Source organism: Nocardioides sp. (assembly GCF_036405735.1).
GTDB lineage: Bacteria > Actinomycetota > Actinomycetes > Propionibacteriales > Nocardioidaceae > Nocardioides.
Genome location: NZ_DASWXC010000013.1, coordinates 1 through 109153, shown reverse-complemented (window position 1 = coordinate 109153; position 109153 = coordinate 1). Strand labels below are relative to the sequence as shown.

The 109153-nt window shown below is 72.2% G+C and carries 118 protein-coding genes, 1 tRNA gene and 1 pseudogene (1 of these 120 cut by a window edge); 54 read left to right on the top strand and 66 right to left on the bottom strand.

All coding sequences use genetic code 11. From position 1 onward, the window contains the following. The 3 genes from VGE38_RS02205 to VGE38_RS02195 all read right to left on the bottom strand — a co-directional run. A protein-coding gene (locus VGE38_RS02205) for a co-chaperone YbbN (RefSeq protein WP_331140892.1) crosses the window boundary here: on the bottom strand, nt 1-350 show its 5' portion. The gene continues 589 nt to the left of window position 1, outside the view; the window shows 350 of its 939 coding nt (coding positions 1-350); the start codon lies at nt 348-350; its stop codon lies beyond the left edge, outside the window. 61 nt (nt 351-411) lie between these two features. Further along, nucleotides 412-1368, bottom strand: coding sequence for a methylmalonyl Co-A mutase-associated GTPase MeaB (gene meaB / locus VGE38_RS02200; protein WP_331140891.1), 957 nt, complete (start codon nt 1366-1368; stop codon nt 412-414). Next, on the bottom strand, nt 1352-2548 hold the full coding sequence (locus tag VGE38_RS02195) for an acetyl-CoA C-acetyltransferase (RefSeq protein WP_331140890.1): 1197 nt from the start codon (nt 2546-2548) through the stop codon (nt 1352-1354). Before VGE38_RS02195 ends, meaB begins: the two co-directional genes overlap by 17 nt. Nucleotides 2549-2692: 144 nt before the next feature. On the opposite strand from VGE38_RS02195, the gene mce reads away from it, so the two are divergent. The 4 genes from mce (at nt 2693) to VGE38_RS02175 (ending at nt 7310) form a co-directional block, all read left to right on the top strand. After that, nucleotides 2693-3142 carry a methylmalonyl-CoA epimerase gene (gene mce, locus VGE38_RS02190; RefSeq protein WP_331140889.1) on the top strand — a complete coding sequence of 150 codons (450 nt, stop codon included), beginning with the start codon at nt 2693-2695 and terminating at the stop codon, nt 3140-3142. A 120-nt stretch (nt 3143-3262) separates the two neighbouring features. Further along, the gene (gene ccrA / locus VGE38_RS02185) at nt 3263-4603 is read left to right on the top strand and encodes a crotonyl-CoA carboxylase/reductase (protein ID WP_331140888.1); all 1341 of its coding nucleotides are present in this window, start codon (nt 3263-3265) and stop codon (nt 4601-4603) included. 236 nt (nt 4604-4839) lie between these two features. Beyond that, nucleotides 4840-6141: a coiled-coil domain-containing protein gene (locus tag VGE38_RS02180; RefSeq protein WP_331140887.1), complete on the top strand. Its 1302-nt coding sequence runs from the start codon at nt 4840-4842 to the stop codon at nt 6139-6141. Continuing rightward, a complete protein-coding gene (locus VGE38_RS02175) occupies nt 6138-7310 on the top strand; it encodes an AI-2E family transporter (protein WP_331140886.1) in 1173 nt (390 codons plus the stop codon). Before VGE38_RS02180 ends, VGE38_RS02175 begins: the two co-directional genes overlap by 4 nt. A gap of 12 nt (nt 7311-7322) precedes the next feature. Here the strand turns inward: VGE38_RS02175 and VGE38_RS02170 are convergent, their stop codons facing one another. Continuing rightward, nucleotides 7323-8291 (bottom strand): EamA family transporter, encoded by a 969-nt coding sequence (locus VGE38_RS02170; protein WP_331140885.1) that lies wholly within the window; start codon nt 8289-8291, stop codon nt 7323-7325. Nucleotides 8292-8330: 39 nt separating this feature from the next. Between VGE38_RS02170 and VGE38_RS02165 the strand changes: the two genes are divergently transcribed. After that, the gene (locus VGE38_RS02165) at nt 8331-8888 is read left to right on the top strand and encodes a CGNR zinc finger domain-containing protein (protein ID WP_331140884.1); all 558 of its coding nucleotides are present in this window, start codon (nt 8331-8333) and stop codon (nt 8886-8888) included. A 3-nt stretch (nt 8889-8891) separates the two neighbouring features. Here VGE38_RS02165 and VGE38_RS02160 read toward each other — a convergent pair whose 3' ends face one another. The 5 genes from VGE38_RS02160 to VGE38_RS02140 all read right to left on the bottom strand — a co-directional run bounded on the left by VGE38_RS02160 (nt 8892) and on the right by VGE38_RS02140 (nt 14379). Beyond that, nucleotides 8892-9734 (bottom strand): alpha/beta fold hydrolase, encoded by an 843-nt coding sequence (locus VGE38_RS02160; protein ID WP_331140883.1) that lies wholly within the window; start codon nt 9732-9734, stop codon nt 8892-8894. Between the two features lie 32 nt (nt 9735-9766). Next, entirely contained in the window at nt 9767-10573 is an 807-nt protein-coding gene (locus VGE38_RS02155; RefSeq protein WP_331140882.1) for a hypothetical protein, read from the bottom strand. A gap of 31 nt (nt 10574-10604) precedes the next feature. Next, complete coding sequence (locus VGE38_RS02150; RefSeq protein ID WP_331140881.1) at nt 10605-11573, bottom strand: helix-turn-helix transcriptional regulator; 969 nt, start codon at nt 11571-11573, stop codon at nt 10605-10607. Nucleotides 11574-11624: 51 nt separating this feature from the next. Further along, nucleotides 11625-13109: an MFS transporter gene (locus VGE38_RS02145; RefSeq protein ID WP_331140880.1), complete on the bottom strand. Its 1485-nt coding sequence runs from the start codon at nt 13107-13109 to the stop codon at nt 11625-11627. Nucleotides 13110-13209: 100 nt separating this feature from the next. Further along, nucleotides 13210-14379, bottom strand: a complete 1170-nt coding sequence (locus VGE38_RS02140; protein WP_331140879.1) for a 3-hydroxyacyl-CoA dehydrogenase NAD-binding domain-containing protein — start codon at nt 14377-14379, stop codon at nt 13210-13212. 107 nt (nt 14380-14486) lie between these two features. On the opposite strand from VGE38_RS02140, the gene nucS reads away from it, so the two are divergent. After that, entirely contained in the window at nt 14487-15185 is a 699-nt protein-coding gene (nucS, locus tag VGE38_RS02135; protein ID WP_331140878.1) for an endonuclease NucS, read from the top strand. A gap of 27 nt (nt 15186-15212) precedes the next feature. Here the strand turns inward: nucS and VGE38_RS02130 are convergent, their stop codons facing one another. From VGE38_RS02130 to VGE38_RS02105, 6 genes are all read right to left on the bottom strand, one after another. After that, on the bottom strand, nt 15213-16436 hold the full coding sequence (locus VGE38_RS02130) for an MFS transporter (RefSeq protein ID WP_331140877.1): 1224 nt from the start codon (nt 16434-16436) through the stop codon (nt 15213-15215). A 153-nt stretch (nt 16437-16589) separates the two neighbouring features. Continuing rightward, the gene (locus tag VGE38_RS02125; RefSeq protein ID WP_331140876.1) at nt 16590-17264 is read right to left on the bottom strand and encodes a LysE family translocator; all 675 of its coding nucleotides are present in this window, start codon (nt 17262-17264) and stop codon (nt 16590-16592) included. Between the two features lie 51 nt (nt 17265-17315). Beyond that, nucleotides 17316-17840, bottom strand: coding sequence for a ferritin (locus tag VGE38_RS02120; protein ID WP_331140875.1), 525 nt, complete (start codon nt 17838-17840; stop codon nt 17316-17318). A 29-nt stretch (nt 17841-17869) separates the two neighbouring features. Next, nucleotides 17870-18052 (bottom strand): hypothetical protein, encoded by a 183-nt coding sequence (locus tag VGE38_RS02115; protein ID WP_331140874.1) that lies wholly within the window; start codon nt 18050-18052, stop codon nt 17870-17872. 150 nt (nt 18053-18202) lie between these two features. Further along, nucleotides 18203-20203 (bottom strand): ethylmalonyl-CoA mutase, encoded by a 2001-nt coding sequence (locus VGE38_RS02110; RefSeq protein WP_331140873.1) that lies wholly within the window; start codon nt 20201-20203, stop codon nt 18203-18205. An 82-nt stretch (nt 20204-20285) separates the two neighbouring features. After that, nucleotides 20286-20591, bottom strand: coding sequence for an STAS domain-containing protein (locus tag VGE38_RS02105; protein WP_331140872.1), 306 nt, complete (start codon nt 20589-20591; stop codon nt 20286-20288). Nucleotides 20592-20799: 208 nt separating this feature from the next. On the opposite strand from VGE38_RS02105, the gene VGE38_RS02100 reads away from it, so the two are divergent. Continuing rightward, nucleotides 20800-21378: a cob(I)yrinic acid a,c-diamide adenosyltransferase gene (locus tag VGE38_RS02100; RefSeq protein WP_331140871.1), complete on the top strand. Its 579-nt coding sequence runs from the start codon at nt 20800-20802 to the stop codon at nt 21376-21378. A 106-nt stretch (nt 21379-21484) separates the two neighbouring features. Further along, nucleotides 21485-22447 (top strand): lytic transglycosylase domain-containing protein, encoded by a 963-nt coding sequence (locus tag VGE38_RS02095; RefSeq protein ID WP_331140870.1) that lies wholly within the window; start codon nt 21485-21487, stop codon nt 22445-22447. A gap of 56 nt (nt 22448-22503) precedes the next feature. Here the strand turns inward: VGE38_RS02095 and VGE38_RS02090 are convergent, their stop codons facing one another. The 21 genes from VGE38_RS02090 to VGE38_RS01990 all read right to left on the bottom strand — a co-directional run bounded on the left by VGE38_RS02090 (nt 22504) and on the right by VGE38_RS01990 (nt 41891). After that, nucleotides 22504-23691 (bottom strand): MFS transporter, encoded by a 1188-nt coding sequence (locus VGE38_RS02090; RefSeq protein ID WP_331140869.1) that lies wholly within the window; start codon nt 23689-23691, stop codon nt 22504-22506. Between the two features lie 64 nt (nt 23692-23755). Beyond that, nucleotides 23756-24199, bottom strand: coding sequence for a DUF2550 domain-containing protein (locus VGE38_RS02085; RefSeq protein WP_331140868.1), 444 nt, complete (start codon nt 24197-24199; stop codon nt 23756-23758). A 40-nt stretch (nt 24200-24239) separates the two neighbouring features. Beyond that, nucleotides 24240-24632, bottom strand: a complete 393-nt coding sequence (locus VGE38_RS02080; RefSeq protein WP_331140867.1) for a F0F1 ATP synthase subunit epsilon — start codon at nt 24630-24632, stop codon at nt 24240-24242. A gap of 8 nt (nt 24633-24640) precedes the next feature. Continuing rightward, nucleotides 24641-26098 (bottom strand): F0F1 ATP synthase subunit beta, encoded by a 1458-nt coding sequence (gene atpD, locus VGE38_RS02075; RefSeq protein ID WP_331140866.1) that lies wholly within the window; start codon nt 26096-26098, stop codon nt 24641-24643. 30 nt (nt 26099-26128) lie between these two features. Next, a complete protein-coding gene (locus VGE38_RS02070) occupies nt 26129-27043 on the bottom strand; it encodes a F0F1 ATP synthase subunit gamma (protein ID WP_331140865.1) in 915 nt (304 codons plus the stop codon). A gap of 12 nt (nt 27044-27055) precedes the next feature. Further along, on the bottom strand, nt 27056-28696 hold the full coding sequence (gene atpA / locus VGE38_RS02065) for a F0F1 ATP synthase subunit alpha (protein ID WP_331140864.1): 1641 nt from the start codon (nt 28694-28696) through the stop codon (nt 27056-27058). A 48-nt stretch (nt 28697-28744) separates the two neighbouring features. Continuing rightward, nucleotides 28745-29566, bottom strand: a complete 822-nt coding sequence (locus VGE38_RS02060) for a F0F1 ATP synthase subunit delta (protein WP_331140863.1) — start codon at nt 29564-29566, stop codon at nt 28745-28747. Beyond that, nucleotides 29566-30099, bottom strand: coding sequence for a F0F1 ATP synthase subunit B (locus VGE38_RS02055; protein ID WP_331140862.1), 534 nt, complete (start codon nt 30097-30099; stop codon nt 29566-29568). Before VGE38_RS02055 ends, VGE38_RS02060 begins: the two co-directional genes overlap by 1 nt. 35 nt (nt 30100-30134) lie before the next feature. Beyond that, the gene (gene atpE / locus VGE38_RS02050) at nt 30135-30344 is read right to left on the bottom strand and encodes an ATP synthase F0 subunit C (protein WP_331140861.1); all 210 of its coding nucleotides are present in this window, start codon (nt 30342-30344) and stop codon (nt 30135-30137) included. Nucleotides 30345-30474: 130 nt separating this feature from the next. Then, nucleotides 30475-31269 (bottom strand): F0F1 ATP synthase subunit A, encoded by a 795-nt coding sequence (atpB, locus tag VGE38_RS02045; protein WP_331140860.1) that lies wholly within the window; start codon nt 31267-31269, stop codon nt 30475-30477. Nucleotides 31270-31312: 43 nt separating this feature from the next. Continuing rightward, the gene (locus VGE38_RS02040) at nt 31313-31567 is read right to left on the bottom strand and encodes an AtpZ/AtpI family protein (RefSeq protein WP_331140859.1); all 255 of its coding nucleotides are present in this window, start codon (nt 31565-31567) and stop codon (nt 31313-31315) included. A gap of 30 nt (nt 31568-31597) precedes the next feature. Continuing rightward, complete coding sequence (locus tag VGE38_RS02035; protein WP_331140858.1) at nt 31598-32086, bottom strand: hypothetical protein; 489 nt, start codon at nt 32084-32086, stop codon at nt 31598-31600. 133 nt (nt 32087-32219) lie between these two features. Next, a complete protein-coding gene (locus VGE38_RS02030) occupies nt 32220-33338 on the bottom strand; it encodes an MraY family glycosyltransferase (protein ID WP_331140857.1) in 1119 nt (372 codons plus the stop codon). 5 nt (nt 33339-33343) lie between these two features. After that, complete coding sequence (locus VGE38_RS02025; protein ID WP_331140856.1) at nt 33344-34024, bottom strand: L-threonylcarbamoyladenylate synthase; 681 nt, start codon at nt 34022-34024, stop codon at nt 33344-33346. A 5-nt stretch (nt 34025-34029) separates the two neighbouring features. Then, entirely contained in the window at nt 34030-34908 is an 879-nt protein-coding gene (prmC, locus tag VGE38_RS02020; protein WP_331140855.1) for a peptide chain release factor N(5)-glutamine methyltransferase, read from the bottom strand. Nucleotides 34909-34911: 3 nt separating this feature from the next. Continuing rightward, complete coding sequence (gene prfA, locus VGE38_RS02015) at nt 34912-35988, bottom strand: peptide chain release factor 1 (protein ID WP_331140854.1); 1077 nt, start codon at nt 35986-35988, stop codon at nt 34912-34914. Between the two features lie 85 nt (nt 35989-36073). Beyond that, nucleotides 36074-36280: a 50S ribosomal protein L31 gene (gene rpmE / locus VGE38_RS02010; protein ID WP_331140853.1), complete on the bottom strand. Its 207-nt coding sequence runs from the start codon at nt 36278-36280 to the stop codon at nt 36074-36076. Nucleotides 36281-36424: 144 nt separating this feature from the next. After that, nucleotides 36425-38314 carry a transcription termination factor Rho gene (gene rho, locus VGE38_RS02005; RefSeq protein WP_331140852.1) on the bottom strand — a complete coding sequence of 630 codons (1890 nt, stop codon included), beginning with the start codon at nt 38312-38314 and terminating at the stop codon, nt 36425-36427. Nucleotides 38315-38558: 244 nt separating this feature from the next. Next, nucleotides 38559-39467, bottom strand: coding sequence for a homoserine kinase (thrB, locus tag VGE38_RS02000; protein ID WP_331140851.1), 909 nt, complete (start codon nt 39465-39467; stop codon nt 38559-38561). A 4-nt stretch (nt 39468-39471) separates the two neighbouring features. Then, nucleotides 39472-40563 (bottom strand): threonine synthase, encoded by a 1092-nt coding sequence (gene thrC / locus VGE38_RS01995; protein ID WP_331140850.1) that lies wholly within the window; start codon nt 40561-40563, stop codon nt 39472-39474. Next, entirely contained in the window at nt 40560-41891 is a 1332-nt protein-coding gene (locus VGE38_RS01990; protein ID WP_331140925.1) for a homoserine dehydrogenase, read from the bottom strand. The genes thrC and VGE38_RS01990 overlap by 4 nt, the downstream gene beginning before the upstream one ends. 136 nt (nt 41892-42027) lie before the next feature. Here VGE38_RS01990 and VGE38_RS01985 point away from each other — a divergent pair, with 136 nt between their 5' ends. Further along, a complete protein-coding gene (locus VGE38_RS01985) occupies nt 42028-42600 on the top strand; it encodes a hypothetical protein (protein WP_331140849.1) in 573 nt (190 codons plus the stop codon). Nucleotides 42601-42698: 98 nt separating this feature from the next. Here the strand turns inward: VGE38_RS01985 and lysA are convergent, their stop codons facing one another. Together lysA and argS are read right to left on the bottom strand one after the other, a co-directional pair. Continuing rightward, nucleotides 42699-44084: a diaminopimelate decarboxylase gene (gene lysA, locus VGE38_RS01980; protein WP_331140848.1), complete on the bottom strand. Its 1386-nt coding sequence runs from the start codon at nt 44082-44084 to the stop codon at nt 42699-42701. A gap of 8 nt (nt 44085-44092) precedes the next feature. After that, on the bottom strand, nt 44093-45784 hold the full coding sequence (gene argS / locus VGE38_RS01975; protein ID WP_331140847.1) for an arginine--tRNA ligase: 1692 nt from the start codon (nt 45782-45784) through the stop codon (nt 44093-44095). 126 nt (nt 45785-45910) lie between these two features. On the opposite strand from argS, the gene VGE38_RS01970 reads away from it, so the two are divergent. After that, nucleotides 45911-45983: transfer RNA gene (locus VGE38_RS01970), tRNA-Arg, on the top strand. A 181-nt stretch (nt 45984-46164) separates the two neighbouring features. Next, nucleotides 46165-47976, top strand: coding sequence for a hypothetical protein (locus tag VGE38_RS01965; RefSeq protein WP_331140846.1), 1812 nt, complete (start codon nt 46165-46167; stop codon nt 47974-47976). Nucleotides 47977-48028: 52 nt separating this feature from the next. Here VGE38_RS01965 and VGE38_RS01960 read toward each other — a convergent pair whose 3' ends face one another. Further along, complete coding sequence (locus tag VGE38_RS01960) at nt 48029-48967, bottom strand: LCP family protein (protein ID WP_331140845.1); 939 nt, start codon at nt 48965-48967, stop codon at nt 48029-48031. Next, nucleotides 48967-49629, bottom strand: coding sequence for a hypothetical protein (locus tag VGE38_RS01955; protein ID WP_331140844.1), 663 nt, complete (start codon nt 49627-49629; stop codon nt 48967-48969). The genes VGE38_RS01960 and VGE38_RS01955 overlap by 1 nt, the downstream gene beginning before the upstream one ends. Before the next feature lie 155 nt (nt 49630-49784). Between VGE38_RS01955 and VGE38_RS01950 the strand changes: the two genes are divergently transcribed. The 3 genes from VGE38_RS01950 to VGE38_RS01940 all read left to right on the top strand — a co-directional run bounded on the left by VGE38_RS01950 (nt 49785) and on the right by VGE38_RS01940 (nt 54318). After that, nucleotides 49785-53501 (top strand): multifunctional oxoglutarate decarboxylase/oxoglutarate dehydrogenase thiamine pyrophosphate-binding subunit/dihydrolipoyllysine-residue succinyltransferase subunit, encoded by a 3717-nt coding sequence (locus tag VGE38_RS01950; protein ID WP_331140843.1) that lies wholly within the window; start codon nt 49785-49787, stop codon nt 53499-53501. A gap of 74 nt (nt 53502-53575) precedes the next feature. After that, nucleotides 53576-54094: a nitroreductase family deazaflavin-dependent oxidoreductase gene (locus tag VGE38_RS01945; protein ID WP_331140842.1), complete on the top strand. Its 519-nt coding sequence runs from the start codon at nt 53576-53578 to the stop codon at nt 54092-54094. Between the two features lie 47 nt (nt 54095-54141). Next, complete coding sequence (locus tag VGE38_RS01940) at nt 54142-54318, top strand: DUF6104 family protein (RefSeq protein WP_331140841.1); 177 nt, start codon at nt 54142-54144, stop codon at nt 54316-54318. A gap of 28 nt (nt 54319-54346) precedes the next feature. On the opposite strand, the gene VGE38_RS01935 is transcribed toward VGE38_RS01940, so the two are convergent. From VGE38_RS01935 to VGE38_RS01920, 4 genes are all read right to left on the bottom strand, one after another. Beyond that, entirely contained in the window at nt 54347-55039 is a 693-nt protein-coding gene (locus VGE38_RS01935) for an SDR family oxidoreductase (protein ID WP_331140840.1), read from the bottom strand. Next, entirely contained in the window at nt 55039-56007 is a 969-nt protein-coding gene (locus VGE38_RS01930; RefSeq protein WP_331140839.1) for a zinc-binding dehydrogenase, read from the bottom strand. The genes VGE38_RS01935 and VGE38_RS01930 overlap by 1 nt, the downstream gene beginning before the upstream one ends. A gap of 154 nt (nt 56008-56161) precedes the next feature. Then, nucleotides 56162-57352 carry an NAD(P)-dependent malic enzyme gene (locus VGE38_RS01925; RefSeq protein ID WP_331140924.1) on the bottom strand — a complete coding sequence of 397 codons (1191 nt, stop codon included), beginning with the start codon at nt 57350-57352 and terminating at the stop codon, nt 56162-56164. A gap of 157 nt (nt 57353-57509) precedes the next feature. Further along, nucleotides 57510-57830 (bottom strand): S24/S26 family peptidase, encoded by a 321-nt coding sequence (locus tag VGE38_RS01920; RefSeq protein WP_414690885.1) that lies wholly within the window; start codon nt 57828-57830, stop codon nt 57510-57512. Between the two features lie 123 nt (nt 57831-57953). On the opposite strand from VGE38_RS01920, the gene sodN reads away from it, so the two are divergent. The 3 genes from sodN to VGE38_RS01905 all read left to right on the top strand — a co-directional run bounded on the left by sodN (nt 57954) and on the right by VGE38_RS01905 (nt 59705). Beyond that, entirely contained in the window at nt 57954-58355 is a 402-nt protein-coding gene (gene sodN / locus VGE38_RS01915; protein WP_331140837.1) for a superoxide dismutase, Ni, read from the top strand. 134 nt (nt 58356-58489) lie between these two features. Further along, on the top strand, nt 58490-58915 hold the full coding sequence (locus VGE38_RS01910; RefSeq protein WP_331140836.1) for an ATP-binding protein: 426 nt from the start codon (nt 58490-58492) through the stop codon (nt 58913-58915). A gap of 31 nt (nt 58916-58946) precedes the next feature. Then, nucleotides 58947-59705: an RNA polymerase sigma factor SigF gene (locus VGE38_RS01905; protein WP_331140835.1), complete on the top strand. Its 759-nt coding sequence runs from the start codon at nt 58947-58949 to the stop codon at nt 59703-59705. Between the two features lie 21 nt (nt 59706-59726). Here the strand turns inward: VGE38_RS01905 and VGE38_RS01900 are convergent, their stop codons facing one another. Beyond that, entirely contained in the window at nt 59727-60095 is a 369-nt protein-coding gene (locus VGE38_RS01900; protein WP_331140834.1) for a hypothetical protein, read from the bottom strand. Nucleotides 60096-60300: 205 nt separating this feature from the next. Here VGE38_RS01900 and VGE38_RS01895 point away from each other — a divergent pair, with 205 nt between their 5' ends. Further along, complete coding sequence (locus tag VGE38_RS01895; protein WP_331140833.1) at nt 60301-60555, top strand: WhiB family transcriptional regulator; 255 nt, start codon at nt 60301-60303, stop codon at nt 60553-60555. A 48-nt stretch (nt 60556-60603) separates the two neighbouring features. On the opposite strand, the gene VGE38_RS01890 is transcribed toward VGE38_RS01895, so the two are convergent. Beyond that, nucleotides 60604-62085, bottom strand: a complete 1482-nt coding sequence (locus VGE38_RS01890; RefSeq protein WP_331140832.1) for a sensor histidine kinase — start codon at nt 62083-62085, stop codon at nt 60604-60606. A 130-nt stretch (nt 62086-62215) separates the two neighbouring features. On the opposite strand from VGE38_RS01890, the gene VGE38_RS01885 reads away from it, so the two are divergent. Together VGE38_RS01885 and VGE38_RS17530 are read left to right on the top strand one after the other, a co-directional pair. Continuing rightward, nucleotides 62216-63034 (top strand): DUF2785 domain-containing protein, encoded by an 819-nt coding sequence (locus VGE38_RS01885; protein ID WP_331140831.1) that lies wholly within the window; start codon nt 62216-62218, stop codon nt 63032-63034. A gap of 112 nt (nt 63035-63146) precedes the next feature. Then, on the top strand, nt 63147-63221 hold the full coding sequence (locus VGE38_RS17530) for a 50S ribosomal protein bL37 (protein ID WP_369759046.1): 75 nt from the start codon (nt 63147-63149) through the stop codon (nt 63219-63221). 77 nt (nt 63222-63298) lie between these two features. Here the strand turns inward: VGE38_RS17530 and rsrA are convergent, their stop codons facing one another. From rsrA to VGE38_RS01865, 4 genes are all read right to left on the bottom strand, one after another. After that, on the bottom strand, nt 63299-63583 hold the full coding sequence (rsrA, locus tag VGE38_RS01880; RefSeq protein WP_331140830.1) for a mycothiol system anti-sigma-R factor: 285 nt from the start codon (nt 63581-63583) through the stop codon (nt 63299-63301). Further along, nucleotides 63580-64269: a sigma-70 family RNA polymerase sigma factor gene (locus VGE38_RS01875; protein WP_331140829.1), complete on the bottom strand. Its 690-nt coding sequence runs from the start codon at nt 64267-64269 to the stop codon at nt 63580-63582. The genes rsrA and VGE38_RS01875 overlap by 4 nt, the downstream gene beginning before the upstream one ends. Before the next feature lie 137 nt (nt 64270-64406). After that, on the bottom strand, nt 64407-65045 hold the full coding sequence (locus tag VGE38_RS01870) for an alpha/beta hydrolase family protein (RefSeq protein ID WP_331140828.1): 639 nt from the start codon (nt 65043-65045) through the stop codon (nt 64407-64409). Then, complete coding sequence (locus VGE38_RS01865) at nt 65042-65797, bottom strand: SOS response-associated peptidase (protein ID WP_331140827.1); 756 nt, start codon at nt 65795-65797, stop codon at nt 65042-65044. The genes VGE38_RS01870 and VGE38_RS01865 overlap by 4 nt, the downstream gene beginning before the upstream one ends. 196 nt (nt 65798-65993) lie before the next feature. On the opposite strand from VGE38_RS01865, the gene VGE38_RS01860 reads away from it, so the two are divergent. The 3 genes from VGE38_RS01860 (at nt 65994) to rsgA (ending at nt 68917) form a co-directional block, all read left to right on the top strand. Beyond that, the gene (locus VGE38_RS01860; protein ID WP_331140826.1) at nt 65994-66536 is read left to right on the top strand and encodes a DoxX family membrane protein; all 543 of its coding nucleotides are present in this window, start codon (nt 65994-65996) and stop codon (nt 66534-66536) included. A gap of 64 nt (nt 66537-66600) precedes the next feature. Beyond that, complete coding sequence (aroA, locus tag VGE38_RS01855) at nt 66601-67908, top strand: 3-phosphoshikimate 1-carboxyvinyltransferase (protein ID WP_331140825.1); 1308 nt, start codon at nt 66601-66603, stop codon at nt 67906-67908. A gap of 10 nt (nt 67909-67918) precedes the next feature. Then, on the top strand, nt 67919-68917 hold the full coding sequence (gene rsgA, locus VGE38_RS01850) for a ribosome small subunit-dependent GTPase A (RefSeq protein WP_331140824.1): 999 nt from the start codon (nt 67919-67921) through the stop codon (nt 68915-68917). Between the two features lie 4 nt (nt 68918-68921). Here the strand turns inward: rsgA and VGE38_RS01845 are convergent, their stop codons facing one another. Then, nucleotides 68922-69368 (bottom strand): DUF2231 domain-containing protein, encoded by a 447-nt coding sequence (locus tag VGE38_RS01845; RefSeq protein WP_331140823.1) that lies wholly within the window; start codon nt 69366-69368, stop codon nt 68922-68924. 51 nt (nt 69369-69419) lie between these two features. Between VGE38_RS01845 and VGE38_RS01840 the strand changes: the two genes are divergently transcribed. The 5 genes from VGE38_RS01840 to VGE38_RS01820 all read left to right on the top strand — a co-directional run bounded on the left by VGE38_RS01840 (nt 69420) and on the right by VGE38_RS01820 (nt 74557). Beyond that, on the top strand, nt 69420-70277 hold the full coding sequence (locus VGE38_RS01840) for an inositol monophosphatase family protein (RefSeq protein ID WP_331140923.1): 858 nt from the start codon (nt 69420-69422) through the stop codon (nt 70275-70277). A gap of 117 nt (nt 70278-70394) precedes the next feature. Further along, nucleotides 70395-70826 carry a CBS domain-containing protein gene (locus tag VGE38_RS01835; protein WP_331140822.1) on the top strand — a complete coding sequence of 144 codons (432 nt, stop codon included), beginning with the start codon at nt 70395-70397 and terminating at the stop codon, nt 70824-70826. A gap of 80 nt (nt 70827-70906) precedes the next feature. Then, nucleotides 70907-71632 (top strand): response regulator transcription factor, encoded by a 726-nt coding sequence (locus tag VGE38_RS01830; protein WP_331140821.1) that lies wholly within the window; start codon nt 70907-70909, stop codon nt 71630-71632. Beyond that, nucleotides 71629-74154, top strand: a complete 2526-nt coding sequence (locus VGE38_RS01825) for a DUF4153 domain-containing protein (RefSeq protein ID WP_331140820.1) — start codon at nt 71629-71631, stop codon at nt 74152-74154. The genes VGE38_RS01830 and VGE38_RS01825 overlap by 4 nt, the downstream gene beginning before the upstream one ends. A 31-nt stretch (nt 74155-74185) precedes the next feature. After that, nucleotides 74186-74557, top strand: coding sequence for an FKBP-type peptidyl-prolyl cis-trans isomerase (locus tag VGE38_RS01820; RefSeq protein WP_331140819.1), 372 nt, complete (start codon nt 74186-74188; stop codon nt 74555-74557). A 153-nt stretch (nt 74558-74710) separates the two neighbouring features. On the opposite strand, the gene VGE38_RS01815 is transcribed toward VGE38_RS01820, so the two are convergent. Together VGE38_RS01815 and VGE38_RS01810 are read right to left on the bottom strand one after the other, a co-directional pair. After that, the gene (locus tag VGE38_RS01815) at nt 74711-74923 is read right to left on the bottom strand and encodes an RNA-binding S4 domain-containing protein (RefSeq protein ID WP_414690888.1); all 213 of its coding nucleotides are present in this window, start codon (nt 74921-74923) and stop codon (nt 74711-74713) included. A 104-nt stretch (nt 74924-75027) separates the two neighbouring features. Continuing rightward, nucleotides 75028-76281: a DUF445 domain-containing protein gene (locus VGE38_RS01810; protein WP_331140818.1), complete on the bottom strand. Its 1254-nt coding sequence runs from the start codon at nt 76279-76281 to the stop codon at nt 75028-75030. A gap of 133 nt (nt 76282-76414) precedes the next feature. Between VGE38_RS01810 and VGE38_RS01805 the strand changes: the two genes are divergently transcribed. The 3 genes from VGE38_RS01805 to VGE38_RS01795 all read left to right on the top strand — a co-directional run bounded on the left by VGE38_RS01805 (nt 76415) and on the right by VGE38_RS01795 (nt 78152). Next, nucleotides 76415-76810: an FAD synthase family protein gene (locus tag VGE38_RS01805; protein ID WP_331140817.1), complete on the top strand. Its 396-nt coding sequence runs from the start codon at nt 76415-76417 to the stop codon at nt 76808-76810. 1 nt (nt 76811) lies between these two features. Continuing rightward, nucleotides 76812-77669 carry a formyltetrahydrofolate deformylase gene (purU, locus tag VGE38_RS01800; protein WP_331140816.1) on the top strand — a complete coding sequence of 286 codons (858 nt, stop codon included), beginning with the start codon at nt 76812-76814 and terminating at the stop codon, nt 77667-77669. Nucleotides 77670-77834: 165 nt separating this feature from the next. Beyond that, nucleotides 77835-78152 carry a hypothetical protein gene (locus VGE38_RS01795; RefSeq protein WP_331140815.1) on the top strand — a complete coding sequence of 106 codons (318 nt, stop codon included), beginning with the start codon at nt 77835-77837 and terminating at the stop codon, nt 78150-78152. Nucleotides 78153-78187: 35 nt separating this feature from the next. Here the strand turns inward: VGE38_RS01795 and VGE38_RS01790 are convergent, their stop codons facing one another. Together VGE38_RS01790 and VGE38_RS01785 are read right to left on the bottom strand one after the other, a co-directional pair. Then, the gene (locus VGE38_RS01790) at nt 78188-78676 is read right to left on the bottom strand and encodes a hypothetical protein (protein ID WP_331140814.1); all 489 of its coding nucleotides are present in this window, start codon (nt 78674-78676) and stop codon (nt 78188-78190) included. A 49-nt stretch (nt 78677-78725) separates the two neighbouring features. After that, entirely contained in the window at nt 78726-79130 is a 405-nt protein-coding gene (locus tag VGE38_RS01785) for a ChaB family protein (protein ID WP_331140813.1), read from the bottom strand. Between the two features lie 85 nt (nt 79131-79215). Here VGE38_RS01785 and VGE38_RS01780 point away from each other — a divergent pair, with 85 nt between their 5' ends. The 8 genes from VGE38_RS01780 (at nt 79216) to VGE38_RS01745 (ending at nt 86731) form a co-directional block, all read left to right on the top strand. Then, nucleotides 79216-79914: a matrixin family metalloprotease gene (locus VGE38_RS01780; protein ID WP_331140812.1), complete on the top strand. Its 699-nt coding sequence runs from the start codon at nt 79216-79218 to the stop codon at nt 79912-79914. Nucleotides 79915-80109: 195 nt separating this feature from the next. Then, a complete protein-coding gene (locus VGE38_RS01775) occupies nt 80110-82893 on the top strand; it encodes a sensor histidine kinase (RefSeq protein WP_331140811.1) in 2784 nt (927 codons plus the stop codon). After that, nucleotides 82890-83294, top strand: coding sequence for a roadblock/LC7 domain-containing protein (locus VGE38_RS01770; RefSeq protein WP_331140810.1), 405 nt, complete (start codon nt 82890-82892; stop codon nt 83292-83294). Before VGE38_RS01775 ends, VGE38_RS01770 begins: the two co-directional genes overlap by 4 nt. A gap of 47 nt (nt 83295-83341) precedes the next feature. Then, complete coding sequence (locus VGE38_RS01765) at nt 83342-83695, top strand: DUF742 domain-containing protein (protein ID WP_331140809.1); 354 nt, start codon at nt 83342-83344, stop codon at nt 83693-83695. A gap of 43 nt (nt 83696-83738) precedes the next feature. Beyond that, complete coding sequence (locus VGE38_RS01760; RefSeq protein ID WP_331140808.1) at nt 83739-84311, top strand: ATP/GTP-binding protein; 573 nt, start codon at nt 83739-83741, stop codon at nt 84309-84311. 88 nt (nt 84312-84399) lie between these two features. After that, complete coding sequence (locus VGE38_RS01755) at nt 84400-84831, top strand: SRPBCC family protein (protein WP_331140807.1); 432 nt, start codon at nt 84400-84402, stop codon at nt 84829-84831. A 6-nt stretch (nt 84832-84837) separates the two neighbouring features. Then, a complete protein-coding gene (locus VGE38_RS01750; RefSeq protein WP_331140806.1) occupies nt 84838-86433 on the top strand; it encodes a phytoene desaturase family protein in 1596 nt (531 codons plus the stop codon). A gap of 91 nt (nt 86434-86524) precedes the next feature. Next, nucleotides 86525-86731 (top strand): Rv3202a family protein, encoded by a 207-nt coding sequence (locus VGE38_RS01745; protein ID WP_331140805.1) that lies wholly within the window; start codon nt 86525-86527, stop codon nt 86729-86731. A gap of 8 nt (nt 86732-86739) precedes the next feature. Here the strand turns inward: VGE38_RS01745 and VGE38_RS01740 are convergent, their stop codons facing one another. Further along, on the bottom strand, nt 86740-87372 hold the full coding sequence (locus VGE38_RS01740) for a TetR/AcrR family transcriptional regulator (RefSeq protein ID WP_331140804.1): 633 nt from the start codon (nt 87370-87372) through the stop codon (nt 86740-86742). Between the two features lie 162 nt (nt 87373-87534). Here VGE38_RS01740 and VGE38_RS01735 point away from each other — a divergent pair, with 162 nt between their 5' ends. Beyond that, entirely contained in the window at nt 87535-88113 is a 579-nt protein-coding gene (locus VGE38_RS01735; RefSeq protein WP_331140803.1) for an AMP-binding protein, read from the top strand. Nucleotides 88114-88116: 3 nt separating this feature from the next. On the opposite strand, the gene VGE38_RS01730 is transcribed toward VGE38_RS01735, so the two are convergent. The 3 genes from VGE38_RS01730 to VGE38_RS01720 all read right to left on the bottom strand — a co-directional run bounded on the left by VGE38_RS01730 (nt 88117) and on the right by VGE38_RS01720 (nt 90961). Continuing rightward, nucleotides 88117-88662: a hemerythrin domain-containing protein gene (locus VGE38_RS01730; protein ID WP_331140802.1), complete on the bottom strand. Its 546-nt coding sequence runs from the start codon at nt 88660-88662 to the stop codon at nt 88117-88119. Between the two features lie 159 nt (nt 88663-88821). Beyond that, nucleotides 88822-89289: an SRPBCC family protein gene (locus VGE38_RS01725; RefSeq protein ID WP_331140801.1), complete on the bottom strand. Its 468-nt coding sequence runs from the start codon at nt 89287-89289 to the stop codon at nt 88822-88824. 112 nt (nt 89290-89401) lie between these two features. Next, nucleotides 89402-90961 carry a methyl-accepting chemotaxis protein gene (locus VGE38_RS01720; RefSeq protein ID WP_331140921.1) on the bottom strand — a complete coding sequence of 520 codons (1560 nt, stop codon included), beginning with the start codon at nt 90959-90961 and terminating at the stop codon, nt 89402-89404. A gap of 182 nt (nt 90962-91143) precedes the next feature. Here VGE38_RS01720 and VGE38_RS01715 point away from each other — a divergent pair, with 182 nt between their 5' ends. The 4 genes and pseudogenes from VGE38_RS01715 (at nt 91144) to VGE38_RS01700 (ending at nt 94644) form a co-directional block, all read left to right on the top strand. Next, nucleotides 91144-92106 carry a TIGR03885 family FMN-dependent LLM class oxidoreductase gene (locus VGE38_RS01715; RefSeq protein ID WP_331140800.1) on the top strand — a complete coding sequence of 321 codons (963 nt, stop codon included), beginning with the start codon at nt 91144-91146 and terminating at the stop codon, nt 92104-92106. Continuing rightward, nucleotides 92106-93803 carry an alpha-amylase family protein gene (locus VGE38_RS01710; RefSeq protein ID WP_331140799.1) on the top strand — a complete coding sequence of 566 codons (1698 nt, stop codon included), beginning with the start codon at nt 92106-92108 and terminating at the stop codon, nt 93801-93803. Before VGE38_RS01715 ends, VGE38_RS01710 begins: the two co-directional genes overlap by 1 nt. 153 nt (nt 93804-93956) lie before the next feature. After that, nucleotides 93957-94082 (top strand): annotated as a pseudogene (locus tag VGE38_RS17525) (SDR family oxidoreductase); the annotation flags it as partial. A gap of 178 nt (nt 94083-94260) precedes the next feature. Then, complete coding sequence (locus VGE38_RS01700; RefSeq protein WP_331140798.1) at nt 94261-94644, top strand: STAS domain-containing protein; 384 nt, start codon at nt 94261-94263, stop codon at nt 94642-94644. Here VGE38_RS01700 and VGE38_RS01695 read toward each other — a convergent pair. Further along, nucleotides 94641-95027 (bottom strand): ATP-binding protein, encoded by a 387-nt coding sequence (locus VGE38_RS01695; protein WP_331140797.1) that lies wholly within the window; start codon nt 95025-95027, stop codon nt 94641-94643. The genes VGE38_RS01700 and VGE38_RS01695 overlap by 4 nt on opposite strands. Nucleotides 95028-95215: 188 nt before the next feature. Between VGE38_RS01695 and VGE38_RS01690 the strand changes: the two genes are divergently transcribed. Then, nucleotides 95216-95854 (top strand): dihydrofolate reductase family protein, encoded by a 639-nt coding sequence (locus tag VGE38_RS01690; RefSeq protein WP_331140796.1) that lies wholly within the window; start codon nt 95216-95218, stop codon nt 95852-95854. Nucleotides 95855-95915: 61 nt separating this feature from the next. After that, nucleotides 95916-96701 (top strand): MOSC domain-containing protein, encoded by a 786-nt coding sequence (locus tag VGE38_RS01685; protein WP_331140795.1) that lies wholly within the window; start codon nt 95916-95918, stop codon nt 96699-96701. 27 nt (nt 96702-96728) lie between these two features. Here the strand turns inward: VGE38_RS01685 and VGE38_RS01680 are convergent, their stop codons facing one another. Further along, nucleotides 96729-97223, bottom strand: coding sequence for a pyridoxamine 5'-phosphate oxidase family protein (locus VGE38_RS01680; protein ID WP_331140794.1), 495 nt, complete (start codon nt 97221-97223; stop codon nt 96729-96731). Continuing rightward, on the bottom strand, nt 97220-99001 hold the full coding sequence (locus VGE38_RS01675) for a thiamine pyrophosphate-requiring protein (RefSeq protein ID WP_331140793.1): 1782 nt from the start codon (nt 98999-99001) through the stop codon (nt 97220-97222). The genes VGE38_RS01680 and VGE38_RS01675 overlap by 4 nt, the downstream gene beginning before the upstream one ends. A gap of 192 nt (nt 99002-99193) precedes the next feature. Between VGE38_RS01675 and VGE38_RS01670 the strand changes: the two genes are divergently transcribed. Together VGE38_RS01670 and VGE38_RS01665 are read left to right on the top strand one after the other, a co-directional pair. Then, on the top strand, nt 99194-100594 hold the full coding sequence (locus VGE38_RS01670) for a serine/threonine-protein kinase (protein ID WP_331140792.1): 1401 nt from the start codon (nt 99194-99196) through the stop codon (nt 100592-100594). 63 nt (nt 100595-100657) lie between these two features. Further along, nucleotides 100658-102043, top strand: coding sequence for an FAD/NAD(P)-binding protein (locus tag VGE38_RS01665; RefSeq protein WP_331140791.1), 1386 nt, complete (start codon nt 100658-100660; stop codon nt 102041-102043). 212 nt (nt 102044-102255) lie between these two features. On the opposite strand, the gene VGE38_RS01660 is transcribed toward VGE38_RS01665, so the two are convergent. Together VGE38_RS01660 and VGE38_RS01655 are read right to left on the bottom strand one after the other, a co-directional pair. After that, nucleotides 102256-102867: a methyltransferase gene (locus VGE38_RS01660; RefSeq protein ID WP_331140790.1), complete on the bottom strand. Its 612-nt coding sequence runs from the start codon at nt 102865-102867 to the stop codon at nt 102256-102258. 52 nt (nt 102868-102919) lie between these two features. Continuing rightward, nucleotides 102920-103312 (bottom strand): homing endonuclease associated repeat-containing protein, encoded by a 393-nt coding sequence (locus VGE38_RS01655; RefSeq protein WP_331140789.1) that lies wholly within the window; start codon nt 103310-103312, stop codon nt 102920-102922. Between the two features lie 69 nt (nt 103313-103381). Here VGE38_RS01655 and VGE38_RS01650 point away from each other — a divergent pair, with 69 nt between their 5' ends. From VGE38_RS01650 to VGE38_RS01625, 6 genes are all read left to right on the top strand, one after another. Next, entirely contained in the window at nt 103382-104449 is a 1068-nt protein-coding gene (locus VGE38_RS01650) for an aromatic acid exporter family protein (protein WP_331140788.1), read from the top strand. Nucleotides 104450-104520: 71 nt separating this feature from the next. After that, nucleotides 104521-105012 carry a DUF2975 domain-containing protein gene (locus VGE38_RS01645; protein ID WP_331140787.1) on the top strand — a complete coding sequence of 164 codons (492 nt, stop codon included), beginning with the start codon at nt 104521-104523 and terminating at the stop codon, nt 105010-105012. Next, nucleotides 105013-105243, top strand: a complete 231-nt coding sequence (locus VGE38_RS01640) for a helix-turn-helix domain-containing protein (RefSeq protein WP_331140786.1) — start codon at nt 105013-105015, stop codon at nt 105241-105243. Between the two features lie 75 nt (nt 105244-105318). After that, nucleotides 105319-105885, top strand: a complete 567-nt coding sequence (locus VGE38_RS01635; protein WP_331140785.1) for an NADPH-dependent FMN reductase — start codon at nt 105319-105321, stop codon at nt 105883-105885. Nucleotides 105886-105964: 79 nt separating this feature from the next. After that, nucleotides 105965-106195: a hypothetical protein gene (locus VGE38_RS01630; RefSeq protein WP_331140784.1), complete on the top strand. Its 231-nt coding sequence runs from the start codon at nt 105965-105967 to the stop codon at nt 106193-106195. Nucleotide 106196: 1 nt separating this feature from the next. Further along, nucleotides 106197-106949 (top strand): hypothetical protein, encoded by a 753-nt coding sequence (locus VGE38_RS01625; RefSeq protein ID WP_331140783.1) that lies wholly within the window; start codon nt 106197-106199, stop codon nt 106947-106949. A gap of 12 nt (nt 106950-106961) precedes the next feature. Here VGE38_RS01625 and VGE38_RS01620 read toward each other — a convergent pair whose 3' ends face one another. Both VGE38_RS01620 and nrfD read right to left on the bottom strand, forming a co-directional pair. Continuing rightward, a complete protein-coding gene (locus tag VGE38_RS01620; RefSeq protein WP_331140782.1) occupies nt 106962-108242 on the bottom strand; it encodes an L-lactate MFS transporter in 1281 nt (426 codons plus the stop codon). Nucleotides 108243-108258: 16 nt separating this feature from the next. Beyond that, nucleotides 108259-109153: NrfD/PsrC family molybdoenzyme membrane anchor subunit (nrfD, locus tag VGE38_RS01615; RefSeq protein WP_331140781.1), on the bottom strand; the 895-nt coding region annotated here is incomplete at its 5' end.

Below are 109153 nucleotides of genomic sequence, written 5' to 3'. Positions count from 1 at the left end.
GGCACCTGCGGGATCTGCATCGCCTGGGCGATCTGCGGGTGGGCGTCGATGTCGACCAGACCGGCCAGGAAGCGGCCTTCGTACTCCCCGGCGACCATGCTGACGTCGGCGGCGAGTGTCGCGCTCTCGGGCGAGCGCGACGGCGAGTAGAACACGAGCACGACCGGCGCCGTCATCGACGCCTCGAGCACCGACTGGAAGCTCTCCTCGCTCACCTGCACGGCGTACGCCGACGGCTGGGCCGCGCCGCTCGCCGCTGCTCCGGCGGCTGCCGGAGGGGCCGAGGGGGCGGGCCGCTTGAGCGCGGACAGGTCGATCGCACCGGGGCGGGAGAACGGCTGCTGCGTCATGACGCCAATCCTAGGGAAGCCCGCCGGGTCACCTCACGTGCGGTCCGCGCGGTCCGGCGGCTCAGCCGTCCAGCAGCTCGTCGGCCGCGGCGTACGGGTCGCGGCGTCCGTCGGCGACCGCGTCGGCGAGGGCGTCGAGCCGCTCCACCGAGCCGACGCTGCCCCAGCGACGGCGCAGCTCCTCCAGCGCGATGGCCTCGATCTCCTCACGGGCACGGCGGGCGCGCCGCCGCCGCAGCTCGCCGGTCTCGGCCAGCCAGGCGTGGTGGCGACCGATCGCCTCGGCCACCTCGTCCAGGCCGGTCCCGTCCTGAGCGACGGTCTTGACGATGGGCGGCTGCCAGGCACCCTCCCGCCGGTCGGCGAGGGCGAGCATCCCGCGCAGGTCGCGGGAGACGGCGGAAGCGCCGTCACGGTCGGCCTTGTTGACGACGTACACGTCGCCGATCTCCAAGATCCCCGCCTTGGCGGCCTGGATGCCGTCCCCCATGCCCGGCGCGAGCAGCACCAGCGTCGTGTCGGCGAGCGCGGCGATCTCGACCTCGGACTGGCCCACGCCGACGGTCTCGATCACCACGACGTCGAAGCCGGCCGCGTCCAGGACCCGCAGCGCCTGCGGTGTCGTCCAGGCCAGTCCGCCGAGGTGGCCGCGCGAGGCCATCGACCGGATGAAGACGTCCGGGTCCAGCGCGTGGTCGGCCATCCTGACCCGGTCCCCCAGGAGCGCGCCGCCGGAGAACGGCGAGGACGGGTCGACGGCCAGCACGCCCACGCGCTTCCCGGCCGCCCGCAGCTCACGGACGAGCGCGTTGGTCGTCGTGGACTTGCCCACGCCCGGAGAGCCGGTGATGCCGACGACCTGGGCGTGGCCGGTGTGCGGCGCGAGCGCGGCCATCACGTCCCGAAGCCACGGGGAGGCGTCCTCGACCAGCGAGATCAACCGCGCGACGGCCCGGGGCTCTCCGCCCCGGGCCCGCGCGACCAGGTCAGCGACCTGGGGTTCAGCCCTGCGGGACACGCACGATGAGGGCGTCGCCCTGGCCGCCGCCCCCGCACAGCGCGGCAGCGCCGACGCCGCCACCGCGGCGCTTCAGCTCCAGCGCCAGGTGGAGGACGACCCGCGCGCCGGACATGCCGACCGGGTGGCCGAGCGCGATCGCGCCGCCGTTGACGTTGACCTTCTCGTCGGCGATGCCGAGCTCGCGAGCCGAGGCGATGCCGACCGCGGCGAAGGCCTCGTTGAACTCGACCAGGTCGAGGTCGGCGGCCGTGATGCCCTCCTTCTCCAGCGCCTTGGCGGTCGCGGCCGCCGGCTGCAGCTGGAGGGTGGAGTCCGGGCCGGCCACCTGGCCGTGGGCGCCGATCTCGGCGAGCCACTCGAGGCCGAGCTCGGTGGCCTTGGCCTTGCTCATCACGACCACGGCGCACGCGCCGTCGGAGATCTGCGAGGCCGAGCCCGCGGTGATGGTGCCGTCCTTGGCGACGGGGCGCAGACCCGCCAGGGTCTCCACCGTCGTGTCACCGCGGACGCCCTCGTCCTCGGCGATCGTGACGTCGCCCTTGCGCGACGGGATCACGACCGGGACGACCTCGTCCTCGAAGACGCCGTTCTTCCACGCGGTCGCGGCCTTCTGGTGCGAGGCGGCGGCGAACGCGTCCTGCTCCTCGCGGCTGAACTTGTCCGTGGCGGCGTTGCAGCTGTCGGTCAGGTTGATCATCGCCTGCTTGGTGAACTGGTCGAAGAGCGCGTCGTACGCCATCGAGTCGACCAGGGCGGTGTCGCCGTACTTGAAGCCGTCGCGGGACTTCGGCAGCAGGTGCGGGGCGTTGGTCATCGACTCCATGCCGCCGGCCACCACGATGTCCGCCTCACCGGCGCGGATGAGCACCGACGCCTGGTGGATGGCGTTGAGCCCGGAGAGGCACACCTTGTTGATGGTGATGGTCGGGACGCTCATCGGGATCCCGGCGTTGACACTCGCCATGCGGGCCGGGTTCTGGCCGGCGCCGGCCTGGATGACCTGCCCCATGATCACGTAGTCGACCTGGTCACCGGAGACACCGGCCTTCTCGAGCGCGCCCTTGATGGCGATCGCGCCCAGGTCCGCGGCGGACAGGCTCTTCAGGCCGCCGAGCAGCCGGCCGATGGGGGTGCGCGCTCCGGCGACGATGACGGTGTCGGACGGGGAGTCGGACATGGTGCCTCCAGCAGTGGACGTGGACTTCGACCTCTCGACCCTACCGACGAGTAGTGTCCGCGGGGAGGGGGTACGACGGAGGGCTCATGTAGCCCTCGTCACACATTCTGTCCCGCTTCGCCGCAGGAGGCCACCATGAGCGCCATGACCTCTCTCGAGATCCCCCAGCACTTGTTCACCGCGATCGACCACGTCGGGCTCGCCGTCGCCGACCTCGACGAGGCGATCGCGTTCTACGAGTCGACCTTCGGCATGCGGATGGCGCACCGCGAGGTCAACGAGGAGCAGGGCGTCGCCGAGGCGATGATGGCGGTCGGCGACTCCGGGTCGTGCATCCAGCTGCTCGCCCCGCTCTCGCCGGAGTCCACGATCGCGAAGTTCCTCGACCGCAACGGCCCGGGCATGCAGCAGCTGGCCTACCGGGTCACCGACGTGGAGCAGGTGAGCGCGATCCTGCGCGAGCGCGGCATCCGACTGCTCTACGACGCCCCGCGCCGCGGCACCTCCGACAGCCGGATCAACTTCGTGCACCCCAAGGACGCCGGCGGCGTGCTCGTCGAGCTGGTCGAGCCGAACCCCGCCTCGCACCACTGAGCCGTAGGTCACACGGCCTACCCACCGCTGTTACCCATCAGTAATCTTCCGCGAAGCCCGGGGAACCGGTCAGCCGACCACCCCGCTCCGCCCTGACCCTCAACGACGCAGGAGCCCGACGTGCAGCACATCCTGGACGCCATCCTCGCCGGAGACACCTCCTCCGAGGACTTCGCGAACCTCGAGATCCCCGACCACTACCGTGCGGCCACCGTCCACAAGGACGAGGTCGAGATGTTCGAGGGCATCCCCAGCAAGGAGAAGGACCCTCGCAAGTCGCTCCACGTGGAGGACGTCGCGCTGCCCGAGCTCGGCCCGGGTGAGGCGCTGGTCGCGGTGATGGCCAGCGCCATCAACTACAACACCGTGTGGACCTCGATCTTCGAGCCGGTGTCGACCTTCGGGTTCCTCGAGCGCTACGGCCGCGAGTCCGAGCTCGCCAAGCGCCACGACCTGCCGTACCACATCGTCGGCTCCGACCTCTCCGGCGTGGTCCTCAAGACCGGCCCCGGCGTCACCAAGTGGAAGGCCGGCGACCGGGTCGTCGCCCACTGCCTCTCCGTCGAGCTCGAGTCGCCGGATGGCCACAACGACACGATGCTCGACTCCTCGCAGCGCATCTGGGGCTTCGAGACCAACTTCGGCGGGCTCGCCGACGTCGCCATGGTCAAGGCCAACCAGCTGATGCCGAAGCCCGAGCACCTGACCTGGGAGGAGGCCGCCTCCCCGGGCCTGGTCAACTGCACGGCGTACCGCCAGCTCGTCTCCGCCAACGGCGGCAACATGAAGCAGGGCGACAACGTCCTGATCTGGGGCGCCTCCGGTGGCCTGGGCGGCTTCGCCACCCAGTACGCCCTCAACGGCGGCGCGAACCCGGTCTGCGTGGTCTCCAACGAGGAGAAGGCCAAGATCGTGCGCAGCATGGGCGCCGAGATGGTCATCAACCGCTCCGAGATGGACTTCAAGTTCTGGAACGAGGACGGCACCCAGCAGAACCCCAAGGAGTGGCTGCGCCTGGGCAAGGCGATCCGCGAGCTCACCGGCGGCGAGGACATCGACATCGTCTTCGAGCACCCCGGCCGGGAGACCTTCGGCGCCTCGGTGTTCGTCACCCGCAAGGGCGGCACCATCACCACCTGCGCCTCGACCTCGGGCTACATGCACGAGTACGACAACCGCTACCTGTGGATGAACCTCAAGAAGATCATCTCCAGCCACTTCGCCAACTACCGCGAGTCGTGGGAGGCCAACCGTCTCATCGCGCAGGGCAAGATCCACCCGACCCTGTCGCGGACCTACACCCTCGAGGAGGTCGGCCAGGCCTCGCTCGACGTGCACCACAACAAGCACCAGGGCAAGGTCGGCGTGCTGTGCCTGGCACCGCAGGAGGGGCTCGGCGTGCTCAACGAGGAGATGCGCGCCCAGCACATCGACAAGATCAACCTGTTCCGGGGCGTCTGAGCAGCGACGCGCGAGGAACGAGCGCGGCGCGTCGAGACCACGAGCAGCGCCGCGAGGAACGAGCGCGGCGCGTCGAGACTACGAGCACGACCAGTGACAGGAAGGGCCGCAGCTACCGTGCTGCGGCCCCTCCTGTTTCCTGGCAGCATGGGGTCCGCAAGGATGGGGGCAGACGAGCAGTGCTGCGCGGTGAACGCGCGGCCGATCGCGCAACCACGGGAAGAGGAACCGCCAGCATGAGCGAACAGGGCCTGTCCATCTTCGACGACGAGCCTGAGGCCTCGGCCACGGACGGGAACGCCGAGAAGACGCGCCAGGTGGCGCGCCCGGCCGCTCCGCCCGCACCGCCGGCCGGTGCCGCGCCGGTCCCGCCCCGGCCCGCCGCGCCGCCGGCCGCACCCCTGCCGGTGGTCCGCAAGGGCGGCTACGACCGCGCCGCCGTCGACGCCCGGCTGGGTCAGCAGAGCCAGGAGCTCGCGGGCGTCACCAGTCGGCTCGCCGAGGCGCAGCGCCGGATCGCGGAGCTCGAGGGGCGCCTGGAGGCCGCGACGGAGGAGCTGAGCGAGAGCCAGACGCCGTCGTACGCCGGGCTGGGCGGCCGCGCGAGCGCCATGCTGCGGCTGGCCGAGGAGGAGGCCAGCGAGATCCGTTCCAACGCCGAGCGCGACGCCATCGAGATCCGAGACCAGGCCAACCGCGACGCGAAGGCGATCCGGCTCGAGGCCCAGCAGGAGCGCGACGCGCTGCGCGCCGAGCACCTCAAGGAGCTCGAGGAGCACCGGGCGCGGCTGATCTCCGACGCCGAGAACGAGCGCTCCCTGGCCCGGTCCCAGGCCGACGACCTGATCGCGTCGGCCAAGCGCGAGGCCGAGCAGCTGCGGCTGGCGGCCGAGCAGGAGACCACCGAGATGCGCACCCAGGCGCAGCGCGAGGTCGAGCAGGCCCGCGCCGGCGCCGACCGCGAGGTCCAGGAGGCCCGCCGGATGCTCGCGGTGGAGAAGGAGCGCCTCGCCCGCGAGGCCACCGACTTCCACTCCAGCAAGCTGGCCGAGACGCGCCGGCTGGTCGAGGAGGCCGAGGGCCGCGCCGCCGCGGCGGAGGACCGTGCCCGGGCCGCCAACAACCAGATCACCGAGGCCCGCCAGCACGCGCAGAACGAGGCGGAGTCACTGCTGAGCCGCGCCAAGCGCGAGGCCGAGCAGATCGTCTCCGCCGCCCGCAACCAGGCCGAGTCGATCGCGCTGTCCGGCACGGCCGAGGCCGAGCGGGCCCTGTCGGTGATCAAGGCCGAGGTCGACCGGATGAGCAAGCGCCGCGACGCGATCACGGCCCAGCTCGCCTCCCTCAACGACCTGGTCTCCCGGTTCGTGAAGGACGACGAGCCGGAGTCGCAGCCCGAGAAGGCCCAGAAGCCGGAGAAGCCCCAGCAGCAGGACAAGGCCCCCAAGAACTCCGGGAAGCCTGCGCGGCACGGCCAGAACGGCCAGAACGGCCAGGCGGCCGAGGACGAGCGGAGCGACGCCGAGGCTGACGCGTGACCGACACGCCGACGCCGGCATCGGGGCCGACGCTCGACCGCCCGGGCCGGGCCGGCATACCCGACGGGTCCGACGAGGCGGCGATGACGGCCCACCCGGGCGACAGCCCGGTCGACGACCTCGGCACCCCGGGACCACGGTTCTCCCGGTCCTCGCCGTACCTCGTCGGCTTCCTGGGCGGGCTCGGCCTGCTCACCGCCTACGCGCTCGGCTCGGTGCTGTGGACCATCAGCGGCGTGCTGGTGCAGGTGCTGGTCGCGTTCTTCATCGCCGCCGGGCTCAACCCGTCGGTGGAGTGGATCGAGCGGCGCGGCGTACGCCGGTCCTACGCCGTGCTGCTCGTCATCGTGGGCGTGCTCGCCGCACTGGTGCTGTTCCTGGTCGCGTTCGTCCCGGTGATCACCGACCAGGTGGCGGCGATCACGCGCAACGCCCCGGACTGGCTCGACGCGCTGCAGGGCAACCGGCGGGTCCAGCAGCTCGACGAGGAGTACCAGATCATCGAGAAGGTCCGCGACTACGTCACCAACGGTGACTTCGTCAGCGGCCTGTTCGGTGGCGCCCTCGGCGTCGGCCTCGCCGTGATCGGCGCACTGGCGAACGCGTTCGTCGTGACCGTGATGACGCTCTACTTCCTCGCCGGGATGCAGAGCACCAAGAACGCGCTCTACCGGCTGGCGCCGGCCTCGCGCCGCGACCGGGTCACGAAGCTCGGCGACCGCGTCATCCGCGGTATCGGCGGCTACGTCTCCGGCGCGTTCATCGTCGCGATGTGCGCCGGCGTCTCGTCGCTGATCTTCCTCTTCATCGTGGGGATGAGCGAGTACGCCGTCGCGCTGGCGTTCGTGGTGGCGCTGCTCGACGTCATCCCGATGATCGGGGCCACCTTGGGCGCCGTCATCGTCAGCGCGATCGGGTTCGCGACGGACCTGCGCATCGGCATCGCGTGCGTGATCTTCTACCTGATCTACCAGCAGCTCGAGAACTACGTGATCTACCCGCGGGTGATGTCGAAGTCCGTCGACATCCCCGGCGCCGTCACGGTGATCGCCGCGCTCGTGGGCGCCTCGCTGCTCGGAGTGGTCGGTGCGCTGCTCGCGATCCCGACCGCGGCCGCCATCTTGATGCTCGTCCGCGAGATGTTCGTCCGCCAGCAGGACGCGAGCTAGGACCGAGGCGGCTCAGCCGGCGACCGTCTCGCGCTCCCCCAGCTTCACGGCGACCACGCCGGCCAGGATGAGCACACCGCCCAGCAGCTGGATGGTGCGCGGCAGCTCGCCGAGCAGCACCCAGGCGAACACCACACCGGCGACGACCTCGAGCAGCGCGACGAACGAGGAGAGTCGCGAGCCCAGCCGGCGCCCCGCGGCGACGCCCGTGACGTAGGCGACGCCGGCGGTCACCACACCCAGCAGCAGCAGCGGAACCCACCAGGCCAGCTCGACGCCGGCGAGCTCCACCGGCGCGGTGGAGGCCCGCAGCGGCAGCAGGCCGACCACGGCGAGCAGCCCCAGGCCCAGGGCACCGACGACCAGACCGCCGGCGGCCAACGCGATCGGGGGCAGCCCGGTCTCGCCGTTGCCGTTGATGACGAAGTACGTCGCCGCGCCGACCATCGCCGCCAGCGACCACGCCACGCCGGCCGGGTCCAGGCTGACGCCCCCGACCAGGTCGAGGACGAGCACCAACCCGAGCGCGGCCAGGGCGGCACCGACGACGGTGATCAGGCCCGGGCGCTGACCGTGCCGCGCCCAGAACCACACGACGACGGCCGCCGGCGCGGTGTACTCGATGAGCAGGGCCGGGCCCACCTGCATCAGCTGGACGGCCGAGAAGTAGCAGAACTGGGCGCCGGCGACGGCGAGCAGCCCGTAGGCGAGCAGCAGTCCACCGTTGCGTCGCACGGCGTCCCAGCGGCCGCGCAGCGCGACCAGACCGAAGGGCAGCACGACGAGCGCCCCCAGGACAACGCGGACCAGCACGACCGAGCCGGCACTCCACCCGGTCGCGAACAGTGAGCTCGCGAACGAGCCGGAGAGCCCGAAGGTCAGGGCGGAGGCGACCGCGAGGGTGAGCCCGGTCGCTAGACGTGACCCGCCCGCGACGCCGTCGAGCGGAACGGCGGAGGCGTCATTGGTCACGGTGCTCATGACTCATGACACTATGGCGCGCTGCGGTAACCTGTCAACGTGGTTTTCGCTCATGACGCCGAGCAGGCGCTCCAGTCCGCCGTTGCGCTGGTCAACACCATGCCGCGACTGCACCCGGCTGACGACCTCACGACCGTCGCGGAGCTGAACGCGTTCTTCGAGCGCTTCGACTACACCGGCCGGCACGACCGCACGACGGCGGAGCTCGACGAGGTCCGGGCACTGCGGCCGGTCCTGCGCGAGCTGCTGCTGGCACCCCGCGACACGGCCGCGGCCAGCGTCAACCGGATCCTCTCCGACGCCGGCGCGGTGCCGCAGCTGGTCCGGCACCCGCCCTACGACTGGCACGTCCACGCCGTCCCCACCGACGCCCCGCTCGCCGTCCGGATAGCGGTGGAGACCGCGATGGCGATGATCGACGTCATCCGGGAGGACGAGCACTCCCGGCTCGGCGTGTGTGCCGACGACGACTGCGAGGGCATCGTGCTCGACCTCTCCCGCAACCGGTCCCGGCGGTTCTGCTCGACGGCCTGCGGCAACCGCAACGCGGTCGCGGCCTACCGCGCCCGCCAGTCGGGTGACGTGTCGGTCCCCTGAGGATCACCCGGCGAGGAAGCGGCGTAGCACCGAGACGAAGACCTCCGGCTGCTCGGAGTGCAGCCAGTGGCCGGCGTCGTTGATGACGACCTTGCGATAGCGCGGGAACCAGCGTCGCATCGCCGGCGCGAACTCGTCGCGCACGTAGCCCGAGCGCTCTCCCCCCAGCCACAGCACCGGGCCGTCGTACGGAGTGGTCTCGCGCAGCGCCTCCTCGGGCCACGCCGCGAGCGTCGCGCCGTCGCGCACGATGTGCTCGAGGTTCGCGGCCCAACGCCAGCCGTCACCGTCGCGGTGCAGGTTCTGCAGCAGGAAGGACCGGATCGTGCGCTCGGGCACCTGCTCGGCGAGCACCCGGTCGGCGTCCTCCCGGGTCCGGACGTCGGTCAGGTCCAGGCCGAGCAGGATGCGCGCGTAGCCGAGCACTCCCCCGGTCGCGTCGGCCTCGTCGCCGTAGTCGACCGGGGACATGTCGGCCACGACCAGTCGCTCCACCAGGTCCGGCCGGGTCAGCGCGAGCACCATGGCGACCTTGCCGCCCATCGAGTGGCCGACCACCGTCGCCGGCCCCGGCAGCACCTCGGCCACGCGCTGGGCCATGTCGACGTAGTCGATCCTGTCGGTCCACGGCGAGCGTCCGTGGTCGGGCAGGTCGACCAGCGTGACCCGGTGGTCGGCGGCCAGCTCCTTGCCGATCGTGCTCCAGTTGCGGCCCTGGCCGAACAGGCCGTGCAGGAAGACCACCCGGCTGCCGGACTCCCCGCGCTCGACGATGTGGAGGGCGGGGCTGGACGACTCAGGGCTCGGCGACTCAGGGCTCGACGACTGGGGGCTCGACGCAGGCACGGGACGAAGACTAGGACGCGCGGCAGTGCGGGTCAGAACCCGCCGAAGTCGCCGCCACCGAAGTCCCCGCCGCCCCAGTCGCCGCCGCCGCCCCAGTCGCCCCCGCCGTCGCCGGCCGCCTCGCCGCCGTAGTCGCCACCGGCGTCCGCACCCACGTCGCCCTCGCCGAAGCCGTCGAAGCCACCGAGCGCGCCGAACATCATGCCCATCATCATCCAGTTCATGACGGCGTACGACGCGAAGTAGCCCGCGGCGTACGGCGCCATCGCCGGCCCGCCCTGCCAGTACGGCTCGCGCCGCGGCCCGACCATCACCTGGCGCACGTCGGGGTCGGCGCCGACGCTGACCCGCTCGGCGTCCAGAGCACAGGCCGGCACGTCGCGGGGCGTGCCGCCGGGCGGTGCCCACATCACGTCGGTGACCGAGAGACCGTGGCGCGGGTCGAAGAAGCACGGCGGACGCCGGGTCGGCAGCGGCTCACCGGCGACCCGGGCACGGACGCACGCGACGGCGTAGCGGCCGTCGTCGACGATGCGGGTGACGTGGGTGATGTCGTCGGGACCGGTCATCGCGTCCCCGGCGGACTTCGCCGCCTCGTACGCGTCGAGGGCGCGCTGGTAGTCGGCCCGGGCGCCCTCGTCGAGCTCGGTCCCGGCGAGCTCGCTGTCGAGACGCTGGAGCTCCTCGCCGAAGGCGGTCACGTCCTCGAAGGCGAGCCTCTTGACGGGCTCGAGCTCGGCGGCGGCGCGCTCGCGCTGGGCCTTCTTGCTGCGGTTGCTCACGACCACCACGACGGCGATCGCCGCCATGATGAGGAGCAGGACGAGGAGGCCTTCCATGACCCGAGCCTACGCGGTGGGCGAAGCGCGGTCAGCGGACGTCCGGGTCCCGCGCAGCCCGGGCGAAGCGCTCCGCGATCGTCGCCATCTGGCTGCGCAGCGAGGCCGGCTCCAGCACCTCGAAGTCGACGCCCAGCATCCCGACGCGCAGCGCGAGCTCGTGCTCGTCGGTGCCGCCGACGCTCAGCACGCAGCTCCCGTCGTCGACCGGCTCGACGGTGCCGACCGTGGCGGGCATCCAGGCGCGGACCGTCGCGGCAGGCGCCCGCAGCAGCACCCGGGCGCGGTGCGGGTACGGCGCCGTCGTGATCGCTCGCTGCACGAAGTCGACCGGGTCCGGATGCTCCCGCGGCCGGAAGCGCCAGGTGGTGACGCGCAGGCTGTGGACCCGGTCGAGCCGGAAGGTGCGCCAGTCGTCGCGATCGAGGTCGAAGGCCAGCAGGTACCACCGGCGGCCGGTCGCGACGAGCCGGTAGGGCTCGATCCGGCGCTCCGTCTCGGTGCCGTCGCGGTCGGCGTACCCGCACTCGACCCGCACCTGGTCACGGCACGCCCGCGCGAGCGTCAGCAGCGCGTCGGCGTCGACCTCGATCCGCGCGCCCTCCAGGGTCGCGATCGCGTCGTGCAGGGCCCGCACCTCGGCCCGCAGCCGGGCCGGCAGCACCTGGTCGAGCTTCGCGAGAGTGCGCACCGCCGCCTCACTCGCCCCGGCGACCGTGCCACCGGCCGCCAGGCGCAGCGACACCGCCGTGGCGATGGCCTCCTCGTCGTCGAGCAGCAGCGGCGGCAGCGCCTTGCCGGCACCGAGCTGGTAGCCACCACCGACGCCCTGCGCGGCGTTGACGGGGTAGCCCAGCGCTCGCAGCCGCTCGACGTCGCGCCGGATGCTGCGCGTGGTGACGCCGAGCCGCTCGGCCAACTCGGGTCCCGTCCACACCGGCCGCTGCTGCAGCAGGGCGAGCAGCCGCAGCACCCGCTCCGTCGTCCCCATCTCCGTCATGCGCGCAGCCTGTCACGCAAAGCGGACAGGACCTGTCCGCCGGCCAGGACGTTAGGCGCGCTGGGGAGTCGGGGGAAGGGTCGAGTCCGGCTCCTCGGCATCCTCGACGGTCAGCGGCTTCGCGATGCTCTCCAGCGACCTGCGCTCCGCCTTGACGCCGAGCAGGATCTCCACGATTCCGCCGGCGACCATCAGCGCGGCGCCCACGAAGTACCCGATTGCGATCCGGCTGATGTCGCCGCTGTCCGAGGCCCGCTCGATGAGCCAGCCGAAGAAGAGCGGCCCGCTGATGCCGCCGGCCGCCGTGCCGATCGCGTAGAAGAACGCGATGCACAGCGCCCGGGTCTCCATCGGGAAGATCTCGCTGGCGGTGAGGTAGGCCGCGCTCGCACCGGCGGAGGCGAAGAAGAAGATGACGGCGCCGAACAGCGTCAGCGTCACGGCCGTCAGGTCCCCCAGCATCATCCCGGCGACCGCGAGGAGCACGCCGGACAGCAGGTAGGTGCCGGCGATCATGCGCACGCGCCCGAGAACGTCGAAGAGCGGGCTGAGCAGCAGCGCGCCGACGAAGTTGCTCGCCGCGAAGACCGCCAGGTACCAACCGGTCTGCTCGACGCCGAGGAAGGTCGTAAGCGTGTCGCCATAGGTGAAGAAGAAGGCGTTATAGAGGAACGCCTGGCCCACGAAGAGCGAGAAGCACAGGATCGTACGCCGGGGGTAGAGCGCGAACGCCGTGTGCGCGATGGTCGCGATCCCGATGGTCCGGCGCTGCCGGATGGTGATCGACTCCCCCGGCGCCTCGAGCGGCCGGCCGGTCTCCTCCTCGACCGTGCGCTCGATGTCGCGCACGATCCGCTCGGCGGCGTCCTCGTGGCCGTGGATGAACAGCCAGCGGGGCGACTCGGGCACGTGCCGCCGTACGACGAGGATGCCGATCGCCAGGATGGCGCCGAGCGCGAACGCCGCCCGCCAGCCCCACGACGGGTCCACGAAGGTCGGGTCGAGCAGCGGGATCGTCAACAGGGAGCCGCCCGCGGCGCCGATCCAGAACGAGCCGTTGATCGCGACGTCGACGCGGCCGCGGTACTTCGCGGGGATCAGCTCGTCGATGGCGGAGTTGATCGCGGCGTACTCCCCTCCGATGCCACAGCCGGTGAGGAAGCGGCACGCGAAGTACCACATCGGGCTCGGCGCGAACGCCGTCAGCACGGTGGCGACCGTGTAGACGGCCAGGGTGATCAGGAACAGCTTCTTGCGGCCGAACCGGTCGGTGAGCTGCCCGAAGAAGAGCGCGCCCAGGCAGGCGCCGGCGACGTACGCCGCCCCGGCGACGCCGATGTCGAAGTTGCTCATCCCGAGGCCGGTGTCGCCCGGCTTGAGGGCCTCGGACATGGACCCGACGATCGTGACCTCGAGGCCGTCCAGGATCCAGACCGTGCCCAGTCCGAGGACGACCAGCCAGTGCCAGCGAGCCCAGGGCAGCCGGTCCAGCCTCGCCGGGATGTCAGTGGTGATGCGACCTGTCTCCACGCTCATGGCGTCGCCGGTAACCAGAAGTGGCCCCCGCAGAGCGCGGGGGCCACAACCGCTCGCCGGGTGTTCCCTCGGACAGCGGCGAGCGAGCGTGAGCGAACGCTCAGCTGTAGTCGTGGAAGCCCTTCTTGGTCTTGCGACCGAGCTCGCCCGCGTCGACCTTGGCCACCAGGGTGGCGGCCGGCGCGAAGCCCGGCTCGTCGAACTCGCGGTAGAGCTCCTGCTGGATGGCCAGCGACACGTCGTTGCCGACCACGTCGAGCAGCTCGAAGGGGCCCATCGGGAAGCCGGCGGTCTCCTTGATCGCCGCGTCGATGGTGCCGAGCTCCTCGCCGGCCTCGGCGAGCAGGACCGCGTCGTTGAGGTAGGGGAACAGCAGGCAGTTCACGATGAAGCCGGCGCGGTCACCGCACGAGACCGCCACCTTGCCGGTGCGCGCGCACAGCGCCTTGACCGTCTCGTCGACCTCGGGCGAGGTGGACTCCGTGGTCACGACCTCCACGAGCTTCATGACCGGCGCCGGGTTGAAGAAGTGCATCCCGATCACGTCGGCGGGACGGCTGGTCGCCTTGGCCAGCTCAGTGATGGGCAGGCTCGAGGTGGTCGTCGCGAGGATCGCCCCCTGCTTGACGATCCGGTCCAGGTCGACGAAGAGCTCGGTCTTGATCGCGAGGTCCTCGGCGATCGCCTCGACGACGATGTCGACGTCCGCGAGCGCCTCGCGCGTGGTCGCGCCGGTGAGCCGCGCGAGCACCTCGGCCTTGGTCGCCTCGTCGGACTTGCCGCGCGCGATGGCGCGGTCGAGGTTCTTGGTGATGTAGGACGTGACGCCGGCGAGCTTGTCCTCGCTGCGGCCGACGAAGACGACGTCGTAGCCGCTCTGGGCGAAGACCTGCGCGATGCCGGAGGCCATGGTGCCGGTGCCGACCACGCCGACGGTGCGGATGTCGTGGCGCAGCTCGGGAGCGGCCTGGACGCTGCCAGCGCCCAGCGCCTCGAAGCTGCCGCCCTGGGCGGCGACCTCCTCCAGCAGGCCGGCCGGCTGGTGCAGGTGGTCCCCCGTCGCGGCGTGGCGGGCCGCCAGGGCGTCGCGCACGGTGGCGGGGCCGAGCTCGTCGAGCACGGTCAGCGGGCCCTTCGGGTAGCCGCAGCCGAACCGCATGGCGTTGTCGATGTCCGCCTTCGAGGCGTAGCCCGCCTCGAGCATCCGCACGGCGTGGTTCAGGTACGGGTAGACCAGGGTCTCGAAGATCTGCTCGTTGCTCGCGCTCATGGCCGCAGTCTGGCAGGTGTCCTACCCGTCAGTAACCCCCCAGTGACGCAGGTCACCCGCTCGGTCGCGGCCGTGCCGGGCACGGACGTAACGTAGATTCCTCGCTCGTGAGACTCGTCGTTGCCACCTGTCAGGTCGACTACGCCGGGCGGCTGACCGCCCACCTGCCGATGGCCACCCGGGTGCTGATGATCAAGGCCGACGGCTCGGTCCTCGTGCACTCCGACGGCGGCTCCTACAAGCCGCTCAACTGGATGTCTCCGCCCTGCACGCTGCAGGAGAGCGTCGCCGAGGACGGCGCGTTGGAGTGGACCGTCACGGCCAAGGCGGCCAAGGGCGCGGCCCCCGACACCCTCCGGATCCTGCTCCAGGAGGTCCACCACGACTCCTCCCACGAGCTGGGGGTGGACCCCGGTCTTCAGAAGGACGGCGTGGAGAGGCACCTCCAGGAGCTGCTCGCCGACAACCCCGAGACGCTGGCGCCCGGGCTACGGCTGGTACGCCGGGAGTTCCCGACCGCCATCGGACCGGTCGACCTGATGTGCCGCGACGGCGAGGGCGCCTCGGTGGCCGTCGAGATCAAGCGGCGCGGCGAGATCGACGGCGTGGAGCAGCTCACCCGCTACCTGGAGCTGCTCAACCGCGACCCGCTGCTCACCGAGAAGGGCGCGGTGCGCGGCATCTTCGCCGCCCAGGAGATCAAGCCCCAGGCGCGCGTGCTCGCCACCGACCGCGGCATCACGTGCGCGGTCGTCGACTACGACGCCCTGCGCGGCATCGACGACTCCGAGCACCGGCTGTTCTGACGGCCGGCCGTGCCCGCCCGGCACCCGTCAGGCGGTGAGGACGAGCGTCGAGCGGGCCGGCACCCGCACGTGCAGCGCCCGGATCGCCAGCACCACGGCGACGATGAGCACGCCGCCGAGCGCCAGGCCGGCCCGCGCGCCCGCCGCGCCCAGCAGCCAGCCCAGCGCCGGCGGGCCGATGAGCGTCCAGCCCGCACACGCCGACTGCCACGCGCCGAAGACGACGCCCCGCAGCCGGGCGGGCGGCCGGGTCTGCAGCAGCGTGCCGGTGAGGGTGTCCTGGACCGACTCGACCAGGGACAGTGGCAGCGCCACGACCAGCAGCATCGGCATGCCCACCGCGAGCGCGGCGACCACCTGCAACGCGCCGCCGGCGATGGCCAGCGCGGTGACCTGGGTGACGCGCGCAGCAGCGAAGCGGGCGGCGAGGAGAGCCCCCAGGACGGCGCCGACGGCCAGCGTGGTGGAGACCAGGCCGAAGTCGGCGGCGTCGCCGCGCAGTGGACCCGTGACGAGCGTCGCGAACGCGAGGGAGTAGTTGCGACCCAGCACCGCGGTCACGGCACCGACCACCAGCAGGCCGAGCAGCGCCCGGGAGGACAGCAGGTAGCCGAACCCCGCGCGCAGGCCCTCGATCGGCGAGACCCGCTCCCGGGCCGGCACCGGCGCGCGGCAGGTGCGCACGAACGGGATCACGGCGGCCACGACGAAGAAGGACAGCCCGTTGACGACGTACGCCGCCGGGATGCCGGCCGCTCCGATCGCCAGCCCGGCCGCGGCGGTGCCGAGCACGCGTCCCAGGCTGGTGGCCAGCGAGCCGAGGGCGATGGCGCTCGGCACGTCGCGTTCCGGGACGAGCTCCGCGCCGAGCAGGGCGACCGCAGGGCCGTCGACCGTGCTGACGACACCGGTGAGGACCGCCAGCGACATCAGGACGCCGACCGAGAGCAGGTCGGCGGCCGCGAGGCCGGCCGTCAGCAACGCCATGCCGCCCAGCAGCGCCTGGCACACGCCCGCGGTGAGCCGACGCGGCCACGCGTCGACGGCCGCGCCGCCCACCAGGCCCAGCAGGAGCCCGGGCGCTGCCTGCAGCGACAGGGTGAGGCCGGTCAGCGCCGGCGAGCCGGTCAGCTGCAGGACCAGCAGGCTCTGGGCGACCAGCTGCATCCAGGTGCCCACGTTGGACACGAGGTGGGCGCCCGACCACAGGGCGAAATCGGGGCTGCGCAGGCAGCGCCAGGGGCTGGACATGGTGACTCCGTCGGGTGGTGCTGACGGAACCGCTCACGCCAGGCGACGGAGACGCTAAGAAAAGTGCACTCGGTGCAACGAATCGATAGCCCGATCGGACTATCCACCACCACCGGCCGCTAGTCCGCACCCATCGCGGGACGGGCCATCGGGTCAGTGCGATCCCCCGGTGGTGGCCAGCGTGGCCCCGAGGCCGACCATCATCACGCCGCCGGCGGCACCGAGGTGGTCGAGCCGACGCGGCTCGCGTGCGAACCATGCCCGCGCCCGCGCCGCCGCCAGCGCCCACACCGCGTCCGACGCACAGGCGAGCGAGGCGAAGACGAGCCCGAGGAGCAGCAGCTGCGGCCCGGCCGGCGCGCCAGTGTCGACGAACTGCGGCAGGAACGCGGCGAAGAACACGATCGTCTTCGGGTTGGTGACGCCCACGATCACGCCCGTGCGCACCGCCGCCCATGCCGACGTACGCCGGCCGGCGGCCGTGTCTCCAGGGGCCTGGGCGGCCTGCTTCTCCGCCGCCTCGAGCGCGAGCCGTGCGGCGCCCCGGTTGCGGATCGCCTGGACGCCGAGGTAGACGACATAGGCGGCGCCGGCGAGCTTGAGCACGGTGAAGGCCGCCGCGGACGCAGCCACGAGCGCACCCAGCCCGAGCGCGACCGCGACGACCTGGGCCAGCAGCCCGACCGCGTTCCCCACGACCGAGAGCAGGGCCTCACGCCGGCCGACGGTGAGCGCGCGGCCGATCGTGAACAGCAGACTCGGTCCCGGCACCTGGATGAACAGCAGGGAGGCGACCAGGAACGCGGTCAGCTGGCTGGTCGAGGGCACGACCTCATTCTGACCGTCGTGCGCTCGGCGAGCACGTCGATTTCAGGGACGTCAGGCGCCGGCGATCTTGGGCGCGGTCGGGTCGCTGTCGTCGCCGCCGAGCTCGCGGGCGACGTACTCCTCGATCTGCTCGATGGCGTCCTTGTTCCGGGTGACCACCGCGAGCAGGTCGCTCATCGTGGCGACCTCCTCGACCTGCTCCTTGATGAACCAGCCCATGAACTGCTCGGAGGCGAAGTCGATCTCCTCCCGGGCGATGCGGTAGAGGTCGTTGATCTGGGCGGTGACCTTCTTCTCGGCCTCCAGCGCCAGCGCCACGGGCTCGACGACGTCGGCGAAGGTGGAGACGGTGCCCGGCAGCGCGCCAATCGCGACCGGCGCATCGGTGTCGAGGAGGTACTGGACCATCATCAGCGCGTGGTCGCGCTCCTCGGCGGCCTGGGCGTAGAAGAAGGCGGCCATCTGCGGCATCGTCAGCGCGTCGTAGTAGACCGCACAGGCGAGGTACTGGTTGTGGGAGGCCAGCTCGTTGCCGATCTGGGTGTTGAGCTGCTGGACGAAGCGGTCGGCGACCACAGGGGCTCCTCCGGAGTCATGGGGGTGAGTCAGGCGGCCTTGGCGAGCTTCTTCTTGGAGACCTTCTTGCCGTCGAGCCGCACGAGCTTGCGCTTCTTGACCGTATACCCCGTCGGCAGCGTGCCTTCCTTCAGCATCCGGATCGGACACCGCTCGCACCGCTTCTTCGAGACGCAGCATTCCGTCTTCGGCAGCTTGACCTTCTTCCCCACACCCAGCACCGTACTCGACGCAGGTAAGCCTTACCTACGTGAGACCGCTCACTGGCCGGTTTCGCCCCGGCGCGGTGGCCCGCCGGGGTTCGGAGGTCATACGGTCCGGCGCCTGCGGCGACCGGACCGTATGACGTCCTCCCAGGACCCTCAATCGAGGCTGTTGGCCCGACGGATCACGTCGACGAAGCCGCCCATGATCTCGGTCAGGCCGAAGTCCTTCGGCGTGTAGACGGCAGCCACGCCCAGCTCCTTGAGCCGGCGGCCGTCGGACTCGGGGATGATGCCGCCGACCACGACCGGCACGTCGCCCAGACCCGCGTCCTTGAGGCCGTCGAGCACGTCGGGCACGAGCTCCATGTGCGAGCCGGACAGGATGGAGAGGCCGACGAGGTGGACGTCCTCGGCCACCGCGGCCGCGACGATCTGCTGGGGCGTGAGCCGGATGCCCTGGTAGATCACCTCGAAGCCGGCGTCGCGGGCACGTACGGCGATCTGCTCGGCCCCGTTGGAGTGTCCGTCGAGGCCGGGCTTGCCGATCAGGACCCGCAGCCGGCCGCCGAGGTCCTCGCCCGTCGCCTTCACGCGATCGCGCACGGCCGCCAGCTCGGCGCCCGCCTCGGCGACGCCGACCGCACCCGAGACCCCGGTCGGGGCGCGGAACTCACCGAACACCTCACGCAGCGTCTGCGCCCACTCCCCCGTGGTCGCGCCGGCGCGGGCCGCCGCGAGCGTGGGGATCATCAGGTTCTGGTCGGTCTTCGCCGCCGCCGCCAGAGCGGCCAGCGCCTCGGTCACCTCGGTCTCGTCGCGCTGCGCCTTCCAGGCGCTGACCGAGTCGAGCGCCGCCTGCTCCGCCAGCGGGTCGGCCACCATGATCGCGGCGTCGAGGTCGGCGGTCAGCGGGGAGGGCTCGGTCGTCTCGAACTTGTTGACGCCGACGATGACCTCCTCGCCGGACTCGATCCGCGAGCGGCGCAGCGCGTGGGAGGAGACCAGCTCCTGCTTCATGTAGCCGGACTCGACCGCGGCGATCGCCCCGCCCATCGCCTGGACGCGGTCGATCTCGGCCTTGGCGCCCTCGACCAGCTCACGGACCTTGGCCTCGATGACGGGCGAGCCGTCGAAGATGTCGTCGTACTCGAGCAGGTCGGACTCGAAGGCGAGCACCTGCTGCAGCCGCAGCGACCACTGCTGGTCCCACGGTCGCGGCAGGCCGAGCGCCTCGTTCCAGGCCGGCAGCTGCACCGCGCGGGCACGGGCCTTCTTCGAGAGGGTGACCGCCAGCATCTCCAGCACGATGCGCTGGACGTTGTTCTCCGGCTGCGCCTCGGTCAGGCCGAGGCTGTTGACCTGGACGCCGTAGCGGAACCGGCGCATCTTCTCGTCGGTGACGCCGTAGCGCTCGCGGGTGATCTCGTCCCACAGCTCGACGAAGGCGCGCATCTTGCACATCTCCTCGACGAACCGCACGCCGGCGTTGACGAAGAACGAGATCCGGCCCACGACCTTCTCGAAGTCCGCCTCGTCGACCTGGCCCGAGGCCTTGACGGCGTCGAGGACGGCGATCGCGGTGCACAGGCTGTAGGCCAGCTCCTGCACCGGCGTGGCGCCGGCCTCCTGCAGGTGGTAGCTGCAGATGTTGATGGGGTTCCACTTCGGGATCTGGTGGACCGTGTAGGCGATCATGTCGCTGATCAGCCGCAGCGAGTGCTCCGGCGGGAACACGTAGGTCCCGCGGGAGAGGTACTCCTTGATGATGTCGTTCTGGGTCGTGCCGGCCAGCTGGGCGGCGACCTCCTCCGGCGAGAGCTCCGGGTTCTGCTCCTCGGCGACGACCTGGTACATCGCGAGCAGCCACATGGCGGTCGCGTTGATCGTCATCGAGGTGTTCATCCCGGTGAGCGGGATCTGGTCGAAGAGCTTGCGCATCTCCCCCAGGTGCGGCACCGGGACCCCGACCTTGCCGACCTCGCCCTTGGCGAGCGGGCTGTCGGGGTCGTAGCCGGTCTGGGTCGGCAGGTCGAAGGCGACCGAGAGGCCGGTCTGGCCCTTGGCGAGGTTAGTGCGGTAGAGCGCGTTCGACGCCTCGGCCGTGGAGTGGCCGGCGTACGTGCGCATCACCCAGGGGCGGTCCTTCTGCTGGCTCATGCTGCCGAGACTAGGGCCTTCCCTACCGGTTGGTAACCGGGGTTGGGTGTGGAATATCCGACACTCGCGGCGTCCGGGCCGCTCATGCCGAGGCGGCGGCCCGCTCCACCTCGACCAGTCGCATGAGGCGGGACAGGTGCAGCAGGCGGCGTACGGCGGGGCCGCAACCGCGCAGCGTCACGCGCTGGCCCTGCACGGCGGAGCGGCGGGTGGCGGCGGCGAGCACCTTGAGCGCGGTGACATCGGCGGTGGTGACGCCGCTGAGATCGACGACGACCTCGTCGTACTGCTCCAGGAGGCTGTAGATGGCGATCCGCGCCTCCCAGGTGCTGCGCACGTCGAAGTCGCCGGTCAGCCGGACGGTCGAGCCGTCGGTGATGAGCTCCATCGGTCCTCCACTTCTCCCTGCAGGCCGCAGCTGCTGAAGGCCGCACCCGGGTCCGTCCCGGGAGGTGGCCTGTACCCCACGCGATCCAGGTCACTCACCCCTATGACGCTCGGGCGGCGCGTTCGGTTGCACGGGAGGTCGGAAATCTCTGGCGTCGACGGGGTGGACGCCGCTGCCGGCCACGGCGGCGCGGTCCTAGGCTCGGTGCATGGTCAACCTCACCCGCATCTACACGCGCACCGGCGACGCCGGCACGACTCGGCTCGGCGACATGAGCGAGACGACCAAGACCGACCTGCGGCTCGAGGCGTACGCCCACGTCGACGAGGCCAACGCCTGCATCGGTGTGGCGCTGGCCGGCGGCTCGTTGGAGCCGGACGTCGCCACGGTGCTCATCCGGGTGCAGAACGACCTCTTCGACGTCGGCGCGGACTTCTCCACCCCGGTCGTCCCCGACCCGGCCTATCCCCCGCTGCGGGTCGAGCAGGACTACGTCGACCGGCTGGAGCGGTGGTGCGACGAATACAACGAGGCGCTGCCGAACCTGCGCTCGTTCATCCTCAACGGCGGCACCCTCGGCGCCGCGTACCTCCACGTCGCCCGCACCGTCGCGCGGCGGGCGGAGCGCGCCGCGTGGGCGGCCTACGAGGTGCACGGCGAGACGATGAACGTGCTGGCCATCAAGTACCTCAACCGGCTCTCGGACCTGTTGTTCATCCTGGCGCGCCACGCGAACAGGGAGGAGGGCGACGTGCTGTGGGTCCCCGGAGGCGAGCGGGCGGAGTGAGGAACGAACGGAGCCCGCGAGCCGCCATAGCCGCCAGCGACGGTTCGCCGGGTTAGCGTGGAGGGCGTACGCCGACCGGCGTGACGTCCACCTTCTCGGAGATCCCATGCTCGCGCGGCCTGTCCGCACCCTGACCGCTCTCGCCGCGACCGCCGTCGTTGTGGCCGGTTGCTCGTCGGCAGGCGAGCAGGCGGCGCCGCGGCCCTCCCCGACGGCGGTGGTCGTCGCCGAGGAGCGCACCGCGTCCCCGGCACCGGCATCCCGGCCGCTCCCCACGCCCGCCCGGCCGGCGGTCGCCGCACCCGAGCTGGCGCAGCGCCTGCTCGCCGCTGAGACGCTGCTCGGCGACCCGGCCGCCGACCGGAATGCGCGCGCGGACGCGGCCTTCGCGACCCAGGTGCTCTACCGCCAGCTCGCGCGTCGGCCCGGTTGGCGTCCGGGCGTGCTGCGCGCCCTCGGCCCGCTGCGTCCCGTCGCTGCCGCCCACGTGCGCGCCCGGGTGGCGTTCCGCTCGATGCACCGGAGCCTGTCGACCACGCTGCCGGCCTGGCGGATCGTCACGCCCGCGCCGGCGGCGGACCTGATGCGCTTCTACCGCGAGGGGCAGCGTCGCTTCGGCGTGCCGTGGCAGGTGCTCGCCGCGGTGAACCTCGTGGAGACCGGCATGGGCCGTATCCGCGGCACGTCGGTCGCCGGTGCTCGCGGGCCGATGCAGTTCATGCCCGCGACATGGCGGGCGTTCGGCCGGGGCGACATCGACGATCCGCACGACGCGATCCTGGCGGCGGCGCGCTACCTGGCCCACAACGGCGGCGGACGCGGGCGGATCGACAACGCGCTGTTCCGCTACAACAACCACCCCGCGTACGTCCGCGGCGTGAAGGCGTACGCGGAGATCCTGCGCCGGCAGCCGCACACGTTCCACGCTCTCTACGACTGGCAGGTCGTCTACCTCTCGCGGCGCGGCGACGTCTGGCTGCCCGAGGGCTACGCGCAGCGGCGCTCGCTGCCGGTCCGGACCTACCTGCGCCAACACCCCGACCGCCTGCTCAGCGCGGCGACGCACTGAGGACGCACTGAGGCCGCACGGAAGGACCCACTGAGGAGGTCGAGCCGCGCGACCGGCTACCGGGACGCCGTCCGTGGCGGACGCGCGGCCAACACCGCGAACGCCGCCGGCACCATGAGCAGTGCGACGACCGTCAGCGCCTGGAGGGTGCCGACCCGGTCGCCGAGCATGCCGAGCAGGGGCGGTCCGACAAAGAACGCGGTGTAGGCCACCGAGGCGACGACCGAGACCCGCGCCGCGGCCCGCGCCGGGTCGTCGGCGGCGGCGCTGATGCCGACCGGGAAGCCGAGCGCGGAGCCGAGTCCCCACAGCACGATGCCGGCGAACATGACGGGCAGCGAGCCGCCGTACACCGCGACGAGCACGCCGACGGCGGAGGCAGCGGCCGAGGCCCAGAGCATCGGCGCCCGACCGACCCGGTCCAGCGCGAACGGGGCGAGCAGCCGACCGACGGTCATCGCGATGACGAACCCGGAGAAGCCGGCGACACCCACCCAGTGCGGGGTGTCGTAGCCGTCGATGATCGCCAAGGAGAGCCAGTCGTTCGCCGACCCCTCGACGATCGCGAAGCAGAGCACCAGGACGCCGATCATGAGCGTGCGCGGCTCACGCCAGGCCGAGACGCGCGCCGTGGGCTCCTCCACCTTCGGCTCGACCGGCAAGAAGCTGCGGGAGCCGTGGACGGTCAGCCCCGCGGCGACCAGGAGGACGACCAGGCAGTGGAGCACGACCGGGACGTGCAGGGCGGCCATGGGGATCCCCAGCGCGCTGCCGGCGATCGACCCGATGCTCCAGCCGGCGTGGAACCGCGGCATGATCGTGCGACCCAGGCGGCGCTCCACCTCGGCTCCCTCGAGGTTCATGGCGACGTCCCACAGCGAGACGCCCATGCCGTAGACCAGGTTGCCGGCAAGCGCCACCGCGAAGACGTCGACGGCCGTGGCGCCGATCGCCAGCGTCAGCAGTCCGAGGGTCACCATGGCGGTGCCGAGGCGGACCGTGGGCGCCGGCGAGATCCGCTCGATCACCCGGCCGCTGATCGGCAGGGCGAGCATCGAGCCGGCGGAGCCGGCGAACAGCAGCACGCCGAGCATCGTGTTGCTGAGCCCGAGATCGTGCCGGATGTCGGGCAGCCGGGAGACCAGCGTGGCGAAGATCAGGCCGTTGAGGGCGAACGAGGCGCCGACGGCGTTGCGCGCGGTACGAGCCGTCGGGTCGGTCGAGGTGGAGAGACGGCTTGGCACGATCCAATCCCACCGCGTGCAAACGGTTGCGCGCCAATCGGAAGGCGCGCCCGCCCCGCCGCGGTCAGCGGCGCGACCAGTCGGTGCCCGGGGGGCGCGACTCCAGCCACGCCTGGAAGCCGGTCAGCGACGACTCGGCCATGGCGAGCTCGATGCGCTGGCCGGCGTACTCGCAGATCACGACGACGTGGTCGGCGTAGAGCGACATCCGCTCCACGCCGTCCGGCTCGTGACTGCTGACGTAGGACATCCGGCGGCGCTCCCAGCGCCGGCGGGGCCGAGGCGAGATGGAGAAGAAGCGGAACCACTCCAGCGTCTCGCCGGAGTAGCGCCCGATCCCGAGAAGCCAGCCGCGTCCGGGCCTTCCGGCCCGGACGCGGTGGCTGAGCTCGAACGTGCCGCCGTCGCGTCCGATGAGGCGACGGCGGACGACCAGCCCGAGGAAGTAGCAGACGAGCAGGACCAGGAGCACACCGACGACGTCGAGCACGAGCTCCCAGATCGTCATTCCTCCCCTTGCCCTGAGCGCTCGTCGTGTCCCAGGAGCCTCAGGAGGCCTTCTCGACGGCGCGGATGCGTGCCTCGGCACGCCGGATCCGGAGCTCCGCGTCGTCGTCGGTCCCGAGCATGCCGCGAGCGGCCTCCAGCTCCACGCGCGCCGCCTCGATGTTGATCTCGTCGGCGAGCAGCACGTGCTCGGACAGGATCGACACCCGGTCGTTCGCGACCGAGAGGAAGCCGCCGTCCGCCGTCGCGACGACGACGGGGCCGTCCACGGCGTTGATCTCCACGACGGCGTCGGTCAGCAGGGAGAGCATCGGCGCGTGGCCACGCAGCACACCCACGTCACCCTCGACGGTGCGAGCGATCACCATGGTGGCCTCGCCCGACCAGACCGTACGGTCGGCCGCGACGAGCTCCACCTGCAGGTTCTCAGCCATCGTCGGCCTCAGAGGTTCTTCTGGATCTCGGCCCAGTTGCGCTCGACGTCGTCGAGGCCACCGCACATGAAGAACGCCTGCTCGGCCACGTGGTCGTACTCACCGTCGGCGATCTTGTTGAACGCCTCGATGGTGTCGGCCACCGGGACGGTCGAGCCCTCGATGCCGGTGAACTGCTTGGCCACGTAGGTGTTCTGCGACAGGAAGCGCTGGATGCGGCGAGCACGCGACACGATGGTCTTGTCCTCCTCCGACAGCTCGTCGACACCGAGGATGGCGATGATGTCCTGCAGCTCCTTGTTGCGCTGCAGGATCTGCTTGATGCGGATCGCGCAGTCGTAGTGAGCCTGACCGATGTACTGCGGGTCCAGGATCCGCGAGGTCGAGGTCAGCGGGTCGACGGCCGGGTAGATGCCGAGCGAGGCGATCTCACGCGACAGCTCGGTGGTGGCGTCGAGGTGGGCGAAGGTGGTCGCCGGAGCCGGGTCGGTGTAGTCGTCGGCCGGGACGTAGATCGCCTGCATCGAGGTGATGGAGCGACCCCGGGTCGAGGTGATGCGCTCCTGCAGGATGCCCATCTCGTCGGCGAGGTTCGGCTGGTAGCCGACGGCGGACGGCATCCGGCCGAGCAGCGTCGAGACCTCCGAGCCCGCCTGAGTGAACCGGAAGATGTTGTCGATGAACAGCAGCACGTCCTGGTTCTGGACGTCGCGGAAGTACTCCGCCATCGTCAGCGCGGAGAGCGCGACGCGCAGACGCGTGCCCGGCGGCTCGTCCATCTGGCCGAAGACCAGGGCGACCTTGTCGAAGACGCCGGCGTCCTTCATCTCGTGGATGAGGTCGTTGCCCTCACGGGTGCGCTCGCCGACACCGGCGAACACCGACACACCGCCGTGGTTCTTGGCGACGCGGGCGATCATCTCCTGGATGAGGACGGTCTTGCCGACACCCGCACCACCGAACAGGCCGATCTTGCCGCCCGTGACGTACGGCGTCAGCAGGTCGATGACCTTGATGCCGGTCTCGAACATCTGGGTCTTGGACTCGAGCTGGTCGAAGGCCGGCGCCTTGCGGTGGATGCCCCACCGCTCGTTGATCTCGAGCTTCTCGCCGTCCTCGAGGTTGAGGACGTCACCGGTCGCGTTGAAGACGTGGCCGAGGGTCACGTCGCCGACCGGAACGGTGATCGGCGCGCCGGTGTCGGTGACCGACTGGCCGCGGACCAGACCGTCGGTGGGCTTGAGCGAGATGGCGCGGACGACGCCGTCGCCGAGGTGCTGGGCCACCTCCAGCGGCAGGACCGAGGTCTCGCCGTCGAGGGTCACCTCCGCCTCGAGCTTGTTGTAGATCTCCGGCATGGCGTCGACGGGGAACTCCACGTCGACGACCGGGCCGATCACGCGGGCGATGCGACCGGTGGTCGCCCCCGAGTTCTGGTTCAGGGTCTCGTCAACCGTTGCAGTCATGATTTCGGTTTCCTTGTATCGAGTGGGTTCTCAGTCGTTGCCAGCGTTGGCGTCAGCCAGCGCGTTGACGCCACCGACGATCTCGCTGATTTCCTGGGTGATGCCGGCCTGACGCGCCTGGTTGGCGATCCGCGTGAACTTCTTGATGAGCTCCTGCGCGTTGTCGGTGGCCGACTTCATCGCCTTCTGACGGGCCGCGAGCTCGGACGCGGCGGCCTGCAGGAGCGCGAACCAGATGCGGCTCTGGACGTAGCGCGGAAGCAGTCCGTCCAGCACCGCCTCGGCGCTGGGCTCGAACTCGTAGAGCGGCAGCACGTCGGTGTCGGCCGGAGCCTCGACACCCTCCACCACCTCGAGCGGCAGCAGCCGGACAGCGGTCGGCTTCTGCGTCAGCATCGAGACGAAGCGGGTGTAGACCAGGTGCACCTCGTGCACGGCGCCGTCGGCGTCCTCGTCCCGCAGGAACGTCTCGATCAGGGTGTCCCCGATCTCACGCGCCACGTCGTACGACGGCTGGTCGGAGTGACCCGTCCAGGCCTGCACCACGGGGCGCCCGCGGAACTTGTAGTAGGCCTCCGCCTTGCGGCCGGAGACGTACAGGTCGACGTCCTTGCCCTCGGCACGGAGCTTCTCCACCAGGCCCTCGGCCTCACGCAGCACGCTCGAGGAGTAGGCCCCCGCCAGGCCGCGGTCGCTCGCGATCACGAGCACCGCGGCCTTGGTGGGGTTCTCCGGCTCGGTGGTCAGGGCGTGGTCGACGTTGGAGTACGTCGCCACGGCCGAGACCGCACGGGTGAGCTCACGGGCGTACGGCGCGGCGGCCTGCGCCCGCTGCTGCGCCTTGATGATGCGGGACGCAGCAATGAGCTCCATGGCGCGCGTGATCTTCTTCATCGACTCCGTCGACTTGATCCGCGCGCGGTACTCGCGCAATGAGACAGCCATGCGACTAGTACCTCAGGCCCGCTTCTGCTTGACGATCTGCTCCTGCTCGACGTCCTCGTCCGCCAGCGCCTCGGCCTTGGCGCTGCCGGGCTTGACCGACTCGCCCTCGGAGGTCTCGAACTGGTCGAGGAAGGCGTCGTAGGCAGCCTCGAGCGCGGTCGCGGTGGAGTCCTCGAACTTCAGCGACTCACGGATGCCGGAGAGGATCCCGGACTCGGTGCGGCGCAGGTAGTCGAGGAACTCGTGCTCGAACTTCAGCACGTCGACGACGGGGACGCGGTCGAGCCGGCCGGACGTGCCCAGCCACAGCGAGACCGTCATCTCCTCGACCGGGTAGGGCGAGTAGGCCGGCTGCTTGAGCAGCGCCATCAGGCGCTGGCCGCGGGCCAGCTGCTGCTTGGACGCTGCGTCGAGGTCGGAGGCGAACATGGCGAACGCCTCCATCGCGCGGTACTGCGCGAGGTCGACCTTGAGCGAGCCGGTGACGGCCTTCATCGCCTTGGTCATCGCGGCGCCGCCGACACGGGAGACGGAGACACCGACGTCGATGGCCGGGCGCTGGTTGGCCGCGAACAGGTCCGACTGCAGGAAGATCTGACCGTCGGTGATCGAGATGACGTTGGTCGGGATGAACGCCGAGACGTCGTTGGCCTTGGTCTCGATGATCGGCAGACCGGTCATCGAGCCCGCGCCCAGCTCGTCGGACAGCTTCGCGCAGCGCTCGAGCAGCCGGCTGTGCAGGTAGAAGACGTCACCCGGGTAGGCCTCGCGGCCCGGCGGGCGGCGCAGCAGCAGCGACACAGCGCGGTAGGCCTCGGCCTGCTTGGTCAGGTCGTCGAACACGATGAGGACGTGCTTGCCGTCGTACATCCACTGCTGGCCGATGGCCGAGCCGGTGTAGGGCGCGAGGTACTTGAAGCCCGCGCTGTCGGAGGCCGGGGCCGCGACGATGGTGGTGTACTCCAGCGCGCCGGCGGCCTCGAGGGCACCGCGCACCGAGGCGATGGTGGAGCCCTTCTGACCGATGGCGACGTAGATGCAGCGGACCTGCTTGGACGGGTCGCCCGTCTCCCAGTTCTGCTTCTGGTTGATGATCGTGTCGATGGCCACCGTGGTCTTGCCGGTGGCGCGGTCGCCGATGATGAGCTGGCGCTGGCCACGACCGATGGGGGTCATGGCGTCGATCGCCTTGATGCCGGTCGCGAGCGGCTCGTGCACCGACTTGCGGGCCATGACGCCCGGAGCCTGCAGCTCCAACGCACGGCGGCCGGTGGTGGCGACCTCGCCGAGGCCGTCGATCGGGTTGCCGAGCGGGTCGACGACCCGGCCGAGGTAGCCGTCGCCCACGGGCACGGAGAGCACCTCGCCAGTACGGCGGACCGTCTGGCCCTCCTCGATCTTGTCGAAGTCACCGAGGATGACGACACCGATCTCGCGGGTGTCGAGGTTCAGCGCGAGGCCCAGCGTGCCGTCCTCGAACTCCAGCAGCTCGTTGGCCATCGCCGAGGGCAGTCCGCTGACGCGGGCGATGCCGTCGGCGGTCTGCGCAACCGTGCCGACCTCCTCGCGGGCGGCCGTCTCGGGCTGGTACTCGGCGACGTACTTCTGCAGCGCGTCGCGGATCTCCTCCGGACGGATGGTCAGCTCCGTCATTGGGTGCCTTCTCTCTTCGGTCTCTACGAAAGTCTGTACGTCGGGTGGTCAGCCGGCCAACAGGCGGCGGGCCTCGTCGAGGCGGCTGGCCACGGTGCCGTCGATGACGTCGTCACCGATCTCCACCTTGATGCCGCCGAGGACAGCCGGGTCGACCACGATGTTGAGGTGGACCTGGCGGCCGTACTGCCGGGCGAGCGCCTCGCCGAGACGGCGCTGCTCGGCGTCGGTGAGGGGCTGGGCGACGCGCACGGTCGCGACGTTCTCGTCGCGGACCGAGGCGGCGACCTTGGTGTACTCCTCCAGCGCCGCGGACACGGTGCGGTAGGTGCCGCCCAGTGCCTGCTTGGCGAGGGTGATCGTCGCCGGGAGGGCCTTGCCGCCGAGCAGGGACTCGAGCAGCGCGCCCTTGTCCTCCAGCGAACGGGCCGGGTCGGAGAGCGCGTCGCGCAGCGCCGGGTTCTCCTGGACGACGCCGCCCAGGGCGAAGAGCTCGTCGGCCAGCCGGCCGGCGTCCTCACCGGCCGAGCGGACCGCGGCCACCTCGCTGAGGTGCTCGAGGGCCTCGGCCAGGTCCTTGGCCGACGTCCAGCGCCGCGAGACGGCGGAGGCGACCACGTCGATCGCCACGGCGTCGGCCTTGGTGCCGAGCACGTCGCGGACCACGCCGACCTTGGCCTCGGCCGGCACGGAGCCGTCCGTGACGAACCGCCGTAGCGCCGCCTCGGCGCGCAGGGTCTGCGCGATCGAGTACAGGGAGTCGGCCACGGCGGCCGCCGCCTCCGGCGAGCCGGCGCCCGGGCCCACCCGGGTCGTCAGCTCGTCGGTGAGGGCGGCGACAGCCTCGGCCGACGCACCACGCACGTCCATCAGTTGCTCGCCTCCAGGTCGGCGAGGAAGCGCTCGACCACCCGGCTCTGGCGAGCCTCGTCGTCGAGGCTCTCGCCGACGATCCGGCCGGCGAGACCGGTCGCGAGCGCGCCGACCTCGGCACGGAGCGAGGTGACCGCCTGCTGGCGCTCGGCCTCGATCTGGGCCTTGCCGTGCTCGACGATGCGCGCCGACTCGGCCGTCGCCTGCTCGCGCATCTCGGCGACGATCTGGGCGCCCTGCTCGCGAGCCTCCTCGCGGATACGGGCAGCCTCGTGCCGGGCGTCGGCGAGCTGCTGCTCGAGCTCGGCGAGCTTGGCGTCGGCCTCGGCCTGCTTGGTCTCCGCGGCGCTGAGCCCACCCTCGATCGCGGCGGTGCGCTCGGCGTACGCCTTCTCGAAGTTCGGCACGACGAACTTCCACACCGCGACCAGCACGATGAGGAAGACGATGGCCCCGAGGATGAGCTCCGACACCACTGGGATCAGTGGGTTGTGAGCCTCCTCGGCCGCCAGAACAGCTGCTGTGTTCATGAGCTACCTATCCGGAGTGTCGTGGACCGACCGGGTCAGATCGGCAGGACGAAGGCGAGGGCCAGGGTGATGATGTAGAGCGCCTCGGCCAGAACGAAGCCGAGGATGGCGATCGACTGCAGCCGGCTCTGGGCCTCGGGCTGACGGGCGACGCCGCTGATGAAGGCAGCGAAGATGAGGCCGATGCCGACACCGGGGCCGATCGCGGCGAGGCCGAGGCCGATCATGTTGAGGGAGCCTTCCACGGCTTTTCCTTTCGTTGCACGACGGTCGTTGCGACGTCGCTGGTGTGCTTACTTCAGAGTGCGGTCTGTGCGGTACTGCGGGTGGTGCTGGGGTGCTGCGCTTGTCGGACCGAGCGGGCCGGGGCCCGGCTCAGTGCTCCTCGGCGATCGCCTCGCCGATGTACATGGTGCTGAGCAGCGTGAACACGTAGGCCTGCAGGAACATCACCAGCATCTCGAGGAAGCTGACGCCGATGCCGAGCACGAACGCGAGGACGCCCACGCCGCCGTACAGGGCGTTGCCGCTGCTCAGCAGCGCGGCACCGCCGGTGGCGAAGAGGATCAGCAGGAGGTGGCCGGCGAACATGTTGCCGAACAGACGCAGCGTCAGCGTGACCGGCCGGACCAGCAGGTTGGAGAAGAACTCCAGCGGGACCAGGAGCAGCAGGATCGGACCCTTGATGCCGCCCGGCACCGTCTGGTGCTTGAGGTAGCGCAGCGGACCGTGGTGGGCCCACATGCCGGCGCCGATGTAGATCAGCCACGACAGGATCGCCAACGGGATCACGAAGCCGATGCGGGAGAACGAGGGGAACTGCAGGAACGGGATCAGGCCGTAGTAGTTGTTCATCAAGATGAACAGGAACAGCGAGAACAGGTACGGCACGAACTTCATGAAGTGGTCGCTGCCGATGTTGTCGCGGGCCAGGCCACGCACGAAGTTGTAGACCGACTCGCCGGCGAACTGCAGGCGGCCCGGCACCACGGCGGCGCGGCGGGCGGCCAGCCAGCTGAAGCCGACGACGACCAGGGCCGAGAGGACCAGCAGGAGCATCGGCTTCGTGACGCCGAACGAACCCAGCTCGAACACCGGCGGCAGCTCGAAGCTGCCCGGCCCCGGCGCGTGGAACTCGTCGGCGCGGATCATGGCTCCGGCGAAATTCACTCTGCCTCCTGCGTCTTCTGCATCTGCGTAACGTTCGTTCGGGTCATGCCGGCGGCTGCTTCGGCGGCTCGTCGTCGGGTTCGCGCGGCAGCTGCTTCCAGGTGAGGTACAGGCCGAGGACCGCCCCGACGAGGATCCCCACCACCACCAGGAACCTCGTGCCGAGCCAGCGATCCAGCCCGAATCCCACCAGGCCGTAGAACAAGACTCCGGCGACGAGGTGACTGAACGCCTGCCAGGGGTCGCGCACCGGAGCCTTGCCCGGTCCGCTCGCCTTCGGCGGCTGTTCCTCTGCCATCGCGCCCCGGACTGTAGCAGCCGTGAACCGTCATCGCTCCACCGCCCTCGCAGGCTGGGAGGGGCGGCCCGCGGACGGGTCCGGGGACGGGCTCAGCGGGAGGTCGTAGACGGGGATCCGACGCCGTACCGTCAGCACGATCTGCGCCGTCACCCACACCAGCACACCGGTCACCACACCGGCCGCCAGCCAGCCCCGGTCGTCGAGGAAGGCACCGCTGCGACCGACCCAGGCGAGCACGAGTCCCGTGGTCGCGATCTGTGCGCCGTAGGTCACGAGTGCGGTGATCAGGGTGGCCGAGGGCAGGACGGTGGCGACCATATCCACGACCAGCGCGCCCCAGGCGAACAGGGCCAGCACGATGGCGGCGCCGGCGAAGCCCGCACCGGCGGCCCCCGCACCGGAGGCGACCGCCCCCGCGACGGCGAGGACGACGGCCGCCCCAGCACAGCAGCCTGCGGCGCCGAGAAGCGTCGGGACGCCGCTGACGGGGCGTACCTGCTTCGACTCGGTCGTCATCTCGGCGGCCGTTCTCTGGAGGGGACAATCGGCGGGTCTCGCGGCGTCAGCCAGGCTAACGCGAACGCTCGTGAAAACTATCACAAGGGTGTCGCGGTGCCGAAATGGAACGATCAAGGCCGCGCGGCCGGCCTCAGACCGGCTGGCGGACCTTCGGGAGGAGGAAGGTCAGCGCCAGCGTCAGCACCGCCATCGCCGCGAGCATGCCCCAGACCCAGGCACCGGAGTAGAGGCTGATCACCACCGAGCCGAACGCGATCAGACCGGCCCACAGCCACATGATGAGGACCGCACGGCGCTGGGAGTGGCCGATCTCGAGCAGCCGGTGGTGCAGGTGCTGCTTGTCCGGCGAGAAGGGTGAGCGGCCGGCTCGGGTGCGGCGTACGACGGCCAGGACCAGGTCCGCGATGGGCACGATGAGGATGGTCAGCGGCAGCACGATCGGCAGCAGCGTCGGCAGCAGGCTGGCCGAGGAGCCCGCGGCCCCCTGCGTCAGCTGCCCCGCGTCGAACTGCCCCGAGAGGCTCACCGCGCTGGCCGAGAGGACCAGGCCGATCAGCATCGAGCCGCTGTCGCCCATGAACAGCCGCGCCGGGTGCCAGTTGTGCACCAGGAAGCCGGCGCAGGCGCCCGCCAGCGCGGCGCTGAGCAGCGCCGCGGTGGTGCCGCGCTCGACGTCGTTGATGCGGGTCAGGCCGTAGCAGAACACGAAGAACGCGGCCGCGCCGATACCGACGACGCCGGCCGCCAACCCGTCGAGGCCGTCGACGAAGTTGACCGCGTTGACGGTGGCCACGACGACGAATCCCGTCAGCAGGGCACCCTGGGCCGCGTCGAGGGAGAACTGGCGGCCGCCGGGGAGGCTGATGAACCAGTACTGGATCTGGAAGGCGATGAGGAACGCCGTGGCCAGCACCTGCGCACCCAGCTTGGTGAGCGCGTCGAGCTCGAAGAGGTCGTCGAGCACCCCCACCATGCAGATCATCGTCCCGGCGACCAGGACGACCCCTGCGTCCCGCAGCACGAGCGGCGAGCCGTCGGCCAGGAACGGCAGCTGTCGGGCGACGAGATACGCCGCCCAGAGCCCGCCGAGCATCGCCACCCCGCCCATGTACGGGATCGGCTGGTCGTGGACGTCCCGGTCCCGGACCCGCGCCACCGCGCCGGTGCGCAGGGCGACCTCGCGGGCGATCACGGTCAGCAGATAGGTCATCGCGCCCGCGATGAGGAACACCAGGACGTAGGCACGCACCGGGCTCAGCCCTCGGGGTCGTCGTTGGGGCCGTCGTCGGGCACCGCGAGGTCGAAGGCAGAGAGCACGGCGTTGACCCGCGCCACCGACAACGCACCCGACCGCAGCACGCGCGGCCGGACGCCGGTGGCGTCGATGATCGTGGACGGCTCGGCACCCCCGGCCGCGCCGGCGTCGACGACGACCGCCACCGAGGCGCCGAGCATCCGCTCGGCCTCGTCGGCGTCCAGGGCGGCCGGCAGGCCGGTCAGGTTGGCCGAGCTGACCGCGAGCGGGCCGGTCCGCTCGAGGATGGCGCGGGCGACGGGATGGTCGGGCACCCGGACCGCCACGGTGCCGCGGGTCTCCCCCAGGTCCCACTGCAGCGAGGCCTGCTGGTGGCAGACCAGCGTCAACGCACCAGGCCAGAACTCAGCGACGAGGGCGCGGGCCCAGTCCGGCACGCGCACCGCCAGGGCGTCGAGCGTGTCGGCGGAGGCGACCAGCACCGGCGGCGGCATCTCGCGGCCGCGGCCCTTCGCGTCGAGCAGGGACTGCACGGCCGCGGGGTCGAACGCGTCGGCGCCGACGCCGTACACGGTGTCGGTCGGGATCACGACCAGCTCACCACGTCGTACGGCGGCAGCGGCTGCCTCGACGGCGGCGGTGACCTCCTCCTCGGTCCCGGTCGGGAAGCGCTCACTCACAGAGGTCATCGTGCCAGTCGCGCGGTCGTGAAGCGCGGTCGCCCCGCCAGGTCGGCGTGGTCGCGTACGTCGGCCCAGCGGCCGCTCGCCGCGAAGACGCCGGGGGCACCACCGCCGAGCCCGTCGGGGCCCTGCTCGTCCGCGTGCTCGGCGCCGACCACGCCCGCGTGCCGCAGCAGCCGCGCCGCGCGCTGCTCGAGCACGCGCATGGCGTCGAGCCCGTCGGCGCCGGAGTAGAGGGCCAGGTCGGGGTCGTGGTCGCGGGCCTCGAGCGCGACGGACTCCCACGCCTCGAGCGGGATGTAGGGCGGGTTGCAGACCACGACGTCCACGGTGCCGACCAGGTCCTCGAACGCCTCGGCCATGTCGCCCTGGCGCAGGTCGACCCCCGTGCCGGTCAGGTTGCGCACCGCCCACGGATAGGCGTCCTCCGACAGCTCGCAGGCGTAGACGTCGGCCTCAGGGACCTCGTCCTTGATCGCCTTGGCGATCGCCCCGGAGCCCGTGCACAGGTCTACGACCCGGCAGGTCCGGTTCTCGTGCTCGGCCCGCCTGGCCTCCTGGATCGCCCAGCCGGCGAGCAGCTCGGTCTCCGGTCGCGGCACGAACACGCCAGGACCCACCGCGAGCGTCACGTGCCGGAAGTGCGCCTCGCCCGTGAGGTGCTGCAGCGGCTCCCGCGCGGCCCGCCGCCCGATCAGCGCGAGATACGCGTCGGCCTGGTCGTCGGTGATCCGGTCGACGAGCACCAGGTTGCCCCGGGTCACGCCGAGCACGTGGGAGAGCAGCTCGGCGGCGTCGTACTCGGGGCTGGCGACGCCCGCGGCGCGCAGCTGCACGGCGCCGGCGGAGAGCAGGCCGCGCCGGGTGGTCTCGGCCGCCACCGCTCAGTCCTCGAGCGCCGCGAGCCGGTGCGCGAGGTCGGCGTCGACGGCGGAGAGCACGACGGGCTCGAGGTCACCGTCGAGCACCTGGTCGAGGTTGTAGGACTTGTAGCCGGTGCGGTGGTCGGAGATCCGGTTCTCCGGGAAGTTGTAGGTCCGGATCCGCTCGGAGCGGTCGACGGTGCGCACCTGCGATCGGCGCGCGTCGCTGGCCTCCGCGTCGGCGGCCTCCTGGGCCGCCGCGAGGAGCCGGGCACGCAGGATGCGCAGTGCCTGCTCCTTGTTCTGCAGCTGGCTCTTCTCGTTCTGGCAGCTGACGACGATGCCGGTGGGCAGGTGGGTGATGCGGACCGCGGAGTCCGTGGTGTTCACGCTCTGGCCGCCCGGACCGGAGCTGCGGAAGACGTCGATGCGCAGGTCGTTCTCGTCGACGGTCACGTCGACCTGCTCGGCCTCCGGCATCACCAGCACGCCGGCCGCGGAGGTGTGGACCCGGCCCTGCGACTCGGTGACCGGCACCCGCTGCACCCGGTGCACGCCGCCCTCGAACTTGAGCAGGCCGTACGGCGCCCGACCCGGCTCGCTCGCGCCGCTCTTGGCCTTCACGGCCACGGTGACCGACTTGTAGCCCCCGAGGTCGGACTCGGTCGCGTCGAGGAGCTCCACCTTCCAGCCCTGCCGTTCGGCGTAGCGGGAGTACATCCGCAGCAGGTCGCCGGCGAACAGCGCCGACTCCTCGCCGCCCTCCCCCGACTTCACCTCGAGGATCGCGTCCTTGTCGTCGGCCGGGTCGCGGGGCACCAGGAGCCGGCGCAGCCGCTCCTCGGTCTCGACGCGTCGGCCGGCGAGCGCCTCGGCCTCCGCGGCGAACGCCTCGTCCTCACCGGCCAGCTCGCGGGCCGCGGCGATGTCGTCGCCGAGCGCCAGCCACTCGCGGTAGGCGGCGATGATGGCGCTCAGCTCGGCGTAGCGCTGGTTGAGCTGCTTGGCCAGCCGGGCGTCGGCGTGGGTCTCCGGCGCACCGAGGCGTCCCTCGAGCTCCCGGTGCTCCTCGATGAGCCCCTCGACTGCTTCGAACATCCACACTCCTGCGCTGGGCGGAATCCGGGCAAATGCAGAGCGCCGACCCTCCCGCTGGTGCGGGTGGGCCGGCGCTGGGAAGCAGCTACTTCTTGCCGTAGCGGGCCTCGAAGCGCGCGACGCGGCCGCCGGTGTCGAGGATCTTCTGCTTGCCGGTGTAGAACGGGTGGCAGTTCGAGCACACGTCGGCGCGGATCACGCCGTCGGTCTTCGTGCTGCGGGTGGTGAACGAGGCACCGCAGGTGCAGGTCACCTGGGTCTCGACGTACTCGGGGTGGATGTCAGCCTTCATGGATTCCTCTTCTCAAGGGGTCCGGGTCGCCACGCGGAGGCGCGACGTGAACCGGAGCCGAACGTGCCAAGGGTAGTCAACGCGACCGGACGGGAGCCAATTCCCGTCCGCCACGTCCGGCCGCGGTAGCGCCGGAGCGGCGGCTCACGCCTCGTCGGCGGCCGGGGTGGTCTTCTGCACCTGCATCAGGAACTCGATGTTGCTCTGCGCCTTGCGCAGCCGCTCCAACAGCAGCTCCAGGGCCTGCTGGCCGTCGAGTCCGGACAGCACCTTGCGGAGCTTCCAGATGATCGCGAGCTCCTCGGGGCTGAGCAGCAGCTCCTCGCGGCGGGTGCCGGACTGGACGACATCGATCGCGGGGAAGAGCCGCTTCTCGGCGAAGTCGCGGCGCAGCCGGATCTCCATGTTCCCGGTGCCCTTGAACTCCTCGAAGATCACCTCGTCCATCTTCGAGCCGCTCTCGATCAGCGCCGTGGCGAGGATCGTCAGGGAGCCGCCGTTCTCGATGTTGCGGGCGGCGCCGAAGAATTTCTTCGGCGGGTACAGCGCCGCGGAGTCGACGCCACCGGAGAGGATCCGGCCGCTGGCGGGAGCGGCCAGGTTGTAGGCCCGCCCCAGCCGCGTGATGCCGTCGAGCAGGACGACGACGTCGTGGCCGAGCTCGACCAGCCGCTTGGCGCGCTCGATGGCGAGCTCGGCGACGATCGTGTGGTCGGTGGCCGGGCGGTCGAAGGTCGAGGAGATGACCTCGCCCTTCACCGAGCGCTCGAAGTCGGTGACCTCCTCGGGCCGCTCGTCGACCAGCACGACCATGAGGTGGCACTCGGGGTTGTTCGCGGTGATGGAGTTGGCGATCGACTGCATCACCATCGTCTTGCCGGCCTTGGCCGGGGAGACGATGAGTCCACGCTGGCCCTTGCCGATCGGCGCGGCGATGTCGATGACCCGGCCGATCATGTTGTCGGGTCCGGTCTCCATCCGCAGCCGCTCGGTGGCGTAGAGCGGCGTCAGCTTGGAGAACTCCACCCGGGTCGTGGCCGTGGCCGGGTCCGCGCCGTTGACGCTGTCGATGCGGACCATCGGGTTGAACTTCTCCTTGCGCTCGCCCTCGCGGGGCTGGCGCACCTGGCCGGTGATGGCGTCACCGCGACGCAGCCCGAGGCGGCGCACCAGCGACATGGAGACGTAGACGTCGTCGGCCCCGGGCAGGTAGCCGCTGGTCCGCACGAACGCGTAGTTGTCGAGGACATCGAGGATGCCCGCGGCCGGGACGAGTACGTCGTCCTCGCGGATCTCGATGTCGACGTCGCCGCGCTCACGTGGCGCGCCGCCGGTCGCGCGCGGCCGGTCGCGGTCACGTCCGCGACGACGCCGGCTGCGGCGGCTCTCGCCGTCGGCTCCGTCGCCGTCGCCGACCTGCTGGCCCTGCTGGCCCTGCTGGCCCTGCTGGTTCTGCTGGTTCTGCTTGCCGTCCTGGGGCTGCTGGCCCTGCTTGCCCTCCTGGGCCGGCTGCTCCCCGCGCTGCTCACCCTGCTGGTTGCCCCGCTGGTTGCCCTGGCGGCCTCCCTGGCCGCGCTGGCCACGGCGCTCCTCGGCGTCCTCGGCCCGGCTCACGTCGGCCGCATCGGCCCGGTCGGCCCCGTCGGCCCGGTCGGCCCGGTCTGGCTGGCCCGAGCGCTCGGCCCGCTCGCTCTGCTCGGTCCGCTCGCTCTGCTCGGCCTGGGCACCGGGCTGGACACCGGGCTGGGCCTGCTCCGCGCGCGCCGCCCGCTTCCGCGCCGGCTTCGCGCCGGCCGAGTCACCCTTGCCGGCCGCCTCGGAGCGCGGCTGCGAGCGGTTGCCGGCCTGCGCCGACTGGGCGGCCTTGATGGCCTCCACCAGCTGCGCCTTCTTCATCGAGCCGGCGCCCGCGATGCCCATGCCGGCGGCCATCGCCTTCAGGTCGGCGAGCAGCAGCGAGTTGAGGCCACCGCCGCGCTTCTTGGCGCCGGTCGCGGCAGCCGCCGCGGTGGTGGAGTCGGTCGTTTCGGTCACGTGAGGTCCTTCCCACGTCGTCACAGCCGGCCGGGCGTCGGCTCCGGCGGCTGACTGGGTGTCAGGGCTTCCCGCGTCTTCGGGCAGGAGTCGCGCACGCGTGCAGTGATGACCTGCAGTCGAGCGCGGGAAGTGGGGTGCGTCCGGGACCGAGCGGTCCGGGAGTGCGTGCGCCGTACCTGCGGCGCGCGATCAATGTATCACCGGTGGGCACCGGGGACGCGGCGCAGGCCAGCACGCACGACTAGGCGTCGACCACGGCGCCGGAGGTGTCGACCGCGAGGTGGCGGGCGGCCCACCCCTCGGGGCACCGGGTGAGCAGCTCCTTGGTCAACGTGGTGTCGGGACCGTCGCTGAACGCCAGCACTGTCGGCCCGGCGCCGGACACGATGGCCGCATGGCCGTCGGCGCGCAGGTCGTCGACCAGGGCGAGGCTGTCGGGCATCGCCGGACGGCGGTAGTCCTGGTGCAGGTAGTCGCGGGTGGCGCGGTGCAGCTGCTCCGGCTGACTCGCGAGCGCGGCGACCAGCAGCGCGGAGCGGCCGGCGTCGGCCGCAGCGTCGGCGTGGGGCACGGCATCGGGCAGCAGGCCGCGGGCCACCTTGGTCTCGACGCCGGTCGGCGGGACGAACACGACGGCGCTCACCCGGGGATCGACGGCGGCACGTACGGCGTAGAAGCCGTCGTCGTCGTGGCCGGAGATCGTGAAGCCGCCGTAGAAGGCCGGGGCGACGTTGTCGGGATGTCCTTCGATCTCGGCCGCGAGCCGGAAGGCGGCGTCGTCGTCGAGCAGCAGCTCGCCGCCCGCGACCAGGGCGCGGGCCAGCACGATCCCGCCGACGATGGCGGCCGAGGACGAGCCCATCCCCCGCGCGTGCGGGATGACGTTGCGGCACCGCAGCCTCAGTCCGGCCGGCTCCCCGCCCATCTGGGCGAAGGCGGCGCGCATGGCGCGGACGACGAGGTGCGTCTCGTCGAGGGGTACGGCGCCCGCGCCCTCCCCGCTGACCTCGATCTCGAGACCGCCGGCCGCGACGCTCGCGGTCAGGGTGTCGCGCAGGTCCAGCGCCAGTCCGAGCGAGTCGTACCCGGGGCCGAGGTTGGCCGAGGTGGCCGGGACGGTGACGGTGACCGGCCCGGGGACGAACCGCACCACCTCAGGCCAGCCCGGCGGCGGCGGCCGCGGCGTCGACGTCGGCGTCCACCACGGTCGGCCGCAGCTCGCCGAAGCCCTCGAGCGCGGTCACGGTGTCCTTGAGGCCATGACCGGTGACCGTGATGACCACGGTCGCGCCGGCGTAGGTCTCCCCCTGGTCCAAGTCCTGCAGCAGCCCGGCCACACCGGCGGCGGACGCCGGCTCGACGAACACGCCGTCGTTGGCGGCCAGCGCCCGCTGGGCGGCCAGGATCTGCTCATCCGACAGCGCCGCGAACCGGCCGCCCGACTCCGCGGCCGCCGCCTCGGCGAGCTTCCAGGAGGCGGGGTTGCCGATCCGGATCGCGGTCGCCTTGGTCTCGGGGTTCGGGAACACCCGGCCGTGCACCAGCGGCGCGGCGCCCTCGGCCTGGTAGGCCCGCATGACAGGGCGCTTCGTGGCACGGCCGAGGTCGGCGTACTGCCGGTAGCCGAGCCAGTAGGCGGAGATGTTGCCGGCGTTGCCGACCGGCAGCAGGTGGAAGTCGGGGGCGTCGCCGAGCCGGTCGACGACCTCGAACGAGGCGGTCTTCTGGCCCTCGAGCCGCACCGGGTTGACGGAGTTCACCAGCGCCACCGGGTAGTGCTCGGCCAGTCCGCGGGAGAGCTTCAGGCAGTCGTCGAAGTTGCCGCGGACCTGGATGACGTGGGCGCCGTGGAGCACGGCCTGGGCCATCTTGCCGGCGGCGATCTTGCCCTCGGGCACCAGCACGACCGGGGTGATCCGCGCCTTGGCGGCGTAGGCGGCCATGGAGGCCGACGTATTGCCGGTGGACGCGCAGACACACGCCTGGGCGCCCTGGTGCACGGCGACGGAGATGGCCGCGGTCATGCCGCGGTCCTTGAAGGAGCCGGTGGGGTTCTGGCCCTCGACCTTGAGCCACACCTGCGCGTCGGCCACCTCGGAGAGCCAGCGTGACTCGACCAGCGGCGTGCCCCCCTCCCCCAGCGTCACCGCCGGGGTGTCGGCGGGGATGTCGAGCAGGTCGCGGTACTCCTCGATGACACCGCGCCACTGATGGGCCGACCCGTGGGACGGCTGGTGGGTGCTCACTCGTGCTCTCCCTCTACCCGCATCACCGAGGTGACGTCGCGGACGATCTCCATGCCGCGCAGGTGGTCCACCGTGGCGGACAGCTGGGCGTCGGTGGCCTCGTGCGAGACCACGACCAGCTGCGCGTCGTCGTCACGACCCTCCTGCCGCACCGTCTGGATCGAGACCCCCTGCTCGGCGAAGGCGGTCGCGACCGCGGCGAGCACGCCGGCGCGGTCGGCGACGTCGAGCGAGACGTGGTAGCGGGTGACGGTCTCCCCCATCGGCAGCACCGCCCGGTCGGCGTACGTCGAGGCCGGCGCGCTGCTGCTGCCGGCCACGAGGTTGCGCGCGACGCTCACCAGGTCGCCGAGGACGGCGCTCGCGGTGGGGGCACCGCCGGCGCCGCGGCCGTAGAACATCAGCTGACCGGCGGCCTCGGACTCCACGAAGACGGCGTTGAACGCGTCGCGGACGCTGGCGAGCGGGTGATGGCGCGGGATCATCACGGGGTGCACCCGCGCGCTCACCGCGCCGTCCTTGAGCTCGGTGATCGCCAGCAGCTTGACGACCGAGCCCATCGCCTTGGCGCTGGCCACGTCCGTGGCCGTGACGTCGGCGATGCCCTCGCGGTGGACGTCGGCAGCCGTCACCCGGGAGTGGAAGGCGAGACTGGCGAGGATCGCGCACTTGGCGGCGGCGTCGAACCCGTCGACGTCGGCCGTCGGGTCGGCCTCGGCGTACCCCAGCTCCTGCGCCTCGGCGAGCGCCTCGTCGAAGCCCGAGCCGTGGGTGTCCATCTTGTCGAGGATGTAGTTCGTGGTGCCGTTGACGATGCCCATCACCCGGGTCACCTTGTCGCCGGCGAGCGAGTCGCGCAGCGGGCGCAGGATCGGGATGGCACCGGCGACGGCGGCCTCGTAGTAGAGGTCGCGGCCGGCCTTCTCGGCGGCCTCGAACAGCGTCGCGCCGTCCTCGGCGAGCAGGGCCTTGTTGGCCGTCACGACGCTCGCCCCGGACTCCAGGGCGGCCAGGATGAGGCTGCGGGCCGGCTCGATCCCGCCGATCACCTCGATGACGACGTCGACGTCGTCGCGGGTGACGAGGGCCTGCGCGTCGGTCGTCAGCAGCTCCGCGGGAAGGTCCACCTCCCGCGGCGCGTCGAGGCGGCGTACGGCGACGCCGACGAGCCGCACGGGCGCTCCGATCCGGGCCGCCAGGTCACCGGACTGCTCCTCGAGCAGTCGGACGACCTGCGATCCGACCGATCCGCAGCCGAGCACGGCGATCCCGAGGGGTCGGCCGGTGCCCGGCCCGGGCTTGTCGCCCTCCGGGGTCTGGTAGGCCATGTCGCTGCTCACCGGACCAGGGTATCGGCGCACGGCCGCCCGCGGTGCCGGACGGTCCGAACGCGGACATCCTTCGCACCGGATGTGCGCCTCCGGACCACCTGACACGAGCGCCGCCCGACGGCAGGATGGCGTCGTGCTCTTCCCCAACGCCGACCTGGACCGGATCGCCGCCGGCGAGGTCGACCTGGCGTTCCGGCGCTGGAAGCGGCCGATGCACGTCGCCGGCGGGCGGCAGCGCACCCGGATCGGCGTGGTGGAGTTCGTCTCGGTCGACGTGGTCGACCCCGCGGCTCTGACGCCGCAGGACGCCGCCCGCGCCGGCACGACGCTGCCGGCGCTGTTGGCCTTCCTCTCGCGCAAGGACGGTGACGTCTACCGGATCGGCGTGCGCTTCGGCGGGGCCGATGAGCGGGCGTCCTTGCGCGAGCGGCTCCCGGACGAGGCGGAGATCGTCGCGCTGCTGGCGCGGCTCGCCGAGATGGACCGGCGCTCCCGTCGCGGCCCGTGGGTCCGGCAGCACCTCGAGCTCATCGAGGCGCGGCCCGCCGAGCTCGCCGAGACGATCGCGGCGAGCATCGGTCGCGAGAAGAAGCCGTTCAAGGCCGACGTACGCCGGCTCAAGGAGCTCGGCCTCACCGAGAGCCTGCCGGTCGGCTACCGGCTCTCGCCGCGCGGGCAGGCGGTGCTGGCCCGGCTGCGGGCGTGAATGCCCATCAAGGTATGCAGGGAAGTGCGCACATCCCTCGCGGAACTCCGCACGGTAGGTGCACCTTCCTCTGCATACCTTGACGAACAGGCAGGCGCTCAGCCGACGTCGGTGGCCAGCAGGTCGTCGACGGTCTCGCGGCGGACGATCACCCGGGCCGCGCCGTCACGGACCGCGACGACGGGCGGGCGCAGGGCGTGGTTGTAGTTCGACGCCATCGAGCGGCCGTAGGCGCCCGTGCCGGGGACGGCGACCAGGTCGCCGGGACGAACGTCGCCGGGCAGGAACTCGTCCTTGACCACGATGTCGCCCGACTCGCAGTGCTTGCCGACCACCCGCGCGAGCACCGGCGCGGCGTCCGAGGCACGGGAGGCGAGGGTGCAGGAGTAGTCGGCGTCGTACAGGGCGGTGCGGATGTTGTCGCTCATGCCGCCGTCGACGCTGACGTAGGTGCGGGTCGCGCCGCCGTCCAGCGAGACCTCCTTGACGGTGCCGACCGTGTAGACGGTGAACATCGCCGGGCCGACGACGGCCCGGCCCGGCTCGATCGAGAGGTGCGGTACGTCGACGCCGAGCGCGCCGCACTCGGCCGCCACGATCCTGATGATCTGCTCGGCCAGCACCGCCGGATCGGCCGGGTCGTCCTGGGTGGTGTACGCGATGCCGAAACCACCGCCGAGATCGAGCTCGGGCATGGCGTGACCCAGCTCGGCCGCGACGCGGGCGTGCAGCGCGAGCACCCGCCGCGCCGCCACCTCCCATCCGGAGGTGTCGAAGATCTGGCTGCCGATGTGGCTGTGCAGGCCACGCAGGTCGAGGCTCCCGGCCGCGAGCACCTGACGCACCGCCTCGAAGGCCGATCCGGAGCTGATCGAGAAGCCGAACTTCTGGTCCTCGTGCGCGGTGGCGATGAACTCGTGCGTGTGCGCCTCCACGCCGGCCGTCACGCGCACCATGACCGGCTGCACGACGCCGAGCTGCGTAGCGATGTCGGCCAGGCGGTCGATCTCCACGATGGAGTCCACGATGATCCGGCCGACGCCCTCGTGCACGGCACGGCGCAGCTCCATCGCGGACTTGTTGTTGCCGTGGTAGCCGATCCGGGCGGGCTCGACCCCGGCCCGCAGCGCGACGGTCAGCTCGCCGTCGGAGCAGACGTCGAGGAACAGCCCCTCCTCCGCGACCCACCGGGCCACCGCCGTACTGATGAACGCCTTGCCGGCGTAGTAGACGTCGCAGCCGGCGAACGCGTCGCGGAAGGCGCGCGCGCGGGCACGGAAGTCGGCCTCGTCGAGCAGGAACGCCGGCGTGTTGACGTTGGCGACGATCTCGGGCACGGACAGGCCCCCGACCTGGAGCACACCGTCGACCTTCGTCGCGGTCCGTGGCCACAGCGAGCCGACCAGCGCATTGACGTCGTCGGGCTCGCGCAGCCAGACGGGCGAGGTGCCGGTGAAGCCGCCCGGCGAGACGTGACCAGCCATCGAGCGCGTCACATCCGCTCCGGTGCCGAGACGCCCAGCAGGCCGAGGCCGTTGGCAAGGACCGTCTGCGTCGCGACCACCAGCACCAGCCGCGCGAGGTTCGTGGCCGTGACCGGCTCGTCGCCCTGCGGCAACATGCGGCACTCGCGGGTGTCGTACCACTTGTTGAAGATCGAGGCCGTGTCCTCGAGGTAGCGCGCGACCCGGTGCGGCTCGCGCAGCTCGGCCGCGCTGGCGACGACCCGCGGGAACTCCGCGAGGGCGCGGAGCAGGTCGCCCTCACGCTCGTGCGAGAGCAGCGCGGGGTCGAAGCCGGGGCCGTCGGCGGACGGCGTCAGGTCCGGCAGCGCCATGCCGAGGTCGGTGGCGTTGCGGACCATCGCGCTCGTGCGCGCATGGGCGTACTGCACGTAGTAGACCGGGTTGTCGTTGGACGCCTTGGTGATCTCGGCGACGTCGAGGGTCAGCGGGCTGTCGGCCGGGTAGCGCGCCAGGGAGTAGCGCAGCGCGTCCACGCCGATCTCCTCCGCGAGCTCGTGCAGCGTCACGATCGTCCCCGCGCGCTTGGAGAGCTTCAGCTCCTGGCCGTCGCGCAGGATCTTGACCAGCTGCCCGATCATCACGTCGAGCGTCTGGTCCGGGTCGTCGCCGACACACGCGGCCATGGCCCGCAGCCGGTTGACGTACCCGTGGTGGTCGGCGCCGAGCAGGTAGATGCAGTGGTCGAAGCCACGCTCGCGCTTGTTGAGGTAGTACGCCGTGTCGGAGGCGAAGTAGGTCAGCTCACCGTCGGACTTGATGAGGACCCGGTCCTTGTCGTCCCCGAAGTCGGTGGTTCGCATCCAGAGCGCACCACCCTCCTCGTAGACGTGGCCGAGCTCCTTGAGCCGCGCCAGCGTCTCCGGCACGGAGCCGCTGTCGTGCAGGGAGAGCTCGGAGAACCACACGTCGAAGTGGGTGTTGAACCCGTCGAGCTGCTGCTGCTGCTCCTTGAGCTGGAGCTCGTAGCCCTTGGCGCGGACCGCGGTCGTCCGCTCGGGCTCGGGCAGCTCGAAGATCCCGGGCGCCGCGTCGGCGACGGCCTTGGCCAGGTCGTCGATGTAGCCGCCGGCGTAGCCGTTCTCCGGGGTCGGCTGGCCGGTCGCGGCCGCGATGATCGAGGCGGCGAAGTGGTTCATCTGCACGCCGCGGTCGTTGATGTAGAACTCGCGGGTGACCTCCGCGCCGGCGGCGGCCAGCACACGGCCGATGGCGTCACCCAGCACCGCCCAGCGGGTGTGGCCCAGGTGGAGCGGTCCGGTGGGGTTGGCCGAGATGAACTCGACGTTGATCCGCTGTCCGGCGAGCGTCCGGCTGGAGCCGTACGACGGGCCGGCGGTCACGACGGCGGCCGCGATCTCGCCCTGCGCGCCGGCTGCGACGCTGATGTTGAGGAAGCCCGGCCCCGCGACCTCGACACCGGCGATGCCGTCGTGCGAGGTGAGCCGCGAGGCGACCAGGTCGGCCAGCGTCCGCGGGTTGGTGCCGGCCTTCTTGGCCAGCTGGAGCGCCACGTTCGTGGCGTAGTCGCCGTGCCCCTTCTGCCGGGGTCGCTCCACCGTCACGCTGCTCGGGACACCGTCGGGAAGCGCGAGCGCGCCTTCGTCCGACAGCGTCGTCAGGACGTCGACGATCGCGCTGGAGAGCTGGTCAGGGGTCACCCGGCAAGCCTAACGGCGCGGTGCCGGTGGCCCCGAACCAGTATCGGCGCCGGAACCCGCGCCCGGTTTCGACGCATCCCTGCGGTGGTTGTAGGGTCATCCACGCACTGGCCACGCCGGTGCGTTGCCTCCGTAGCTCAGGGGATAGAGCACTGGTTTCCGGTACCAGGTGCCGCAGGTTCGAATCCTGCCGGAGGCACCGATCCGACGGGCCCGCGAGAGCGGGCCCGTCGGCATTTCGGCGGTTGTTCGTGCCGCCGTGCCGTGGGTTGCCGCGATCTGGCTGACGGTCGGTCGGTCTCGGGTTAATCTTCGTCACGCTTTTCACACCAGTCACATGTGCACCTCATCGGGAGGCGCCGCGGACGAAGGGCGTGCGCATGGCACGGTTCAGCAAGCATCTCCGACACGTCGCGCGGCTGGCTGCCGCCACGCTGGTGGCCTCGACGGTTCCGGCGGTGGCCATCGGCAGCGCCGCGGCGGCGGACGGGGACGAGCCGGCGGTGGCGTTCTTCACGCCGATCGACGGCCAGAGCGTCCGGCCCGGGGACGTGCACGTGATGCTCGGCGCCGCGACCACCGTGCAGTCCGTGAAGCTGACGGCGACCGGAGGGGCGCCGGGCACCAGCTGCCTGGCCCGCAGTGCTGACGTCTTCGAGACCACGATCACCGCGTCGGCGTCCGGAACGCTGGCCTTGGAGGCCGCCGCGTTCAGTGACGCGGACTGCCTCGTGCCGCTGAACCTGGCCGACCCGCCTGTTCAGGCGAACGTCACCATCTCGCCGAGCGCGACCAGGTTCGCCGAGCCGGACAAGGACCTCAAGGACGACCGCACCGGCGAGACGCTCTGCGGCCCCTTCATCAGGCCCCGGGTCAAGATCGCGAAGGGGACCGGCGATTGCGCCGCGGTGCCGCTCGGGTACTTCACCTCCCGGCTCGACGGCCACACCTATACGCGCACCACAGGCGGGACCACCGGAAGCCTCGACCACCGGGCTGACGCTCCGACGCTCGCGTCCTCCACCGCACCGACGACGGGCGGCACGGCGCCCAGCGGCGGCATCTTCCGCGCCACGCTGACGCTCACACCCGAGCAGGTCGCCGCCCGTCGCGCGGTCATCCGGGTCACCGACGGCACCTCCTCCGAGGCCGTGGAGGCGCCGCTCTACGCCCAGGTCGTGACCCACGTGCGCTCCACCACGGTCCCGGTCGCGGGCGGCGTGGTCATCACCTCGAAGCTGTCCGACCAGTACGGCCAGCCCGTCGTCGGCGCCCCGGCGCGTCTGACCGGCTACGCCAACGGGTCACGCACGCCGGTCGACCAGCTCCTCGCCACCGACGTGAACGGCGACGTGACCTTCGCACCCGTCCCGGCCAACGGCTTCTACATCACGGTCGCCGACGTCGACCTCAACGGCTCGAAGGCCGCCTCCGAGCCGAGCTTCGAGTCGGTCGTCGGCAGGGTGGCCTACGCCGCACCGGGCCGAGCGCTGTACCACAACAACGCCCGCACCAAGGGCGGCAGCGGCACCATCGGAGACTCGCTCCGCGGCACCCGCGCGGCGGCGGCCCGCGGCTACAAGTGGATCGACCAGAACGGGCAGCTCTCGTTCACCACGGCCGCCGTCATGCGCTCCGGCGCGCGCGGGGTGTCCCAGCCCGGCCACCTGACCTGGGTGAACGCGCACGGCGCGCCGTACAACCCGCGGTGGCTGAAGAAGGGCCGCTTCCCGACGCGCGCCTGGTCGGGCATGCGACGACGTGTCGGCCTCCGCAACGCGGACATGACCTTCCAGCAGAACGCCGCCCGCGGCATCTCCGTGGAGTGGGAGGTGAAGAACATCCGGCCCTTCACCAGCCCGCGCGCGCTGAACCTGGCCTTCAGCAGCCTCGCGGCGTCGGCCCGGCGCTACTACGGGCCGGCGTGGCAGAGGCGCGTGGAGATCAAGGTGCTGTCCAACCTCTCCGGCGGACCGACCTACGCCCTGCGGATCCTGAAGGCGGCCCACGCGCACGGCTTCACCACGATGTACCTGGCCCGCGGGGCCGCCACGCGGGTGCAGATCCCCGCCGAGGCGCATGCGTACGTCGACCGCGTCCGCGGCGCCGCCGGCAGCCTGTACGCCTACACGCCGCCGGCGTGGCAGAACGACATCCCAAAGCCCAAGGACGCACCCCTCACCGCCAGCTGAGGTCCGGCGGCCCGACCTTGCGTCGGACCGCCGGACCACGCCAGAGCTGCGATCAGCCCACGCACCTCGTGACGGCGTCGTCCTTGGCGTCGGCGCCCATCCGCTTCGCCTGCTCGGTGAAGGGAAGCACCACGCTGGCACCGCCGACGTTGCCGATGCTGCCCTGCAGCACGCAGGCGCTCACCTTGCCCGGGTCGATGGACGCGAGCAGGTGGCCCAGCCGGTAGAGCTCGGTCGGGGCGAGGTCCGTGGCGAGGTTGCGGGTCACGCTCAGCACGCCCTTGGCGATGAAGCCGGGCTTGCCGGCGCTGTTGCGGACCTTGCGCTGGATGCCCCTGATGACCTTCTGCTGGTTGGCCGAGCGGTCGAAGTCGCCGCGCAGCAAGGCCTTGCGGATCCGCGCGTAGGCGTGGGCCTCGTAGCCGGTGAGCTTGATGCGCCCCTTCTGGAAGCCTCGCTCCTTGAGGTACTGGTCCTCGAAGTAGAACGGGTTGTCGATCCAGATGCCGCCGATGTCGCTGACCAGCTGCTCGAACTTCTTGAACCGCGTGACGAAGACGTAGTCCGGCTCGACGCCGAACAGGTTGCCGACGGTCTCGCCGAGCAGCTTCGGCCCACCGAAGTAGAGCGCCGCGTTGATGCGGTTCGAGCCGTGGCCCGGGATCGGGACCCAGGAGTCACGCGGCACGCCGAGCACCGTGGCGGCGCCGGTGCGGGTGTCGATGCCGACCAGCTGGAGGGCGTCGCCGCGACTGCGCAGCATGTCCTCCCCCGGGCGCGCGTCGGAGCCGACCGCGAGGACCCACAGCATGTCCTTGCCGATGTCGACCGTCGCGGCGTGCTCGGTGGCGACCAGGACGCTGTCCGGCGTGCGGTGGGTGGCGTCGGGCAGCGCGACCGCCGTCAGACCGAGGACGGCGGCCAGGGCCGTCGTGACCGCGACCCGTCGGCCGAGCCCCCGAGCGAGCCGAGCAGGGATCATGCGGGCCATCACTGGGCCTCCTCGCCGGTCGGGGGCGCCGCCGGGGCGGTGCCGGTCGTGCTGGTGATGTCGAAGCCGAAGATCTTCCAGGTGCCCTCGGCGGGGGTCAGGTCGAGGCGTCCGGTGACCTGCTGCGGGCCGGTGAGGGTCCCGGTGGTCTCGAAGGTGAGGTTGACGACCGCGGTGACGCCGGCGGGCTGGCCGCGCACGGCGAGCACGTCCAGCCCGACCTCCCGGGCGGTGGCCTCCGCAGCCTCGATCCGGTCGGCGATGGGGGCGCTCGTCATGCCCGGGAGGCGCTGGGCCTTCGCCGCGGCGCCGGGCGTGAAGCCGGCGAACGCGGGAGCGAAGTCGGCGCGGGGGAACTCACCCAGGTACGCGGCGTCGATCCAGCCGTCGACCACCGCGGTGACGGCCTCGGCGACCGCGTCCTGGCCGGCCTGGTCGAGCCGGCCGGTCAGGGCGGCGATCGTGGTCTCGGTGGCCAGCGGTCCCTCGGGTCCGGCCGTCCCCGACGGGGCGGCATCCTCGTCCGTCGTACCGCCCGTGCAGGCGCTCAGCAGCGCGCCGGCGACCAGGGTCGCGGCCAGCGTTGCTGACAGCGACCGGAGTGGTCGCGCCACCCGGCCGCAGGGGTGCGCCGGAGCCGGCGCAACGCGGGAAAATCTCATTGCTAACGATCCAATCGTGTGGGGTGCACGACACCTTGCCTGAAAGGGGCACCCATCTCCTGCATTTGCTAGGGCGTGGGTCTAGCCTTGAGGACCGGAAAACGTTCCGGCCCCATCCCCCGTCGCGCGCTCATCCGGAAGAGGCGAATCAAGCCGTGCCGCAGCCCTCAGGCAGCAACCCATCCTCCACTGACATCCCCGCAGAGTTCGGAGCCAACGAGTGGCTCGTGGAGGAGATGTACGACCAGTACCAGAAGGACCCGGCCAGCGTTGATCCCGTGTGGGTCCGCTTCTTCGAGGCCGGTGGCACCCCCGCCAACGGCGCTCCGGCCCAGCCGAGCCAGCCGGCCCAGCAGGCCCAGCCGGCGAACCGTACGCCGGCCGCGGCCCCCGCCGCCCCGGCTGCTGCCGCGCCGGCCCCCGTCGCCAAGCCGCGCCCGGACAACACCAAGGCCGCCGAGCCGGCGAAGGGCACCACCAACCCGGTGCCGAAGGAGTCCCCCGCTCCCGCGCCGGCCGCGGCCACCGACCAGCCGTCGTACACCGTGCTGCGCGGCGCCCCGGCCCGCACCGCCCAGAACATGGACGTCTCGCTGACCGTCCCCACCGCCACCTCGGTGCGCTCGGTGCCGGTCAAGCTGCTGTGGGACAACCGCACCGTCATCAACAACCACCTCGCCCGCGCCCGCGGCGGCAAGGTGTCGTTCACCCACCTCATCGGCTACGCGCTGGTGCAGGCGGTCAAGGCGATGCCCTCGATGAACGTCGGCTACGACGTCGTCGACGGCAAGCCCAACCTCATCACCCCGGCTCACATCAACCTCGGCCTCGCCATCGACGTCCCGAAGCCCGACGGCTCCCGCCAGCTGCTCGTCCCGAGCATCAAGGCCGCCGAGACGATGGACTTCGCGGCGTTCTGGACCGCCTACGAGGACCTCGTCCGCAAGGCCCGCGACGGCAAGCTGACCGTCGAGGACTTCCAGGGCACCTCGATCTCGCTGACCAACCCCGGCGGCATCGGCACCGTGCACTCCGTGCCGCGCCTGATGAAGGGCCAGGGCGCCATCATCGGCGTCGGCGCGATGGAGTACCCCGCCGAGTGGCAGGGCGCGTCGGCCGACACCATCGCCAAGAACGGCATCAGCAAGGTCATGACGCTGACCTCGACGTACGACCACCGCGTCATCCAGGGCGCGCAGTCGGGCGAGTTCCTCAAGGTCATGCACGAGCTGCTGCTGGGCCGCAACGGCTTCTACGACGAGATCTTCCGCTCGCTGCGGATCCCGTACCTCCCGATCCGCTGGGCCCAGGACGTCGCGACCAGCCACGACGACCAGATCAGCAAGCAGGCCCGCGTCCTGGAGCTGATCCACGCCTTCCGGGTCCGCGGTCACATGATGGCCGACACCGACCCGCTCGAGTACAAGCAGCGCAGCCACCCCGACCTGGAGGTCGAGTCGCACGGGCTGACCCTGTGGGACCTCGACCGCGAGTTCCCGACCGGCTCCTTCGGCAGCGCCGACAAGCCGTTCATGAAACTGCGCGACATCCTCGGCATCCTGCGTGACTCCTACGTCCGGACCACCGGCATCGAGTACATGCACATCCAGGACCCCGAGCAGCGGCAGTGGATCCAGCAGCGGGTCGAGCGGCCGCACGAGAAGACGCCGCGCGAGGAGCAGCTGCGCATCCTGCTCAAGCTCAACCAGGCCGAGGCGTTCGAGACCTTCCTGCAGACCAAGTTCGTCGGGCAGAAGCGGTTCTCGCTCGAGGGCGGGGAGACCACCATCCCGGTGGTCGACGAGATCTGCGAGGCCGCGGCCGAGGCAGGTCTGGACGAGGTCACGATCGGCATGGCCCACCGCGGCCGGCTCAACGTGCTGGCCAACATCGTCGGCAAGTCCTACAACCAGATCTTCCGTGAGTTCGAGGGCAACATCGACCCGCGCACGGTCCAGGGCTCCGGCGACGTGAAGTACCACCTCGGCGCCGAGGGCGAGTTCGAGGCCGGCACGGGCGACCAGATCAAGGTGTCGGTGGCGGCCAACCCGTCGCACCTCGAGACCGTCGACCCGGTGCTCGAGGGCATCGCCCGCGCCAAGCAGGACGTGCTGAACCGGGGCGAGGAGTTCCCGGTCCTGCCGCTCCTGCTGCACGGCGACGCGGCGTTCGCCGGCCAGGGCGTGGTCGCCGAGACGCTCAACCTCTCCCAGCTGCGCGGCTACCGCACCGGCGGCACGATCCACCTGGTCATCAACAACCAGGTCGGGTTCACCACCTCCCCCGGCTCCTCGCGCAGCTCGCTGTACTGCACCGACGTCGCCCGGATGGTCCAGGCGCCGATCTTCCACGTCAACGGCGACGACCCCGAGGCGTGCGTCCGGGTGGCGCGGCTGGCGTTCGAGTACCGCCAGGCGTTCAACAAGGACGTCGTCATCGACCTGGTCTGCTACCGCCGCCGAGGTCACAACGAGGGCGACGACCCGAGCTACACGCAGCCGCTGATGTACGACCTCATCGAGCAGAAGCGCTCGGTGCGCAAGCTCTACACCGAGTCCCTCGTCGGCCGTGGTGACATCACGATCGAGGAGGCCGAGGCGGTCCTGCGCGACTACCAGCAGCAGCTGGAGCGGGTCTTCACCGAGGTCCGCGAGGCCGACTCCACCCCGGAGGCGTGGACCACCGTCCCCGACTACCCCGAGAAGACCGTCGGCCAGGCGCACACCGCGATCTCCCCCGAGGTCATGAAGCGGATCGCCGACGCCTACGTCACGCCGCCCAGCGGCTTCACCGTCCACCCGAAGGTGATGCCCCAGCTGCAGCGGCGGGCGACCTCGATCACCGAGGGCAACATCGACTGGGGCACCGGCGAGATCCTCGCCTTCGGCTCCCTGCTCATGGAGGGCCGCCCGGTCCGCCTGGCCGGCCAGGACTCGCGGCGCGGCACCTTCGTGCAGCGGTTCGCGACGATCATCGACCGCCACAACGCCGACGAGTGGACCCCGCTGTCCAACCTCAGCGAGGACCAGTCGAAGTTCTACGTCTACGACTCGCTGCTCTCCGAGTACGCCGCGCTCGGCTTCGAGTACGGCTACTCGGTGGCCCGCCCCGACGCCCTCGTGCTCTGGGAGGCCCAGTTCGGCGACTTCGTCAACGGCGCCCAGACGGTGATCGACGAGTACATCACCTCCGGCCGCACCAAGTGGGGACAGGACTCCGGCGTCGTGCTGCTGCTGCCGCACGGGTACGAGGGCCAGGGCCCGGACCACTCCTCGGCCCGGATCGAGCGGTTCCTGCAGATGGCCGCCGACGACGCGTTCGTCGCCGCGCAGCCGTCGTCCCCGGCGTCCTACTTCCACCTGCTGCGCCAGCACTCGCTCGGCGAGGAGCACCGCCCGCTGGTCGTCTTCACGCCGAAGTCGATGCTCAAGCGCAAGGAGGCCGCCTCGAAGCCGGCTGACTTCACCTCCGGCACGTTCCGTGCGGTCATCGGTGACGACGCCGCCGACCCGAGCAAGGTCACCACGCTGCTGCTCTGCTCGGGCCGCGTCACCTGGGACCTGATGGTGGAGCGGACCAAGCGGGACAACGGCGAGGCGTTCGCGATCGCGCGGGTCGAGCAGCTCTACCCGTGGCCGATCGAGGAGCTCAAGGCCGAGATCGCGAAGTACCCGAACCTGACCACGGTCCGCTGGGTGCAGGACGAGCCGGTCAACCAGGGCCCGTGGCCGACGTACGCGCTGAGCGTGCTGCCGGAGCTCGGCGTCGAGGTCGAGCCGGTCACCCGGATCGCGTCGACGACCACCGCCGTCGGCACGGTCAAGCGCCACCTGGCCGAGCAGGCCGAGCTGATCGGTCGCGCATTCGCGTAAGCAGCGGGAAAGACACCGCAGCGGCCCCCGGGGAACACCCCGGGGGCCGCTGCGCTTCGTGGTGGACTACGCCCATGGGACTCGCCGCCGACCTCGACTACCGCTTCCCGAACCCCGGCCCACTGCGCCGGCTGGTGCAGCGGGTCGCCGCCACCCGGGCGGGTGGATGGGTGTTCTCGCGGGTGCTGCGGCACCTCGACGACGTGGTCAAACGACTCAGCCGCGGCCGCACCAGTGCGCCGGAGATCCTGGCCGGGCTGCCGGTGCTCGAGCTGGCCACCACGGGGCGACGCTCGGGGCAGGTCCGTACCTCCCACCTGATCGCGCTGCCCTGCGGCGCCGACCTGGCGCTGCTCGGCACGAACTTCGGCCAGCCGGCCACGCCCGCGTGGGTCTTGAACCTCGAGGCCGACCCGAAGGCGACGGTCTCCTACCAATCGCGCAGCGTCACGGTGCTGGCGCGGCCGGCTTCGCAGCAGGAGTACGACGAGGTGCTGCGCGCATCGGACCGCATCTATCCCGGCTACCGCGCCTACCTGCGGCGGATCACCGGCCGGCGCGTGCGGATCTTCGTCCTGGCCCGCTCGGCGTAGCCCGGACGTCGTCGTCGGAGCGCGGTGCCGCCTGGGAGAATGAGCCCATGTACTTCACCGACCGCGGCATCGAGGAGCTGGACAAGCGCCGGGGAGACGAGGAGGTCACGCTCGCGTGGCTCGCCGAGCAGCTGCAGGCGTTCGTCGACACTCATCCCGAGTTCGAGACCGCCGTCGAGCGGCTCGCCACGTGGCTGGCACGACTCGACGACCCGGAGGACTGAGCCTCGGCCCGGCACCCTCCGAGCGTCCTCAGGTGCCCGGACGCTGGACGAGCGGGCGGACGGTGACCTCGGGGATGGTCGCGTCGGCCGGCAGGTCCAGCACGTGCAGGATCGTGTCGGCCACCGTCTCGGGGCGGATCCAGCGCGAGGCGTCGTAGACCCCGCCCTCCTGCTCGTGGACCTTCTGCTGCATCGGCGTCGCCGTCCGGCTCGGGAAGACGGTGCTGACCCGCACGCCGTGCGGCAGCTCCTCGGCCCGCAGAGCGTCGGCGGCCGCACGCAGACCGAACTTCGAGGCGGCGTACGCCGACCAGCCGGCGCTCGCCACCAGGCCGGCCGAGGAGTTCACGAACAGGACCAGTCCCCGCGCCCCGCGTACGGCCGGAAGGGCTTGGCGGGTGAGCAGGAGCGGCGCGACCAGGTTGACGTCGAGCTGCTCACGCAGCTGGGCGGGCTCGAGGTCCGACACGGGCGCGAGGTCGACCACCCCGGCGACGTGCAGCACCGAGTCGAGCCGGTCGGGCAGCTCCAGAGCGGTGACCGCGGCGGCGTCGGCCAGGTCGGCGACCAGCGTCGTCGCGCCGGGGTAGCGGCTGCCGAGCTGTGCGGCCCTCTCCTCGTTGCGGGCGACGAGGAGCAGGCGGTCGCCGCGGGCGTGCAGCCGGTCGGCGACCGCGGCGCCGATGCCGGAGCCCGCGCCGGTGACCAGGTGGGTGGCCATCAGCGCGTGAAGACGATCTTGCCGAACACGTCGCCCTGCTGCAGGGCGGCGAAGCCGTCGCGCGCCTTCTCCATCGGCAGGGTCCGGTCGATGAGCGGGCGCACGCCGGTGGCGTCCATCATCGCGACGAGCGAGGCCAGCTCCGCGCGGGTGCCCATGGTGGAGCCGATGATTCTCAGCTGCAGGAAGAAGACGTGGGTGAGCATCGCGTCGTCGAGGTTCGGCCCGGACGTGGTTCCGGAGATCACGATGGCACCACCCGGACGCAGCGAGCGCACCGAGTGCTCCCATGTGGCGCGCCCTACGGTCTCCATCACGGCGTCGACCTTCGTCGGCAGCCGCTCCCCCGACGCGAGCACCTCGTGGGCACCGATCTCGAGCGCGCGCGCCCGCTTGGCCTCGTCACGGCTGGTCGCGTAGACCTTCAGGCCGGCCGCTCTGGCCAGCACGATCAGGGCGGTGGCGACCCCGCCGCCGGCACCCTGCACGAGCACGCTGTCACCCGCCTTGAGGCCTCCCTGGGTGAAGAGCATGCGGTACGCCGTCAGCCAGGCCGTCGGCAGGCACGCGGCCTCCTCGAAGGACAGTCCCGCGGGCTTCGGCACCACGTTGCGGCGCGGCACGACGACCCTGTCGGCGAAGGTGCCCTGGTGCTTCTCGGAGAGCAGGGAGCGCCGGGGGTCGGTGGTCTCGTCACCGGACCAGTCCGGGGAGCTGATCACGGAGTGCACCACGACCTCGTTGCCGTCCTCGTCGAGGCCGGCGGCGTCGCAGCCGAGGATCATCGGCAGCAGGTCGGACTTCAGGCCCTGACCGCGCAGCGACCACAGGTCGTGATGGTTGAGACTGGCGGCCTTGACCGTGACCGTCGTCCACCCGTCGGGGGCGACCGGGTCGGGCCGCTCGCCCAGTACGAGCCCGCTGAGCGGGTCCTCTCGGTTGATCGACTCTGCGTAGACGGCGAACATGCGGACAACCTAGCGGCCGTCACCGAACCCCCGACTCGGCCCTCCAGAACCCGGGATTGGACCCACGGGAACCCGGGTCTCGACCCACGGAAACCCGGGACTCGACCCACGGGAACCCGGGTTTCGACCCACGGGAACCCGGGGGTCGACGGGTTCAGGCGCGGGCGACGCCGTCGGTGCGGGCGGCCTCGGCGACGGCGGCCGCCACGGCGGGACCGACCCGGGGGTCGAACGGCGAGGGGACGATGAAGTCCTCGGCGAGATCGCGGCCGACGAGGTCGGCCAGCGCCTCGGCGGCGGCCAGCTTCATGCCCTCGGTGATCGCGGTCGCGCGGGCGTCGAAGGCGCCGCGGAAGATGCCTGGGAACGCCAGCACGTTGTTGATCTGGTTCGGGAAGTCCGAGCGACCGGTGGCGACGACGCGGGCGTGGCGGTGGGCCACCTCGGGGTGGACCTCGGGGTTCGGGTTCGCCATGGCGAAGATGATGGCCTCGGGCGCCATCGTCGCGACGACCTCCTCCGGCACGCTGCCGCCGGACACGCCGATGTACACGTCGGCGTCCTCCAGCGCCTCGGCCAGCGTCCCGGTGCGGCCGGTGCGGTCGGCGGTGAGCTCGGCCAGCGCCCGCTTGACCGGGGTGAGGTCGCTGCGGTCGGAGCTGACCACGCCCTTGCGGTCGGTGACCGCCAGATCCTTGATGCCGGCCTCGATGAGGATCTTGGCGATCGCGACGCCGGCGGCGCCGGCCCCGGAGATGACGACGCGCGTCGACTCCGGGTTGCGGCCGGTCAGCTTGAGCGCGTTGGTCAGCGCGGCCAGCGTGACGACGGCGGTGCCGTGCTGGTCGTCGTGGAAGACGGGGATGTCGAGGCGCTCCTTGAGGCGGTCCTCGATCTCGAAGCACCGCGGCGCGGAGATGTCCTCGAGGTTGATGCCGCCGAAGCTGGGCGCCATCCGGACGACCGTCTCGACGATCTCGTCGACGTCGGTGGTGTCCAGGCAGATCGGGATGCCGTCCACGCCACCGAACTGCTTGAAGAGCACCGCCTTGCCCTCCATCACCGGCATCGCGGCCGACGGGCCGATGTCTCCCAGACCCAGGACGGCGGTCCCGTCGGTCACGACCGCGACGGTGTTGGGCACCCAGGTGTAGTGCTGGGTGAGCGAGGGGTCCTCCGCGATGGCGGTGCAGACCCGGGCGACGCCGGGCGTGTACGCCTTGGAGAGGTCGTCCTTGTCGACGAGCGGTGCGGTGAGGGCCACCTCGAGCTTGCCCCCGAGGTGGAGGTCGAAGACGGGGTCGCCGGCGTACGGCAGGGGGTGCTCGGTGTGCGTGGGGATCATGCTGATCACGGACCTTCGGTGCATCGCTGGGGAACAGGCGGCTCGACGCGAAAGGCGAAGGGTGATCGGTCGCGGAACCTCGACAGGGATGTTGGCCCTCACCAGCAGTCTGTCACGGCCTCCGCGCAGGCGTCGCGGGCCGGACATATGCGATGGCTCACAGAGGCCGGTGCGGTCCTCGCGCGAACCGACGCGGCCGCGGCCAGAGCCGCGCCACGACCACGGCGAGCACGTCCCCGGCCGCGATGGCGCCCCGGGCGCGCGAGTCGACGGCGCCGGCGGCGTCGGGGTTGTCGCTCAGCAGCCACCAGCCCGCGGCGCCGGACGCCGTCTCGCGCGGAGCGTCGGCCCGCTTCACCACGACCACGCCGTCGGGGAACCTCGCCACGACGAGCGAGCCCGCGGCCGGCGTACGCCGGTAGGAGAGCAGCAGCCGGTCGCCGGCGCTCAGGGTGGGCTCCATGGACGCGCCCCGCACCCTCGCCAGCCCCCACCGCGGGCGCGGCTGCGCGACCCCTGGCCTGCCTCGTGGAGCGTCCGACACGCGGAGTAGTGTCGCAGCAGCACCATCCGAGCCTTCCCAGAGCACGAGAGGAACCGCATGTTCGCCCGACTGTTCGCCCCCAGCCTCGAGGTCTCCGCCCACTGCGACCTTCCGTGCGGTGTCTACGACCCCGCCCAGGCCCGCATCGAGGCCGAGTCCATCAAGGCGATCATCGCCAAGGCCAACGACAGCTCCGACCCTGACTTCCGCACTCGCGCGGTGATCATCAAGGAGGAGCGCTCCCAGCTGGTGAAGCACCACCTGTGGGTGCTGTGGACCGACTACTTCAAGGCCCCCCACTTCGAGAAGTACCCGCAGCTGCACACGCTCTTCAACGACGCCACCAAGCTCGCGGGCGCCTCCGGCACCAAGGGCACGCTCGACGGCGCCGTCGCGGACCAGCTGCTCGCCAAGATCGACGAGATCGCGGAGATCTTCTGGGAGACCAAGAAGGCCTGAGCCGACCTGGCACCCCGTCGCGCCGCCCCGGTCCGCTCGGACCGGGGCGGCGCGCTTTTGCCGGCCATCACCGGCCCGTTCCGGATCGCCACCCGCAGGTGTGAGCGCCGCCGGGATGAGGAAGGATGCCGGACATGCCCGGAGTCTCCAGCCGCCGTCCCGACGTCGAGCTTCGCGTCCCCGCCGACGGTGCCTACGTCTCGGTCCTGCGCACCGCCACCGCCGGCGTCGCGGCCCGGCTCGACTTCACCCTCGACGACATCGAGGACCTGCGGATGGCGGTGGGCGAGGCGTCCGCCCTGGTGCTCGAGGGCGCCCGGCCGGACGCGGACCTCACGGCCCGGTTCTGGCTCGGCACCGGTGAGCTGGCCGTCGTGGTGGCCGCGGACGCCGACGAGCCGACCGCGCCGGACCCGGAGGGCTTCGCCTGGATGGTGCTGACGACGCTGGCGACCGATGCCCGCGTCGCCACCACCGACGGCCGCCTGGAGATCACCCTCGTCGCGGCCGCCACGCCGCTGGAGCCGCTGCCCGGGGCGCAGCCGGGGCCGGCCAGCTGACATGAGCGACGAGTCGACTCGGGACGACCCCATGATGGAGGACGTCCGGCACCGCAGTGCCGCCCTCTTCGTCCGGCTGACCGATCCCGGCGCGGACGACGAGGAGCGCCTTCGCGCCCGTGACGACCTGGTGCGCCTCCACCTGCCGCTGGTCGAGCACTGCGCCCGCCGCTTCCGCAACCGGGGCGAGCCGTTGGAGGACCTGGTCCAGGTCGGGACGATCGGGCTGCTCAAGGCGGTGGACCGGTTCGACGCCGAGCGCGGGGTGGAGTTCTCCACGTACGCGACGCCCACGATCATCGGCGAGATCAAGCGTCACTTCCGGGACAAGGGGTGGGCGATCCGGGTGCCCCGGCGGCTGCAGGAGCTCCGGCTGCGGATCACCAGCACCAGCGCCGAGCTCACCCAGCGACTGGGTCGCTCCCCCACCGTGCGCGAGCTCGCCGAGGAGATCGGTTGCACCGTGGAGGACGTCGTCGAGGGGCTGGAGTCCGGCAACGCCTACGCCACGCTCTCCCTGGACGCCGGCGAGGAGGCCGAGGACGGCGCCGCCACGATCCTCGACGGCATCGGCGTGGAGGACGAGAGCCTGGCCAGCGTCGACATCCGCGAGTCGATCAAGCCGCTGCTCGAGGCGCTCGAGCCGCGCGAGAAGCGGATCCTGCTGCTGCGGTTCTTCCGCAACATGACGCAGTCCCAGATCGCCGCCGAGATCGGGGTGTCCCAGATGCACGTCTCGCGGCTGCTCAACCGGACCCTCGCGCAGCTGCGCGAGGGCCTGACGGACTGATCCGGGTCCAGAACCGCCGGGTCAGTCCTCGGAGTCGGGCTCGAGCGCGGCCACGCTGGCCGGAGCGAAGATGCAGACCAGCACGGCGAAGGCGACCAGCGCGAGCGGTACGGCGACCTGGGGCATGTCCCGGAAGCTCCAGGCCAGCCCCAGCTCGATGAGCTGGGTGAGGACGACGGGGCTGCGCGTCCAGGAGACCAGGCGCAGCAGTCCGTAGGCGCAGCCGGTCAGCGCGGCGGCGTACCCGAGGAAGAAGATCGAGGTGGTCACCGCGACGGTCGCGCGACCGCTGGTGAGGTGCGCGATCTCGAGGACGCCGTAGACCGCGAGGGCGAGGGCCTGGAGTCCGACCAGTGCAGCGGCTACGGTGAGAGGGGTCGGTCGGGTCACCGGGGCATGGTAGAGGTCGTCAAGCGGAATCCCCGAAGTCGGCGGTGATGAAACACACCACGGGCGGGCCTTGTCTAACCGACAACGGCGGGAGACGCTTGGATGGTGCGCTCGTGAACGCGTTCACATCCCAACGCACCGAGCCTCCGCAGTCCTGCAACCCAGCGCTGCACATGACGTTCAAGGAAAGAGGGAACCCCCTGCCATGGATTGGCGCCACCGTTCGGCATGCCTCGACGAGGATCCGGAACTGTTCTTCCCGATCGGCAACACCGGCCCGGCCATCCTCCAGATCGAGGAGGCCAAGCAGGTCTGCCGTCGCTGCGACGTCCGCGAACAGTGCCTCCAGTGGGCGCTCGAGGCGGGCCAGGACCACGGCGTGTGGGGCGGCCTGAGCGAGGACGAGCGTCGCGCCCTGAAGCGCCGCAACGCCCGCGCCCGGGTTCGGACCGGCGTCTGACCGGTCCGAGCCGGCCTCGCGCCGCGCGGTGGGAGCGCTCCCTCACTCCTACCCGTCGGCCGGCAGCTCGATGAGAGCCCGGGCACCGCTGCGGCCCGGGCGGTCCCCCAGCACCAGCTGACCCCCCAGCTCCGACTCCACCAACGTCTTCACGATCGACAGACCCAGGTTGGTCGACGTCGCCAGGTCGAAGCCGGCCGGCAGTCCGCGGCCGCCGTCCTCGACCGCCACCTGGATCCGCCCGTCGACGCGACGCACCGTCATGACGATGCCGCTGTCCTCGTCACCCGGGCGGCCGTCGGCGTAGCCGTGCTCGACGGCGTTCTGCAACAGCTCGGCCAGCACCATCGCCAGCGGCGTGGCCGTCTCCGAGGGCAGCTCCCCGAAGGAGCCGACCCTGCGCACGAGCACCGGCCGCGCCACGGCGCTCACGTCGCCGAGGGTGCCCGCCAGCCGGTCGGCGATGTCGTCGAAGGCGACGTGCTCGTGCACCGTCTGGCTGAGCATCTCGTGCACGAGCGCGATCGAGCCGACCCGTCGTACGGCCTCCTCGAGCGCGTCCTTGGCCTCCGCCGAGTCGATCCGCCGGGCCTGCAGCCGCAGCAGCGCGGCGACGGTCTGCAGGTTGTTCTTCACCCGGTGGTGGATCTCGCGGATCGTGGCGTCCTTGCTCACCAGCTCGCGGTCGCGACGCCGCAGCTCGGTCACGTCACGGACCAGCACCACGGCGCCGATGTGGCGGCCGTGCGGACGCAGCGGGATGGAGCGCACGATCAGCGAGACGCCGGGCGTCCCGATCTCCGCCTCGCGGTGGGTCCGGCCACCCAGGACGGCGCTGAGCGTCTCCTCGTCGGGCCGCAGCCGCGGCGGCACCAGCTCGCGGGTGGTGTCGGCCAGCGAGAGACCGGCGAGGTCGCCGGAGAGGCCGAGCCGGCGGAAGGCGGACTGGGCGTTCGGGCTGGCGTACTCCACCAGGCCCTCGTCGTCCACGCGCACGAAGCCGTCGCCGACCCGCGGGGTGTCGGCGTGGTCGCTGCGCTGTCCGGTCGACGGGAAGAACCCGTTGGCGATCATCTGCGTCAGGTCCGCCGCCGTCTGCAGATACGTCAGCTCCAGCCGGCTGGGGGTGCGGACGCCGAGCAGGTTGGTGCTGCGAGCCACGACCGCGATCACGCGGTCGCGGTGCCGCACGGGGATCGACTCCACCCGCACGGGCACCTCGTCGCGCCACTCGGGATCGCCCTCGCGCACCAACCGGCCCACCGCGTAGGCCTCGTCGAGCAGCGGTCGGCGGCCGACCGGCACGAACGTGCCCAGCACGTCGTCGACGTACGCCGTGGGCGCGGTGGTGGGACGCATCTGCCCGCCCGCCCAGAACCCTTTGCCCTCCCGGTCCGGGAGCCACAGCACGAGGTCGGCGAAGGAGAGGTCGGCGACGATCTGCCAGTCGGCCTGGAGCAGCTGCAGCCAGGCGACGTCGTCGTCGTCGAGGTCGGTGTGGCTGCGCACCAGCTCGATCAGGGACGGCACGAGCCCAATCTAGGGCGGCCGGCCGCGGCGGCGTGAACCCGGGGCGGCGCGCAAGACGACGAGCGGAGCTCTGCCACCGCCGGCGGTCGGCGTTTGTCGGAAAGCGCCCGCCGTTTGTCAGAATGGGGCCATGGCGATGTCGGGGTCGTACTGGGACGGCGTGCGCGCCACCGGGCTCGCGGTCCCCTCGGACCGGCCCCTCGACGAGCTGACCGCCGAGCTCACTCGGATGCTGGGCGACCCTGACGCTCGGCTGCGCGAGGGCATCGCGCTGCCCACGCTGTGCGCCTGGGTCGAGCGGGGGGTGTACGACGACCTGCTGGCCGGTCTGGGCGACGGGATGGCCGCCGGGCTGGTCGTCGGGCTGGGCGAGAGCGGGACCGACAGCGTCTTCCGGCGCAGCGCGTCGGCCGCCGTGCTCACCTGCTGCATCGCGCGGGACAACGACCGGCCGCTCGTCCCGGGCGGCAAGGTGCTCGAGTGGGGCGACCGGCTGGCGACGTTCCTGCTCGCCGAGCGCGACCTGCGTGGCGTCGTCCCGGGTCACGGGCGGGCGGACGCGGTCGAGCGGGGCGCCGAGGCGCTCGCCGTACTGGCCCGCTCGCCCCACCTCAGCCAGCCCGAGCTCACCGTCCTGCTCGACGTCGTCGCCGACCGCGTGCTGACCGCGGACGGCTCTCCCCTCGCCAACGCCGAGACCGATGGGCTGGCGGCCGCCACGTTGGCCGTGTTGCGCCGCAACGCCGTGCCGCTGACCGTGCTGGAGCCCTGGGTGGCGCGCATCGCCGCGGACCCGGCCAACCATGTCGCCCGGGCCAGTGCCGACGCGTTCCTGCGCTCGCTCTACCTGCTGCTGGCGCTCGGTCCGCATCATCCGGAGGTGCGCGCCGACCTCGTCCTCGTGCTGGTGGACGCCCTGCGCGCGCGGCACGAGCTCCTGCGCTCCTGACCGACCCTCCCGGCCGGCGCCCGCAGCCGGATTTCGTCCGCGGTGCTCTCTCTGGGAGACTGTTCTGAGCCCTTCGGGGCAACCCGACGGGCACACGATCGTAGGAGGAACCATGGGCAAGACCGGTCGCAAGCGCCGCGCTCGCAAGAAGAAGGGCGCGAACCACGGCAAGCGCCCCAACGCCTGAGCGGATCAGCCCAGGCAGTCACAGAAGCCCCGAGCCAGCAGGCTCGGGGCTTCTCGCTTTCCGGTGCGGGTGCCCGGTCAGCCCTCCTCGATCTCGATCTTCGCGCGAGTCAGGCCGAGCAGGATCTTGCCGCGCAGCTCGCTCGGGGCGACCTCGCTGCAGGAGCGGGCGACGACCGCCTTGACCGTGCGCTGGAGGTCGTACTTCTCCAGGCACGGATTGCAGGTGTCGATGTGAGCGCGCACCGCGGCACAGTCCGCGGCGTCGAGCTCGTTGTCGATCAGGTAGACGATCTGCTCGAGGAAGTCGGCGCACTCGCGTGCGGAGACCTCCCCCTCGGCTTGCTCGTGCGTGTGGCTCACCGGTCGCTCCCCTCAGATGGTGCCGCCTTCGACCCGGCCGGGAGCAGGTCGTTGGCGTGGACGTAGTCGGAGAGCAGGTCGCGGAGCTGACGACGGCCGCGGTGCAGACGCGACATCACCGTGCCGATGGGGGTGTCCATGATCTCGGCGATCTCCTTGTAGGCGAAGCCCTCGACGTCGGCGAGGTAGACCGCGAGCCGGAACTCCTCGGGCAGGCGCTGCAGGGCGTCCTTGACCTGGGAGTCGGGCAGGTGCTCGAGCGCCTCCATCTCGGCGGACTTCAAACCGGTGGAGGTGTGCGCCTCGGCACGAGCGAGCTGCCAGTCCTCGACGTCGCCGGTGTCACCGGCGAGCGCCTGCTGCGGCTGACGCTGCTTCTTGCGGTAGGTGTTGATGAAGGTGTTGGTCAGGATCCGGTACAGCCACGCCTTGAGGTTGGTGCCCGGGCGGAACTGGTGGAACGAGGAGTAGGCCTTCGCGAAGGTCTCCTGCACCAGGTCCTCGGCGTCGGCGGGGTTGCGGGTCATCCGCATCGCCGCCGAGTAGAGCTGGTCGAGGAAGGGCAGCGCGTCACGCTCGAAGCGGAGCGCACGCTCCTCGGGGGTCTCGGTCGCCAGATCGACGGGTGCCTCTTCGAGGCGCGCGTCGAGGTTCGCGTCGTAGCCGATGTCGTCGTTGGCAGTCATCGGGACCCAGCCTACGCGCGCGCCCGTCACCGTGGCCGGGCGCTCGAGGAGTGCGGTCGTCGTTGCCATGTCAGTCGGAACGTCGCGAAGCGCTGCACCATTCCCGCGGCTTCGGCAGGCTCCGCGGTGACCTCGGCTCAGCCGCTGATCTCGCGCACGACCCACTCCAGGGTGCTCTCGACGACGATGTCGAGCACGTCCTGCTGGCTCAGGGGAGCCCGTGCCCCGACCTTGAGACCGTGGTCGGCGGCGGGGACCACCGCTAGATCGAGGCCTCGCAGCTCGGGGAACTCCTCGGGGCGGCCCATAGGGTCCCGCTCCCCCTGGATCACCAAGGTGGGCAGCCGCGCCTCGCGCAGCTCCTCGACCCGGCTGCGCTCCGGCTTGCCCGGCGGGTGCAGGGGGAAGGAGAGCGCCAGACAGCCGGCCGCACCGAGCGAGCGACCGGTGCGTGCGGCCGAGCGAGCTCCGGCGGAACGTCCTCCGACGACCAGTGGCGTGCGCACCCGCATCCAGTTCGCCGCCGCGGTCAGACCGACGTCGAGCGTCTTCGGCGGTGAGGCGACCGGGCTTCCCGCGACCTTCCAGGGCTGCTCGAAGAGAGCGACCGTGATGCCGTTGCGCGGCAGCTCGCCGGCGAGCGCCTGCAGATCCGAGGTGTCGATGCCGTTGCCCGCGCCGTGGCTGAGCAGCAGCGTCGCCAGCGGGGAGCGGGCGCGGTGCGTGACCAGTCGGCCCTCGCCGTACGGCGTGCCGATGCGGACCTGGGCCGTCACGGGTCCACCTGCTCCAACGGCAGCGGCTCGAGCAGCTCGGGGCCGTTGTTGCGGACGTTGCCGACCGCCGGGCGCACGGGGTAGGCCTCCAGCAGGCCCGGCGCCGCTGGGACGAGCAGGTCGGTGCCCGCCGCGCGGGTCGGGTCGAGCCAGTCGCGCCAGCGCTCGCGCTCGACCATGAGCGGCATCCGGTCGTGGATGCGGCCCAGCTCGTCCTCGGCGCGGGTGGTGATCACGGTGCAGCTCCACAGGAACCGGTCCGGGTCGTCGTCGGCCCTGTCGGGGTCGCGCCAGATCTCGTACAGGCCGGCCATCGCGAGCACGCCGTGGTCCTTCGGTCTGATGAAGAACGGCTGCTTCACGGGCTTCCCGTTGCGGCCCGCGACCTCGGTCTCGTACCACTCGTAGTACCCGTCGGCCGGCAGCAGGCAGCGGCGGCTGGCGAACGCCTTGCGGAAGGCCGGCTTCTCGGCGACCGTCTCCATCCGGGCGTTGATCATCCGGCTGCCGATGGCACGGTCCTTGGCCCAGGACGGCACCAGCCCCCAGCGCAGGGAGCGGAGCTGTCGCTGCGGCGGCTCCGGCTCGGCATCGGCCTCTCGCCGGGGTGGGCGCTCGACGACGGCGTACACCTCGTCGGTCGGGGCGACGTTGTAGCTCGCCTCCAGCGGCGCGGCGACGCGGATCTCCTCGATCTCGAACTCGTCGACCAGCTCACCGGCCGAGCGGCTCGACGCGTAGCGCCCGCACATGTCGTTCAGCGTAGAGGGTGCCTCCGCGCGCAAACTGTCACCGTGACAGTTGGCCGTGCGAGTGACGCTTTGAAAGGTCACTCTCGACGCCAAGTGTCACGGTGACAGTTTGCAAGTGTCACCGTGACCTTTTGCCGGCGCGCACGCAAGGGACCGCGCGGGTGTGATGGCCGGGGCGAGCGGGTATGGAGCAGGCATGACCGTCAGCAGGCTCGTCGCGCGTCCGCTCCTCTCCTCGATCTACCTGATCGGGCCCGTCAACGCGCTGCGCGACCCGTCCTGGGCCGCCGGCGAGGCGACCCGGGTGACCGACAAGGTGCAGCCGCTCGTCCGCAGCCTCGGCCAGCGGCTGGGCGTCCCCGTGCCGGAGAAGCCCGAGACCTGGGTGAGGCTCAACGCCGGCCTCCAGATCGTCGCCGCGCTGGGGCTCGCGACCGGCCGGGCGCCGCGCACCTGCGCCGCGGTGCTCGCCGCAACGACGGTCCCGACCACGCTCGCCGGCCATGCGTTCTGGGACGAGGAGCAGCCGCAGAACCGGCGGGCGCAGCAGCTCCAGTTCGCCAAGAACGCCTCGCTGCTCGGCGGACTGATCATCGCCGCGGGCGACACCGACGGTAGGCCGGGCCTGGCCTGGCGGGCCGGCCGGGCCGCCAAGGACGCCCGGCGGGCCGCACGGCTCGCGCGCCGGGAGGCGCGGCGCGAGGCCAAGCTGATCGCCGCCAAGGTCCACCTGCCGTGAGCCCCGGCCGGACGGACGGCAGGACGGTCCGTTCGGCCCGGCTCATCCTCGATAGTCTTCCCCGGTGACCACCGCGCAGCAGGCCCCGGCCGACCCCTGGCCCGCGCCCCGCGCCCGCGGCCCGGTCGACGCCGTCGTCACCCTGCCCGGCAGCAAGTCGCTCACCAACCGGGCGCTGATCCTGGCCGCGCTGTCCGACGGCCCGTCCGTCGTACGCCGGGCGCTGCGCTCCCGCGACAGCCTGCTGATGGCGACCGCGCTGACGGCGCTCGGCGCCCAGGTCGACACCCGTGGCGAGGACTGGACCGTCACGCCCGGACCGTTCGACGCAGACGCCCAGGTCGACTGCGGTCTGGCCGGCACGGTGATGCGGTTCGTCCCGCCGGCGGCGGCACTGTCGACCGGCCGGGTCGGGTTCGACGGCGACGAGCACATGCGCCAGCGGCCGGTCGGCGAGATCCTCCGCGCGCTGCGCGACCTCGGCGTCACGGTCGAGGGTGACGCGCTGCCGTTCACCGTCGCAGGCCGTGGGTCGGTGCCCGGCGGGGTCGTCACGATCGACGCGAGCGCGTCCTCGCAGTTCGTCTCGGCACTGCTGCTCGCCGGAGCCCGCTACGACCGCGGTGTCGACGTACGCCATGCCGGTCCGCCGGTGCCCTCGCTCCCCCACATCGACATGACGATCGCCGTGCTGCGCGAACACGGCGTCCACGTCGACGACAGCGCGCCGAACCGCTGGGTCGTGCAGCCCGGCACCATCGCGGCCGTCGATCACCTGATCGAGCCGGACCTCTCCAACGCCGCTCCGTTCCTCGCCCTGGCCGCCGTCTCCGGCGGGACCGTCACGGTGCGCGACTGGCCGCGCCGGACCACCCAGGCCGGTGACGCCCTGCGGGACCTGCTCGCCCGGATGGGCTGCACGGTAGAGTACGTCGGCCTGCCGGACGGCACCGCGCTGCGGGTCACCGGCCCCGACCCGGCGACCGGCCTGGAGGGCATCGATGCCGACCTGCACGATGTCGGCGAGCTGGCCCCGGCCATCGCCGCCCTGTGCGCGCTGGCCCGCACCCCGAGCCACCTGAGCGGCATCGCCCACATTCGCGGCCACGAGACCGACCGGCTCGCCGCGCTGGCCACCGAGCTCGGCGCCCTGGGCGCGGACGTCACCGAGCACGAGGACGGGCTCTCGCTGCGGCCCGCCCGTCTGCACGGCGGGGTGTTCCACACCTACGCGGACCACCGGATGGCGCACGCCGGCGTCATCGTGGGCGCCGCGGTCGGCTCCGATGAGGACCCGGTGCTGGTCGAGAACATCGCGACGACGTCGAAGACCTTCACCGACTTCGCCCCCTTCTGGGCCTCCCTGCTGTAGGAGGCACCGGGTGAACCGCCGCTACTCCGAGCACGACGTCGAGCACTACGACCGCCCGAAGCGCAAGGGCTCGCGGCCGCGTACCAAGGAGCGGCCGACGTACGACGAGGCGGTCGACGGCGTCGTCGTGACCGTGGACCGGGGCCGGTTCACCGTCATCGTCGAGGGCCGCGAGCTCTGGGCGGTCAAGGCCCGGCCGCTGGGCCGCAAGGGCGTGGTCACCGGCGACCGGGTGCGGATCGTGGGCGACACCACCGGCGCCGAGGGCTCGCTGGCGCGCATCGTCGAGGTCGCACCGCGCTCGACGGTGCTGCGCCGCACCGCCGACGACGACGACCCGGTGGAGCGCGTGCTGGTCGCCAACGCCGACCAGCTCGTCGTCGTCACCGCCCTGGCCGACCCCGAGCCGCGGACCGGGCTGATCGACCGGGCCCTGGTGGCGGCGTACGACGCCGGGCTGGCGCCGCTGCTGTGCCTGACCAAGGCCGACCTGGCCGACCCCGAGACGCTGCTGTCGACCTACCGCTCACTCGGCGTGCCGTGGGTCGTGACCCGCAAGGACGGCGACCTGACCGAGCTGCGGGAGCGGCTCGCCGGACGCACGTCGGTGCTGCTCGGCCACTCCGGCGTGGGGAAGTCGACGCTCGTCAACGCGCTCGTGCCGGACGCTCGCCGCGAGGTCGGCCACGTCAACGCCGTCACCGGCCGCGGCCGGCACACCTCCACCTCCGCACTGATGCTCCGGCTGCCCGACGAGGCGGGGTGGATCGTCGACACCCCCGGCATCCGGTCCTTCGGCCTGGCCCATGTCGAGCCCGAGCACCTCATCGAGGCGTTCCCGGACCTCGACGAGATGACCGAGGACTGCCCGCGCGGCTGCACCCATGGCGCCGACGAGCCGGAGTGCGGACTCGACCAGGCGGTCGAGGCCGGCCAGGCGGACCCGGAGCGGGTCGCGTCGTTCCGGCGGCTGCTCGAGGCACGGTCGGTGCCGGCGTACCTCCTGTGACGCGCTAGAGACCCCAGACCGCCCGGGCGCCGGACTCGCCGGCGAGGAAGACGAGCACGACCACCACCACGGCCGCCGCCGCGAGGAGGGCCCACAGCACCCAGCGCAGCGCTCCGCCACGCCGGTGCAGCAGCGTGGTCAGCACGGCGAGCCCGGCGAACGCCCAGGTCGCCGTGCGCAGCCGCAGACCGAGCTCCTCGTGGTCCTCGACCCGCTCGGCCAGCGGCCCGGTGAGGCCCTGGAAGCGGTTGTCGAGCAGGTCCTCGCCGCTCATGGTGGTGACGAACACCAGCACCGCGGCGGCCAGCGCGAGGACGAGCAGCGGCCAGCGCAGCTGCTCGCGGCGTCCGGCGAGGGCGACGTAGGCGAGCGCCACGAGGGCGGTGACCGGCAGCAGGACGACCGTCGCGTGCACGACGAGCGGGTGCAGCGGGAGCCCGTTGATCTCCATGCACGACATCGTCGCGCACCTCGGTGAGATTAGGGTGAGCGCGTGACCAGCGTGTCTCCGGACTACACCGACGACCTCCGCCTCGCGCATCTGCTCGCCGACGATGCGGACTCGTTGAGCTCGGCGCGCTTCAAGGCGCTCGACCTCCACGTGATGACCAAGCCCGACCTGACCCCGGTCAGCGACGCCGACGAGGCCGTCGAGGAGGCGATCCGCCGGACCCTCTCCCGGGCCCGTTCCCGCGACGCGGTCACCGGCGAAGAGCAGGGCGTGAGCGGCAGCGCCGCGCGCCGCTGGATCATCGACCCGATCGACGGCACCAAGAACTTCGTGCGCGGCGTGCCCGTGTGGGCAACGCTCATCGCGCTCGCCGTCGAGGACGAGGTCGTGATGTCGGTCGTCTCCGCACCGCAGCTCGGCCGCCGCTGGTGGGCCGCTCAGGGGCAGGGCTCGTGGACGGGCAAGTCGCTGATGAAGGCGACGCGCAACCAGGTGTCCGACGTACGCCGCCTCGAGGACGCCTCGCTCGCCTACTCCTCCCTCCACGGCTGGGAGGAGCGCGGCCGGCTGGAGGACTTCCTGGCGCTGATGCGGCGCTGCTGGCGCACCCGCGGGTACGGCGACTTCTGGTCCTACATGCTGCTCGCCGAGGGGGCCGTCGACCTGGCGGCCGAGCCCGAGCTGGAGACCTACGACATGGCCGCGCTGGTCCCGATCGTCACCGAGGCCGGCGGCACCTTCACCGCGCTGGACGGCACCCCGGGGCCGTGGGGCGGCAACGCGCTGGCCAGCAACAGCCACCTGCACGACGCGGCGCTGGGCTTCCTCGGCGCCTCCCCCGACGACGACGGCGACCCCGACTGGCCCACCAGCGGCCCCGGCTCGGTCACCCGCTTGCGGGGACACTGACCTCCGGCCCTGTTGCCGCGCACCTGACCGTGCCGACCGTTCCTCGGCGTGTCGCGGTCGGAAATGTCAGGTGCCCGGGGCTGTTCGGCGGCCGTCGCAGGGGTCTACCTTCTCAGCATGCGTATCGGAGCGATCCTGGCCCGCAAGCCGATCCGCGACGTCGTGACGATCCGGCCCGACGCCGCGGTCCGCGAGCTGCTGGCCGTCCTGGCCGAGCACAACATCGGCGCCTGCATCGTCAGCGGTGACGGCGCGGCGGTGGAGGGCATCGTCAGCGAGCGCGACGTGGTCCGCCGGCTCGAGGCCGACCCGTCCGCTCTCGAGCATCCCGTCGCCGGGATCATGACCCGCGCGGTCACCACCTGCACCGAGGACGACACCGTCGACGGCGTGATGGCGGTGATGACCGAGCACCGGATCCGGCACGTGCCGGTCGTCGACGACACGACCCTGGTCGGCATCATCAGCATCGGCGACCTCGTCAAGCACCGCATCGACGAACTCACCTTCGAGCGCGACCAGCTGGACCACTACCTCCACCAGGCGTGAGATCGGCTCCGCCCGGATCTGCACACAACCTCCACGTCTTCCGCACGCCGTCCGACCGGTCCCGCTCGTAGCCTTCGAGCATGAGCCCTGACACCGGCACACCGCCGCGGCGGACCGTCCTGGTCGTCGAGGACGAGCCGCTCATCAACCAGGCGGTCGCCGACCGGCTGCGTGCCGAGCGCTACGACGTGGTCCAGGCCTGGGACGGGCCGGGCGCGGTCGCGGCCCACGCCGAGCACTCCCCCGACGTCGTCGTGCTCGACGTCATGCTGCCCGGGTACGACGGCCTCGAGGTGTGTCGCCGGATCCAAACCGAGCGCCCGGTGCCGGTGCTGATGCTGACCGCCCGCGCCGACGAGGCCGACGTGCTGGTGGGCCTGGGCGTCGGCGCCGACGACTACCTCACCAAGCCGTTCCGGATGCGCGAGCTGGTCGCCCGGGTCGGTGCCCTGCTGCGCCGCGTCGAGCGGGCCGCCGAGCTGCACGAACTCGCCGGCCCGCAGCGGCCCCAGCCGGTCGAGCTGAACGGACTGCGGGTCGACGCGGCCGCGCGACGGGTGTGGGCCGACGGGGACGAGGTGCGACTGACACCGACGGAGTTCGACCTGCTGGTCTGCCTGGCCGCGGAGCCGGGCACGGTCGTGACCCGCGAGCGACTGCTGGCCGAGGTGTGGGGCTGGCCCGGCGGCTCCGGGACCCGCACGGTCGACAGCCACGTGAAGGGACTGCGTGCCAAGGTCGGCTCGGACCGGATCCGGACCGCCCACGGGGTCGGCTACGCGCTCGAGACGGGGGCCGACCGGTGAGCCGACAGCCGCTGGCGGGCGTCACGTCGCTCAAGGTCAAGCTCGGCCTGCTGGTGGCGGCGAGCGCGACCGTCGCGGCGGCCGTGGCCACGCTGGGCCGGGCCGGCGGCGTACCCCCGTGGCTGAGCGTGCCCGTCACGATCCTGCTCGCGCTGGCCGTCACGCAGCTGCTCGCCGTCGGCATGACGTCACCGCTGCGGGAGATGACCGCTGCCGCGCGGCGGATGGCGACCGGCGACTACGCCGTCCGCGTCACCGCGACCTCACACGACGAGGTGGGCGACCTGGCTCGCGCCTTCAACACGATGGCCCGCGACCTGGCCTCGGTGGACCGGCAGCGTCGGGAGCTGGTCGCCAACGTCAGCCACGAGCTGAGAACGCCGCTGGCCGCCCTGTCCGCCGTACTCGAGAACGCCGTCGACGGCGTCGGGGACCCCCGCGCCCTCGAGACCGCGCTGGGTCAGGCCGAGCGGCTCAGCAGCCTGGTCGCCGACCTCCTCGACCTGGCGCGGGTCGACGCCGGCAAGGCGCCGTTGTCGTCCGAGCCGGTGCCGCTCGCGCCGCTGCTGGCCGAGGCCGTGGCGGAGGCGGGCGCCCTGGGCCGCGAGGTGCGGTACGACGTCGACATCCCCGCCGACCTGGTCGTCCACGCGGACCCGGCCCGACTGCGACAGCTCGTGGCCAACCTGCTCGACAACGCCTCGCGGCACAGCCCGTCCGGCGGCACCGTCCTCGTCCGTGCGTGGGCGGCCGGCGACCGCTACCTGCTGGAGGTACACGACCAGGGACCGGGTGTCGCGCCGGCCGACCGCGAGCGGGTGTTCGAGCCGTTCGGCACCCTCACCGCCACCGACGGGGGTGGCGGCACCGGGCTCGGCCTGGCCATCGCCCGCTGGGTCACCGAGCTGCACGGCGGTTCGATCGCCTTCGTCGACCCCGAGAGCGGCTCCGAGGCCGGCGCCCGGGTCCGGGTCGAGCTGCCCCTGTCGCCGCCCGACCGCGCGCCGACCACGACCCCGGAGGTCGCGATCTCCGCGCCCGCGCTGCCCGCCGAGAGCAGCCCGGTGCCGCCCCGTGCGGTGACGACGGACCTGTTCGGCTCGTTCTGGCCCGACCGCGCTCCGGCCCGGCCGATCGTGGCCGGACTCGCCCTGGCCGCCGGGCTGCTCGCCGGGATCGTGCTGCCGTTCCGCGATCTCGGCCTCGGCTGGTTCCTGGTACTGCTCGCCGCCGGCGGCGTGGTGCTGGGCGCCGCGAGGGACCGTCGCGACCCGTTCACCCTCACCTGCGCCGGACTCTGCGCGGCGCTCGCCGCCATGACGACGGTCCGGGACGCGGAGTGGATCGCCGTCCTGTGCGTGCTCGCCGGCGCCGCCGTCTGCGTCGTCGGCGTGACGCGGGGTCGCACCCTGCCGGCGTTCCTGCTCGCCGGTGTGTCCTGGCCGCTCGCCGGACTGCGGGGCCTGCCGTGGCTGGGACGCACGCTGGAGCAGGCGCTCGGACGTGCCCGCTGGCTGGGCGACGGAGCCGCGGTGCTGCGCACGGTCGCCCTCTCCGGGCTCGGCCTGCTCGTCTTCGGCCTGCTGCTCGCCTCCGCCGACGCCCTGCTCGCCGAGTGGGTCGACACGCTGGTCCCGGATCTGACGATCGACACGTTCGTGCTGCGGGCCTTCGTCACGGTCGCCGTCGCCGGCACCGTCCTCGCGGCGGCGTACCTCGGCCTCAACCCGCCTGTCCTGAGCCGCGACGGCAGCACGCCGCGGCCGGTCCGTCGTCGCTACGAGTGGCTCGCGCCCGTGCTCGTCATCGATGCCGTCTTCGCCGGCTTCCTCGCCGCGCAGGCGACGGTGATCTTCGGCGGGCACGACTACCTGCGGCGCACGACGGGGCTCACCTACGCCGACTACGTCCACCAGGGCTTCGGACAGCTCACCCTGGCCACCGCCCTGACGCTGCTGGTCATCTGGGCGGCCGCCCGCAAGGCGCCGCGCGCCACGCCGGGCGATCGGGTGTGGCTGCGCGTCGCGCTCGGGCTGCTCTGCGTCCAGACCCTGGTGGTGGTGGGCTCGGCGCTGTACCGGATGCACGTCTACCAGGAGGCCTACGGCTTCACCCGGCTGCGGCTGCTCGTCGACGTCTTCGAGGGCTGGCTGGGTCTCCTCGTGCTCGCCGTGATGGCCGCCGGCCTCTCGTTGAGCGCCCGGTGGCTGGCGCGCTTCGGCCTGGTCAGCGGTGCGGTGGCACTGCTCGGCCTGGCGCTGGTCAACCCCGATGCGTGGATCGCGCGGCACAACCTGGAGCGGTACGACGAGACCGGCCGGATCGACTGGTACTACCTGCAGAACCTCTCCGACGACGCCGTCCCGACCTTCGCGGACCACGGCGGCGCCGCCCGGGTCTGCGCGCTGGTCGGCCGTGCGGCGCCCGATGACGACTGGCTGGAGTGGAACCTCGGCCGGGCCCGGGCCGCCGAGCATCTGCCGGGGCCGGTCCTCGTCCAGGCCTGCCGCTCGGTCGAGTAGCGCGCCGACGGGCGCCGGATAGGCTGGCGCAATGAGCCAGAAGCCTGAGATCGACTTCTTCGACCCCGAGCCGCCCGCCGACCTGGTGATCACCGACATCACCGAGGGCGACGGTGCCGAGGCGACCGCCGGCAGCACCGTGAGCGTGCACTACGTCGGCGTCGCGCACTCCACCGGGGAGGAGTTCGACGCGTCGTACAACCGCGGCGAGCCGCTGCGCTTCCGCCTGGGCGTGGGCCAGGTCATCTCCGGCTGGGACACCGGCGTCCAGGGCATGAAGGTCGGCGGCCGCCGGCAGCTCGTCATCCCGCCGCACCTGGGGTACGGCGACCGCGGCGCCGGCGGCGTCATCAAGCCGGGCGAGACGCTGATCTTCGTGGTCGACCTGCTCGCGGTCAGCTGAGTCGCCGACGCTCGCAAACTGTCACCGTGACACCTTGCGGCGACCGTGACACTTTGAAAGGTCACTGTCGCGGCAAACTGTCACGGTGACAGTTCGAAGTGTCACGGTGACAGTTTGGCGACCGTTGCGGCGACCGTCAGGCGCGCGCCCGCGTCACCACGGCAGGTCGTCCTGGTACGACGCCTCGTCGACCACCCGGGCGGCCTGGCCGCCGAGCTGTACGACGTCGCCGACGTGGAGCTGACGGCCGCGGCGGGTGTCGACCTCGCCGTTGACGAGCACCTCTCCGGCGGCGATCACCTCCTTGGCCTGCGCCCCGTGCTCGACCAGGTTGGCGAGCTTGAGGAACTGCCCCAGCCGGATCATGTCCTCGCGGATCGGCACGTCCTCGGGCACCGGACCGGCGGGCTCGTCGGGCTCCACCGGCTCCACCGGCTCTGCGGGCTTGCGCTTGCGACCGAACACACCCATCAGTGAAGCACCACCGAGACCGCGTGGATCAGCAGCCCCACCAGGCCGCCGACGATCGTGCCGTTGATCCGAATGAACTGCAGGTCCCGGCCCACGTGCAGCTCGATGCGCCGCGCGGCCTCCCGGCCGTCCCACCGCTCGATGGTGTGGGTGATGACAGCGGTGACCTCGGCGCCGTACCGGTCCACCACGAACACCGCGGCGTCCGCGGCCAGGCCGTCGAGCCGCCGCCGCAGCTGCGGGTCCTCGGCGAGCCGGCCGGCGAACGCCGTCAGCTCGGTGAGCAGTCGGGCGCGCACCGCTCCCTGGGGGTCCTGGAGCGAGACCGTCAACACCCGGCGCAGGGCGTTCCACAGCGACACGCTGGAGGCGAGCAGCTGCGGGTGGTCCAGCAACCGCTCCTTGAGCCGCTCTGCGCGGGCCTGGGTCGGCGGGTCCTCGAGCAGGTTGCGGGCCAGCTGCACCAGCATCGAGTCGAACGCCGCCCGGGCCCGGTGCTCGGGGTCGTCGCGGATGTCGGCCACCCAGCGCACCAGCTCGACGTGGATGCGCGCGGTGACGCGCTCGTTGATCGCCGGCGGCGACCACCACGGGGCGCGCTCCTCCAACACCTCGGTCACCGTGTCGGGGTGGTCGACCAGCCAGCCGTGCAGCTCCACGAGCGCCAGGTCCACCAGCCCGTGGTGGAGATCCTCCTTGAGCGCCTCGCCGAGGAGCCCCCCGAGCAGCGGGGCGATCGGCTCCTCGCGGAACCGGGGGAACAGCGCCTCCTCCACCAGGCTCTGCACGTGCTCGTCGCGGATCCGCGCCAAACCGAGGGCGGCGACCTCGGCCACCTCGTCGACGACCCGGCGCGCGTTGTCCTCCTCCGAGAGCCAGGCCGCGACCCGCGCCGAGAGCTGGGCGTTGAGGACCCGGTCGCGGATGATCGCCTCCTGCAGGAAGTTCTCGCCCACGAACTCCTCCAGGCCACGGCCCAGGTCGTCCTTGCGCTTCGGGATCAGGGCGGTGTGCGGGATCGGGAGGCCGAGCGGGTGCTTGAACAGCGCGGTGACCGCGAACCAGTCCGCGATGGCGCCGACCATCGACGCCTCGGCAGCGGCGTTGACGAACCCCCAGCCACCGTCACGACCCAGCGTCGCGACGTACACCACCGCCGCGAGCACCAGCAGCGACACCGCCAGCGTGCGCATCCGGCGCAGCGCCTGGCGCCGGCCGGCGTCGGCGGTCGGGTCACCGGCGACCATTCCCATTGACGGTCCCAATGACGGGCCCATTGACGGGCCCGATGACGGGCCGGGCGGCGGCGCAGTGGTCGTCATGGTGGCGATTGTGCCTGCTGCCTGAATTCGGGCGGGTCCACGCGTCGTGGAAGAATCCCCAGCCATGGCTCGCACCGTGATCACCTTCGGGACGTTCGACGTGTTCCACGTCGGGCACCTGCGCATCATCGAGCGGGCCGCGTCGTACGGCGACCGCCTCGTCGTCGGCGTCTCCGCGGACGCCCTCAACAAGGTGAAGAAGGACCGCGAGCCGGTCTTCAGCGAGCGGGAGCGGATGGCGATCGTCGGGGCGCTCGAGGCGGTCGACGAGGTGTTCCTCGAGGAGAGCCTGGAGCTCAAGCGCCACTACATCGAGCAGTTCGGCGCCGACGTACTGGTCATGGGCGACGACTGGGCGGGCCGGTTCGACGAGATGAAGGACCTGTGCGAGGTGGTCTACCTGCCCCGCACCCCCGCCATCTCCACGACCGCGCTCATCGAGAAGATCGCGAACGGCTGACATGGGCGCCCCCGACTACGTCCTCATCGTCGACTGCCCCGACGGCCCCGGCCTCGTGCACGCCGTCTCGGGGTTCCTGGTCGAGCGGGCGGGCAACATCCTCGACAGCCAGCAGTACGGCGACGCGCTGACCGGCCGGTTCTTCCTCCGCATCCACTTCGAGGTGCTCGACGCCGCCGTGACGCTGGAGCGGCTGCGCGCCGACTTCGGCGACCTCGCCCCGCGCTACGGCATGCACTGGAGCCTCGTCGAGGCGCAGGCACCCTGCCGCACGCTGCTGATGGTGTCGAAGGAGGGTCACTGCCTCAACGACCTGCTGTTCCGGTGGCAGTCCGGCGCCCTGCAGGTCGAGATTCCGGCGGTGGTCTCCAACCACCGGGACCTGGAGCCGCTCGTGCGCTCCTACGGCATCGACTTCCACCACGTCCCGGTCACGGCTGACACGAAGGCGGAGGGCGAGGCACGGCTGATGCAGCTGGTCGAGGAGCTCGACGTCGAGCTGGTGGTGCTGGCCCGCTACATGCAGATCCTCTCCGACGACCTGTGCCAGCGGCTCGCCGGGCGGGCGATCAACATCCACCACTCGTTCCTGCCGAGCTTCAAGGGCGCCAAGCCCTACCACCAGGCCTTCGACCGGGGCGTGAAGCTGGTGGGCGCGACCGCCCACTACGTCACCGGCGACCTCGACGAGGGCCCGATCATCGAGCAGGACGTGCTGCGCGTCGACCACCGCGCGACCGTGCAGGACATCGTCCGCGCCGGTCGCGACGTGGAGGCCCAGGTGCTCTCCCGCGCGGTCGGCTGGCACGCCCAGCACCGGATCCTGCCCAACGGCCACAAGACCGTCGTCTTCCGCTGAGCCGGCCCCCGACCCCGGGCCGCCCACCTGGTCGCCACCCCCAATTCGGGGTACCTGACCTCACCGACCGCCGCCACGCGGCGGGGAGGTTGAGAACGTCAGGTGTCCGCGTAACGCCCGGCACAGCCGGCTCGTTCCGCGGTACGACGGGAAGGGGGGTGTCCCATGAGCAGCGACCGCACCGATGCCTCGGTCAGGCTGCTGCGGGTCTCCACGGCGCTGGTGCCGCCGGACCGCAGCGACCTGCGCGATCTCGCCGTCGATGTCTGCCTCGAGGCGGTGCAGCTCGCCCCCGACCTCCCGGGTGGCCACCCCGGCAGGGCGGCCCGCGGCGCGGCGCTGCTGCTCCTGGCCGACCTGTGCCCCGAGATCCCGGAGCCGGCCCGCCGGGATCTGGCCCGCATCTGCGACCTGCTGGCGACCACCGCCGCGCTGCGCCGGATCAGGGACAGCCTGCCGGAGGCACCGTCGCCGGACCAGTGACCGGACCAGTGACCGGGCAGTGACCGGGGGCACCGTCAGGCGCCGGAGATCCGCTCCCCCAGGCTCTCGGCGGCCTCCTGGGCGCGCTTGACCACCCGGTCGATCGTCTTGGGCAGGCCGATGCGCAGCGAGTGGTGGAGCAGGACGCCGAGCGGCGTCGGCGAGGCGGCGTCGCCGGCGCGCCGGGCGTGGCTGCTCTGTCGGTAGAGCGCGACGTGCAGGTCGCCCCACAGCAGGTGCTCCTCCCAGCGCGGCATGGTGGCGCCGAGCAGCAGGACCTCGAGCAGCGCCTCGTCGAGCAGCGACGGCTCCCAGGTGGGGTCGCTGCGCCGAGCGGCCTCGCGCGCCTCGTGCCACGCGGCACAGTGCGCATCGACCAGCCCGTCCTCCGGGTGCGGGTGGTGCCAGTCCAGGCCCGACCAGGCCTCGGCCCACCGCGCGAGACGGTCGGCCATGCGAGCCTCGTACCGCGTCCGGAAGGTCTCGGGCGCGCGGTCCAGCAGGTCGGTGGAGTAGGTGCTCACACCTGTCCCATCGGGCGTGAGCTGGCTCACTGAAGCCAATCGGCGGAACTCAGTCGCGGGCCTTGCGGGTCTCGCGGTCGTTGGCCTTGCCGATAGCCTCGACGAGCTCGTCCTTGGACATCGTCGAACGGCCCCGGACGTCGAGCCGGCGGGCGAGGTCCATCAGGTGGGCCTTGGTGGCGTTCGCGTCGACCCCACCGGCCGTGCGGCCGCCCTTGCGAGCCCGGGAACCACCCTTCTCGGCCTGGGCGTCGGAGGGGCCCTTGTGGTCCTTGGCCTCCCAGTGGTCGCCGACCTTCTCGAACCCGTGCTTGAGCGCACTGAAGGCCGTGCGATGCGCCCGCTCGCCCTCGCCGTACTCCTCGACGGCGGCGTCGTGGGCCTTGATCCAGGTGCGCTGCGCCTTCTTCGGCGAGCGCTCGACGGTCGACGGGAGCTCGTCCTTGCCGGGCATGATGCCTCCTCGCGGTCGCGGGTGGGTTCATCCGGTACCCACCCCGACCCCTCAGCTCGCCCGCCCGGGTGCCGATGCCACCGTTGTGACGTCCCGTCTCGGACACCGCTCCATCACCGTCACCGCCGCCCTGGTGCCGGTGCTGGTGCTGGGCGCCGTGCTGACGTTGCTGGCACCTCCGGCCGTGGCCGGCCGAGGAGCCGGACGTGCCTCGTCGTTCAGCTTCCTGCTCACCGACGCCGGTCGCCCCGCGCACTGGGACGCCTGTCAGCCGATCCCCTACTGGTACAACCCCGCCGGCGCACCCCGCGCCCTCGGCCGGCGGGCGCTGAGGCTCGTGCACACCGCGTTCGCGCGCACCGCCGCGGCGAGCGGGCTCCGGTTCGTCTACGAGGGCCGCACCCGGCTGGTGCCGTACGCCGGCGGCGACACCACGGCACAGCTGCCGAGCAACGGCATCGCGCTGGCGTGGAGCACGCCGGGCCGCGTGCCGGCGCTGGCGGGCCCGGCGATCGGGTACGGCGGCGCCGTCGCCGTCGACGGGATCTACGTCCGCGGCGCCGTGGTCCTCGACCGCACCTGGCGGCCGCCGGCGCGGGGTCGCGTCGCGGCGTACCAGTCCCTGCTCATGCACGAGGTCGGCCACGCCGTGGGGCTGGCGCACGTCGACGACGCCGAGCAGATCATGAGCCCCCACAACCGCGGCCGAACCCGATGGGGCGCCGGCGACCGGGCCGGCCTGACCCGGGTCGGAGCGGCCGCCGGCTGCGCGCCGCGCTCCTAGGAACGCCACCGGGACGAAGGTCCCGATTTTTTGCTCGCCCCTGCCCGAGCCCGCTCCACGGCTGGCACGATCGGCGTGAAGCTGCACACATCCGGGGGTGCAGCGACGTCGGCCGACACGGCACGGACAGCGGATGCCCAGCATCCGAGGTCGCTCTCGGTGCGGTCCGGGCGTCGGAGACGAGGAAGCATGGCGATGCCAACCAACGAGGGTGCGGTACGACGCAAGACCAGGCCCTGGCGGGGCATCCGACCCCGGCTCATCGCGGTCCTGCTCGTCCCTACCGCCGCAGCGCTGGCGCTCGGCGGCCTGCGCACCTATGACGCCGTCGAGCGCAGCAGCGAGCTGGCACGGACGGAGAGCCTCGCGACCACCCTCCCGACCGGCTTCCGGCTCGCCCTGCAGCTCCAGGTCGAGCGCGACGCCGGGTCCGCTGCCGGCCTGCCGCCCCAGCAGCTGGCGCAGGTGCGCGCCACGACGGACGCGGCGGTCGCGTCGTGGCGGGCTCGGGCCGCCGGCGTCGACAGCTCGGCCAACGCGCCGCTGCAGCAGGACCTCGCGACCGTCACCGACGCCCTCGACAGGCTCCCCCACCTGCGGAAGTCGCTGGCCACCCCGAGCAGCCGGCTGCTCGCCCAGACGGAGTACACCAACACCCTGAACCTCCTGCTCGGGATCGCCGGCCGGCTGCCGGCCCTGGGCGACGAGACGCTGCTGCGTGCGGCGTCGGCCCTCGGGCGGGTGCGCCCGGCCGCCGAGGCGATCGCCGTCGAGCGCGCCCTGGTCGCGAAGGCGATCGAGGACGACGCCATCGGCGACTACGACCACCTCGTGCTCGCCCGCGCGATGACGGAGTGGGAGCTGGCCACCACGCAGTTCGCGGAGCAGACCGACCCTGCCACCCGGGCGCGCTTCGAGCAGATCCTCGACGAGGGTGGCAGCCGGGTCCAGGCACTCGTCGACCAGCTCGTCGCGACCCGCGACCCCGACGGCCTCGACCTCGACCGGACCGCCTGGCAGCAGACCACCGCCGCGTTCCTCGCCTCGCTCGCCGAGGTGATCGTCGGCGCCGCGGACGACCTGTCGGCGCAGGTCGGCGAGGCGCGGGAGTCGGCCCGCAACGACGCCGTGGCCAGCTCGACCGTGCTCCTGCTCATGCTGCTGCTGGCGCTGACCGGCGCGCTGGTGGTGGCGCGCTCGATCATCCGGCCGCTGCGCCAGCTGCGCCTGGCCGCCCTCGACGTAGCGAACGACGCCCTCCCCCACCGGGTCCGCGACATCGGGCGCACCGACGGCGCCGACGTCGCGGACATCGACGTGTCGGTGGCGCCGCTGGCCATTGGCAACGGCGACGAGATCGGCGAGGTGGCCGGAGCGTTCGACGCCGTCCACGCCGAGGCGGTCCGGCTCGCAGCCGAGCAGGCGCAGGTCCGGGCGACGGTGAACCGGATGTTCGTCAACCTCGCCCGCCGCAACCAGGGCCTGGTCGACCGGCAGCTGCGGCTCATCGACGAGCTGGAGGCCGCCGAGCAGGACCCCGAGCGTCTCGCGAGCCTGTTCCGCCTCGACCACCTCGCCACGCGGATGCGGCGTACCGGCGAGAGCCTGATGATCCTGGCCGGTGGCGAGGGGCACGCCAACCGGATCGACGTACCAGTGCTCGACGTGCTGCGGGCGGCCGCCTCCGCGGTCGAGCAGTACGACCGGGTCGAGATCGAGTCGACCGAGGACCGGCCGATGCGGGCTCAGGTCGCCAACGACCTGGTGCACCTGCTGGCCGAGCTGGTCGAGAACGCGACCAACTTCTCCCCGCCCGGCACTCCCGTGGTGGTGCGGACCCGTCAGGACGGGCCCACCGCCGACCTGGTCGTCGAGGTCATCGACCAGGGCATCGGCATGACGCCCGAGGAACTGGCGGCGGCCAACGAGAAGCTGCGGCGCACCGACGGCCTCGACGCCGACGTCGCGCGGATGATGGGCCTGGTGGTCACCTCGCGTCTGGCCGCCCGCAGCGGCCTGAGCGTCGAGCTGCACAGCCACGAGCCGAGCGGCATCGTCGCGCGGGTCGGCGTGCCGAGCGCCGCGCTCGCCGAGCCGGCCGCGCACGCGGCCGCGCCACCTCCCCGGCCGACTCCCGGGCCGACTCCCGGGCCCACTCACGGGCCCACTCAGCGGTCGACTCACGCACCTGTGCCTCCGAGTCCGTCCGTGCGCGTTCCCGCGCCCGCGCCGGCCCCGGAGCAGACGAGCTGGTTCGGTCCCGGTGGGCCGGGGCAGGAGCCCGAGGAGCTGCTCAGCAGCTTCCTCGCCCGCGGTCGTCCCGCTCCCACGTCGGCAGCCGGGCCGGCCACGGCCAGCGGTCTGCCCAGCCGCATCCCGAACGTCGTGCCGTTCCCCGCGCCCCAGGAGCACCAGCCCGAGGTCGCGCTCGAGGTCGAGCGCGAGGTCGAGCCCGAGGCGCATCTCGAGGCCCAGCCCGAGCCGGAGCCCCAGCCGGAGCCCCAGCCCGAGCCCCTGCGGGAGCCGGAGCTGCGCGAGGACGTGCTGGACGCGCCGTACGCGGAGGAGCAGGACGACGACGTCTCGCCGATCTTTGCGCGACTGCAGTCGGAGTGGTTCAGCCCACGTCGCGAGGCCCGGGTCCAGCCGACGCAGCTCCAGGGGCCGGCCGAGCCGCCGGTCGACCCCGACGTGCCGGAGTGGGCCTCGCCCGGTGACGACGGCTGGCGGCGCGCCGCCGAGCTGACCGCGACCGTCGAGGAGCACGCCCCCCGCACCGCCGACGGGCTGCCGATGCGGGTGCCGGGGCGCAACCTGATCCCCGGGTCGGCGGAGACCGAGGACCTGCCGGCTCCCCCGCCCACCCAGCTGCGGGACCCCCGACGCAACCGCAGCCTGAGCGGCTTCCAGCGCGGCGTCGAACGCGCCCGCCTCACCGAGCCGGGCAGCGCCACGCCCGCGGAGGAGGACCACCGATGACCATCGCCGCCAACCTCGACTGGCTCGTCGACAGCCTCGCGCGCCAGACCCCCGACATCGCCCACGTCATCCTGGTCTCGGCCGACGGCATGCCGATGGCACGGTCCGCCCAGTTCCCCCAAGACCGCGCCGACCAGCTCGCCGCCATCGCCGCCGGCCTCACGAGCCTCACCCAGGGCGCGGCTCGCTGCTTCGCGGCGGGACCGGTGCACCAGATGGTCGTCGAGATGGAGCAGGGCTACCTGGTGCTGATGTCGGTGGGCGAGGGCTCCACCCTCGCTGCGCTCGCGAGCGCCGACTGCGACCTGGGGCAGGTCGGCTACGAGATGCAGCTCCTCATCGCACGGGTCGCCACGGCGCTCACTCCCGAGCGCCGCACCGCCGAGGACGTCAGGGCCTGATGCGTCATGCGATCCACGATGCCGGCGAGCAGCGACAGGAGGACCCCATGAGCCGCCGATCCGACGACAGCCCACCGCTGGTCCGCCCGTACGCGCTGACCCGGGGCCGGACCAGGCCGTCGCGCGACTACCCGATCGAGGCGCTGGTCACCGCCGCGCCCGGTGTCGGCGCCGACGCCGGCCGCAGCCCCGAGGAGCGGGCAATGATCGATCTCTGCCTCGACACGAGCCAGTCGGTGGCCGAGATCGCCGCCCGCGTCGGGGTGCCGCTGGGCGTCGTACGGGTGCTGCTGGCCGACCTCGCCGACCGGGGCCTGGTGCAGGTCCACACCCACGTCACCACGGCCCGCCCCGACGCCCGGCTCCTCGAGCGCGTGCTCGGCGGCCTCCGCTCGCTGTGACGGCCGTGATGACCCACGCCCGGCTCGACCCACAGGAGATGCAGTGATCGCCGACGCCCGCCAGGCCACGCTGTCGGCGAAGATCGTCGTCGCCGGCGGCTTCGGCGTCGGCAAGACCACCTTCGTGGGATCGGTGTCCGAGATCGCGCCGCTGACCACCGAGGCCGTCATGACCTCGGCGACCGCCGGCGTCGACGACCTCTCCGCGGTGCCGGACAAGACCACCACCACGGTCGCCATGGACTTCGGTCGGGTCTCGCTGGACGAGGACCTGATCCTGTACCTGTTCGGCACCCCGGGACAGGACCGGTTCTGGTTCATGTGGGACGACCTCACCCACGGCGCGATCGGAGCCGTCGTGCTCGTCGACACCCGTCGGCTCGCCGACTGCTTCGCGGCGATCGACTACTTCGAGGCCCGCGAGATCCCGTTCGTGGTCGCGCACAACGTCTTCAACGACGACCGGCGCCACACCCTCGCCCAGGTCCGCGAGGCGCTCGCCCTGCGGGCCGACGTGCCCGTCGTCACCTGCGACGCCCGCGACCGCAGCTCCACCAAGGAGACGCTGATCGTGCTGGTCGAGTACGCCCTGCGGGCGCTGCGGACGGTGGGCTGACGCATGGGCGTTGCACGAGGCGCCGCACGAGCCACGACGCGGCCGGTGACGGGCGGGTACGGCGGGCGGCTGGCGGGTACCGCTCGGCATGATCACCAACGTCCGCGACGTCGGCGTCCCCGCTGCCAAGGTCTGGGACGTCCTGGCCGACGGCTGGCTCTACCCGGTGTGGGTGGTCGGCGCGAGCCGCATGCGACAGGTCGATGCCGGCTGGCCCGAGAAGGGTGCCCGGCTGCACCACTCGGTCGGTGTGTGGCCGGTGCTGATCGACGACTACACCGAGGTCACCGAGACGGTGCCGGGCACGCTGCTGGCGCTGCGGGCCCGGGCCTGGCCGTTCGGTGAGGCGGCCGTCCGGCTCGTCGTCGAGGAGGCCGGCGACGGCAGCCGGGTCCGGATCGAGGAGCAGATCGTCCGGGGTCCCGGGAGCCTCATTCCCCGCCCTCTCCGCGGCGTCCTCCTCAAGTGGCGCAACGTCGAGACCCTGCGGAGGCTGGCGCTCGTCGCCGAGGGGCGCTGAGGTCCGGTGACCGGGTACGACGCCATCGTGGTGGGAGCCGGCCCCAACGGGCTGGTCGCGGCCAACCACCTGCTCGACGCGGGGTGGTCGGTGCTGGTCCTCGAGGCCCAGCCCGAGGTCGGCGGCGCCGTGCGCAGCGACACCGAGGTGCACCCGGGATTCGTCCACGACACCTTCAGCGCGTTCTACCCGCTCGCGGCGGCCTCCGCGCCGATCGGCTCGCTGAACCTCGAGCAGCACGGGCTCGTCTGGGAGCACGCGCCTGCCGCGCTGGGCCACGCCCTGCCCGACGGACGTTGGGCGATGCTGCACCGCGACCGCACGGTCACGGCCGCCCTGCTGGAGGACGAGTACGCCGGTGACGGTGACGCCTGGCTGGCGCTGTGCGAGCAGTGGGACCGGATCGGCGACCAGGTGGTGGCGGGACTGCTGACGCCGTTCCCGCCGGTGCGGCCCCTCGTCGCGGGCCTCGCCCGGCTCCCCCGGGCGCGGGAGCTCGTCCGCGACCTCGTCTCACCGGTGACCGAGCTGGGCCGGCGCCGCTTCGGCGGGGACGCGCCTCGACTGCTGCTGGCCGGCAACGCCGGCCACGCGGACATCCCCCTCGACGGCGTCGGCTCCGGACTGATGGCGCTGATGCTGTGCCTGCTGGGCCAGACGGTGGGGTTCCCGGTGCCTCGGGGCGGGGCCGGGGAGCTCACCGGGGCGATGGCGCGGCGTGCGACGAGCCTGGGCGGCGAGATCCGCTGCGGCGCGGAGGTGACGCGGATCGAGGTCGGCGAGGGACGGGTCCGAGGCGTGCGGCTCGCCGACGGCGAGCGGATCGAGGCGCGCCACGCGGTCGTCGCCGACACCAGCGCGCCGGCGCTCTACGGACGGCTGGTCGACCCCGAGCACCTGCCGTGGCGGGTGCGTGCGGGCATGCGGCGCTTCGAGCTCGACCCGGCGACGATCAAGGTCGACTGGGCGCTGGACGGGCCGGTGCCGTGGCAGTCGGAGCCGCCGTACGCCCCCGGCACGGTACACGTCGCGGACTCGCTCGAGCAGCTCTCCGAGGCGCTGGGCCAGGTCGCCGCCGGAGTGGTGCCGTCGGCGCCGTTCCTGCTCTCGGGCCAGATGACGACGGCGGACCCGACCCGCTCCCCGGCGGGGACCGAGTCCCTGTGGGCCTACACCCACGTGCCGCACCTCCCCCGCGAGGATGCCGGCGGCGAGGGCATCACCGGGCCGTGGGACGACGCCCGCGCCGAGCGTCTGGCCGACCGGATCCAAGCGCGGTTCGAGGCGCTCGCGCCGGGCTTCGGGTCCCGCGTGCTCGCCCGCCGCGTACTGGGTCCCCACGAGCTCGAGCGCCGCGACGCGAACCTGATCGGCGGTGCCCTCAACGGCGGCACCGCGCGGCCGCGGCAGCAGCTGGTGCTCCGGCCGGTCCCGGGGCTGGGCCGGGCGGAGACGCCCGTGCGTGGTCTGTACCTGGGGTCGGCGTCGGCCCATCCCGGCGGCGGCGTGCACGGAGCACCCGGGCACAACGCCGCCCGCGCCGCCATCGCGCACCGGAGGGCGCGCCGGCTGGTGCACGTCAGGCGGCAACGGCACGAGTGAGTCGCCGGCACCGGCATCGGCGTCGGCCCGGCGGGGTACCCCGGCGTATCGAGCCGCCCACCACGGGCGGTCGTCACCGGAGGAGGAGGCCATGAGCGACCCGATGGATCTCGGCACGGAGGCCAACGAGGCGGACGTCGCCGAGCAGAGCCAGCCCGTCGACCCCGCCGACGCCCCCGAGCCCACGCCCGCGATCGACGCCGGGGAGGCCGACGAGGCCGACGCCCTCGAGCAGGGCGCGACGGTGACGGCCGCGGACGACGACTACCCGCACGCCGGCGAGCAGGACCAGGAGTGACGGGCGGCTCAGCCCTCGTCCTGGTCGACCAGCAGCAGTTGCGGCAGCAGACCGCGGACCTGCCGGGCGAGCCGTTCGAGCGCGTCATCCTGGCCGGCGAGATGGGCGAGCAGCGCCTGCTGGAACAGCCCGTCGAGCAGGCCGTAGGCCGTCCGCGGCGTCACGGCCACCGATCGGCCCTGGAGCTCGGCGTACGCCGTGAGCACCCGCCACACCACACCCTCGAGGGTGCGGTCGACGCCGTAGACGGCCTCACGCAGCGGGTCCTCGAACATGCTCTGGGAGCGCAGGTCGTACCACAGCCGGTGCACCGACGCGTCCTGGGCGATGCTCTCCGCCAGCCGGGACGCGAAGTCGTCACACAGCCCCTCGGCGCTGGTCGCCCCGTCGACCAGGTCGTCATAGCGGTCCGCGCACATCGACTCGTAGTACTGCGCGCAGTAGACGATCAGGTCGAGCTTGTCCCGGAAGTAGTAGTGGACGACGCCGTGGCTGAACTCGGAGTTCTGAGCGATCTCCCGCAGCGACGCACGGGCGTAGCCGAGCTCACCCAGTGTGCGGAGCGCGGACTCCGCGAGCGCCCGCCGGCGGTCGTCGTGCCGGGGCATGCCCTCCGGCTCGGGTGCGACAGAAGGGGACACGAGCACTCCTCGGCTGGGGAGACTAGCGGTCGCAGCCTAGGCCCGGCCGGAGCCTCCCGGCAGGCGAACGCAGAGGTTCGCCGGGTTCGCGCGATTCGCTTGACGAGTGTCAAAAAATGGCACACGCTGGCAGACACGTCGTACCGCTAAGGAGTCTGTCGCATGCGACTTGTGGACTACCTCGACCTCGGCGCCTCTTTCGACCCCACGGCCCCGTGCCTCGCCAGCGGTGCGGAGACGCTGGGGTACGCCGAGGTGCAGGGGCTGAGTCGCTGGGTGGCCGGCGCGCTGGCCGCCCAGGGCGTCGGCGTGGGCGACCGGGTCGCGACCCTCTCCGCCGACGAGCCCCTGGCCAGTGCGGCGGTGTTCGGCATCAGCCGGGCCGGCGCGGTGTGGTGCCCGGTCCACCTCGAGCCCGGCGCGGCGCTCAACCACGACCTCCTGGCGGCGCTGGAGTGCCGGATCCTGCTGTTCACCGCCGCGTTCGCCGACCGGGTCGACGAGGTCCGCGACCAGCTCGGCGACACCACGGCGGTCTGCCTCGACGCCGCCCACCCGTGGGCGATGAGCTGGGGCGAGTTCCTGTACGCCGGCATCGAGTACTCCGTGGACCGCACCAACGACGACGACGTCGCGATGGTGCTGCGACCGGCCACGACGACGGAGTCGGAGGTGACCCTGACCGGCGCCGACCTGGCGCTGCTCACCTCGCCCGAGCTGTCGCGGCACGCCGCGCTCTGAGGCTCACTCCTCGTCGAGTAACCCTGCGGCGGCCGCGTCGGCGACGATGCGCCGGACGTTGTCCACCGAGCCGCAGTCCTGGTCGATCAGCTCGTTGCGCCGTGCCGCGAACCGCTCCCCCAGGTCGCGGCGTACCCGCTCGCCGACCTCCTCGCGGGCCGGGCTGAGGATGGTGAGCTCCTCCTCGGCGATGTGGTGCGCGACCAGGTTGCTGAGCTCCTCGACCGCGTCGGTGAAGGCCTGGGTGTCGGTGCCCTTGAGCTCGAGCACCTTCAGCAGCGCCTCGTTGCCCTCGGCGTGCTCCTCGTGACCGTGCTCGACCTCGTGCTCGCCGATGTCCGCGGCCTTGCGCCGCAGCACGGGATAGACGAGCTCCTCCTCGGCCTCCCCGTGCGCGATCAGCACGGCCGCGAAGGCGCGACGCACCGCGTCGCGGTCCTGGGTCGTGTCGCGCAGCTGCCGCAGCAGCCGCTCGAACAGCTGGTGGTCCTCGATGATCAGGTCGATGACGTCCCCGGAGACGGGGCGGCCGACGTCGATGCTCGTCATGGGCCTGCGGTTCCCCGACACCGGGCTCCTGATGCGCTCGTGCTGCGCTCGTGATGCGCCGGTGATGGGCCCCTGGCACGCCGGTGGTACGGCGAGGGCCCGGACCTGCCGGTCCGGGCCCTCGTCCTCGGGTCTCGCCCTGTGGAGCTGGCGGTCGGCTCAGCCGATGTCCCCCGGCTTGACCTCGCCTCGCCACGCGCCGGTCTCGGTGCCGCGCGCCTCGATGAACTCCTTGAAGCGCGTCAGGTCGCCCTCGACCCGGCGCTCGACCACGTTGAGGACGTCGCCGACCTTCTCGACGATGCCTTCGGGCTCGAACTCCATGCGCAGCGTGACCTTCGTGGCCCCGCCCATCGGCTCGGGAGCGAAGGAGACCGTGCCGACGTTCTTGGTGCCGTCGGTCGCCCGCCAGGTGATCCGCTGGTCGGGCGTCTGGTCGACGATCTCGGCGTCCCACTCCCGCTTCACACCGGCGATCTCGGCCTTCCAGTGCAGGCGCCGGTCGTCGAGCTGACGGACCTCCTCCACGCCTTCCATGAACTGCGGGAACGATTCGAACTGGGTCCACTGGTCGTACGCGGCACGGACCGGTACGTCGACCGTGAGGGACTTCTCGATGGTGCTCATCTCGGGGTGTTCTCCTCTCGTCGGTTCGAGTACCGGGTACCCGACCGGCGAGCAGAACGTGCATCCCGACGGCGGCGAATCCGTCGAACCACCGCCGAGAGCCGGACGACGCCTACGCGGAGACCCGGAACTGCCCGACCAGCCGCTGCAGCTCCTCGCCGAGATCGGCGAGGGCCCGCGCGGCGCGTTCGCCCTCGGCGACGTCGCTGCCGGTCTGGCGGGCCGCGCCGGCGACCTGCTCCACGCCGGAGGCGACCTCCTGGGAGCCCTGCGCCGCCTGGCTGAGGCTGGCGTTGATCTCGGCGATCGTCGCGCTCTGCTCCTCGACCGCGCTGGCGATCGTGGTCTGGAAGTCGCTGATCTGGCCGATGACGCCGCCGATCTCCGCGATGGCGGCGTCGACCTGCTGGGCGCGGGCCTGGATGTCGGCCACCCGCTGGGTGACGTCGGCCGTGGCGGAGGCGGTCTCCTGAGCGAGCTCCTTGACCTCGCCCGCCACGACCGCGAAGCCCTTGCCCATGTCGCCCGCACGGGCCGCCTCGATGGTCGCGTTGAGTGCCAGCAGGTTCGTCTGCTCGGCGATCGAGGTGATGGTGTCGACGACCTTGCCGATCTCCAGGGACGCGGCGGACAGCGCCTGCATCGCGCGCTGCGTCTCGGCCGCCTTGCCGACGGCGGAGTCGGCGACCTGGGCGGCGCCGGTGGCGTTGCGGGCGATCTCGAGCACGGAGGCGCCCATCTGCTCGCTGCCGGCGGAGACGGTCTGCAGGCTGGCGGTGATCTGACCGCTCGCCGTGGCGACCGCACCGGACTGCGCCGAGACGTCCTGCACCGCGGCGTTGATGCTGGTCGTGGACTCCGACAGGGCGCGCGAGGAGCCGCTGACCGAGTTGGCGCCGTTCTCGAGCGCGACCACGGCCCGGCGTACGCCCTCCTGGGCCTGGGCCAGGGCGGCGGCCATCTGGCCGACCTCGTCGCCCGAGGTGACGTCGGCGGCGACCGTGAGGTCGCCACCGGCCATGGCGCCGAGGGCGGCCGAGACCGAGCGGAGCGGTACGACGACCGCGCGGCGCACCGCCCACGCGAGGGCGGCCACCAGGAGCACCGCCAGAAGCGCTGCGACGGTGATCATCCAGACGGCGCGGGTGCGCCCGTCCCGGATGGCCTGGTCGCGGTCGGCCACCATCTGGTCGAGGCGCTCGGTCACGTGGGGCAGCGCCTCCTCGGCCGCCTCGAAGGCCTCCTGGAACGCCGGGAACCGCTTCATCGCGGCGCCGTGGGACTCCTGCGCCGACGCGACCAGCGCCTCGGCGGCGGCGACGTAGCCGTCGACCGCCGTGACCGCGGACCGGTAGTCGCGAGCCGGGTCACCGGTCAGCCCGAGCGTGCCCACCGCCTCGATGCTGCTCGCCATGCTCGCCTCGTTGTCCGCGAGGCTCGCCGCCGCTGCCTCCACCTCCGCGTCGGTGGTGGCCAGCAGCGCCGCCAGCATGTCGCCGCGGATGGCGTCGTGCGCCATGTCCGCGGCCGACCAGTCGAGCGCGATGGAGCTGATCCGGGTCATCTCCTCCGTCTTGCCGGAGACGTCCTGGAGCGTCTGGATGCCGACGCCGCCGATGAGGAGCATGCCGAGTGCCGAGGCGCCCGTCAGGGCGCCGAGCTTGGCGCCGATGGACAGGTCACGCCAGGAGAAGCCGTTGATGTCGTACCCCCAGGGGCTCAGAAGTTCATGGGACCGCCCGATCAGCTGGCAGGCTCATCGGCCGCAGCCGGGACCGGGTGAGGAAACCGAGTGAACGGCGACACCGCCGGGCCGGAGCGCGTCACCGGGCGGCGAGTCGGTTACCTGACCGCATGACGCGGTTCGGGTTCCACGCCAGTCATGAGCAGATCGCGCCCGCCCAGCTGCTGGCCGACGTACGCCGGGCCGAGCAGGCGGGCTTCGAGATGGCGATGTGCTCCGACCACTTCTCGCCGTGGAGCCGCCGGCAGGGCCACGCGGCGTACGCCTGGTCCTGGCTGGGCGCGGCGCTGGCCACCACCGACCTGACGTTCGGTGTCGTCACGGCGCCCGGGCAGCGCTACCACCCGGCCGTGCTGGCGCAGAAGATCGCGACGCTGGGCTCGATGTTCCCGGGCCGGTTCTGGGCCGCGCTGGGGAGCGGCGAGGCCAGCAACGAGCACATCACCGGCGAGCGCTGGCCGCGCAAGGAGGTCCGCACCCGCAGGCTCGAGGAGTGCGTCGACGTCATCCGGCGGCTGCTGGCCGGTGAGGAGGTCAGCCACGACGGCCGCGTCACCGTCGACCGCGCCCGGCTCTGGGAGGTGCCCGACCCGCCGCCCCGGCTGATCGGGCCGGCGGTGTCGCTGGCGAGCGCGGCGCGCGTCGCGGCGTGGGCCGACGGCATGGTGACCGTCAACCAGGCGCCGGAGAAGCTGGCCGACCACGTGGCGGCGTACCGCGACGCCGGCGGCCGTGGGCCGCTCGCCCTCCAGGTCCACCTCTCGTGGGCGCCCACCGAGGCGGAGGCGGCGGCGACCGCGCACGAGCAGTGGCGCACCAACGTCTTCCCCGAGCCCGTCTGCTGGGACACCGAGACCGCCGAGGGGTTCGACGTCGTCGGCGAGCGCGTCACCGTCGAGCAGGTGCGCACCGTCGTCGACATCTCCGCCGACCTGGGCTGGCACCGCGACCGGCTGGCGGCGTACGCCGCGGCCGGCTTCGACGAGGTGTACCTGCACCACGTCGGCCAGTCGCAGGAGCGGTTCCTGGACACGTTCGGGGAGCACGTCCTCCCCCAGCTGAAGGAGGCGTGATGGCCAGGCACGTGAGCACCGGCGACCTGTGGTGGAAGAACGCGGTCATCTACTGCGTCGACGTCGAGACCTTCCGCGACTCCGACGGCGACGGCATCGGCGACCTGGCCGGGCTGACCGAGCGGATCGACTACCTCGCGGAGCTGGGGATCACCTGCCTGTGGCTGATGCCGTTCTACCCGACGCCCGACCGCGACGACGGGTACGACGTCACCGACCTGTTCGGCGTCGACAGCCGCCTCGGCACGCACGGTGACCTGGTCGAGCTGGTCCGGGCGGCCGGCGACCGCGGCATCCGGGTGATCGCGGACCTGGTCGTCAACCACACCTCCGACCAGCACCCGTGGTTCAAGGCGGCCCGGCGCTCCAAGGACAGCCCGTTCCGCGACTACTACGTCTGGCGCACCGACCCACCGCCGGACACCGCCGACAAGGTGGTCTTCCCCGACAAGGAGGACAGCATCTGGGCGCTCGACGAGCGCAGCGGCGAGTGGTACCTCCACCACTTCTACAGCCACCAGCCCGACCTGAACTTCGCCAACCCCGCGGTGCGCGACCAGATCGCGAAGTCGATCGGGTTCTGGCTGCAGCTCGGGCTGGCAGGCTTCCGTGTCGACGCCGTGCCGTTCCTCATCGCCGACCTCGACACGGCCTCCGACGACGTACCGGGTGACCCGCACGCCTACCTGAAGGCGCTGCGCGCGTTCCTCGGCCGGCGACGCGGCGACGCGATCCTCCTGGGCGAGGTGAACCTGCCCCACGCCGAGCAGCAGGCCTACTTCGGCGGCGACGGCGCGTCGGGAGGCGGTGGCGACGAGCTGTCGATGATGTTCGACTTCATCGGGATGGAGGCGCTCTACCTCTCGCTCGCCCGCCAGGACGCCGCGCCCGTGATGAAGGCGCTGCAGGCCCGGCCGGCCATCCACCCCGACTGCCAGTGGGCGACGTTCGTGCGCAACCACGACGAGCTCATCCTCGACAAGCTGAGCGAGGAGGAGCGGCAGGAGGTGTTCGCGGCGTTCGGCCCGGAGCCGGAGATGCAGATCTTCGGCCGCGGGCTCAAGCGCCGGCTGCCGCCGATGCTCGACGGCGACCCACGGCGGGTCCGGATGGTCTACAGCCTGCTGTTCAGCCTGCCCGGCACCCCGACGCTGTACTACGGCGAGGAGATCGGCATGGGCGAGGACCTCGAGGCCGAGGGCCGGATGGCGGTGCGGACACCGATGCAGTGGGAGCCCGGGCCCAACGGCGGCTTCTCCACCGCTCCACCGCGCAAGCTGGTGCAGCGGGTCGTGCCGGGCGGGTACGGCCCCGAACACGTCAACGTCGCCGACCAGCGGCGCGATCCCGACTCGCTGTGGCACTTCATGCGCGAGCTGATCCAGACCTACCGCGAGTGCCCCGAGCTGGGCTGGGGCGAGTTCTGCGTGCTGCAGCAGCCCGCCGCCCAGGTGCTGGCGCACCGATGCCGCTGGGACGGCGCGTCGATCGTGGCGGTCCACAACCTCTCCGCGGAGCCGGTGACCACCACCGTCCGCCTCGAGCCCGACGATCTCGACGGCGCCGACCGCGTGTGGCTCGAAGACCTCTTCGCCTTCGACTCCGTCCCGGTGTCCTCGGGCGCCTTCGAGCTGGCGCTGGCCGGCTACGACCACCGCTGGTTCCGCGTCCACCGCTCGACCGAACGGTCACCGTGACACCTGCGGCCGCTGCCCAAAAGGTCACCGTGACCCCTGGCAGGTCGAGTGACCCTTGCGGGGGGTCACTCGACCTGCGAAGAGTCACGGTGACCTCTTGGATGGCGGGGTGGCAGGGCTGCGGGGTGGCATGGGTCCGGAGTCCGGGTCCGACACCCGCTGGGTCGCGCCGGCCAGCCGGTCGAGCTGGCTCCGGTCTACGTGCTACTCGCTTCCGACGAGGGCAGCTACATCTCCGGCGCCCGGGTCGCGGTCACGGGTGGGCGCCCCATACTCTGAGGCGCCCCGGGCGGTCTGCTGGACCTCGGGCCGCTTGTGGTCGGGCCGGTGACGGCGTAGCGTCGAACGCACCGAGTCTTCTTCGCTCGTCGCAGTCAGTGGCGGCATTCCCGGTGCATCATCGACACGGGAGCCGCTCGGCAAAGACTCGGCTGCTCTCGGGGACGACCGGGTTGCCATGCCGTCGCAGTGCCCCTCCCCGCCGGACGACCGGCACCACGAGACCGTCGCTCCACGGCTCGCGGCCGCGCAGCTGCAGGTCGGCTTCTCCTGCCCGCAGCGGGACACCATCGTGGTGACGCCGCACGGCGAGGCGGATCTGGCCGTCGTGCCCGACCTGCAGCGAGCCGTCGGTGAGGCCATCGACACCGGCCACAGGCAGATCGTCGTCGACCTCGACCGGCTCACCTTCATGGACGCGACGACGCTGGGCGTCATCGTCCAGGCCCGGGCGGACGCCGCCGCCGCGGGCGGTGTCCTCACCGTGCGATGTCACTCCCGCCTGGGTCAGCTGCTGCTGCGGACCACCGGGCTGGGGTGCCTGCTCGAGCCGCCCTCCTAGCCCGCACCTGGCCGGGTGTCGAGCGTGAACCACACCGACTTCCCCACCTGCTGGACATCGACTCCCCAGCTGTGCGCGAGCGCCTCCACGAGCATCAGCCCGCGTCCTCGTACGGCGGTCTGGTCGACCGAGCGCACCACCGGCCGCTCCTGCGACGGGTCCGAGACGTCGATCCTCAGGTGCGCGTCGTCCCAGGTCAGGCGCACGCCCACCGGACCGGTGCTGTAGCGCACCGCATTGGTGACCAGCTCGCTGGTCAGCAGCAGCACGACGTCCCGGGACTCCCCGACGAGGCCCGGCAGCGACCGGGCGACCTCGCGGCGGGCGGTGCCGACGGTCCGCGGCTCGGCCGGGAACTGCCAGTCCGCCCGCCGCATCCGCATCCCCGCCCGCCTTGCTGTCGCCACCGCCATCCACGGCGTAGGGAGACCGGTAACCAACTCGCTGCAGAACTTTCCGGCCCGCCGGTCAGCGCACGCCCGGCTCCGACGGGCGGCGAGCTCCCTTGCCAGGCGCCTCGGGGGCGAGCAGGCTCGGCTGCCAGCGCCGCCACCGACCGAGGAGCCGCCCGATGTCCCGCACGAGGATCCACAACCTGTCCATCTCGCTCGACGGCTTCGCGACGGGCGAGCCGCAGTCGGCCGAGGCGCCGTTCGGGCACGCGGGCGAGCGCCTGCACGAGTGGATGTTCCGCACCCGCTTCTGGGACGCCGAGACCGGCGCGTCCGGCGTCGACGACGCCTTCGCCCGGCAGCACGGCGACAGCATCGGGGCCGAGATCATGGGCGCCCACAAGTTCGGCCCGCCCGGCTGGCAGGACGACCCGGACTGGACGGGGTGGTGGGGACCCAACCCGCCCTTCCATACGCCGACCTTCGTGCTGACCCACCGCCCCCGACCCGCGCTGGAGATGGCGGGCGGCACCACCTTCCACTTCCTCACCGCCACGCCGGCGGTGGCACTGGAGACGGCGCGGGAGGCGGCCGACGGGCTCGACGTCCGCATCGGCGGCGGGGCCAGCGTCGTCCGCGACTTCCTCGCCGAGGGCCTGGTCGACCTGATGCATCTCGTCCAGGTGCCGATCGTGCTCGGCCGGGGCGTCCGGATCTGGGACGGGCTCGAGGGCCTCGAGGCGGCGTACGACGTGGAGGCGGTGTCGTCCCCGAGCGGGGTCACCCACCTGACCTTCACCCGGCGCGCCGCCTCCTGACGCACCCGCCGCGGCCATCGGCCGCCCGGGGCGGATCTCAGCCGACATGGTGTACTCGGGCGTGACCTCGTCCGCTGCGGCTCCCTCGCCCCCGGCGATCCATCGTGTCCTCTCCTGCGGCTTCGCCGCCGTGAAGGGCACCACCCACGTGGCCCGCGCCGCCGTCGTCCTCGACGCACATGGCGCGGTCGGCGACCGCGAGCTGTGCGTGGTCGACGTAGCCGGGCGACGCGTGCTCAAGACCGTGCACCACCCTGCGCTGCTCGGCGTCGTGGCGGAGCGCGCGGACGACGCGTTGCGGCTGGTCATGCCGGATGGCGCGGTCGTCGGCGGACCGACACCGCCGACCGGCGAGCGGCTGACCTGCGACTACTGGGGCCGCCCGGCCGAGCTGGAGCTGCTGGACGGCCCGCACGCGGCGGCGCTGTCGGCGCTGCTCGGCCGGCCGGTGCGGCTGGCGGCCGCGCGGCGCGGGGTCGTCATCTTCGGCGGCGAGGGCATCACGATGGTCGGCACCGCCTCGCTGCGCGACCTCGGCGAGCGAGCCGGGCACCAGGGACTGGTGGAGCAGGCCGCTCGGTTCCGGGCGACCTTCGTGGTCGAAACCCGCACGCCTTACGAGGAGGAGGGCTGGCTCGGCCGCGAGGTCGCCGTCGGCGACGCCGTCGTACGGGTGGGCGTCGGCGTGCCGCGCTGCGCGATCATCGATCGGCACCCCGGCACGGGCGCGAAGGACGGCACCCTGCTCCGGACGCTGGTCGGCTACCGGCCGCGCAACGGCGCCGGCGAGCCCGTCTTCGGTGTCTACGCCCAGGTCGTGACCCCGGGCGTGGTCACCCCCGGCTGACCCCTCGTCCGAGCGGAGGGCGGCCGCTCACAGATCGACGGTGCCGTGGTCGGCGTCGAAGGTCTCGCCGGTCAGCTTCGCCTTCGCGAAGCTCACCAGCGAGGCGACCTTCCCGCCCGGCGTGTCCCAGTACTCCGCCTGCTCGACGTCGAGACGCAGCAGCACGGCGTTGGGATCCTCGGGACCCTCCGGCATCCAGGCGTCGGCGAAGGTGTTCCACAGCTCCTCGAGCTTCGCCTGGTCGTCGACGAGCTCGGCCCGGCCCGTGATCGCGACCCACGCGTCCCGCGAGGAGAAGGTCACCGAGACCTGCGGACTGGTGGCGAGGTCACGGACGTGCCGGGTGTCGCGGGCAGTGATGAACCACAGCTCCGCGGTGGGCTCCACCTCCTGGCGTGCCATCGGGAAGCTGTGCGGCCCCTGCGGGCCGTAGGTGGTCATCATGCCGATCGGCATGTCCTTCATCAGCGCGACGAGCTTCTTCCTGCCGTCGTCGCCGGCCTGGTTCTGCGTGGTGGTCATGAGCGCTCCTGTTTCACTTGCTGGTCCAGGAGGTCCAGGCCGTGACGACCGGCCTCGCCCTCCTGCTCGAGCCCGCTGCGGAAGTTGTCCAGCTTCTGCTCGCCGGCGGGGAACGGCGGCAGCAGGGGTACGTCGGCGTCCACGACCGCCTCGATGACGAAGGGCCGGTCGGCCCTCAGCGCCTGCTCCCAGGCGTCGTCGAGGGCGTCCGGGGCGTCGACCCGGACCCCGCCGAGACCGAGCAGCCCGGCGTACTCCGCGTAGGGGAAGTCCGGGAGCGCCTGGCTGTCGGCGAACCGCGGCTCGCCCTCCATCTCCCGCTGCTCCCAGGTGACCTCGGCGAGGTCGCCGTTGTGCAGCACCAGCACGGCGAAGCGCGGGTCGGCCCAGTCGCGCCAGAGCCGCGAGACGGTGATGAGCTCGGCGAGGCCGTTCATCTGCATGGCGCCGTCCCCGCACAGCGCGATGAGCGGGCGGTCGGGGTGGGCGAGCTTGGCGGCGACGCCGTACGGGACGCCGGACCCCATGGTCGCCAACGTCGAGGACAGGTGCGCGGGGACGCCGGCCGGGAGCGTGAGGTGGCGGGCGTACCAGTAGACGACCGAGCCGACGTCGAGGCTGACCTGCGCGTCGCGCGGCAGGTGCGGGGTCAGCGAGCGCACGACCAGCTCGGGGTTGAGCGGGTCGGCGGCGATCTCGCTGCGCTGCCGGGCGAGCTCGCGCCACTGCCGCACCTGCTGCTCCACCTCGCCACGCCAGGCCGATGCCGAGCGGTCGGGCAGCAACGGCAGCAGCGCCCTCAGGCTCTCGGCGGCGTCACCGGTCAGGCCGACCTCGACCGGGTAGCGGTTGCCGAGGTGGCGGCCGTCGAGGTCGATCTGTACGGCGCGAGCCTGACCCGGAGCGGGGTAGAACTCGCTCCACGGGTCGTTGCTGCCGACGATCAGCAGGGTGTCGCAGTGCTCCATCAGCCAGGCCGAGGCGCTGGTGCCGAGGTGGCCCATCACGCCGCAGCTGACCGGCAGCGTCTCGTCCCAGAACGGCTTGCCCAGCAGGCTCGTCGTCACGCCGGCGCCGAGCCGGTCCACCACGGCCCGCAGCTGGTCACCGGCGTCGCGGACGCCCTGGCCCGCCAGCACGGCGACCCGCTCGCCGGAGCCCAGCACCTCGGCGGCCTGCTGCAGGTCCTCCTCGCGGGGCCGGACGTGCGGCCGGCGCCACTCCGCCGCGGTCGCCATCGCCCCGTGCTCGTGGCTCGGCCCGTCCGGCGCCGGGAGCTTCTGCACGTCGTGGGGGACGATCACGACGCAGGGCGAGCGGGTCGCGAGCGCCGTACGGAAGGCGCGGTCGACGGCCATCGCGGCCTGCTCGGCGGTGAGGACGGTGTGGACGAACTGGGCGGCGACGTCCTTGAAGAGCGTCTGGAGGTCGATCTCCTGCTGGTACTCCGAGCCGAGCGCCGTGCGCTGCTGCTGTCCGACGATCGCGACCACCGGGACGTGGTCGAGCTTGGCGTCGTAGAGGCCGTTGAGCAGATGGACCGCGCCCGGTCCCTGCGTGCTCGTCATGACGCCCACCTGGCCGGTGTACTTCGCGTGGCCGACCGCCATCAGCGCGGCACTCTCCTCGTGCCGGGCCTGCACCAGCTCGACCTCGCCGCTGCGCCGCAACGCGCCCATGAAGCTGTTGATGCCGTCGCCGGAGTAGCCGAAGATTCGCCCGACACCCCAGGCGCGCAGCCGCTCGACGATCAGGTCGGCGACGAGTCGGTCGGCCATGGCTCCTCCGTATCGGTCGACGTGCCGGCTCCGGCACCGCTCGCCGGTACCCACCGCTTCGTCGGTCGAGCAGTCGTGGTCGGTCCAGCAGCGAAGGCCGCCAGGCCTGAGCGTGTCGAGACCACCGCAACCCACGCACCCGCTCGGGCGGCGGAATGCCGCGGATTCGCCCCCGTTTGGCAGGCTGGGGGCATGTCGACCGTCGGATCCGAGCCCGTCGCCGGCCGCTACACCCTGGTGCGCGAGGTCGGTCGCGGCGGCATGGGAGCGGTCTGGCTCGCGCGCGACGAGCTGCTCGGCCGCGACGTCGCGCTGAAGCGGCTCGGCGAGGTGAACCCCGCCGACACCACCGCGCTGGCACGCGCCGAGCGGGAGGCCCAGCTCGCCGCACGGCTGACGCACCCGAACGTGGTCACCGTCTTCGACCTGGCGGTCGACGGCGAGGTGCGCTGGCTGGTGATGGAGTACGTCGAGGGCCGGACCCTGGCCCAGCTCGCCCGCGAGCGCGGCGGACTGCCGCCCGACCAGGTCGCCGTCGTGATCGGCCAGGCGGCCGAGGCGCTGCGCGAGGCGCACGCGGCCGGCATCGTGCACCGCGACGTGAAGCCGTCGAATCTCATCGTCGGCAACGACGGCGTCACCAAGCTGACCGACTTCGGCATCGCCCGCGGAGTCACCGACGCCACCCTGACCGGCACCGGCGTGGTGACCGGCTCGCCGGCCTACCTCGCACCCGAGGTGGCGGCCGGCGGCAGCGCCACCCCGGCGAGCGACCTGTGGTCGCTCGGCGGAACGGTCTACCAGGCACTCACCGGGCGGCCGCCGTACGACTTCGGCGACAACGTGGTCGCCGGCCTCCTCACGATCGTGCGCACCCCACCGCCGCGGCTGCCGGACGCCGGCGTGCTCGGAACGGTGATCGCCGCGACGATGGTGCACGACCCTGCCCAGCGGTGGACGGCGGAGCAGGTGTGCGCCTACCTCGGTGGCGAGCCGGCGACGGCGCTGCCTCCCGTGCCGGCCGTCACCGCCGGGATGGCGGTCGACCACGCCGACCCGGTCGGCGAGCGCACGCCGCAGCTGACCACGCAGCGGGTGGTCCGGACGAGCCGGCCACCGCTGCGGCGCGGGCTGTGGCTCTGGCCGGCGCTCGGGGCGCTGCTCGTGGCGGTGATGCTGGCCGCCTGGCTGCTGGGCCGGGCCCTCTCCTCGCCCGACGAGGCGAGCGACCCCGGCACGAGCGCTCCACCGACCCCGGCGACCTCCTCCCCCACGACCAGCGGCCCCAGCGCGGAGTCCATGCGGGCGTTCGTGACCGACTACCTCGCGACGGTGACCAGGGATCCGGAGGCCGCCTTCGCGCGGCTGACCCCGCAGTTCCAGCAGGAGTCCGGCGGGTTCGACGACTACCGGGCGTTCTGGGCGCCGATCCGCTCGGCGACGCCCAGCGAGATCGATGCCGACCCGGAGGCCATGACGGTCTCCTACCGCGTCGACTACGAAGGCCCGAACAACCGGCCCGACGACGACCGGGTGCGCCTGCAGCTGGTCTGGGAGAACGGGCGCTACCTCATCGCCGGCGAGCCGAAGTAGGCCCGCGGCACGCCGACGGGAGCCGAATCTGGTGAATCTCTACTTATCAAGTAGTCTTTGGTGGTGACCATCGCAGCCCGCCCCGCCGTCACCGCTCCCCGCACCTCCGCCGCCCACCGCGTCGCCGTCGTCGGCGGTGGCGCCAGCGGCGTGCTCACCGCGATCAACCTGCTGGCGCGCATCGACGCGCCGCTGGAGGTCGTGGTCCACGAGACCAGCGGCATCGTGGGACGCGGCATCGCGTACGGCACCAACGACCAGCGCCACCTGCTCAACGTCCGCGCCCAACACATGAGCGCGTTGCCGGACACCCCCTCCGACCTGCTCGACTGGGCGCTGCGCACCGGCCGCAGCGACGACCCGCAGGGCTTCCTGCCACGGGCCGACTACGCGATCTACCTGCAGGACCGCCTGATGGACGTCGCCGACGACCGGCTCCGGATCCAGGCCGGCCGGGTGCTCGACCTGGTGCCGGGCGAGGACGGGTTCACGGTCGTCACCGAACGCACGCGCTCGGTCGCCGACTCGGTCGTCCTCTGCCTCGGCAACCAGCCACCGGCACCGCTGACCGTGGCTGACGAGCCGTTGACGGAGGCGCCCTGGCACCTGGCGAACCCGTGGGACCTCGGCCGGCTCCGCACCCTCCCGAGCGACGCCCGGGTCGTGATCGTCGGCACCGGCCTCACGGCCGTCGACACCGCGATCACCCTGCTCGAGGAAGGACCGAGGCGGCACGTCACCATGCTGAGCCGGCACGGCCTTCTCCCCCGTCCCCATCGCGGTCAGCAGCACACCGCCTGGGTCACCAAGGTGCCCGACGGCCCCCTGACCGCCGACGTCCTCGTCGACGCGGTCCGCTCCGAGCTCGCCGCCGCGCGCCGGCAGGGCGTCGACTGGCGCGCCGTCGTCGACGGGCTGCGACCCATCACCCAGGACATCTGGCGCCGGCTGCCGCTGGAGGAGCGACGACGCTTTCTGTCGACCTATGCCCGGGAGTGGGAGGTACGCCGGCACCGGATGGCACCCGAGGTGGCGCTGCGCTTGGAGGGCTACCGACTGGACGGCCGCCTCAGCGTCCGCGCCGGCACGCTGCACGCCGTCACCTCCCTCGGGGACCGGGCGGCCGTGGTGACCGCACCCGCCGGGCCGTCGTACGAGGTGGACGCGGTCGTCAACTGCACCGGCCCGCGCACCGACCTGCGCGAGACCACCGATCCTCTGCTGCGCTCGCTCCACGCGCGCGGCCTCGCCACCCCCGACCCGCTCGCTCTCGGCCTCGACACCACCCCGGACGGGCTGCTCGTCGGCGCCGACGGCTCGCCGGTCGACGGGCTGTTCACCGTCGGCCCCGCCCGCAAGGGCACGCTCTGGGAGGCCACCGCCATCCCCGAGATCCGTGGCCAAGCAGCCCAGGTCGCCACCGTCGTGGCTGCCCGCGCCCTCCGTTGACCCCCGGGTTCCCGAGCGTCGAAACCCGGCTTTCCGAGGGTCAAAACCCCCGGGTTCCCGAGGGTCAAAACCCGGGTTCCCGAGGGCCGAGACCCGGGTTTCGGAGGGTCGCCCGATCCGAGACTCAACACACGGGAACCCGAGACTCGACCCACGGGAACCCGAGACTCGACACACATCAACTCGAGACTCAACGCACGGGAACCCGAGACTCAACGAGGTGGGGCCAGGTGGACGAGGACGCCGCCGTCCTCCTGGCGGACCTCGAGGAGCCGCAGGTCGGTCTCGGCGGCCAGCGTCTCGACCTGGGAGCGATCCCCGAGCTGCAGCAGCAGGCTGCCACCGGCGACCAGGTGCCGACGGGCGACGGCGAGGCACTCGCGGGCGACATCGAGGCCGTCCGGGCCGCCGTCGATCGCGGCCACCGGGTCGTCGGGGTGGTCACCGGTCCGGCCGCTGCGCACCCACGGCGGGTCGGCGATCACCAGGGCGAACCGCTCCGGCGGCGCCAGCGCCTCCTCCAACGCGCCGTGCCGGACCTCGACGAGATCGTCGAGCCCGTTGGCCCTCGCGTTGCGACGGGCGAGCTCGCACGCCTGCGCCGAGACGTCGACACACACCAGCGGACACGGTTGGCGGGCGATGGCCAGCAGGCCGATGTGCCCCACGCCCGCGCACAGCTCCAGCAGCCGCCCGTCCGGCCCGCCTGCGACGAGCTCCGCCGCCCACTCCGACTGGCGGACGGTCCAGGGCCGGGGCCGCAGCACGCTGTCGTCGTACTCGATGCGCAGACCGCCGAAGCCGGTCTCCTCCACGGCGATCACGCCTGCTCGTTACCCCGCGGCGCCGTGCCCTACTCGCGCGGCGGGCCGGGCGTCAGCCCTGGGCGCGGACCTTGAGCGCGCTCCACCGCGGGAACCGCTGCCGCAGCACCGAGCCGCTCGGCGCGCCGTCGTTCTCCTTGGCCCACGCGGTGTAGCCGGCGAAGCTGCCGGGACCCGAGCGGAGGTACTCCCGCACGAACCCGACCATGTCCTCGTCCGTCCACCGACTGCTGGTCGACCTCGTGGCGTTCGTCGTGACCCCCGCCCGCTCGCACGCCTCCGTCCACGAGCCGAGCCGCCGGATCACGAGCGCCGGCGAGGCGGCGTCGTCACGACCGCGCTGCCAGGCGTCGTACGCCGTGGCCGTCAGCGGCTCGCCCAGCTCGGCGGCGGCCGCGGCGACGGCGGCGAGGAGCTGTTGGTCGGAGTACTCGGGACTGCGCACGGACCCGACGCTAGCGGTCGCGGACGGGTACCGCTTGCGCGGAGGGAAGTGAGAGATGTGAGGAGACCGATGCTGGCGCGGCACCACCCACGGGTGCTGCTCGCGCTCAAGGCGGCCGGCGCGGCGGCGCTGGCGTGGCTGCTGGTGCAGCCGGCGGGCGGCTTCGTGGACGACTATCCGTACTACGCGCCGCTCGGTGCCGCGGTGGCGATGTCGACGACGGTCGTGACGTCGGTGCGCACGGCCGGCCAGGCGGTGGCCGCGATCGCGGTCGGCGCCGTGGTCGCGGTGGCCGCGCGGCTGCTGCTGGTCGGACCGTTGCCGACGCCGGCGGGCGGCGTGGCGGCCGTCGCGCTCGTGGTCGGGCTCGGCACGCTGCTGGCAGGCTGGCCCCGGTTCGGCTCGATGGGCAGCTGGGTGCCGGTCGCCGCCCTGTTCGTGCTCATCCTGGGCGGGCAGGACCCCTGGCCCTACGTCGTGGCGTACGCCGGCCTGGTCGGTGTCGGCGGCCTGGTGGGCGTGCTGGTCAACGCGGCGTTCCCGCAGCTGCCGCTGACGCCGGCCACGCGCGCGCAGGACGAGCTGCGTGACGCCTTGGCCGACCAGCTGGACCGGCTCGCGGTCGGGCTCGAGGCCGAGGAGCCGCTCTCGGAGGACGAGTGGCTCACGGTGACCGCCAGCCTGGATCCGCAGCTGCGGCGGGTGGAGGAGCTGGTCGGCCTGGCACTCGAGGCGCAGCGGGGCAACTGGCGGGCGAAGCGCTGGGCCGACGACGCCGCCCGGCAGCACCGCCGCGCGCGGGCGCTGCAGCAGCTGACGGCGTCGGTGGAGGACGTCGTCGCCCTGGTGTCGGATCCTCGCAGCCCGGTGCACGCCGACGACGAGGACGCGCGAGCGCTCCGGTGCGCGGTCGCGGCCGCCCTGTCGCGCACGGCCGACATGCTGCGCACGAGCGGCGCCGACGTGGATCCGACGACCGCCCGGGCGTCGTACGAGCTGGCGGGCATCGCCGTGCGCCAGCTCAAGCGCGAGGTCGTGCGCATCGCCCTGGCACCGCCGATCGTGCTGGGCGACCGCGGCCTGGCGGCCGCCGCCATCGCGGTCGGCCTGGAGCGGACGGTGCTCGCCTGGCGCTGATCGATCGACACCATTGCGATATTGATCGTTTATCGATAGGTTCCTCTCGTCCTTCGATCTAAGGAGCCTCCATGGGCCAACTCGCCGTGCTCGCCCTCCGCGCCGTCATCGTGGTCGGTCTCGCCGTGTCGCTGTTCGTCGACGTCGTGGTGCTGCCGGCGGTGTGGCGCGACTTCGACGAGGCAGACGCTCCCTCCTGGGCACAGCTCACCGTGGTGGCGCTGGCGGCGCTGCTGATCCTCACGATCCAGGTCACCGCCGTCTGCGTGTGGCGGCTGCTGACGATGGTCCGGCGGGGCACGGTGTTCTCGCACGCCGCCTTCCGGTACGTCGACATCGTCTTCGGCGCGCTGATCGTCGCGGCGCTGTGCGTCTTCGGGTTCGCCGTGGCGCTGGCGCCGGGCGACGCCGCGCCGGGGATCGTGCTCATCGTCTGCGGTGTCTCGCTCGCCGTCGGCGGCGTCGCGCTGATCGTGCTGGTGCTGCGGATGTTGCTACTCCAGGCCGTGGCCACGACCACCGAGGCGCAGCAGCTGCGCGACGAGCTCGACGAGGTGATCTGAGTGCCGATCGTCGTCGACATCGACGTGATGCTCGCCAAGCGGAAGATGGCCGTCGGCACGCTCGCCGAGAGGGTCGGGATCACGCCTGCCAACCTCGCCGTCCTCAAGAACGGGCGCGCCAAGGCGGTCCGCTTCACCACCCTGGAGGCGCTGTGCGAGGTGCTGGAGTGCCAGCCCGGCGACCTGCTGCGCTGGGAGCCGGACGGCGAGGAGCCCCGCGCACACGTCTGACCGGGGGCGCGCCGTACCCAGCGTGACCGGGCCCCGTGCGGGCACTGGCAGGGGAACCCCCGAAAGGAGTCCCCCATGACCTACCGAGTCGGCTACTTCATCGGCAGCCTCTCCTCCCACTCGATCAACCGCACGCTCAGCAAGGCCCTGCTCCGCGTCGCACCGCACGACATGGAGTTCACCGAGATCCCGATCGGCGACCTGCCGCTCTACAGCCCGGACTTCGACGCGGACTACCCGCCGCAGGGCCGGGCGCTGAAGGAGGCCATCGCGGCCTCCGACGCGGTGCTGTTCGTCAGCCCGGAGTACAACCGCTCCATCCCCGGCGCCCTGAAGAACGCCATCGACTGGGCGTCGCGGCCGTGGGGCGAGAACTCCTTCGACCACATGCCGGCCGCGGTCATCGGCGCGAGCATCGGTCAGATCGGCACCGCCGTCGGCCAGCAGAGCCTGCGCGCGGTGCTGAGCTTCTGCAACGCCCGGCAGATGACGGCGCCGGAGGCCTACATCCATCTCACCCCCGGGCTCATCACCGAGCAGGGCGAGGTCACCGACCAGTCCACCGAGGCCTTCCTGCGCAGCTTCATGGAGGAGTTCCGCACCCACGTCGCGCGCGTGCTGACGGTGATCCCCCGGTCCTGAGGTCCGGCGACGTCCCCCATCTGGGGGACGTCGCCGGGAGGACCCCCGTGGCCGGCGGTCCGTCCGATACCAAGGCCCCATGCGCTGCAGCATCGACGGCGAGGTGCCGGACGCCGAGATCGAGCACCATCCGCGGTGGGGCGCGGTGCACCGCAGCGAGGCCGGGTGGCACACCGTCACCGGGACGCTGCTGACCGGCGCCTACCCCCACCTCGCCGCCTCGACCGGGCCGACGCCGTTGCATCCTGCCGAGGCTCCCCCGGAGCGCGAGGTCCCGCTCCAGCCGCCCGCCCCCTCGCCCGGCGACTGACATGGCGGAGCCGCCACCGTTCCCCGGACCGACCAACGCCCCCGGACTGCCCGCGGACCTTCCCGCCCAGGAGGCGCCGGCGGCTGCCCGGGCGAGGTACGAGAAGGTGCTGGAGGCCTGGCTCGAGGCCTGGAAGCAGTCCACCCAGTACACGACCCAGTACGCCACACAGCGCACCGCCGCCCAGACCGCACGCGAGGATGCGGAGCGCGCGGCGGAGACGGCGCTGCTGAAGGCGACGCACGACGCGTACGTCGCCACCACCCAGAGCTCGCTGGACCGTGCCCTCACCCGGATGAACGTCGTGACCGCCTCGGCGGGCGCCATCACGACCGTCTACACCGGCCTGCTCGCGCTCGTGTACGCCGCCGAGCCGGGCAAGGGCGAGCCACTGAGCGCCGTCGCGCTGGTCCCGGCCCTGTTCCTCGGCCTCTCGCTACTGCTGGTGACCGTCTACGCCGCCCTGTTCCGGCGTACGACGGGCCGGCTGACGCTGCTCCCGACCGGGATCGGCGGCCAGGTCGCCGAGGAGCGGCTGACGACGTTCCTGTCCTGGTGCTTCGGCGGCATCTGGGCGCGGGCGTGGGCGCTGCACGCCGGGATCGTCAGCCTGGGCGTCGGCCTGGTGACCCTGCCGCTGCCGTTCGTGGACGTCCCGGAGTGGCTGGAGTGGCTCGCCGTCGCCGCCGGCGTCGTGGCGGTCGCCGGCACGGCGGTGGTCAGCGCCGGGCTGCTGCGGCGCGTGCGTCGCTGACCGACGCTCGGGTCAGGAGCCGACGGCCTCGCGACGCGCTCGCGGCACCTTCGTGATCAGCGTCAGGGCCACCGAGACCAGCGCGATGATGCCGATCGTGGTGTAGCCGAGGGTGTAGTTCGGGTCGCCGTCGCCGAGCAGGGCGGAGATCACGATCGGGCCGATGACGCCGCCGAGGCTCCAGCCGATGAGCATCAGGCCGTAGATCGCGCCGGCGTACCGCACGCCGAAGTAGTCGCCCGCCGTGGCCGGCATGGTGCCGAAGCCGCCGCCGTAGCAGAGGTAGACCACCGCGGCGAGCGCCAGCCACAGCGCCTGGTTCTCCGCGTGCGGGAGCAGCAGCAGGCACCCGCCCTGCAGGGCGAGCATCGCGGCGAAGGCAGGCATCCGGCCGATCCGGTCCGAGGCGGCCGCCCACACGATCCGGCCGGCGCCGTTGAAGATCGCCAGGATGCCGACGACCGTGGCCGCGCCGGCGGCGGTGTAGTCGGCGATGCCCTCGGCGCTCGCGGCGGCCTGCGAGATCAGCGCGATGCCGGCGGTGACGTTGAGGGTGAGGATCGCGGTGAGGAGGTACCACTGCGGGGTGCGCAGCGCCGCCTTCTCGGTGTACTCCTCCGCCGCCGGCTCGGTCGTGGTCGCCGTCGTCCGCTCGTGACCCGGGACGACGTAGTCCGAGGGCGGGTTGCGGAAGATCGAGGCACCCGCGAGCGACATCACGAGGTAGGCGATCCCGAGCCAGAGGAACGCCTTCGAGGGCTGCGCCTCGTCCTGGTCGATGAGCCAGCGGGCGACCGGCGAGGTGAGCACCGCGCCGAACCCGAAGCCGCCGACCGCGAGGCCGGTGATCAGGCCCTTCTTGTCCGGGAACCACTTCTGGAGCATCGCGATCGGCACGATGTAGGCCACGCCCAGGCCGAAGCCGCTGATTACGCCGTAGCCCGCGATGAGCAGCCACAGGTCCTCGGAGCCGCGCGTCATCGACGCCAGCACGATGCCGATCGCGTAGATCACGCCACCGGCCAGCGCGACCACTCGGGGCCCGCGCCGGTCCTGGATCCGGCCGCCGACGTAGCTGCCGACGAAGATCATGCCGATCGTCACGGTGAACGGCAGCGAGGCCTCCACCTTGGACAGCTGCCACGGCTCGGCGTCCTGGTAGGCCTTGGCGAAGACCGACCAGGCGTAGACCGCGCCGATCGAGAACTGCAGCAGCAGGCCGCCGGCGACCAGCAGCCACCGGTTGACCCCGCCGGTGGCCGAGCCCGCGGTCTGGTTGTCGGTGTGCGTCATCGATGGCTCCTTCGCTTCAGTCGCGGTAGCGCACCGGGCCCTCCCGCTCCAGGCGCTCCCGCTGCGGTACGACGGTGTACTTCGGATCCTTCGCCGACGCGATGCCGGCCTCGAACACACCGAACCGGGTGCACGCGGACCCGGCCAGCAGCGCGGCGCCCGACATCGCGGCCACGGCCCGGCTGCGGCCGGCGAGCAGCGTGCCGGCGGCGCCGACCGCTGTCAGCACCTTCGCCGCCCGCATCAACCGACCGGCCCGGCCGTGGTGCAGCGGCTCGGCGGTCACGCCCATCGAGCGCTCCATCCGGTGCTCCATGGTGAGCTCCAGCAGCGCGCCGGCGGCCGCCATCCGGCGTACCGGCGCGGTCTCCGCGGTCGGTGCCGCGAGCAGGCCGAGCCCGGCCGCGGCCGCGCTGGCCGAGCCGACGAACACGAACGGCAGCTCCTGGTAGGCGGCGTGCCACGACGGCGTCGCGGTGTCGGAGAGCAGCACGGCGGTGTAGGAGGCGACCGCCGGCGCGACGACGGCGGCGAGCACGCCGGCCGGCCGGTCGGCGTACGGCAGGAGGTCCAGTGGACGGTGCAGCACGCGAGGCACCCAGCGACGCGGCACCATCCGGCCGACCTCGGCGGCGGTGGCGGCGCCGGCGAAGGCGCCGTACGCGGAGAGGATCCAGGTGCCCATCGACATCGGCGAGGTCGGCTTGGCGACCCGCAGCATGTTGTAGAACCGGCTCGGCGTGCCGAGGTCGTGCACCAGCGCGACCATCGAGAAGCCGAGCGCGCCGAGCGACACGAACCGGCCCGAGCGGCGCATCGCCGGGCGACCGGTCAGGTCAGCGCCGGCGGCGAGGATCGAGGAGCCGGCGGCGAGCCCGCCGGCGAAGAGGTACGCCGGGATGTCGGCCTCC

What these genes read in the sequence shown, in the direction of transcription:
- VGE38_RS01770 (WP_331140810.1), top strand. Translation starts at nt 82,890, where the DNA reads ATGACCATCGCCGCCAACCTCGACTGGCTCGTCGACAGCCTCGCGCGC.
- VGE38_RS01690 (WP_331140796.1), top strand. Translation starts at nt 95,216, where the DNA reads ATGTCCCGCACGAGGATCCACAACCTGTCCATCTCGCTCGACGGCTTC.
- VGE38_RS01965 (WP_331140846.1), top strand. Translation starts at nt 46,165, where the DNA reads ATGGCACGGTTCAGCAAGCATCTCCGACACGTCGCGCGGCTGGCTGCC.
- VGE38_RS01715 (WP_331140800.1), top strand. Translation starts at nt 91,144, where the DNA reads ATGACGCGGTTCGGGTTCCACGCCAGTCATGAGCAGATCGCGCCCGCC.
- sodN (WP_331140837.1), top strand. Translation starts at nt 57,954, where the DNA reads ATGTTCGCCCGACTGTTCGCCCCCAGCCTCGAGGTCTCCGCCCACTGC.
- VGE38_RS01650 (WP_331140788.1), top strand. Translation starts at nt 103,382, where the DNA reads ATGCTGGCGCGGCACCACCCACGGGTGCTGCTCGCGCTCAAGGCGGCC.
- VGE38_RS01635 (WP_331140785.1), top strand. Translation starts at nt 105,319, where the DNA reads ATGACCTACCGAGTCGGCTACTTCATCGGCAGCCTCTCCTCCCACTCG.
- VGE38_RS02105 (WP_331140872.1), bottom strand. Translation starts at nt 20,591, where the DNA reads ATGGAGCTCATCACCGACGGCTCGACCGTCCGGCTGACCGGCGACTTC.
- VGE38_RS01930 (WP_331140839.1), bottom strand. Translation starts at nt 56,007, where the DNA reads ATGTTCGCCGTCTACGCAGAGTCGATCAACCGAGAGGACCCGCTCAGC.
- VGE38_RS02195 (WP_331140890.1), bottom strand. Translation starts at nt 2,548, where the DNA reads ATGTCCGACTCCCCGTCCGACACCGTCATCGTCGCCGGAGCGCGCACC.
- VGE38_RS02100 (WP_331140871.1), top strand. Translation starts at nt 20,800, where the DNA reads ATGGTCAACCTCACCCGCATCTACACGCGCACCGGCGACGCCGGCACG.
- VGE38_RS02070 (WP_331140865.1), bottom strand. Translation starts at nt 27,043, where the DNA reads ATGGCTGTCTCATTGCGCGAGTACCGCGCGCGGATCAAGTCGACGGAG.
- VGE38_RS01925 (WP_331140924.1), bottom strand. Translation starts at nt 57,352, where the DNA reads ATGATCCCCACGCACACCGAGCACCCCCTGCCGTACGCCGGCGACCCC.
- VGE38_RS01625 (WP_331140783.1), top strand. Translation starts at nt 106,197, where the DNA reads ATGGCGGAGCCGCCACCGTTCCCCGGACCGACCAACGCCCCCGGACTG.
- VGE38_RS01710 (WP_331140799.1), top strand. Translation starts at nt 92,106, where the DNA reads ATGGCCAGGCACGTGAGCACCGGCGACCTGTGGTGGAAGAACGCGGTC.
- lysA (WP_331140848.1), bottom strand. Translation starts at nt 44,084, where the DNA reads ATGGCTGGTCACGTCTCGCCGGGCGGCTTCACCGGCACCTCGCCCGTC.
- VGE38_RS02145 (WP_331140880.1), bottom strand. Translation starts at nt 13,109, where the DNA reads ATGAGCGTGGAGACAGGTCGCATCACCACTGACATCCCGGCGAGGCTG.
- VGE38_RS02150 (WP_331140881.1), bottom strand. Translation starts at nt 11,573, where the DNA reads ATGACGGAGATGGGGACGACGGAGCGGGTGCTGCGGCTGCTCGCCCTG.
- VGE38_RS01910 (WP_331140836.1), top strand. Translation starts at nt 58,490, where the DNA reads ATGCCCGGAGTCTCCAGCCGCCGTCCCGACGTCGAGCTTCGCGTCCCC.
- VGE38_RS01795 (WP_331140815.1), top strand. Translation starts at nt 77,835, where the DNA reads ATGAGCAGCGACCGCACCGATGCCTCGGTCAGGCTGCTGCGGGTCTCC.
- VGE38_RS02170 (WP_331140885.1), bottom strand. Translation starts at nt 8,291, where the DNA reads ATGAGCACCGTGACCAATGACGCCTCCGCCGTTCCGCTCGACGGCGTC.
- VGE38_RS01945 (WP_331140842.1), top strand. Translation starts at nt 53,576, where the DNA reads ATGGGACTCGCCGCCGACCTCGACTACCGCTTCCCGAACCCCGGCCCA.
- VGE38_RS01805 (WP_331140817.1), top strand. Translation starts at nt 76,415, where the DNA reads ATGGCTCGCACCGTGATCACCTTCGGGACGTTCGACGTGTTCCACGTC.
- VGE38_RS01960 (WP_331140845.1), bottom strand. Translation starts at nt 48,967, where the DNA reads ATGGCCCGCATGATCCCTGCTCGGCTCGCTCGGGGGCTCGGCCGACGG.
- VGE38_RS01875 (WP_331140829.1), bottom strand. Translation starts at nt 64,269, where the DNA reads ATGACTGCCAACGACGACATCGGCTACGACGCGAACCTCGACGCGCGC.
- VGE38_RS02060 (WP_331140863.1), bottom strand. Translation starts at nt 29,566, where the DNA reads ATGGACGTGCGTGGTGCGTCGGCCGAGGCTGTCGCCGCCCTCACCGAC.
- VGE38_RS01785 (WP_331140813.1), bottom strand. Translation starts at nt 79,130, where the DNA reads ATGCCCGGCAAGGACGAGCTCCCGTCGACCGTCGAGCGCTCGCCGAAG.
- atpD (WP_331140866.1), bottom strand. Translation starts at nt 26,098, where the DNA reads ATGACTGCAACGGTTGACGAGACCCTGAACCAGAACTCGGGGGCGACC.
- VGE38_RS01730 (WP_331140802.1), bottom strand. Translation starts at nt 88,662, where the DNA reads ATGACGAGCATCGACGTCGGCCGCCCCGTCTCCGGGGACGTCATCGAC.
- VGE38_RS01700 (WP_331140798.1), top strand. Translation starts at nt 94,261, where the DNA reads ATGCCGTCGCAGTGCCCCTCCCCGCCGGACGACCGGCACCACGAGACC.
- VGE38_RS01955 (WP_331140844.1), bottom strand. Translation starts at nt 49,629, where the DNA reads ATGAGATTTTCCCGCGTTGCGCCGGCTCCGGCGCACCCCTGCGGCCGG.
- VGE38_RS01695 (WP_331140797.1), bottom strand. Translation starts at nt 95,027, where the DNA reads ATGCGGATGCGGCGGGCGGACTGGCAGTTCCCGGCCGAGCCGCGGACC.
- VGE38_RS01755 (WP_331140807.1), top strand. Translation starts at nt 84,400, where the DNA reads ATGATCACCAACGTCCGCGACGTCGGCGTCCCCGCTGCCAAGGTCTGG.
- VGE38_RS01940 (WP_331140841.1), top strand. Translation starts at nt 54,142, where the DNA reads ATGTACTTCACCGACCGCGGCATCGAGGAGCTGGACAAGCGCCGGGGA.
- VGE38_RS01745 (WP_331140805.1), top strand. Translation starts at nt 86,525, where the DNA reads ATGAGCGACCCGATGGATCTCGGCACGGAGGCCAACGAGGCGGACGTC.
- VGE38_RS01885 (WP_331140831.1), top strand. Translation starts at nt 62,216, where the DNA reads ATGGCGATGTCGGGGTCGTACTGGGACGGCGTGCGCGCCACCGGGCTC.
- VGE38_RS02155 (WP_331140882.1), bottom strand. Translation starts at nt 10,573, where the DNA reads ATGGAAGGCCTCCTCGTCCTGCTCCTCATCATGGCGGCGATCGCCGTC.
- VGE38_RS01895 (WP_331140833.1), top strand. Translation starts at nt 60,301, where the DNA reads ATGGATTGGCGCCACCGTTCGGCATGCCTCGACGAGGATCCGGAACTG.
- VGE38_RS01815 (WP_414690888.1), bottom strand. Translation starts at nt 74,923, where the DNA reads ATGATCCGGCTGGGGCAGTTCCTCAAGCTCGCCAACCTGGTCGAGCAC.
- VGE38_RS01675 (WP_331140793.1), bottom strand. Translation starts at nt 99,001, where the DNA reads ATGGCCGACCGACTCGTCGCCGACCTGATCGTCGAGCGGCTGCGCGCC.
- VGE38_RS02055 (WP_331140862.1), bottom strand. Translation starts at nt 30,099, where the DNA reads ATGAACACAGCAGCTGTTCTGGCGGCCGAGGAGGCTCACAACCCACTG.
- VGE38_RS01820 (WP_331140819.1), top strand. Translation starts at nt 74,186, where the DNA reads ATGAGCCAGAAGCCTGAGATCGACTTCTTCGACCCCGAGCCGCCCGCC.
- VGE38_RS01630 (WP_331140784.1), top strand. Translation starts at nt 105,965, where the DNA reads ATGCGCTGCAGCATCGACGGCGAGGTGCCGGACGCCGAGATCGAGCAC.
- VGE38_RS01680 (WP_331140794.1), bottom strand. Translation starts at nt 97,223, where the DNA reads ATGACCACCACGCAGAACCAGGCCGGCGACGACGGCAGGAAGAAGCTC.
- purU (WP_331140816.1), top strand. Translation starts at nt 76,812, where the DNA reads ATGGGCGCCCCCGACTACGTCCTCATCGTCGACTGCCCCGACGGCCCC.
- VGE38_RS01735 (WP_331140803.1), top strand. Translation starts at nt 87,535, where the DNA reads ATGCGACTTGTGGACTACCTCGACCTCGGCGCCTCTTTCGACCCCACG.
- VGE38_RS01765 (WP_331140809.1), top strand. Translation starts at nt 83,342, where the DNA reads ATGAGCCGCCGATCCGACGACAGCCCACCGCTGGTCCGCCCGTACGCG.
- VGE38_RS01845 (WP_331140823.1), bottom strand. Translation starts at nt 69,368, where the DNA reads ATGGAGATCAACGGGCTCCCGCTGCACCCGCTCGTCGTGCACGCGACG.
- VGE38_RS02110 (WP_331140873.1), bottom strand. Translation starts at nt 20,203, where the DNA reads ATGAGCCAGCAGAAGGACCGCCCCTGGGTGATGCGCACGTACGCCGGC.
- VGE38_RS01830 (WP_331140821.1), top strand. Translation starts at nt 70,907, where the DNA reads ATGAGCCCTGACACCGGCACACCGCCGCGGCGGACCGTCCTGGTCGTC.
- VGE38_RS01645 (WP_331140787.1), top strand. Translation starts at nt 104,521, where the DNA reads ATGGGCCAACTCGCCGTGCTCGCCCTCCGCGCCGTCATCGTGGTCGGT.
- VGE38_RS01860 (WP_331140826.1), top strand. Translation starts at nt 65,994, where the DNA reads ATGACCGTCAGCAGGCTCGTCGCGCGTCCGCTCCTCTCCTCGATCTAC.
- VGE38_RS01810 (WP_331140818.1), bottom strand. Translation starts at nt 76,281, where the DNA reads ATGGGAATGGTCGCCGGTGACCCGACCGCCGACGCCGGCCGGCGCCAG.
- VGE38_RS02085 (WP_331140868.1), bottom strand. Translation starts at nt 24,199, where the DNA reads ATGACGATCTGGGAGCTCGTGCTCGACGTCGTCGGTGTGCTCCTGGTC.
- VGE38_RS02080 (WP_331140867.1), bottom strand. Translation starts at nt 24,632, where the DNA reads ATGGCTGAGAACCTGCAGGTGGAGCTCGTCGCGGCCGACCGTACGGTC.
- atpA (WP_331140864.1), bottom strand. Translation starts at nt 28,696, where the DNA reads ATGACGGAGCTGACCATCCGTCCGGAGGAGATCCGCGACGCGCTGCAG.
- VGE38_RS02180 (WP_331140887.1), top strand. Translation starts at nt 4,840, where the DNA reads ATGAGCGAACAGGGCCTGTCCATCTTCGACGACGAGCCTGAGGCCTCG.
- mce (WP_331140889.1), top strand. Translation starts at nt 2,693, where the DNA reads ATGACCTCTCTCGAGATCCCCCAGCACTTGTTCACCGCGATCGACCAC.
- VGE38_RS02040 (WP_331140859.1), bottom strand. Translation starts at nt 31,567, where the DNA reads ATGGCAGAGGAACAGCCGCCGAAGGCGAGCGGACCGGGCAAGGCTCCG.
- VGE38_RS02130 (WP_331140877.1), bottom strand. Translation starts at nt 16,436, where the DNA reads ATGTCCAGCCCCTGGCGCTGCCTGCGCAGCCCCGATTTCGCCCTGTGG.
- VGE38_RS01990 (WP_331140925.1), bottom strand. Translation starts at nt 41,891, where the DNA reads ATGGCCTACCAGACCCCGGAGGGCGACAAGCCCGGGCCGGGCACCGGC.
- VGE38_RS01670 (WP_331140792.1), top strand. Translation starts at nt 99,194, where the DNA reads ATGTCGACCGTCGGATCCGAGCCCGTCGCCGGCCGCTACACCCTGGTG.
- VGE38_RS01835 (WP_331140822.1), top strand. Translation starts at nt 70,395, where the DNA reads ATGCGTATCGGAGCGATCCTGGCCCGCAAGCCGATCCGCGACGTCGTG.
- rpmE (WP_331140853.1), bottom strand. Translation starts at nt 36,280, where the DNA reads ATGAAGGCTGACATCCACCCCGAGTACGTCGAGACCCAGGTGACCTGC.
- VGE38_RS01865 (WP_331140827.1), bottom strand. Translation starts at nt 65,797, where the DNA reads ATGTGCGGGCGCTACGCGTCGAGCCGCTCGGCCGGTGAGCTGGTCGAC.
- prfA (WP_331140854.1), bottom strand. Translation starts at nt 35,988, where the DNA reads ATGTTCGAAGCAGTCGAGGGGCTCATCGAGGAGCACCGGGAGCTCGAG.
- VGE38_RS02095 (WP_331140870.1), top strand. Translation starts at nt 21,485, where the DNA reads ATGCTCGCGCGGCCTGTCCGCACCCTGACCGCTCTCGCCGCGACCGCC.
- VGE38_RS01725 (WP_331140801.1), bottom strand. Translation starts at nt 89,289, where the DNA reads ATGAGCACCATCGAGAAGTCCCTCACGGTCGACGTACCGGTCCGTGCC.
- VGE38_RS01775 (WP_331140811.1), top strand. Translation starts at nt 80,110, where the DNA reads ATGCCAACCAACGAGGGTGCGGTACGACGCAAGACCAGGCCCTGGCGG.
- VGE38_RS01905 (WP_331140835.1), top strand. Translation starts at nt 58,947, where the DNA reads ATGATGGAGGACGTCCGGCACCGCAGTGCCGCCCTCTTCGTCCGGCTG.
- VGE38_RS01935 (WP_331140840.1), bottom strand. Translation starts at nt 55,039, where the DNA reads ATGGCCACCCACCTGGTCACCGGCGCGGGCTCCGGCATCGGCGCCGCG.
- VGE38_RS01620 (WP_331140782.1), bottom strand. Translation starts at nt 108,242, where the DNA reads ATGACGCACACCGACAACCAGACCGCGGGCTCGGCCACCGGCGGGGTC.
- VGE38_RS02140 (WP_331140879.1), bottom strand. Translation starts at nt 14,379, where the DNA reads ATGAGCGCGAGCAACGAGCAGATCTTCGAGACCCTGGTCTACCCGTAC.
- VGE38_RS02035 (WP_331140858.1), bottom strand. Translation starts at nt 32,086, where the DNA reads ATGACGACCGAGTCGAAGCAGGTACGCCCCGTCAGCGGCGTCCCGACG.